Source organism: Streptomyces sp. NPDC052496, from assembly GCF_040679095.1.
Taxonomy (GTDB): Bacteria; Actinomycetota; Actinomycetes; order Streptomycetales; family Streptomycetaceae; genus Streptomyces.
Map to the genome: position 1 here is coordinate 169244 of NZ_JBFAUH010000008.1, position 111310 is coordinate 280553.

112 protein-coding genes and 1 pseudogene (2 of these 113 cut by a window edge) are annotated in these 111310 nt (G+C 71.4%); 83 read left to right on the forward strand and 30 right to left on the reverse strand.

Annotated features, from left to right (window positions below; genetic code table 11):
• The 9 genes from rpoB to AB0L45_RS13745 form a co-directional block, all read left to right on the forward strand.
• Positions 1-1941, forward strand: partial view of a DNA-directed RNA polymerase subunit beta gene (gene rpoB / locus AB0L45_RS13705; RefSeq protein ID WP_365839313.1) — the 3' portion only. The gene continues 1542 nt to the left of window position 1, outside the view; the window shows 1941 of its 3483 coding nt (coding positions 1543-3483); its start codon lies off the left edge, out of view; its stop codon occupies positions 1939-1941.
• A gap of 125 nt (positions 1942-2066) precedes the next feature.
• The gene (locus AB0L45_RS13710; protein ID WP_365839530.1) at positions 2067-5966 is read left to right on the forward strand and encodes a DNA-directed RNA polymerase subunit beta'; all 3900 of its coding nucleotides are present in this window, start codon (positions 2067-2069) and stop codon (positions 5964-5966) included.
• Positions 5967-6286: 320 nt separating this feature from the next.
• Complete coding sequence (locus AB0L45_RS13715) at positions 6287-6769, forward strand: DUF1707 and DUF4190 domain-containing protein (RefSeq protein WP_365839315.1); 483 nt, start codon at positions 6287-6289, stop codon at positions 6767-6769.
• Between the two features lie 428 nt (positions 6770-7197).
• Positions 7198-7569 (forward strand): 30S ribosomal protein S12, encoded by a 372-nt coding sequence (rpsL, locus tag AB0L45_RS13720; protein WP_003948652.1) that lies wholly within the window; start codon positions 7198-7200, stop codon positions 7567-7569.
• A 2-nt stretch (positions 7570-7571) separates the two neighbouring features.
• A complete protein-coding gene (gene rpsG / locus AB0L45_RS13725) occupies positions 7572-8042 on the forward strand; it encodes a 30S ribosomal protein S7 (RefSeq protein ID WP_030017001.1) in 471 nt (156 codons plus the stop codon).
• Positions 8043-8081: 39 nt separating this feature from the next.
• A complete protein-coding gene (fusA, locus tag AB0L45_RS13730) occupies positions 8082-10202 on the forward strand; it encodes an elongation factor G (RefSeq protein ID WP_365839317.1) in 2121 nt (706 codons plus the stop codon).
• Positions 10203-10362: 160 nt separating this feature from the next.
• Positions 10363-11556, forward strand: coding sequence for an elongation factor Tu (gene tuf, locus AB0L45_RS13735; protein WP_030632473.1), 1194 nt, complete (start codon positions 10363-10365; stop codon positions 11554-11556).
• Between the two features lie 185 nt (positions 11557-11741).
• Positions 11742-12167, forward strand: coding sequence for an aspartate 1-decarboxylase (panD, locus tag AB0L45_RS13740; protein WP_365839320.1), 426 nt, complete (start codon positions 11742-11744; stop codon positions 12165-12167).
• An 82-nt stretch (positions 12168-12249) separates the two neighbouring features.
• Complete coding sequence (locus AB0L45_RS13745) at positions 12250-12726, forward strand: hypothetical protein (protein ID WP_365839322.1); 477 nt, start codon at positions 12250-12252, stop codon at positions 12724-12726.
• Between the two features lie 59 nt (positions 12727-12785).
• Here the strand turns inward: AB0L45_RS13745 and AB0L45_RS13750 are convergent, their stop codons facing one another.
• The 3 genes from AB0L45_RS13750 to AB0L45_RS13760 all read right to left on the reverse strand — a co-directional run bounded on the left by AB0L45_RS13750 (position 12786) and on the right by AB0L45_RS13760 (position 17160).
• Complete coding sequence (locus tag AB0L45_RS13750) at positions 12786-13619, reverse strand: TauD/TfdA family dioxygenase (protein ID WP_365839324.1); 834 nt, start codon at positions 13617-13619, stop codon at positions 12786-12788.
• On the reverse strand, positions 13606-15549 hold the full coding sequence (locus tag AB0L45_RS13755; RefSeq protein WP_365839326.1) for a nucleotidyltransferase domain-containing protein: 1944 nt from the start codon (positions 15547-15549) through the stop codon (positions 13606-13608). Before AB0L45_RS13755 ends, AB0L45_RS13750 begins: the two co-directional genes overlap by 14 nt.
• A gap of 234 nt (positions 15550-15783) precedes the next feature.
• Complete coding sequence (locus AB0L45_RS13760) at positions 15784-17160, reverse strand: MFS transporter (protein ID WP_365839328.1); 1377 nt, start codon at positions 17158-17160, stop codon at positions 15784-15786.
• Between the two features lie 557 nt (positions 17161-17717).
• Here AB0L45_RS13760 and AB0L45_RS13765 point away from each other — a divergent pair.
• The 33 genes from AB0L45_RS13765 to truA all read left to right on the forward strand — a co-directional run bounded on the left by AB0L45_RS13765 (position 17718) and on the right by truA (position 36919).
• Positions 17718-17996, forward strand: coding sequence for a hypothetical protein (locus tag AB0L45_RS13765; protein ID WP_365839330.1), 279 nt, complete (start codon positions 17718-17720; stop codon positions 17994-17996).
• Between the two features lie 146 nt (positions 17997-18142).
• The gene (locus AB0L45_RS13770; RefSeq protein WP_365839332.1) at positions 18143-19054 is read left to right on the forward strand and encodes a hypothetical protein; all 912 of its coding nucleotides are present in this window, start codon (positions 18143-18145) and stop codon (positions 19052-19054) included.
• A 432-nt stretch (positions 19055-19486) separates the two neighbouring features.
• Entirely contained in the window at positions 19487-19795 is a 309-nt protein-coding gene (gene rpsJ / locus AB0L45_RS13775) for a 30S ribosomal protein S10 (protein ID WP_004571821.1), read from the forward strand.
• A gap of 14 nt (positions 19796-19809) precedes the next feature.
• Complete coding sequence (gene rplC, locus AB0L45_RS13780; protein WP_030016992.1) at positions 19810-20454, forward strand: 50S ribosomal protein L3; 645 nt, start codon at positions 19810-19812, stop codon at positions 20452-20454.
• Positions 20455-20462: 8 nt separating this feature from the next.
• Positions 20463-21113, forward strand: a complete 651-nt coding sequence (gene rplD, locus AB0L45_RS13785) for a 50S ribosomal protein L4 (RefSeq protein WP_030648847.1) — start codon at positions 20463-20465, stop codon at positions 21111-21113.
• Positions 21113-21436, forward strand: a complete 324-nt coding sequence (rplW, locus tag AB0L45_RS13790) for a 50S ribosomal protein L23 (RefSeq protein WP_030016990.1) — start codon at positions 21113-21115, stop codon at positions 21434-21436. Before rplD ends, rplW begins: the two co-directional genes overlap by 1 nt.
• Before the next feature lie 39 nt (positions 21437-21475).
• The gene (gene rplB, locus AB0L45_RS13795; protein ID WP_365839335.1) at positions 21476-22312 is read left to right on the forward strand and encodes a 50S ribosomal protein L2; all 837 of its coding nucleotides are present in this window, start codon (positions 21476-21478) and stop codon (positions 22310-22312) included.
• Between the two features lie 12 nt (positions 22313-22324).
• Positions 22325-22606 carry a 30S ribosomal protein S19 gene (gene rpsS / locus AB0L45_RS13800; RefSeq protein WP_014178772.1) on the forward strand — a complete coding sequence of 94 codons (282 nt, stop codon included), beginning with the start codon at positions 22325-22327 and terminating at the stop codon, positions 22604-22606.
• A gap of 44 nt (positions 22607-22650) precedes the next feature.
• Positions 22651-22998 carry a 50S ribosomal protein L22 gene (rplV, locus tag AB0L45_RS13805; protein WP_032926743.1) on the forward strand — a complete coding sequence of 116 codons (348 nt, stop codon included), beginning with the start codon at positions 22651-22653 and terminating at the stop codon, positions 22996-22998.
• Entirely contained in the window at positions 22998-23825 is an 828-nt protein-coding gene (gene rpsC / locus AB0L45_RS13810) for a 30S ribosomal protein S3 (protein WP_004571828.1), read from the forward strand. The genes rplV and rpsC overlap by 1 nt, the downstream gene beginning before the upstream one ends.
• 5 nt (positions 23826-23830) lie before the next feature.
• The gene (rplP, locus tag AB0L45_RS13815; RefSeq protein ID WP_004571829.1) at positions 23831-24250 is read left to right on the forward strand and encodes a 50S ribosomal protein L16; all 420 of its coding nucleotides are present in this window, start codon (positions 23831-23833) and stop codon (positions 24248-24250) included.
• The gene (rpmC, locus tag AB0L45_RS13820) at positions 24250-24474 is read left to right on the forward strand and encodes a 50S ribosomal protein L29 (protein ID WP_004950453.1); all 225 of its coding nucleotides are present in this window, start codon (positions 24250-24252) and stop codon (positions 24472-24474) included. The genes rplP and rpmC overlap by 1 nt, the downstream gene beginning before the upstream one ends.
• Entirely contained in the window at positions 24474-24758 is a 285-nt protein-coding gene (gene rpsQ / locus AB0L45_RS13825; RefSeq protein WP_004571831.1) for a 30S ribosomal protein S17, read from the forward strand. Before rpmC ends, rpsQ begins: the two co-directional genes overlap by 1 nt.
• 131 nt (positions 24759-24889) lie before the next feature.
• Positions 24890-25258 carry a 50S ribosomal protein L14 gene (gene rplN / locus AB0L45_RS13830; protein WP_003974257.1) on the forward strand — a complete coding sequence of 123 codons (369 nt, stop codon included), beginning with the start codon at positions 24890-24892 and terminating at the stop codon, positions 25256-25258.
• 3 nt (positions 25259-25261) lie between these two features.
• Positions 25262-25585: a 50S ribosomal protein L24 gene (rplX, locus tag AB0L45_RS13835; protein WP_365839339.1), complete on the forward strand. Its 324-nt coding sequence runs from the start codon at positions 25262-25264 to the stop codon at positions 25583-25585.
• Entirely contained in the window at positions 25585-26145 is a 561-nt protein-coding gene (gene rplE / locus AB0L45_RS13840) for a 50S ribosomal protein L5 (RefSeq protein WP_030016984.1), read from the forward strand. The genes rplX and rplE overlap by 1 nt, the downstream gene beginning before the upstream one ends.
• Before the next feature lie 2 nt (positions 26146-26147).
• On the forward strand, positions 26148-26333 hold the full coding sequence (locus AB0L45_RS13845; RefSeq protein WP_004571834.1) for a type Z 30S ribosomal protein S14: 186 nt from the start codon (positions 26148-26150) through the stop codon (positions 26331-26333).
• 265 nt (positions 26334-26598) lie between these two features.
• Positions 26599-26997 (forward strand): 30S ribosomal protein S8, encoded by a 399-nt coding sequence (gene rpsH, locus AB0L45_RS13850; RefSeq protein ID WP_004571835.1) that lies wholly within the window; start codon positions 26599-26601, stop codon positions 26995-26997.
• Positions 26998-27019: 22 nt separating this feature from the next.
• Entirely contained in the window at positions 27020-27559 is a 540-nt protein-coding gene (gene rplF, locus AB0L45_RS13855) for a 50S ribosomal protein L6 (protein WP_365839341.1), read from the forward strand.
• A gap of 3 nt (positions 27560-27562) precedes the next feature.
• Positions 27563-27946 (forward strand): 50S ribosomal protein L18, encoded by a 384-nt coding sequence (gene rplR, locus AB0L45_RS13860; protein WP_030375637.1) that lies wholly within the window; start codon positions 27563-27565, stop codon positions 27944-27946.
• 46 nt (positions 27947-27992) lie between these two features.
• Complete coding sequence (rpsE, locus tag AB0L45_RS13865) at positions 27993-28598, forward strand: 30S ribosomal protein S5 (protein ID WP_004571838.1); 606 nt, start codon at positions 27993-27995, stop codon at positions 28596-28598.
• A complete protein-coding gene (gene rpmD, locus AB0L45_RS13870) occupies positions 28598-28780 on the forward strand; it encodes a 50S ribosomal protein L30 (RefSeq protein WP_030016980.1) in 183 nt (60 codons plus the stop codon). The genes rpsE and rpmD overlap by 1 nt, the downstream gene beginning before the upstream one ends.
• A gap of 1 nt (position 28781) precedes the next feature.
• Positions 28782-29237: a 50S ribosomal protein L15 gene (gene rplO, locus AB0L45_RS13875; RefSeq protein ID WP_004571840.1), complete on the forward strand. Its 456-nt coding sequence runs from the start codon at positions 28782-28784 to the stop codon at positions 29235-29237.
• Between the two features lie 234 nt (positions 29238-29471).
• Positions 29472-30785, forward strand: coding sequence for a preprotein translocase subunit SecY (gene secY, locus AB0L45_RS13880; protein ID WP_365839344.1), 1314 nt, complete (start codon positions 29472-29474; stop codon positions 30783-30785).
• Entirely contained in the window at positions 30785-31438 is a 654-nt protein-coding gene (locus AB0L45_RS13885; protein ID WP_365839346.1) for an adenylate kinase, read from the forward strand. Before secY ends, AB0L45_RS13885 begins: the two co-directional genes overlap by 1 nt.
• 126 nt (positions 31439-31564) lie before the next feature.
• The gene (gene map / locus AB0L45_RS13890) at positions 31565-32401 is read left to right on the forward strand and encodes a type I methionyl aminopeptidase (RefSeq protein WP_360124488.1); all 837 of its coding nucleotides are present in this window, start codon (positions 31565-31567) and stop codon (positions 32399-32401) included.
• Positions 32402-32595: 194 nt separating this feature from the next.
• Positions 32596-32817: a translation initiation factor IF-1 gene (gene infA, locus AB0L45_RS13895; protein WP_003956442.1), complete on the forward strand. Its 222-nt coding sequence runs from the start codon at positions 32596-32598 to the stop codon at positions 32815-32817.
• 59 nt (positions 32818-32876) lie between these two features.
• The gene (gene rpmJ, locus AB0L45_RS13900; RefSeq protein WP_003956441.1) at positions 32877-32990 is read left to right on the forward strand and encodes a 50S ribosomal protein L36; all 114 of its coding nucleotides are present in this window, start codon (positions 32877-32879) and stop codon (positions 32988-32990) included.
• A gap of 206 nt (positions 32991-33196) precedes the next feature.
• Positions 33197-33577, forward strand: coding sequence for a 30S ribosomal protein S13 (gene rpsM / locus AB0L45_RS13905; protein ID WP_004571844.1), 381 nt, complete (start codon positions 33197-33199; stop codon positions 33575-33577).
• 64 nt (positions 33578-33641) lie between these two features.
• Positions 33642-34046, forward strand: a complete 405-nt coding sequence (gene rpsK / locus AB0L45_RS13910) for a 30S ribosomal protein S11 (protein ID WP_004571845.1) — start codon at positions 33642-33644, stop codon at positions 34044-34046.
• Positions 34047-34242: 196 nt separating this feature from the next.
• The gene (locus AB0L45_RS13915) at positions 34243-35265 is read left to right on the forward strand and encodes a DNA-directed RNA polymerase subunit alpha (RefSeq protein ID WP_003956430.1); all 1023 of its coding nucleotides are present in this window, start codon (positions 34243-34245) and stop codon (positions 35263-35265) included.
• A 234-nt stretch (positions 35266-35499) separates the two neighbouring features.
• On the forward strand, positions 35500-35994 hold the full coding sequence (rplQ, locus tag AB0L45_RS13920; protein ID WP_004571846.1) for a 50S ribosomal protein L17: 495 nt from the start codon (positions 35500-35502) through the stop codon (positions 35992-35994).
• 73 nt (positions 35995-36067) lie between these two features.
• Positions 36068-36919, forward strand: a complete 852-nt coding sequence (truA, locus tag AB0L45_RS13925) for a tRNA pseudouridine(38-40) synthase TruA (protein WP_365839349.1) — start codon at positions 36068-36070, stop codon at positions 36917-36919.
• Between the two features lie 18 nt (positions 36920-36937).
• Here the strand turns inward: truA and AB0L45_RS13930 are convergent, their stop codons facing one another.
• Positions 36938-37765: a hypothetical protein gene (locus AB0L45_RS13930; RefSeq protein ID WP_365839351.1), complete on the reverse strand. Its 828-nt coding sequence runs from the start codon at positions 37763-37765 to the stop codon at positions 36938-36940.
• A 56-nt stretch (positions 37766-37821) separates the two neighbouring features.
• On the opposite strand from AB0L45_RS13930, the gene AB0L45_RS13935 reads away from it, so the two are divergent.
• The 5 genes from AB0L45_RS13935 to glmM all read left to right on the forward strand — a co-directional run bounded on the left by AB0L45_RS13935 (position 37822) and on the right by glmM (position 43459).
• Complete coding sequence (locus AB0L45_RS13935; protein WP_365839353.1) at positions 37822-39441, forward strand: ATP-binding cassette domain-containing protein; 1620 nt, start codon at positions 37822-37824, stop codon at positions 39439-39441.
• A gap of 64 nt (positions 39442-39505) precedes the next feature.
• Positions 39506-40762, forward strand: coding sequence for a glycosyltransferase 87 family protein (locus AB0L45_RS13940; protein WP_365839355.1), 1257 nt, complete (start codon positions 39506-39508; stop codon positions 40760-40762).
• Between the two features lie 204 nt (positions 40763-40966).
• Entirely contained in the window at positions 40967-41410 is a 444-nt protein-coding gene (gene rplM / locus AB0L45_RS13945) for a 50S ribosomal protein L13 (protein ID WP_360124467.1), read from the forward strand.
• 41 nt (positions 41411-41451) lie between these two features.
• Positions 41452-41958, forward strand: a complete 507-nt coding sequence (rpsI, locus tag AB0L45_RS13950; RefSeq protein ID WP_030589680.1) for a 30S ribosomal protein S9 — start codon at positions 41452-41454, stop codon at positions 41956-41958.
• 142 nt (positions 41959-42100) lie between these two features.
• Complete coding sequence (gene glmM / locus AB0L45_RS13955; protein WP_365839357.1) at positions 42101-43459, forward strand: phosphoglucosamine mutase; 1359 nt, start codon at positions 42101-42103, stop codon at positions 43457-43459.
• A 12-nt stretch (positions 43460-43471) separates the two neighbouring features.
• Here the strand turns inward: glmM and AB0L45_RS13960 are convergent, their stop codons facing one another.
• Together AB0L45_RS13960 and coaA are read right to left on the reverse strand one after the other, a co-directional pair.
• Entirely contained in the window at positions 43472-44404 is a 933-nt protein-coding gene (locus tag AB0L45_RS13960; protein ID WP_365839359.1) for a DUF389 domain-containing protein, read from the reverse strand.
• Between the two features lie 36 nt (positions 44405-44440).
• On the reverse strand, positions 44441-45439 hold the full coding sequence (coaA, locus tag AB0L45_RS13965; protein ID WP_365839361.1) for a type I pantothenate kinase: 999 nt from the start codon (positions 45437-45439) through the stop codon (positions 44441-44443).
• Between the two features lie 167 nt (positions 45440-45606).
• On the opposite strand from coaA, the gene glmS reads away from it, so the two are divergent.
• The 7 genes from glmS (at position 45607) to AB0L45_RS14000 (ending at position 52907) form a co-directional block, all read left to right on the forward strand.
• Complete coding sequence (glmS, locus tag AB0L45_RS13970) at positions 45607-47454, forward strand: glutamine--fructose-6-phosphate transaminase (isomerizing) (protein ID WP_365839363.1); 1848 nt, start codon at positions 45607-45609, stop codon at positions 47452-47454.
• Complete coding sequence (locus tag AB0L45_RS13975) at positions 47451-47819, forward strand: holo-ACP synthase (protein ID WP_365839365.1); 369 nt, start codon at positions 47451-47453, stop codon at positions 47817-47819. The genes glmS and AB0L45_RS13975 overlap by 4 nt, the downstream gene beginning before the upstream one ends.
• A 117-nt stretch (positions 47820-47936) precedes the next feature.
• Positions 47937-49364 carry an NAD(P)H-hydrate dehydratase gene (locus AB0L45_RS13980; protein WP_365839367.1) on the forward strand — a complete coding sequence of 476 codons (1428 nt, stop codon included), beginning with the start codon at positions 47937-47939 and terminating at the stop codon, positions 49362-49364.
• A gap of 129 nt (positions 49365-49493) precedes the next feature.
• A complete protein-coding gene (gene alr / locus AB0L45_RS13985; RefSeq protein WP_365839369.1) occupies positions 49494-50654 on the forward strand; it encodes an alanine racemase in 1161 nt (386 codons plus the stop codon).
• Positions 50651-51904, forward strand: a complete 1254-nt coding sequence (locus tag AB0L45_RS13990; protein ID WP_365839371.1) for an alpha/beta hydrolase — start codon at positions 50651-50653, stop codon at positions 51902-51904. Before alr ends, AB0L45_RS13990 begins: the two co-directional genes overlap by 4 nt.
• Positions 51905-52010: 106 nt before the next feature.
• Positions 52011-52547 (forward strand): tRNA (adenosine(37)-N6)-threonylcarbamoyltransferase complex ATPase subunit type 1 TsaE, encoded by a 537-nt coding sequence (tsaE, locus tag AB0L45_RS13995; protein WP_365839373.1) that lies wholly within the window; start codon positions 52011-52013, stop codon positions 52545-52547.
• A 141-nt stretch (positions 52548-52688) separates the two neighbouring features.
• A complete protein-coding gene (locus tag AB0L45_RS14000) occupies positions 52689-52907 on the forward strand; it encodes a hypothetical protein (protein WP_365839375.1) in 219 nt (72 codons plus the stop codon).
• A gap of 84 nt (positions 52908-52991) precedes the next feature.
• Here the strand turns inward: AB0L45_RS14000 and AB0L45_RS14005 are convergent, their stop codons facing one another.
• Entirely contained in the window at positions 52992-53558 is a 567-nt protein-coding gene (locus AB0L45_RS14005) for a hypothetical protein (protein WP_365839377.1), read from the reverse strand.
• An 86-nt stretch (positions 53559-53644) separates the two neighbouring features.
• On the opposite strand from AB0L45_RS14005, the gene tsaB reads away from it, so the two are divergent.
• The 6 genes from tsaB to AB0L45_RS14035 all read left to right on the forward strand — a co-directional run bounded on the left by tsaB (position 53645) and on the right by AB0L45_RS14035 (position 57221).
• Positions 53645-54304: a tRNA (adenosine(37)-N6)-threonylcarbamoyltransferase complex dimerization subunit type 1 TsaB gene (gene tsaB / locus AB0L45_RS14010; RefSeq protein ID WP_365839379.1), complete on the forward strand. Its 660-nt coding sequence runs from the start codon at positions 53645-53647 to the stop codon at positions 54302-54304.
• Positions 54305-54357: 53 nt separating this feature from the next.
• The gene (rimI, locus tag AB0L45_RS14015) at positions 54358-54891 is read left to right on the forward strand and encodes a ribosomal protein S18-alanine N-acetyltransferase (RefSeq protein ID WP_365839532.1); all 534 of its coding nucleotides are present in this window, start codon (positions 54358-54360) and stop codon (positions 54889-54891) included.
• Positions 54884-56020 (forward strand): tRNA (adenosine(37)-N6)-threonylcarbamoyltransferase complex transferase subunit TsaD, encoded by a 1137-nt coding sequence (gene tsaD / locus AB0L45_RS14020; RefSeq protein ID WP_365839381.1) that lies wholly within the window; start codon positions 54884-54886, stop codon positions 56018-56020. The genes rimI and tsaD overlap by 8 nt, the downstream gene beginning before the upstream one ends.
• 125 nt (positions 56021-56145) lie before the next feature.
• A complete protein-coding gene (locus AB0L45_RS14025) occupies positions 56146-56502 on the forward strand; it encodes a hypothetical protein (protein WP_365839534.1) in 357 nt (118 codons plus the stop codon).
• Positions 56499-56771 (forward strand): hypothetical protein, encoded by a 273-nt coding sequence (locus AB0L45_RS14030; RefSeq protein ID WP_365839383.1) that lies wholly within the window; start codon positions 56499-56501, stop codon positions 56769-56771. Before AB0L45_RS14025 ends, AB0L45_RS14030 begins: the two co-directional genes overlap by 4 nt.
• 84 nt (positions 56772-56855) lie before the next feature.
• Entirely contained in the window at positions 56856-57221 is a 366-nt protein-coding gene (locus AB0L45_RS14035) for a hypothetical protein (protein WP_365839385.1), read from the forward strand.
• A gap of 3 nt (positions 57222-57224) precedes the next feature.
• Here AB0L45_RS14035 and AB0L45_RS14040 read toward each other — a convergent pair whose 3' ends face one another.
• The 5 genes from AB0L45_RS14040 to AB0L45_RS14060 are packed head-to-tail and all read right to left on the reverse strand — an operon-like array spanning position 57225 to position 63596.
• Positions 57225-58439: a class I SAM-dependent methyltransferase gene (locus AB0L45_RS14040; protein ID WP_365839387.1), complete on the reverse strand. Its 1215-nt coding sequence runs from the start codon at positions 58437-58439 to the stop codon at positions 57225-57227.
• A gap of 50 nt (positions 58440-58489) precedes the next feature.
• Positions 58490-60019, reverse strand: a complete 1530-nt coding sequence (locus tag AB0L45_RS14045; protein ID WP_365839536.1) for an FtsW/RodA/SpoVE family cell cycle protein — start codon at positions 60017-60019, stop codon at positions 58490-58492.
• Between the two features lie 50 nt (positions 60020-60069).
• Positions 60070-61374 carry an LCP family protein gene (locus AB0L45_RS14050; protein WP_365839389.1) on the reverse strand — a complete coding sequence of 435 codons (1305 nt, stop codon included), beginning with the start codon at positions 61372-61374 and terminating at the stop codon, positions 60070-60072.
• A 55-nt stretch (positions 61375-61429) separates the two neighbouring features.
• Positions 61430-62866 (reverse strand): HAMP domain-containing sensor histidine kinase, encoded by a 1437-nt coding sequence (locus AB0L45_RS14055; RefSeq protein ID WP_365839391.1) that lies wholly within the window; start codon positions 62864-62866, stop codon positions 61430-61432.
• A gap of 49 nt (positions 62867-62915) precedes the next feature.
• Entirely contained in the window at positions 62916-63596 is a 681-nt protein-coding gene (locus AB0L45_RS14060; protein ID WP_365839393.1) for a response regulator transcription factor, read from the reverse strand.
• A 975-nt stretch (positions 63597-64571) separates the two neighbouring features.
• Here AB0L45_RS14060 and groES point away from each other — a divergent pair.
• Positions 64572-64880: a co-chaperone GroES gene (groES, locus tag AB0L45_RS14065; RefSeq protein WP_010986397.1), complete on the forward strand. Its 309-nt coding sequence runs from the start codon at positions 64572-64574 to the stop codon at positions 64878-64880.
• Between the two features lie 103 nt (positions 64881-64983).
• On the forward strand, positions 64984-66609 hold the full coding sequence (gene groL, locus AB0L45_RS14070) for a chaperonin GroEL (protein WP_365839395.1): 1626 nt from the start codon (positions 64984-64986) through the stop codon (positions 66607-66609).
• A gap of 162 nt (positions 66610-66771) precedes the next feature.
• Here groL and AB0L45_RS14075 read toward each other — a convergent pair whose 3' ends face one another.
• From AB0L45_RS14075 to AB0L45_RS14095, 5 genes are all read right to left on the reverse strand, one after another.
• Positions 66772-67821 (reverse strand): hydroxyacid dehydrogenase, encoded by a 1050-nt coding sequence (locus AB0L45_RS14075; RefSeq protein WP_365839397.1) that lies wholly within the window; start codon positions 67819-67821, stop codon positions 66772-66774.
• A gap of 28 nt (positions 67822-67849) precedes the next feature.
• Positions 67850-68785, reverse strand: a complete 936-nt coding sequence (locus AB0L45_RS14080; protein WP_365839399.1) for a carbohydrate ABC transporter permease — start codon at positions 68783-68785, stop codon at positions 67850-67852.
• Entirely contained in the window at positions 68785-69741 is a 957-nt protein-coding gene (locus tag AB0L45_RS14085) for a sugar ABC transporter permease (RefSeq protein WP_365839401.1), read from the reverse strand. Before AB0L45_RS14085 ends, AB0L45_RS14080 begins: the two co-directional genes overlap by 1 nt.
• The gene (locus AB0L45_RS14090) at positions 69738-71060 is read right to left on the reverse strand and encodes a sugar ABC transporter substrate-binding protein (protein WP_365839403.1); all 1323 of its coding nucleotides are present in this window, start codon (positions 71058-71060) and stop codon (positions 69738-69740) included. Before AB0L45_RS14090 ends, AB0L45_RS14085 begins: the two co-directional genes overlap by 4 nt.
• A 155-nt stretch (positions 71061-71215) precedes the next feature.
• Entirely contained in the window at positions 71216-72451 is a 1236-nt protein-coding gene (locus tag AB0L45_RS14095) for a substrate-binding domain-containing protein (RefSeq protein ID WP_365839405.1), read from the reverse strand.
• Positions 72452-72633: 182 nt separating this feature from the next.
• Between AB0L45_RS14095 and AB0L45_RS14100 the strand changes: the two genes are divergently transcribed.
• Positions 72634-74610, forward strand: a complete 1977-nt coding sequence (locus AB0L45_RS14100) for a DUF2264 domain-containing protein (protein ID WP_365839407.1) — start codon at positions 72634-72636, stop codon at positions 74608-74610.
• Between the two features lie 81 nt (positions 74611-74691).
• Here the strand turns inward: AB0L45_RS14100 and AB0L45_RS14105 are convergent, their stop codons facing one another.
• Both AB0L45_RS14105 and AB0L45_RS14110 read right to left on the reverse strand, forming a co-directional pair.
• Positions 74692-75465, reverse strand: a complete 774-nt coding sequence (locus AB0L45_RS14105) for an SDR family oxidoreductase (RefSeq protein WP_365839410.1) — start codon at positions 75463-75465, stop codon at positions 74692-74694.
• Between the two features lie 83 nt (positions 75466-75548).
• Positions 75549-76214, reverse strand: a complete 666-nt coding sequence (locus AB0L45_RS14110; protein ID WP_365839412.1) for an MOSC domain-containing protein — start codon at positions 76212-76214, stop codon at positions 75549-75551.
• A 79-nt stretch (positions 76215-76293) separates the two neighbouring features.
• Between AB0L45_RS14110 and AB0L45_RS14115 the strand changes: the two genes are divergently transcribed.
• Positions 76294-77205 (forward strand): LysR family transcriptional regulator, encoded by a 912-nt coding sequence (locus tag AB0L45_RS14115; protein WP_365839414.1) that lies wholly within the window; start codon positions 76294-76296, stop codon positions 77203-77205.
• An 86-nt stretch (positions 77206-77291) separates the two neighbouring features.
• On the opposite strand, the gene AB0L45_RS14120 is transcribed toward AB0L45_RS14115, so the two are convergent.
• On the reverse strand, positions 77292-77624 hold the full coding sequence (locus AB0L45_RS14120; RefSeq protein WP_365839416.1) for a WhiB family transcriptional regulator: 333 nt from the start codon (positions 77622-77624) through the stop codon (positions 77292-77294).
• A 379-nt stretch (positions 77625-78003) separates the two neighbouring features.
• Between AB0L45_RS14120 and AB0L45_RS14125 the strand changes: the two genes are divergently transcribed.
• The 5 genes from AB0L45_RS14125 (at position 78004) to AB0L45_RS14145 (ending at position 82729) form a co-directional block, all read left to right on the forward strand.
• On the forward strand, positions 78004-78615 hold the full coding sequence (locus AB0L45_RS14125) for a response regulator transcription factor (protein ID WP_003948568.1): 612 nt from the start codon (positions 78004-78006) through the stop codon (positions 78613-78615).
• A gap of 281 nt (positions 78616-78896) precedes the next feature.
• The gene (locus AB0L45_RS14130; RefSeq protein WP_003984493.1) at positions 78897-79472 is read left to right on the forward strand and encodes a sigma-70 family RNA polymerase sigma factor; all 576 of its coding nucleotides are present in this window, start codon (positions 78897-78899) and stop codon (positions 79470-79472) included.
• Between the two features lie 243 nt (positions 79473-79715).
• Positions 79716-81218 (forward strand): IMP dehydrogenase, encoded by a 1503-nt coding sequence (guaB, locus tag AB0L45_RS14135; RefSeq protein ID WP_365839418.1) that lies wholly within the window; start codon positions 79716-79718, stop codon positions 81216-81218.
• A gap of 37 nt (positions 81219-81255) precedes the next feature.
• Positions 81256-81528 (forward strand): hypothetical protein, encoded by a 273-nt coding sequence (locus AB0L45_RS14140; protein WP_365839420.1) that lies wholly within the window; start codon positions 81256-81258, stop codon positions 81526-81528.
• A gap of 73 nt (positions 81529-81601) precedes the next feature.
• Complete coding sequence (locus AB0L45_RS14145) at positions 81602-82729, forward strand: GuaB3 family IMP dehydrogenase-related protein (protein WP_003984490.1); 1128 nt, start codon at positions 81602-81604, stop codon at positions 82727-82729.
• 73 nt (positions 82730-82802) lie between these two features.
• Here AB0L45_RS14145 and AB0L45_RS14150 read toward each other — a convergent pair whose 3' ends face one another.
• Both AB0L45_RS14150 and AB0L45_RS14155 read right to left on the reverse strand, forming a co-directional pair.
• Positions 82803-83330, reverse strand: coding sequence for a hypothetical protein (locus AB0L45_RS14150; protein ID WP_365839422.1), 528 nt, complete (start codon positions 83328-83330; stop codon positions 82803-82805).
• Positions 83331-83491: 161 nt separating this feature from the next.
• Entirely contained in the window at positions 83492-84778 is a 1287-nt protein-coding gene (locus AB0L45_RS14155; protein ID WP_365839424.1) for a nucleotide sugar dehydrogenase, read from the reverse strand.
• 209 nt (positions 84779-84987) lie between these two features.
• Between AB0L45_RS14155 and AB0L45_RS14160 the strand changes: the two genes are divergently transcribed.
• From AB0L45_RS14160 to AB0L45_RS14190, 7 genes and pseudogenes are all read left to right on the forward strand, one after another.
• A complete protein-coding gene (locus AB0L45_RS14160; RefSeq protein WP_365839426.1) occupies positions 84988-86694 on the forward strand; it encodes a glycerol-3-phosphate dehydrogenase/oxidase in 1707 nt (568 codons plus the stop codon).
• Between the two features lie 491 nt (positions 86695-87185).
• Positions 87186-89423 (forward strand): serine/threonine-protein kinase, encoded by a 2238-nt coding sequence (locus AB0L45_RS14165; protein WP_365839428.1) that lies wholly within the window; start codon positions 87186-87188, stop codon positions 89421-89423.
• Between the two features lie 333 nt (positions 89424-89756).
• Positions 89757-92546, forward strand: a complete 2790-nt coding sequence (locus AB0L45_RS14170) for a serine/threonine protein kinase (protein WP_365839430.1) — start codon at positions 89757-89759, stop codon at positions 92544-92546.
• Positions 92547-92734: 188 nt separating this feature from the next.
• Positions 92735-93049 (forward strand): annotated as a pseudogene (locus tag AB0L45_RS14175) (amidohydrolase); the annotation flags it as partial.
• A gap of 62 nt (positions 93050-93111) precedes the next feature.
• Positions 93112-94248, forward strand: a complete 1137-nt coding sequence (locus tag AB0L45_RS14180) for an acyl-CoA dehydrogenase family protein (RefSeq protein ID WP_365839432.1) — start codon at positions 93112-93114, stop codon at positions 94246-94248.
• Between the two features lie 8 nt (positions 94249-94256).
• Positions 94257-95249: an acyl-CoA dehydrogenase family protein gene (locus AB0L45_RS14185; protein ID WP_365839434.1), complete on the forward strand. Its 993-nt coding sequence runs from the start codon at positions 94257-94259 to the stop codon at positions 95247-95249.
• A gap of 414 nt (positions 95250-95663) precedes the next feature.
• Complete coding sequence (locus AB0L45_RS14190) at positions 95664-96137, forward strand: ATP-binding protein (RefSeq protein WP_365839436.1); 474 nt, start codon at positions 95664-95666, stop codon at positions 96135-96137.
• Positions 96138-96407: 270 nt separating this feature from the next.
• Here the strand turns inward: AB0L45_RS14190 and AB0L45_RS14195 are convergent, their stop codons facing one another.
• Entirely contained in the window at positions 96408-97349 is a 942-nt protein-coding gene (locus tag AB0L45_RS14195; protein WP_365839438.1) for a cyclase family protein, read from the reverse strand.
• 130 nt (positions 97350-97479) lie between these two features.
• Here AB0L45_RS14195 and AB0L45_RS14200 point away from each other — a divergent pair, with 130 nt between their 5' ends.
• From AB0L45_RS14200 to AB0L45_RS14210, 3 genes are all read left to right on the forward strand, one after another.
• Positions 97480-98391 carry an SDR family oxidoreductase gene (locus AB0L45_RS14200; protein ID WP_365839441.1) on the forward strand — a complete coding sequence of 304 codons (912 nt, stop codon included), beginning with the start codon at positions 97480-97482 and terminating at the stop codon, positions 98389-98391.
• A gap of 303 nt (positions 98392-98694) precedes the next feature.
• The gene (locus AB0L45_RS14205) at positions 98695-99870 is read left to right on the forward strand and encodes an acyl-CoA dehydrogenase family protein (protein ID WP_365839443.1); all 1176 of its coding nucleotides are present in this window, start codon (positions 98695-98697) and stop codon (positions 99868-99870) included.
• On the forward strand, positions 99870-100937 hold the full coding sequence (locus AB0L45_RS14210) for a Zn-dependent alcohol dehydrogenase (RefSeq protein ID WP_365839445.1): 1068 nt from the start codon (positions 99870-99872) through the stop codon (positions 100935-100937). Before AB0L45_RS14205 ends, AB0L45_RS14210 begins: the two co-directional genes overlap by 1 nt.
• Before the next feature lie 70 nt (positions 100938-101007).
• On the opposite strand, the gene AB0L45_RS14215 is transcribed toward AB0L45_RS14210, so the two are convergent.
• The 4 genes from AB0L45_RS14215 to AB0L45_RS14230 all read right to left on the reverse strand — a co-directional run bounded on the left by AB0L45_RS14215 (position 101008) and on the right by AB0L45_RS14230 (position 106401).
• Positions 101008-101781, reverse strand: coding sequence for a flavin reductase family protein (locus AB0L45_RS14215; protein ID WP_365839538.1), 774 nt, complete (start codon positions 101779-101781; stop codon positions 101008-101010).
• A 64-nt stretch (positions 101782-101845) separates the two neighbouring features.
• Positions 101846-102814: an enoyl-CoA hydratase-related protein gene (locus AB0L45_RS14220; RefSeq protein WP_365839447.1), complete on the reverse strand. Its 969-nt coding sequence runs from the start codon at positions 102812-102814 to the stop codon at positions 101846-101848.
• 109 nt (positions 102815-102923) lie between these two features.
• Positions 102924-105137, reverse strand: a complete 2214-nt coding sequence (locus tag AB0L45_RS14225) for an acetate--CoA ligase family protein (protein ID WP_365839449.1) — start codon at positions 105135-105137, stop codon at positions 102924-102926.
• A 49-nt stretch (positions 105138-105186) separates the two neighbouring features.
• Positions 105187-106401, reverse strand: a complete 1215-nt coding sequence (locus AB0L45_RS14230) for an NAD(P)/FAD-dependent oxidoreductase (RefSeq protein WP_365839451.1) — start codon at positions 106399-106401, stop codon at positions 105187-105189.
• Positions 106402-106697: 296 nt separating this feature from the next.
• Between AB0L45_RS14230 and AB0L45_RS14235 the strand changes: the two genes are divergently transcribed.
• The 4 genes from AB0L45_RS14235 to AB0L45_RS14250 all read left to right on the forward strand — a co-directional run bounded on the left by AB0L45_RS14235 (position 106698) and on the right by AB0L45_RS14250 (position 108891).
• Positions 106698-107165, forward strand: a complete 468-nt coding sequence (locus tag AB0L45_RS14235) for an OB-fold domain-containing protein (protein ID WP_365839540.1) — start codon at positions 106698-106700, stop codon at positions 107163-107165.
• A 423-nt stretch (positions 107166-107588) separates the two neighbouring features.
• Positions 107589-107714: a hypothetical protein gene (locus AB0L45_RS14240; RefSeq protein WP_365839453.1), complete on the forward strand. Its 126-nt coding sequence runs from the start codon at positions 107589-107591 to the stop codon at positions 107712-107714.
• 65 nt (positions 107715-107779) lie between these two features.
• Positions 107780-108268, forward strand: coding sequence for a GNAT family N-acetyltransferase (locus tag AB0L45_RS14245; RefSeq protein ID WP_365839455.1), 489 nt, complete (start codon positions 107780-107782; stop codon positions 108266-108268).
• Positions 108269-108312: 44 nt separating this feature from the next.
• Entirely contained in the window at positions 108313-108891 is a 579-nt protein-coding gene (locus AB0L45_RS14250; RefSeq protein WP_365839457.1) for a PH domain-containing protein, read from the forward strand.
• A gap of 19 nt (positions 108892-108910) precedes the next feature.
• Here AB0L45_RS14250 and AB0L45_RS14255 read toward each other — a convergent pair whose 3' ends face one another.
• From AB0L45_RS14255 to AB0L45_RS14265, 3 genes are all read right to left on the reverse strand, one after another.
• Positions 108911-109738, reverse strand: a complete 828-nt coding sequence (locus AB0L45_RS14255) for a pyridoxal 5'-phosphate synthase (protein ID WP_365839459.1) — start codon at positions 109736-109738, stop codon at positions 108911-108913.
• 71 nt (positions 109739-109809) lie between these two features.
• On the reverse strand, positions 109810-110544 hold the full coding sequence (locus AB0L45_RS14260) for a trypsin-like serine protease (protein ID WP_365839461.1): 735 nt from the start codon (positions 110542-110544) through the stop codon (positions 109810-109812).
• Positions 110545-110615: 71 nt separating this feature from the next.
• Positions 110616-111310 carry the 3' portion of an FAD-dependent monooxygenase gene (locus tag AB0L45_RS14265; protein ID WP_365839463.1) on the reverse strand. The gene runs 562 nt beyond the window's last position, so 695 of the gene's 1257 nt are visible here — the last part of the coding sequence; the start codon falls outside the window, past its right edge; its stop codon occupies positions 110616-110618.

Here is a 111310-nt window from a genome sequence, read left to right on the forward strand (position 1 = left end):
GACTACCTGACCGCCGACGAGGAAGACCGCTTCCTCATCGCGCAGGCGAACGCTCCCCTCACCGAGGACATGGAGTTCGCCGAAGGCCGCGTCATGTGCCGCCGCCGCGGTGGTGAGGTCGACCTCGCCGCCCGCGAGGACGTGGACTACATGGACGTCTCGCCGCGCCAGATGGTGTCGGCCGCGACCGCCATGATCCCCTTCCTGGAGCACGACGACGCCAACCGCGCGCTCATGGGATCGAACATGATGCGCCAGGCCGTGCCGCTGATCAAGGCGGAGGCCCCGCTGGTCGGCACCGGCATGGAGTACCGCTGCGCGGTCGACGCCGGTGACGTCATCAAGGCCGAGAAGGACGGTGTGGTCCAGGAGGTCTCCGCGGACTACATCACCGTCGCCAACGACGACGGCACGTACACCACCTACCGCGTCGCCAAGTTCACCCGCTCCAACCAGGGCACCTCCTTCAACCAGAAGGTCGTCGTGGACGAGGGCGCCCGCGTGGTCGTGGGCCAGGTGCTCGCCGACGGTCCCTCCACGGACCAGGGCGAGATGGCGCTCGGCAAGAACCTCCTCGTGGCGTTCATGCCGTGGGAGGGCCACAACTACGAGGACGCGATCATCCTGTCGCAGCGCCTCGTGCAGGACGACGTGCTGTCCTCGATCCACATCGAGGAGCACGAGGTCGACGCCCGGGACACCAAGCTGGGCCCCGAGGAGATCACCCGGGACATCCCGAACGTCTCCGAGGAGGTCCTCTCGGACCTCGACGAGCGCGGCATCATCCGGATCGGTGCCGAGGTCGTCGCCGGCGACATCCTCGTCGGCAAGGTCACGCCCAAGGGTGAGACCGAGCTGACCCCCGAGGAGCGCCTGCTGCGCGCCATCTTCGGTGAGAAGGCCCGTGAGGTCCGTGACACCTCGCTGAAGGTCCCGCACGGCGAGATCGGCAAGGTCATCGGCGTCCGCGTCTTCGACCGTGAAGAGGGCGACGAGCTGCCCCCGGGCGTGAACCAGCTGGTCCGCGTCTACGTGGCGCAGAAGCGCAAGATCACCGACGGTGACAAGCTCGCCGGCCGCCACGGCAACAAGGGCGTCATCTCCAAGATCCTCCCGGTCGAGGACATGCCGTTCCTGGAGGACGGCACCCCGGTCGACATCATCCTCAACCCGCTGGGTGTCCCGTCCCGAATGAACCCGGGTCAGGTCCTGGAGATCCACCTCGGCTGGCTCGCCAGCCAGGGCTGGAAGGTCGAGGGCGACGCCGACTGGCAGAAGCGTCTCCAGGCGATCGGCGCCGACGAGGTCGCGCCCCGCACCAACGTCGCGACCCCGGTCTTCGACGGTGCGCGCGAGGACGAGCTCGCTGGTCTGTTCGACTCCACGCTGCCGAACCGTGACGGCGAGCGGATGGTCAAGGACACCGGTAAGGCCCGGATGTTCGACGGCCGTTCCGGTGAGCCGTTCCCGGACCCGATCTCGGTCGGGTACATGTACATCCTGAAGCTCCACCACCTGGTCGACGACAAGCTGCACGCCCGTTCGACCGGTCCGTACTCGATGATCACCCAGCAGCCGCTGGGTGGTAAGGCCCAGTTCGGTGGCCAGCGCTTCGGTGAGATGGAGGTGTGGGCGCTGGAGGCTTACGGCGCCGCGTACGCCCTCCAGGAGCTGCTGACCATCAAGTCCGACGACGTGACCGGCCGCGTGAAGGTCTACGAGGCGATCGTCAAGGGCGAGAACATCCCCGAGCCCGGCATTCCCGAGTCCTTCAAGGTGCTCATCAAGGAAATGCAGTCGCTCTGCCTGAACGTGGAGGTGCTGTCCTCGGACGGCATGTCCATCGAGATGCGCGACACGGACGAGGATGTCTTCCGCGCAGCGGAGGAGCTCGGTATCGACCTGTCCCGGCGCGAGCCGAGCAGCGTCGAAGAGGTCTGACGGGCCTGGCCGGGGCTCCTTCCCCCCAAGGAGCCCCGGTCGCCCCGGACCCGTACAGACCATGATGTAGAGCCCATTTTTTCGCTTACGCGAAGGGCACGACCCTGAAAGAGGGATTGACGACAGTGCTCGACGTCAACTTCTTCGACGAGCTGCGGATCGGCCTGGCGACCGCGGACGACATCCGACAGTGGTCCCACGGTGAGGTCAAGAAGCCGGAGACCATCAACTACCGCACCCTCAAGCCCGAGAAGGACGGCCTCTTCTGCGAGAAGATCTTCGGCCCCACCCGGGACTGGGAGTGCTACTGCGGCAAGTACAAGCGTGTCCGGTTCAAGGGCATCATCTGTGAGCGCTGTGGCGTCGAGGTCACGCGCGCCAAGGTGCGCCGTGAGCGGATGGGCCACATCGAGCTGGCCGCTCCCGTCACGCACATCTGGTACTTCAAGGGCGTTCCGTCGCGGCTGGGCTACCTGCTCGACCTCGCCCCGAAGGACCTGGAGAAGGTCATCTACTTCGCCGCCTACATGATCACGTGGGTGGACGAGGAGCGCCGTACGCGCGACCTGCCCTCGCTGGAGGCGCACGTCTCCGTCGAGCGCCAGCAGATCGAGCAGCGCCGCGACGCGGACCTCGAGGCCCGCGCCAAGAAGCTGGAGACCGACCTCGCCGAGCTGGAGGCCGAGGGCGCCAAGGCCGACGTGCGCCGCAAGGTGCGCGAGGGTGCCGAGCGTGAGATGAAGCAGCTGCGCGACCGTGCGCAGCGCGAGATCGACCGTCTCGACGAGGTGTGGAACCGCTTCAAGAACCTCAAGGTCCAGGACCTGGAGGGCGACGAGCTGCTCTACCGCGAGCTGCGTGACCGCTTCGGCACGTACTTCATGGGAGGCATGGGCGCCGCGGCGCTGCAGAAGCGCCTGGAGTCCTTCGACCTGGACGAAGAGGCCGAGAAGCTCCGCGAGATCATCCGCACCGGCAAGGGCCAGAAGAAGACCCGTGCGCTCAAGCGCCTTAAGGTCGTCTCGGCGTTCCTGCAGACCCGCAACAGCCCCAACGGCATGGTGCTGGACTGCATCCCGGTCATTCCGCCGGACCTGCGTCCGATGGTGCAGCTGGACGGTGGCCGCTTCGCGACCTCCGACCTGAACGACCTGTACCGCCGTGTGATCAACCGCAACAACCGCCTCAAGCGTCTGCTCGACCTCGGTGCCCCCGAGATCATCGTGAACAACGAGAAGCGGATGCTGCAGGAGGCCGTCGACGCGCTGTTCGACAACGGCCGCCGCGGCCGGCCGGTCACCGGCCCGGGCAACCGTCCCCTGAAGTCCCTCAGCGACATGCTGAAGGGCAAGCAGGGCCGCTTCCGTCAGAACCTGCTCGGTAAGCGTGTGGACTACTCCGCGCGTTCCGTGATCGTCGTCGGTCCGCAGCTGAAGCTGCACCAGTGCGGTCTGCCGAAGGCCATGGCGCTGGAGCTCTTCAAGCCGTTCGTGATGAAGCGCCTGGTCGACCTGAACCACGCGCAGAACATCAAGAGCGCCAAGCGGATGGTCGAGCGCGGCCGTACGGTCGTCTACGACGTCCTCGAAGAGGTCATCGCGGAGCACCCGGTCCTGCTGAACCGTGCGCCCACCCTGCACCGCCTCGGCATCCAGGCCTTCGAGCCGCAGCTGGTCGAGGGCAAGGCCATTCAGATTCACCCGCTCGTGTGCACCGCGTTCAACGCGGACTTCGACGGTGACCAGATGGCCGTGCACCTGCCGCTGTCCGCTGAGGCGCAGGCCGAGGCCCGCATCCTGATGCTGTCCTCGAACAACATCCTCAAGCCGGCCGACGGCCGTCCGGTCACCATGCCGACCCAGGACATGGTGCTGGGCCTGTTCTTCCTCACCACCGACGAGGCGGAGCGCGAGGTCATCGGTGAGGGCCGGTCCTTCGGCTCGGTCGCCGAGGCGATCATGGCCTTCGACAACCGGGAGCTGTCGCTCCAGGCGAAGGTCGACATCCGCTTCCCGATCGGCACCGTCCCGCCCCGTGGCTGGACCCCGCCGGCGCAGGAAGAGGGCGAGCCCGAGTGGCAGCAGGGTGACAGCTTCCGGCTGCGGACGACCCTGGGCCGCGCGCTCTTCAACGAGCTGCTGCCCGAGGACTACCCGTTCGTGGACTACTCGGTGGGCAAGAAGCAGCTCTCCGCGATCGTCAACGACCTGGCCGAGCGTTACCCGAAGGTCATCGTGGCGGCGACGCTCGACAACCTGAAGGCGGCCGGTTTCCACTGGGCGACCCGTTCCGGTGTCACCGTCGCGGTCTCGGACATCGTCGTGCCGGAGGCCAAGAAGGCCATCGTCGCGGGCTACGAGGCCCAGGACGAGAAGGTCCAGAAGCAGTACGAGCGCGGTCTGATCACCAAGGACGAGCGCACTCAGGAACTGATCAACATCTGGACCAAGGCGACCAACGAGGTCGCCGAGGCGATGAACGACAACTTCCCCAAGACGAACCCCATCTTCATGATGGTTGACTCGGGTGCCCGAGGAAACATGATGCAGATGCGGCAGATCGCCGGTATGCGTGGTCTGGTGTCGAACGCGAAGAACGAGACCATCCCGCGGCCCATCAAGGCGTCGTTCCGTGAGGGTCTGTCCGTGCTGGAGTACTTCATCTCCACCCACGGTGCCCGTAAGGGTCTCGCGGACACCGCCCTGCGTACCGCCGACTCGGGTTACCTCACCCGTCGTCTCGTGGACGTCTCCCAGGACGTCATCATCCGCGAGGAGGACTGCGGCACCGAGCGCGGTCTGAAGCTGCGGATCGCCAGCAAGGGCGCCGACGGTGTCCTGCGCAAGGCGGACGACGTCGAGTCCTCCGTGTACGCGCGGATGCTGGCCGAGGACGTCGTGGTGGACGGCAAGGTCATCGCGTCGGCGAACGTGGACCTCGGTGACGTGCTCATCGACCAGCTGGTCGCGCACGGCGTCGAGGAGGTCAAGACCCGCTCGGTCCTGACCTGTGAGTCCGCCGTCGGCACCTGCGCCTACTGCTACGGCCGCTCGCTGGCCACCGGCAAGCTGGTCGACATCGGTGAGGCGGTCGGCATCATCGCCGCCCAGTCCATCGGTGAGCCCGGCACCCAGCTGACGATGCGTACCTTCCACACCGGTGGTGTGGCCGGTGACGACATCACCCTGGGTCTGCCGCGTGTCGTCGAGCTCTTCGAGGCCCGTACGCCCAAGGGTGTCGCCCCGATCTCCGAGGCCGCCGGCCGCGTGCGGATCGAGGAGACCGAGAAGACCAAGAAGGTCATCGTCACGCCGGACGACGGCAGCGACGAGACGGCCTACGGCGTCTCCAAGCGTGCCCGTCTGCTGGTGGGCGAGGGTGACCACGTCGAGGTCGGCCAGGCGCTGACCGTGGGTGCCGTCAACCCGCACGACGTGCTGCGCATCCTGGGCCAGCGCGCTGTCCAGGTCCACCTGGTCGGCGAGGTCCAGAAGGTCTACAACAACCAGGGCGTGGCGATCCACGACAAGCACATCGAGATCATCATCCGGCAGATGCTGCGCCGCGTGACGATCATCGAGTCCGGCGACGCGGAGCTGCTGCCGGGCGAGCTGGTGGAGCGTACGAAGTTCGAGAGCGAGAACCGTCGTGTGGTCCAGGAAGGCGGCCACCCGGCCTCCGGCCGTCCGCAGCTGATGGGTATCACCAAGGCTTCGCTGGCCACCGAGTCCTGGCTGTCGGCGGCGTCCTTCCAGGAGACGACCCGGGTGCTGACCGACGCGGCGATCAACGCCAAGTCGGACTCCCTGATCGGCCTCAAGGAGAACGTCATCATCGGTAAGCTCATCCCGGCCGGTACGGGCCTGTCCCGCTACCGCAACATCCGGGTGGAGCCCACCGAGGAGGCCAAGGCCGCGATGTACTCGGCCGTCGGTTACGACGACATCGACTACTCGCCGTTCGGTACCGGCTCCGGCCAGGCGGTCCCGCTGGAGGACTACGACTACGGTCCGTACAACCAGTAAGGGCCCGGCGGCCGTACGCGGCCGTACCGGACACGCGCTGTGAGCGGCAGGGCGGTCACCCCCCGGGGTGGCCGCCCTGCGGCGTTCGGGGCCGGCGGCGGGCTGCTGGGGCCGGGTGTGGCGGCCGGGGCCGGGCGGGGGCCGCTCCGCGGATTCATTGCGGGGGGAACCGTGCGATCTCCTGGCGCGTACTGAATGATGGGTACGTACTGCCTAATGTGGGGGAGGTGCTGAGGGTGGCGTTCCAGCCGTGGCAGGGTGGACAGCCGGCGCCGTGGCAAGGCGGGCAGCCGGCCCAGGGCCCCGGTCAGGTCCCGGCGATGCGTGCCTCGCACGCCGACCGGGAGCGTGCGGTGGACGTGCTGAAGGCCGGCTTCGCCGAGGGGCGGCTTCCGCAGCAGGAGTACGAGCAGCGCATCGGCCGCGCGTACCAGGCACAGACCCACGCCGAGCTGCAGCTGCTGGTGGCGGACCTGCCGCAGGGGCCGGTGCCGCAGTCGCAGTTCGCGCCGCGTCCCGCGGTGCCGCCGGCGTTCATGCCCATGCCCATGCAGCCGATGCCGGCGCCGACCAACGGCTCGGCGACCGGCGCGCTGGTCTGCGGCATCCTCACGCCGGTCACCTGGGGCCTGTCGTCGATACCCGCGGTCATCCTGGGGCACAAGGCGCGGGCCGAGATCCGCCGGACGGGGGAGCGCGGGGACGGCCAGGCGGTCGCCGGGCTGATCCTGGGATGGCTGGGCATCAGCGGCTGGCTGCTGTTCTTCGTCCTCATGGTGCTGGTGGGCGTGACGAACCTCTGAGGCCGAGGCGGGGCGCGGAGCCGCCGGGGACGGCGGGGCTGCCGGCGGGGGCGGAGGGCCTGCGGGGAGTGCCTCCGGGCGCCGCAGGGCGGCCGTCACGGCCCGCGTGGCGTCGGTGGAGCCTTCTTCCGTACGGCCTCGGATCCCACTACGGTGGCCGCAGCGCCGGGGGAGTCCGGCGTGTCCTTCGCGTGTGCATTTGTTTTGACCGCAGCCCATGCGGTAGGTACGCTCTGACCTTGTGCCTGGGGTGTCCTCAGGCTGCCGTGCGTGCACTCGTCCGTACGGAAGCCGGGTCTCGACACCGCAATCTGCCGCCGTCCTCGTTCCAGCGAGGGGTCTGCAGTATTCGACACACCCGACCGCGTGGGTCGGGGACTGTTCCAGGTTAGCTTTACCGAGACTGGCACACAGAAACCGGAGAAACGGTGCCTACGATCCAGCAGCTGGTCCGCAAGGGCCGGCAGGACAAGGTCGAGAAGAACAAGACGCCCGCACTGGAGGGTTCGCCCCAGCGCCGCGGCGTCTGCACGCGTGTTTTCACGACCACCCCGAAGAAGCCGAACTCGGCCCTGCGTAAGGTCGCACGTGTGCGTCTGACCAGCGGCATCGAGGTCACCGCTTACATTCCGGGTGAGGGCCACAACCTGCAGGAGCACTCGATCGTGCTCGTGCGTGGCGGCCGTGTGAAGGACCTGCCGGGTGTTCGGTACAAGATCATCCGCGGCTCCCTCGACACGCAGGGCGTCAAGAACCGCAAGCAGGCTCGCAGCCGCTACGGCGCCAAGAAGGAGAAGTAAGAATGCCTCGTAAGGGCCCCGCCCCGAAGCGCCCGGTCATCATCGACCCGGTCTACAGCTCTCCTCTGGTGACCTCCCTCATCAACAAGGTCCTGCTGAACGGCAAGCGCTCCACCGCCGAGCGCATCGTCTACGGCGCCATGGAGGGTCTGCGTGAGAAGACCGGCAACGACCCGGTCATCACGCTGAAGCGCGCGCTGGAGAACATCAAGCCGACCCTTGAGGTCAAGTCCCGCCGTGTCGGTGGCGCGACCTACCAGGTCCCGGTCGAGGTCAAGCCCGGCCGTGCCGCCACGCTCTCGCTGCGCTGGCTCGTGGGCTACTCCCGCGCCCGCCGGGAGAAGACCATGACCGAGCGCCTCATGAACGAGCTGCTGGACGCCTCGAACGGCCTCGGCGCTTCGGTCAAGAAGCGCGAGGACACGCACAAGATGGCCGAGTCCAACAAGGCCTTCGCGCACTACCGCTGGTAGTCGCTACCCCCATCGAGACCGAGAGAAGATTGAGCCGATATGGCTACCACTTCGCTTGACCTGGCCAAGGTCCGCAACATTGGGATCATGGCCCACATCGACGCGGGCAAGACGACCACCACCGAGCGGATCCTGTTCTACACCGGTGTTTCTTACAAGATCGGTGAGGTCCACGACGGCGCAGCCACGATGGACTGGATGGAGCAGGAGCAGGAGCGCGGCATCACGATCACGTCTGCCGCGACGACCTGCCACTGGCCGCTGAACGACGTCGACCACACCATCAACATCATCGACACCCCGGGCCACGTCGACTTCACCGTCGAGGTGGAGCGTTCGCTGCGCGTGCTCGACGGTGCCGTGACGGTGTTCGACGGCGTTGCCGGTGTTGAGCCGCAGTCCGAGACCGTCTGGCGCCAGGCGGACCGCTACGGCGTGCCGCGCATCTGCTTCGTCAACAAGCTCGACCGCACCGGTGCGGAGTTCCACCGCTGCGTCGACATGATCGTGGACCGCCTGGGCGCGACCCCGATCGTGATGCAGCTGCCGATCGGCACCGAGGCGGACTTCAAGGGCGTCATCGACCTCGTCTCCATGAGGGCGCTGGTCTGGTCCGCCGAGGCCGCCAAGGGCGAGATGTACGACACCGTCGACATCCCGGCCACGCACGCCGAGGCCGCCGACGAGTGGCGCGGCAAGCTCCTCGAGGCCGTCGCCGAGAACGACGAAGAGATGATGGAGCTGTACCTGGAGGGCCAGGAGCCCACCACGGACCAGCTGCACGCGGCGATCCGTCGCATCACCATCAACTCGGGCAAGGGTGGCGACACCACCGTCACCCCGGTGTTCTGCGGTACCGCGTTCAAGAACAAGGGCGTCCAGCCCCTGCTCGACGCGGTCGTGCGCTACCTCCCGTCGCCGCTGGACGTCGAGGCCATCGAGGGCCACGCCGTCAACGACTCGGAAGAGGTCATCAAGCGCCGCCCGTCCGAGGACGAGCCGCTGGCCGCGCTGGCGTTCAAGATTGCGAGCGACCCCCACCTGGGCAAGCTCACCTTCATCCGGGTGTACTCGGGCCGCCTTGAGGCCGGCTCGCAGGTCACCAACTCGGTGAAGGGCAAGAAGGAGCGCATCGGCAAGATCTACCGGATGCACGCGAACAAGCGTGAGGAGATCGAGTCGGTGGGTGCCGGTGACATCGTCGCCGTCATGGGTCTGAAGCAGACCACCACCGGTGAGACCCTCTGCGACCCGTCGCACCAGGTCATCCTGGAGTCGATGGAGTTCCCGGCCCCGGTCATCCAGGTCGCCATCGAGCCCAAGTCCAAGGGCGACCAGGAGAAGCTGGGTGTCGCCATCCAGCGTCTCGCCGAGGAGGACCCGTCCTTCCAGGTCTCCACGCACGAGGAGACCGGCCAGACCATCATCGCGGGTATGGGCGAGCTGCACCTCGACGTGCTGGTCGACCGTATGAAGCGCGAGTTCCGGGTCGAGGCCAACGTCGGCAAGCCGCAGGTCGCGTACCGCGAGACGCTGCGCAAGGCCGTCGAGCGCCTGGACTACACGCACAAGAAGCAGACTGGTGGTTCCGGCCAGTTCGCGAAGGTGCAGATCGCGATCGCGCCCCTGGAGGGCGACGGTTACGAGTTCGAGAACAAGGTCACCGGTGGCCGTATCCCGCGGGAGTACATCCCGTCCGTGGACGCGGGCTGCCAGGAGGCGATGGAGTTCGGCGTGCTCGCCGGCTACCCGCTGACCGGTGTCAAGGTGACCCTGCTCGACGGTGCGTTCCACGAGGTCGACTCCTCCGAGATGGCCTTCAAGATCGCCGGTTCGATGGCCTTCAAGGAGGCCGCCCGCAAGGCCAGCCCGGCCCTGCTGGAGCCGATGATGAAGGTCGAGGTGACGACGCCCGAGGACTACATGGGTGACGTCATCGGCGACATCAACTCGCGCCGCGGTCAGATCCAGTCCATGGAGGACCGCAGCGGCGCCAAGCTCGTCACGGGCCTGGTTCCGCTCTCGGAGATGTTCGGCTACGTCGGAGACCTCCGCAGCAAGACCTCGGGTCGCGCAAGCTACTCGATGCAGTTCGACTCCTACGCCGAGGTTCCGCGGAACGTCGCCGAGGAGATCATCGCGAAGGCCAAGGGCGAGTAGCTCCGTCTCGCACGAGTCGGAACACGCTTTAGGCTTGACACCGTCTGCCGGGGTCCGTCCCCGCCACCCGCGGGGTGGACCCCCGGCAGCCGGCACCCCAGCAAAGATCACCTGGCGCCGATGAGTAAGGCGTACAGAACCACTCCACAGGAGGACCCCAGTGGCGAAGGCGAAGTTCGAGCGGACTAAGCCGCACGTCAACATCGGCACCATCGGTCACATCGACCACGGTAAGACGACCCTCACGGCCGCCATTACCAAGGTGCTGCACGACGCGTACCCGGACCTGAACGAGGCCTCGGCCTTCGACCAGATCGACAAGGCTCCCGAAGAGCGCCAGCGCGGTATCACCATCTCGATCGCGCACGTCGAGTACCAGACGGAGAACCGTCACTACGCCCACGTCGACTGCCCCGGTCACGCGGACTACATCAAGAACATGATCACCGGTGCCGCCCAGATGGACGGCGCGATCCTCGTGGTCGCCGCGACCGACGGTCCGATGCCGCAGACCAAGGAGCACGTGCTCCTGGCCCGCCAGGTCGGCGTTCCCTACATCGTCGTCGCCCTGAACAAGGCCGACATGGTGGACGACGAGGAGATCCTGGAGCTCGTCGAGCTCGAGGTCCGTGAGCTCCTCTCCGAGTACGAGTTCCCCGGCGACGACGTTCCGGTCGTCAAGGTCTCGGCTCTCAAGGCTCTCGAAGGCGACGCGGAGTGGGGCCAGTCGGTCCTGAACCTGATGGAGGCCGTCGACGGCGCCATCCCGCAGCCCGAGCGTGACGTCGACAAGCCGTTCCTGATGCCGATCGAGGACGTCTTCACGATCACCGGCCGTGGCACCGTTGTCACCGGTCGTATCGAGCGTGGTGTCCTCAAGGTCAACGAGACCGTCGACATCATCGGCATCAAGACCGAGAAGACCACCACCACGGTCACCGGCATCGAGATGTTCCGCAAGCTGCTCGACGAGGGCCAGGCCGGTGAGAACGTCGGTCTGCTGCTCCGTGGCATCAAGCGCGAGGACGTCGAGCGCGGCCAGGTCATCATCAAGCCGGGCTCGGTCACCCCGCACACGGAGTTCGAGGCGCAGGCGTACATCCTGTCGAAGGACGAGGGTGGCCGCCACACCCCGTTCTTCAACAACTACCGCCCGCAGTTCTACTTCCGTACCACGGACGTGACCGGCGTCGTGACCCTCCCCGAGGGCACCGAGATGGTCATGCCGGGCGACAACACCGAGATGTCGGTCCAGCTGATCCAGCCGGTCGCCATGGAGGAAGGCCTGAAGTTCGCCATCCGTGAGGGTGGCCGGACCGTCGGCGCCGGCCAGGTCACCAAGATCGTCAAGTAACTCTGACGGTCGGGGTAACCCGGCAGCTCTTCCGAGCGCTCAGAGAAGCCCCGCTCACCTTCGGGTGAGCGGGGCTTCTCGCTGTTGACGGCCGGGGCCTTCTGCTCGGCCCGCCCGCTGCCTAGCATGTGCGGGACGGCGCGTACCCCACCCGGGGACGCGACCCTTCTTCCGAAAGCGACGCCATGCTGCGCACCATGTTCAAGTCCAAGATCCACCGCGCCACCGTCACCCAGGCGGACCTGCACTACGTCGGCTCCGTGACGGTCGACGCCGACCTCCTGGACGCCGCCGACCTGCTGCCCGGCGAGCTGGTCCACATCGTCGACATCACCAACGGCGCCCGCCTGGAGACGTACATCATCGAGGGCGAACGCGCCTCCGGCGTCCTCGGCATCAACGGCGCCGCCGCCCACCTCGTCCACCCCGGCGACCTGGTGATCCTCATCAGCTACGCCCAGGTGTCCGACGCGGAAGCCCGGACGCTGCGCCCGCGCGTCGTCCACGTGGACGGGGAGAACCGCATCGTCGGCGTCGGTACGGACGCGTCGGAGCCGGTACCGGGGGGCGGGGAGGAGCGGAGTCCGGGGGCGGTGGTGCGGGGGGTGTGAAGGGGCGGGCGGCCCCTCGGGGCGGAGGCGTACGACGTACGACGAGGGGAGCGGGCGAGTGCGGAGAAGCAGGAGCGGGCTGGTGGCGCAGTTCGTCGCGCAGTGGGTGTACCTGCCGCTCTGGGCCGCCTCCTCCCTGGTGCTGTGTGCCGTGGTCGCGCTGGCCTCGGCCGGGCTGAACCCGCCCAAGAGCTGGTTCAACCCCGCGCGCGGGCTGTTGACCTGGTCGCGGCTGAAGGCCGAGTGGTCCCGCGATCCGGACGCCTGGCGTTCGTACGCCGATGACAGGCTGGGGCGCCGGTTGCGGAAGGCGCCGGCCCACCAGGCGCTGCACGTTGCTCCGGCTGCGGAGGGGGAGCGGCGGGTGGTTTCGGTGGTGCTTCCGGTGCGGTTCTTCCGCGGGGTCGGGGCCGGGTACGCGGTCGGTGTGGCCCGGGGGCTGGGGTGGTCGGCCGAGGTGCTGCCCGTGGACCGGGGGCAGTGGCACCCGGGGGCCGTGCGGGCATTCCGGGAGTACGAGGCCCGGGCGGTGGGCGCGGAGGCAACGGGTCCGGCATAGGGCGCGTGGCGTCGGATTCCCGTCGTTCCGCCCGGTGTGGCGCACGCACGGCGCGCCGTTCACGGTGGGGGCGGAGGTGTGGGAAAGCCGAAGGCCATGTGGGGGCAGGTGGGGCCGGTGGCGTCGAAGTTGAGGCGGTGCATGAGGCGGGGGAGGTCGGCGGGGATGGGGGTCCGGCCGTGGACGACGGCCGTGTTGTCGGCGATCAGTACGTCGCCGGCGGTGAGCTTGAAGCTCAGCCGGTTTTCGGGCGCGGTGAAGAAGCGGCACAGCTCCGCGTACTGGTCGCGTACGTCGGGGCGCGGCACGACCCGCGACACGCCGTCCGCCATCCGGAACCTCAGCGTGCACACGCCGTCGCGGTGCCGGAACAGCGGCTGGGTGCTGACCTGGTCGGTCCGGCTGATCGTCAGCGCGTCGGGCTCGGCCAGCGCGTCCGTGCGGCCCGGGAAGCACCGCGCCAGGTGTGTGTAGGCCGCCTGGGCGCTGGCCAGGACGGACAGGCCGCCGCGTAGGGCCGGACGGACGCACTGGAGGGTGATCAGGGCCTCCGGGCGGTCGCGGTACGCGCCGTCCGTGTGCAGCAGGTGCTCCGCCCGGGACGAGCCGAGAAACCCGGCGACCGGCTCCGCCGGGGTGATCGGCACGATCCCGTCGCCGTCCGCGCGGGGGTGCGGCGCCGGGTTGCCGAAACGCTGCCGCAGGCCGAGCAGGTCCCGGCGGCTCCCGGTGCGGTCCGCGCAGCGCAGGATCGCGAAGCCGTACCGGTTGAACGCGGCCAGCATCGCGTCCTCCTGCGCCGTGGTCATACGGCTCAGGGAAGGGACGCGGACGGTCTGTGCCGCCACGGACAGGCCGGCGCCGAACGGGCGGCGCAGGTCAGGCGGGGCCATGGCCGGTGTCCTCCGGGCGCGGGGACGCGGGCGTCGGCTGCGTGGCGAGGGTGGCCAGCCAGTCGCGCAGTACGGCGGCGGCCATCCGCTCGGTGCCGGCGCGGTCGTGGCGTACGTCGCCGGGGGCGTCCGCGCGGCCGTCCGGGTGGCGGTGGTGGAAGGCCGTGATGGCCTCGCCGTCGGCCGGGTGCTCGGCGCCGCTCTCCATCCGGAGCATGATCTTCGCGAGGAGGGCGGTCGCCTTGTAGAGCACCCGCAGGTCGGGCTCGCCGAGCAGCAGCTGTTTGCGCAGGGTGACGGCCGCCTGGACCCCGTCGCGCACACTGACGTCCGCGTACGTCACGGCGTCCGGTACGGGCAGCGTGAGGCCGGGTGCGCACCACAGGGGTGCGATGGCGCCCGCCCCGCTGAGGGTGAGGACGTGCAGCAGCCGCGGGGGCAGGGCGCCCGTGCGGAACTCGTCCTCGGTGAGCACCGTCATGGTCATCCGGACCCCGTCCAGCACCGGTTCCAGCTCCGCGCGCACCTGCCGGAGGCGGGGCAGCTCGTCCTGCTCCGCCAGGACGAGGACGTCCAGGTCGCTCCAGCCGTGCCGGTACGTGGCCCGGGCCGCGCTGCCGGTGACGGCGAGCAGGTCCACGGCGGCCGTCGGCCGGGTGAGGCGTTCGCGCAGGTCACGCAGGTACTGGCCGAGGCACGGCGGGAGGCCGAGGCTGTGCACCGAGACGGGCCTGACCGGCCGGAACGTCCAGGCCGCGGCGAAGGCGAGCCGGTCCAGCCGCCGCTGAAGGCTCAGGCGGGGCCAGGGGGAGGGGGCGGCTTCGGGGGGCGCTGGGTCCGGGCGTACCGGGGAGGGGTGTGCGGGGTCGAGTCGTACCGGGCCGGGGTGTGCCGGCTCGGGGCGTACCGGGTCGGGGCGTACCGGGTCGGGGTGTACGGCGCGTAGTCGGTCGCCGAAGAGTTTGCGGAGTTCCTCGATGGTGGCCCGGTCACGTACGGGCTCGACGCTCACGCGGTCGAGGAAGGGGTGCGCGGCGCAGTATCGGTCGAGGCCGTCGGTGAGGCGTTCGGCCCGTACGGCGGGGTCGTCGGTGTCCGGAGCGGCCGGGAGGTGCGGCGCCGCGTCCGTGAGGTGCCCGGCGTCGAGCCGGGCGTAGCCGCGGCGGGTGCGCAGGTATTCGCCGGCGGCGTCGCGCGCCTGGTCGCAGTCGCCGCCCAGCGCCACCACCCGTACCCGGGAGAGGGCGCATTCCGGGACCGCGGGGTACAGCCGGTGCAGGGTCTGGCGCAGCTCGTGCTGGATGTCGACCGCCGGGCGGTCGCCGACGACGACGGCGGTGCCGAACCGCCCCTCCTCGATGAGGCGGTTGATCTGCTCGTGCAGTCGCTGCTGGTAGTTCTCCAGGAGGCTGTCGGGCGCTGGGGACCGGGCCAGGGCGCGCGCGGCACCGAGGGCGGGGTCCTCGTCGTGCAGCAGGACGATGCCGTACTCGCCCTTCTCGGCAGCGCGCAGGGCGGTGCGGTACGGCGCGAGGGCCATCCGCGCCTCGTGCGCCGCGCGCCCCGGACCACAGTGCTCGCGCACCGCGACGACCGCGGCGAGCATCGCCTCCAGCATGGGCAGGCCCTGCCGTACGCAGGGCAGGTCACCGGCCCGGGGCTGCCGGGCGCGGGCGAGGAAGGACGCGGCGAGCACGTCCGCCAGCTGCTGGTTCGAAGCGCCCTCCAGCCGCCAGCCCGTTCTCTCCGTGCCGCGGAGGGCGGGCCACCGGGGGGCGTGCGCCTCCGTGCGGGCGGCGACCTCGACCTGCGGGGTACGGCGGGCCAGCAGGCGCAGCTGGGTGTCCTTGCCCACGTGGGCCGGGCCGCTGAGAGCGATGACCCGGTGTGCCGCCGGCGGGCGGTCCTCGGTCGGTGGATTCAGGGACATGGTGTTTTTCCTCCGGTGGTGTGCGGGGGAGTGGAATGCGAGGTTTCGGTGGCATGGGTGGTCAGGCGTGCTTCATTTCGGTGGGTATTTCTTGGGAGGGAATTCAGGGGGAGGGTAGGAGGAGGGGTTTTTCTGGAACTCGGATAATTCCGCAGCTGCACTGCGTCGTACGCCGTCCGCCGTTCCTGCGTAAGCGGATCATCGGACCGGGGAAAACATCACCGCAGTCGGTGTTCACGTCTTCGCCGCTGTGCCCGCGTCCCCGTCCGTTCGCGTTTCCGTGCCGCTCGCGGGCTTTCGGGCCGTCTCCGTGGGCGCCATGGCCGTACGGGACAGGGCGAAGCCGACGGCGGCGGCTGCCGTGAGGGAGGTCAGGCCGCCGGTGAGGAAGCCGGCGCGGGGGCCGTGGGTCTCGGTGATCCAGCCGATGGCCGGCGCGGACACCGGTGTGCCGCCCATGAACGCGATCTTGAACAGGCTCATCACCCGGCCCCGTGTCGCGGCGCCCGCCGTGAGCTGGACGTGCGCGTTGGCGGTGGTGGTGACGGCCAGGCCGGCCATGCCGACCGGGACCAGCAGCGCCGCGAAGAGCCACGGGGCGGGTGCGAGGGCCGCGGCCGTCTCCAGCGCGCCGAACAACAGTCCCGCCGCCGTCAGCACCCGCCGCGGCGGCGCCTGGCTGCGCGCCGCCCACAGCGCCCCCGCCACCGCTCCCGCCGCCAGCAGGGAGCTGAGCAGCCCGTAGACGCCGGAGCCGCTGTGGAAGACCCGTACGGTGAACGCGGTCAGCCAGACAGGGAAGTTGAACCCGAACGTGCCGATGAAGGCGACCAGCACGATCGGCCACAGCAGGGCGGGATCGTGGCCGACCTGCCGCAGGGTCGCCCTGACCTGGCCGCTGCCGTGCGGGGCGCGCTCGGCCGGGTGCATCTCGCCGGGGCACATGAGCAGCAGGGCGGCCAGGGGTGCGAGGTAGGAGAGGGCGTTGAGGAGGAAGGCCCAGCCGCTGCCCGCCACCGCGATCACGACGCCGGCGACGGCGGGGCCGACCAGGCGCGTGGCCTGGAAGGCGGCGGCGTTCAGGCTCACCGCGTTGCGCAGCTGCTCCGGCCCGACCAGTTCGGCGACGAACGCCTGCCGGGCGGGGGCGTCCGCGACGGCGACCAGGCCCAGGACGGCCGCCATGATGTACACGTGCCAAGGCCGCACCTGGCCGGACAGCACCAGCACGGCCAGGATCAGGCTCGTCGTGCCCAGCACGGTCTGGGTGCGCAGCAGCAGCCGGCGCATGGGCAGCCGGTCGGCGATCAGGCCGCCGTGCAGCCCGAGGAGCAGCATCGGCACGTACTGGAGTCCGACGGTGACCCCGACGGCGGTGGGGGAGCCGGTCAGTTGGGCGACCAGCCAGTCCTGGGCGATGCGCTGCATCCACGTACCGGTGTTCGAGACGGCCTGCCCGGCGGCGAACAGCCGGAAGTTGCGGATGCGGAGCGAGCCGAACGTCGTCGCGCCCGGCGGTGCGGTTCGGTCGGGCTTTTTCTTCGCGTTCCGGGAATGGCGTCCGGTCGGGAAGAAATGCGTGCCGCGCCGAGAGCGGGGACCGAAATTCACGGTGAAAACCTCCTCGCCGCCGCCCGGTCGGTATGCATCCAGGATTCCCTTTCGGGTGGCGCATAGTCGCGGGGGTCGCAGCTTCAGCCGGAAGGCTTTCATCTCTTGTGAGCTGTAGGATTGTGCGGGCAGTTCGATACGGTGGGTATTCGTCTGCGCCGGATGGCGTTTTACGCCCGGCGGCCGGGGGGAATGCGGCCGTGCGCGGTGGTGAGCCGGAGCGGGGCAGGGGCGTGCGCCGCGCGGTGCGCTCCGAGTTCGGGTCGCGGGGTGCGGCGCGCACGGATTACCGAGGGTGCTTCCGTCATTTGGAGTAACGTACTGGTGTCGGAGCGTCACTGCCCGGGGAGGGGCGGCGCGCGCCGAGGGGGTCAGGCGTCGCCAGGAATCCAGTCGGCACCAGAGGAGTCCGCCTCTCGTGGTAGTTGCTCACCCCGTCGCCCGTGCCGCACCGCGGGGCGCGTGCCCCGTGTCCGCCGCTCCGGAGCCGCGCGCACGCCGCGGGCCGCCGGGCCGCGGCCCGGCGCCGTCCGTGCGCGCCGACGGGCGGTGAGCGGGTGGTCGGCAGCGAGATCAGGCCCTGCGATCACCCCAAGAAGGACGTCCGGCGGGTCCTGGAGAAGTGGGCGGCCCGGGGCTGGGTGCTGCGCAAGGACGGGCACTGGGGGCGGCTCTACTGCCCCTGCGAGGGGCGGTGCACCGTCATTCCGGTGGCGGGTACGCCGCGCAGCGCCACCGCGCACGCCCGCGTGATCGACCGGCTGGCGGCGCGGTGTCCGCTGCCGGGCGACGCGGCGAACCGGAGTCTGACGGGGATGCCGCGCGGCGAAGCGTGACCGCCGCGTCAACTGAGATGGACCACCGGTGACCGTACGCTTTGCGACAGTTGCCCGCGCGGGATCCGACAGGCTTTGTCATGCTTTGTCTGTTGACGAACGACAACAGACCTGCAACCCTGCCGGAGGACTAGGGGGACGCCGCCATGGACTACGACTTCACCTTCGTCGTCACGGGTGCGACCGTCGACGACCAGGACGCCGTCGATGCGCTGCGCGAGAACTGCGACGCCCTTCTGGCGCGGGCGGGCGGCACCGACCTGCTCAGCATCACCTGGCCCGGTGACTGCGCGGTCCGGGCCGCGCTCGAAGCGGCCTCGGCGGTCCGGGCCGCGGTACCGCGCCTGCGGGTACGCCGCCTCGACCGCGACCTGGTCGGCATACACGAGATCGCCGAGCGCACGGGCCGCTCCCGCCAGAACGTCGCGCAGTGGGCGGCCGGCGCCCGCAAGGTCCGCGGCGCGCCCTTCCCGGCCGCCGAGGGGACCGTCGGACGCTCCCAGGCGTGGCTGTGGCCGGAGGTCAACCGCTGGCTCGCCGCGCACGGCCTCGACGACGGCGCTGCGTACCCCACCCGCGAGGAGATGGCGGAGATCGACGTGGCGCTGGCCGGACGGGTCTCGCTGACGTTCCGGTTCGCCGCGACCGCGGGCTTCCGGGAAGGGCGCCAGCGCGTCATCGACGAGCTGCGCAACCGGCACATAAACCGGTTCCTGGGCATACTGGCGGGGTTCGAGGGGACCACCGACGAGCACGGCGACCACGTCCTGGTCGTGGCCGACGGCCGGGAGCCCGCGCGCGGCGTCATGGAGCGGGTGGCGCAGTTCCCGCACGACGTGGTGCTGGTCACCGAGACCGACCGGTTCACCGTCACGGTCCTCTCCAGCCGGGGCCCGGACCGCTCCGGCCGCGTCGTCCCCGTTCCGGGCACGGCGACGGTCGGCGAGTGGCTCCGCCAGGTCCGGGACTTCCCGCACGCGGTGTTCACCGTGGAGGGTGACGACCGTCTCACGGAGGAGTCCGCCCGTATCCAGTGGCAGCTGGCGATCGCCGCGTGACGGCGGGGCCGCCGCGCCCCGCCCGTGGCCCGTACCGGCGTGCCGGAGGCGGGTCCGTGCATCCGGACGGTGCGCTGCGGTGTACGATCTCCGACTCGATTGGCAGCGGTCACCGCTGGTATGGCACACTGTCCAGGTTGCTCGGTTGAGTGCCGATGCTGCGCGCCTCCCGCCGGGAGGACTGGAAGCGAGTCCTAGGTATTCGTCGCTCCTTATCAGGGGCGGAAGTACGGGAATCTTCCGGGAAGCGTCAGCGGGGTGCCTCAGCCAGGCGCCTGGTGGGTGTTCATCCCCCACGTTTTCCTTCTCGAAGGATCGCCCTTGCGGGGATCTGCGGGAAGGAGCGCGACACGCCCGACCGCGTGGGTCGGTGGATGAACGGCAACGCACCAGGTCCCAGAGCGTTACGAGAGACAGGACTACGAAGTAGCCATGGCGGGACAGAAGATCCGCATCCGGCTCAAGGCCTACGACCACGAGGTCATCGACACGTCGGCGAAGAAGATCGTCGAGACGGTGACCCGTACTGGTGCGTCGGTCGCGGGCCCGGTGCCGCTCCCCACCGAGAAGAACGTGTACTGCGTCATCAAGTCGCCGCACAAGTACAAGGACTCGCGCGAGCACTTCGAGATGCGCACGCACAAGCGCCTGATCGACATTCTCGACCCGACGCCCAAGACCGTTGACTCGCTGATGCGCCTGGACCTTCCGGCCGGCGTTGACATCGAGATCAAGCTCTGAGAGGCGCAGTAGAGATGGCTAAGCAGATCAAGGGCATCCTGGGCGAGAAGCTCGGCATGACCCAGGTCTGGGACGAGAACAACCGTGTCGTCCCGGTCACTGTGGTCAAGGCCGGCCCCTGCGTCGTTACCCAGGTGCGCACCAATGACCAGGACGGCTACGACTCCGTCCAGATCGCCTTCGGCGAGATCGACCCGCGCAAGGTGAACAAGCCCCTCAAGGGCCACTTCGCGAAGGCCGACGTCACCCCCCGCCGTCACCTCGTCGAGGTCCGTACCACTGACGCCAGTGAGTACACCCTCGGCCAGGAGCTGACCGCCGAGACCTTCGAGTCGGGCGTCAAGGTGGACGTGACCGGCAAGAGCAAGGGCAAGGGCTTCGCCGGTGTCATGAAGCGTCACGGCTTCCACGGCGGCAAGGCTTCGCACGGTGCCCACCGCGTGCACCGCAAGCCGGGCTCCATCGGTGGCTGCGCCACCCCGGGCCGCGTGTTCAAGGGCATGCGGATGGCCGGCCGTATGGGCAACGAGCGGGTCACCACCCAGAACCTGACCGTCCATGCCGTTGACGCGGAGAAGGGCCTGCTGCTCATCAAGGGCGCAGTTCCTGGTCCGAACGGCGGCCTCGTCCTGGTCCGTACCGCGGCCAAGGGGGCCTGAGGTAACCGATGAGCACCATTGACATCCTTTCGCCGGCAGGCGACAAGGCCGGGACCGTCGAGCTCCCCACGGAGATCTTCGACGCGAAGGTCAGCATTCCGCTGATCCACCAGGTCGTTGTCGCGCAGCTGGCCGCGGCCCGTCAGGGCACGCACAAGACCAAGACTCGCGGCGAGGTCCGCGGCGGTGGCAAGAAGCCGTACCGCCAGAAGGGCACCGGCCGCGCGCGCCAGGGTTCGACCCGCGCGCCGCAGTTCGCCGGCGGTGGCGTCGTGCACGGTCCCGTGCCGCGTGACTACTCGCAGCGGACCCCGAAGAAGATGAAGGCCGCCGCCCTGCGCGGTGCCCTCACCGACCGGGCCCGCAACAGCCGCATCCACGTCGTCTCCGGCGTGGTCGAGGGCGAGGTCTCCACGAAGGCCGCCAAGGCTCTCCTCGGCAAGATCAGCGAGCGCAAGCACGTGCTGCTGGTCGCCGAGCGCGCCGACGAGGCCGCGTGGCTCTCCGCCCGCAACCTGCCCCAGGTCCACATCCTGGAGCCGGGCCAGCTGAACACGTACGACGTGCTCGTCTCCGACGACGTGGTCTTCACCAAGGCCGCTTTCGAGTCCTTCGTGGCTGGTCCCAAGGCCGCTGAGCTCGAAGGGAGCGCCGCCTGATGACTGAGGCGACCGTTACCAGCAAGTCCTTCTCGGACCCGCGCGACCTTCTGGTCAAGCCGGTCGTCTCCGAGAAGAGCTACGCGCTGCTGGACGAGAACAAGTACACGTTCATCGTCGACCCGCGTGCGAACAAGACCCAGATCAAGCAGGCCGTCGAGGCGGTCTTCTCGGTCAAGGTCACCGGGGTCAACACGATCAACCGCCAGGGCAAGCGCAAGCGCACCCGCACCGGTTTCGGTAAGCGCGCGAACACCAAGCGCGCCATCGTGACCCTCGCCGAGGGCGACCGTATCGACATCTTCGGCGGCCCGGTCTCCTAACGGAGTCCGAGTCGTCCGGAATCGGACGAGGACTGAGAAATGGGTATCCGCAAGTACAAGCCGACGACCCCGGGCCGTCGTGGCTCCAGCGTCGCCGACTTTGTCGAGATCACGCGGTCCACGCCGGAGAAGTCGCTGGTCCGCCCGCTGCACAGCAAGGGCGGCCGTAACAACGCCGGTCGTGTGACCGTTCGCCACCAGGGTGGTGGCCACAAGCGCGCCTACCGCGTGATCGACTTCCGTCGTCACGACAAGGACGGCGTGCCGGCCAAGGTCGCGCACATCGAGTACGACCCGAACCGCACCGCGCGCATCGCGCTGCTGCACTACGCAGACGGCGAGAAGCGCTACATCATCGCGCCGCGTGGCCTGGTGCAGGGTGCTCGGATTGAGAACGGCCAGGGCGCCGACATCAAGCCGGGCAACAACCTGCCGCTGCGCCACATCCCGGTCGGTACGACGATCCACGCCATCGAGCTGCGGCCCGGCGGCGGCGCGAAGTTCGCCCGCTCCGCGGGTGCCTCCGTGCAGCTGCTGGCGAAGGAAGGGGCCATGGCCCACCTTCGTATGCCGTCCGGTGAGATCCGCCTGGTCGACGTGCGCTGCCGCGCCACCGTCGGCGAGGTCGGCAATGCCGAGCAGTCGAACATCAACTGGGGCAAGGCCGGCCGTATGCGCTGGAAGGGCGTCCGCCCGACCGTGCGTGGTGTCGTGATGAACCCGGTCGACCACCCGCACGGTGGTGGTGAGGGCAAGACCTCCGGTGGTCGCCACCCGGTCTCGCCCTGGGGCCAGAAGGAGGGTCGTACGCGTTCGCCGAAGAAGGCTTCGAACAAGTACATCGTCCGCCGCCGCAAGACGAACAAGAAGCGCTAGGAGCGGGTTTAGATGCCGCGTAGTCTCAAGAAGGGGCCCTTCGTCGACGACCACCTGATCAAGAAGGTGGATGTTCAGAACGAAGCCGGCACCAAGAACGTCATCAAGACCTGGTCCCGCCGCTCCATGATCGTCCCGGCCATGCTCGGCCACACGATCGCGGTGCACGACGGCCGCAAGCACGTCCCGGTGTTCGTCACCGAGTCGATGGTCGGCCACAAGCTCGGCGAGTTTGCGCCGACCCGCACCTTCCGCGGCCACGAGAAGGACGACCGCAAGTCGCGTCGTCGCTGATCGACCGGAGTGCGAAGACTATGACTGACACCGAAGGGACAACCATGGAAGCCAGGGCCCAGGCGCGGTACATCCGCGTCACGCCCATGAAGGCCCGCCGCGTGGTGGACCTTATCCGTGGCATGGATGCCACGGAGGCTCAGGCGGTCCTGCGTTTCGCCCCGCAGGCCGCGAGCGTGCCCGTCGGCAAGGTGCTGGACAGCGCCATTGCCAACGCGGCGCACAACTACGACCACACCGACGCCGGCAGCCTCTTCATTTCCGAGGCGTACGTCGACGAGGGTCCGACCCTGAAGCGGTTCCGGCCGCGCGCCCAGGGCCGTGCCTACCGGATCCGCAAGCGGACCAGCCACATCACCGTGGTCGTCAGCAGCAAGGAAGGAACCCGGTAATGGGCCAGAAGGTAAACCCGCACGGGTTCCGGCTCGGCATCACCACCGACTTCAAGTCGCGTTGGTACGCCGACAAGCTGTACAAGGACTACGTCAAGGAAGACGTCGCCATTCGTCGCATGATGACGAAGGGCATGGAGCGCGCCGGTATCTCGAAGGTGGAGATCGAGCGCACCCGTGAGCGCGTCCGCGTCGACATCCACACCGCTCGTCCGGGCATCGTCATCGGCCGCCGCGGCGCCGAGGCCGACCGCATCCGCGGCGAACTGGAGAAGCTGACCGGCAAGCAGGTCCAGCTGAACATCCTCGAGGTCAAGAACCCCGAGACCGATGCTCAGCTCGTGGCCCAGGCCGTCGCCGAGCAGCTGTCCTCCCGCGTCTCCTTCCGTCGCGCCATGCGCAAGAGCATGCAGTCGACGATGAAGGCCGGCGCCAAGGGCATCAAGATCCAGTGTGGTGGCCGTCTCGGCGGCGCCGAGATGTCGCGCTCGGAGTTCTACCGCGAGGGCCGCGTGCCCCTGCACACGCTCCGCGCCAACGTCGACTACGGCTTCTTCGAGGCCAAGACCACCTTCGGCCGCATCGGCGTGAAGGTCTGGATCTACAAGGGCGACGTCAAGAACATCGCCGAGGTCCGCGCCGAGAACGCTGCCGCCCGTGCGGGTAACCGCCCGGCCCGCGGTGGCGGCAACGACCGCCCGCGCCGCGGTGGCGAGCGCGGCGGCCGTGGCGGCCGCAAGCCGCAGCAGAACGCCGCTGCCGAGGCCCCCAAGGCCGAGGCCGCTGCCGCTGCTCCGGCTGCTGAGAGCACCGGAACGGAGGGCTGACCGACATGCTGATCCCTCGCAGGGTCAAGCACCGCAAGCAGCACCACCCGAAGCGCAACGGTATGGCCAAGGGTGGCACCGAGCTTGCCTTCGGTGAGTACGGCATTCAGGCCGTGACCCCCGCCTACGTGACGAACCGGCAGATCGAGTCCGCTCGTATCGCCATGACCCGTCACATCAAGCGTGGCGGCAAGGTCTGGATCAACATTTACCCGGACCGCCCGCTGACGAAGAAGCCGGCCGAGACCCGCATGGGTTCCGGTAAGGGTTCTCCGGAGTGGTGGGTCGCGAACGTCAAGCCCGGTCGGGTGATGTTCGAGCTGTCCTTCCCGAACGAAAAGGTTGCGAAGGAGGCGCTGACCCGCGCCGCCCACAAGCTTCCGATGAAGTGCCGCATCGTGCGGCGCGAGGCAGGTGAGTCGTGATGGCGGCCGGTACCAAGGCGACCGAGCTGCGCGAGCTGAACAACGAGGACCTCGTTGCGAAGCTCCGCGAGGCCAAGGAGGAGCTGTTCAACCTCCGCTTCCAGGCGGCGACCGGACAGCTTGAGAACCACGGCCGGCTGAAGGCCGTCCGCAAGGACATCGCCCGGATCTACACCCTGATGCGGGAGCGCGAGCTCGGCATCGAGACGGTGGAGAGCGCCTGATGAGCGAGAAGAATGTGACTGAGACGAACGAGCAGCGCGGCTTCCGCAAGACCCGCGAGGGTCTCGTCGTCAGCGACAAGATGGACAAGACCGTCGTCGTCGCTGTCGAGGACCGTGTCAAGCACGCGCTGTACGGCAAGGTCATCCGCCGTACGAACAAGCTCAAGGCGCACGACGAGCAGAACGCTGCCGGTGTCGGCGACCGCGTCCTCCTGATGGAGACGCGTCCGCTGTCGGCGAGCAAGCGCTGGCGCATCGTCGAGATCCTCGAGAAGGCCAAGTAAGGAAATTCCCGTTCGGGAATTTTCATAGATACCGCCTGGGGGGTTTCCCCCAGGTCAGTTCCGCCAGGCTCGGCGGTGGGCCTCAGCAATGAGGCCCCCGCCGGGAACCGGCAGACGATCAGGAGATAGACGTGATCCAGCAGGAGTCGCGGCTTCGGGTCGCCGACAACACGGGTGCGAAGGAAATTCTCACCATCCGTGTTCTCGGTGGTTCGGGCCGCCGCTACGCGGGCATCGGTGACGTCATCGTCGCCACCGTCAAGGATGCGATCCCCGGTGGCAACGTGAAGAAGGGTGACGTCGTCAAGGCGGTCATCGTTCGCACCGTCAAGGAGCGCCGCCGTCCGGACGGCTCGTACATCCGCTTCGACGAGAACGCGGCCGTCATCCTCAAGAACGATGGCGACCCCCGCGGCACCCGCATCTTCGGCCCCGTGGGCCGGGAGCTGCGCGAGAAGAAGTTCATGAAGATCATCTCGCTCGCGCCGGAGGTGCTGTAACCGATGAAGATCAAGAAGGGCGACCTGGTCCAGGTCATCACCGGTAAGGACAAGGGCAAGCAGGGCAAGGTCATCGCGGCCTTCCCCCGCGAGGACCGGGTCCTGGTCGAGGGTGTCAACCGGGTCAAGAAGCACACGAAGGCCGGTCAGACCGCTCGCGGTTCCAAGACCGGCGGCATCGTGACGACCGAGGCCCCCATCCACGTCAGCAACGTGCAGCTGGTCGTGGAGAAGGACGGCAACAAGGTCGTCACCCGCGTCGGGTACCGCTTCGACGAAGAGGGCAACAAGATCCGCGTTGCCAAGCGGACCGGTGAGGACATCTGATGACTGCCACCACCAACGCGCCGCGCCTCAAGCAGCGCTACCGCGAAGAGATCGCCGGGAAGCTGAAGGACGAGTTCTCCTACGAGAACGTCATGCAGATCCCCGGTCTGACCAAGATCGTGGTCAACATGGGTGTGGGCGACGCCGCCCGCGACTCCAAGCTGATCGAGGGTGCCATCAAGGACCTCACCACGATCACCGGCCAGAAGCCGGCCGTCACCAAGGCCCGTAAGTCCATCGCGCAGTTCAAGCTGCGCGAGGGCCAGCCGATCGGTGCCCACGTCACCCTCCGCGGTGACCGCATGTGGGAGTTCCTGGACCGCCTGCTGTCGCTCGCGCTGCCGCGCATCCGCGACTTCCGTGGTCTGTCCCCGAAGCAGTTCGACGGTCGGGGCAACTACACCTTCGGTCTCACGGAGCAGGTCATGTTCCACGAGATCGACCAGGACAAGATCGACCGGCAGCGGGGCATGGACATCACCGTGGTCACCACGGCGTCCAACGACGATGAGGGCCGCGCCCTGCTTCGTCACCTCGGCTTCCCGTTCAAGGAGAACTGACCGTGGCGAAGAAGGCTCTGATCGCTAAGGCGGCCCGCAAGCCGAAGTTCGCTGTGCGCGCGTACACGCGTTGCCAGCGCTGCGGCCGTCCGCACTCCGTCTACCGCAAGTTCGGCCTGTGCCGCGTGTGCCTCCGTGAGATGGCTCACCGTGGCGAGCTGCCGGGCGTGACCAAGAGCTCCTGGTAACACCCCCTCCCGCGCGTCCGACCAGCCGCCTTACGGGCGGACCGGCGGACGTCAGGAGACACGTGGGTGGTTCCGGAGTCTCTCGGTAAGCATCTGTTCGGCGGGGGCCCGCCCTTTGATCCCGTAGGGTAGAAGGGTTGGGCGCCCGCCGCCCAGGAACGACTTACTACGCCGAAGGTCCCCGCGCCGCACCCGTCCCGACCCTGATCGGGGAGAGGGATGGCGCATACAGGAAACCCCGGCGAGAGAGGCCGAAGGCCAATTCATGACCATGACTGACCCCATCGCAGACATGCTCACGCGTCTGCGGAACGCGAACTCGGCGTACCACGACACCGTCGTGATGCCGCACAGCAAGATCAAGTCGCACATCGCGGAGATCCTCCAGCAGGAGGGTTACATCACCGGCTGGAAGGTCGAGGACGCCGAGGTCGGCAAGAACCTCATCCTCGAGCTGAAGTTCGGTCCGAACCGCGAGCGCTCGATCGCCGGCATCAAGCGCATCTCGAAGCCGGGCCTGCGGGTCTACGCAAAGTCCACCAACCTGCCGAAGGTGCTCGGCGGCCTGGGCGTGGCGATCATCTCCACGTCGCACGGTCTCCTCACCGGTCAGCAGGCCAGCAAGAAGGGCGTAGGCGGAGAAGTTCTCGCCTACGTCTGGTAATTCGGGAACGGAGGAATAGCTAATGTCGCGTATTGGCAAGCTGCCCATCCAGGTTCCCGCTGGTGTGGACGTCACCATCGACGGCCGCACGGTTTCGGTGAAGGGTCCTAAGGGCTCCCTGCAGCACACCGTCGCCGCGCCCATCGAGGTCGCCAAGGGTGAGGACGGCGTCATCAGCGTCACCCGCCCCAACGACGAGCGTCAGAACAAGGCCCTGCACGGCCTGTCCCGCACGCTGGTGGCGAACATGATCACCGGCGTGACCCAGGGATTCAGCAAGGCGCTCGAGATCAGCGGTGTCGGTTACCGCGTCCAGGCGAAGGGCTCCAACCTGGAGTTCTCGCTCGGTTACAGCCACCCGATCCTGATCGAGGCGCCCGAGGGCATCTCGTTCAAGGTCGAGTCCCCGACCAAGCTGAGCGTCGAGGGCATCGACAAGCAGAAGGTCGGCGAGGTCGCCGCGAACATCCGCAAGCTGCGCAAGCCCGACCCGTACAAGGCCAAGGGCGTCAAGTACGCCGGCGAGGTCATCCGCCGCAAGGTCGGAAAGGCTGGTAAGTAAGCCATGGCATACGGTGTGAAGGTCGCGAAGGGCGACGCCTACAAGCGCGCCGCCGCGAAGCGTCGCCACATCCGCATCCGTAAGCGGATTTCGGGTACGCCGGAGCGTCCGCGTCTGGTCGTGACGCGGTCCAACCGCGGTATCACCGCCCAGGTCATCGACGACATCAAGGGTCACACCCTGGCGTCGGCGTCGACCCTGGACGCGTCGATCCGCGGTGGCGAGGGCAACAAGACGGACCTGGCCAAGCAGGTCGGTTCCCTGGTCGCCGAGCGCGCCAAGGCCGCCGGTGTCGAGGCCGTCGTGTTCGACCGTGGTGGCAAGCAGTACGCCGGGCGGATTGCCGCTCTGGCCGACGCCGCCCGCGAAGCCGGGCTGAAGTTCTAAGCCCCGGTTCCGTAGCTAGCGGACGTAACAGAGAGAGGTAATTCCAATGGCTGGACCCCAGCGCCGCGGGAGCGGTGCCGGTGGCGGCGAGCGGCGGGACCGTAAGGACCGGCGGGACGGCGGCGCAGCTGCCGAGAAGACCGCCTACGTCGAGCGTGTTGTCGCCATCAACCGCGTCGCCAAGGTTGTGAAGGGTGGTCGTCGCTTCAGCTTCACCGCGCTGGTCGTGGTGGGCGACGGTGACGGCACCGTGGGTGTCGGTTACGGCAAGGCCAAGGAGGTGCCGGCCGCCATCGCCAAGGGCGTTGAGGAGGCCAAGAAGCACTTCTTCAAGGTCCCCCGTATCGCCGGCACCATCCCGCACCCGATCCAGGGCGAAGAGGCTGCGGGCGTCGTCCTGCTCAAGCCGGCTTCCCCCGGTACCGGTGTGATCGCCGGTGGCCCGGTGCGCGCCGTGCTGGAGTGCGCGGGCATCCACGACGTGCTGAGCAAGTCGCTCGGTTCGTCGAACCCGATCAACATCGTGCACGCCACGGTGGCCGCTCTGCGGGGCCTGCAGCGCCCCGAGGAGATCGCCGCCCGCCGTGGTCTGCCGCTGGAGGACGTTGCTCCCGCCGCTCTGCTGCGGGCGCGTGCCGGGGTGAACGCGTAATGGCTTCGCTCAAGATCACGCAGACCAAGTCCATCATCGGCAGCAAGCAGAACCACCGCGACACCCTGCGTTCGCTCGGTCTCAAGAAGATCAACGACGTGGTTGTCAAGGAAGACCGTCCCGAGTACCGCGGCATGGTGCACACCGTCCGCCACCTCGTCACGGTCGAGGAGGTCGACTGACATGGCGGAGAACAACCCGCTGAAGGTCCACAACCTCCGTCCTGCCCCGGGTGCCAAGACCGCCAAGACCCGTGTCGGTCGTGGTGAGGCGTCCAAGGGTAAGACCGCAGGTCGTGGTACCAAGGGCACGAAGGCCCGTTACCAGGTTCCGGAGCGCTTCGAGGGTGGGCAGATGCCCCTCCACATGCGCCTCCCGAAGCTGAAGGGCTTCAAGAACCCCGCCCACAAGCAGTTCCAGGTCGTGAACCTGGACAAGCTGGCCGCGCTCTACCCGCAGGGTGGCGAGGTCACGGTGGCCGACCTGGTCGCCAAGGGCGCGGTGCGCAAGAACGAGCTCGTCAAGGTCCTGGGCCAGGGCGAGATCTCCGTGGCGCTGACGGTGACGGTGGACTCCGTCTCCGGCTCCGCCAAGGAGAAGATCACCGCTGCCGGTGGCAGCGTCACCGAGCTCATCTGAGTTCAGTGAACCAACTGACCGGGGATGCCCACGTATTGGGGCATCCCCGGTCGGTCGTTCCAAGGGGGGCGTGGTCGCCGGTAAGGTGGCGTGCACTGTTGCTGTATTTTCCGGGGGTTCTTCCCCCGGGCCCCCGCCGCGTGGGCTAATGTCTGCGCGGTTTTGGCCGCTTTGTATCCGTCATCCTCAAGACCGTCACCTCTCGCTCCAGAGGCGGGAGGCGCAGGAGGCACCGTGCTCACCGCGTTCGCCCGAGCGTTCAAGACGCCCGACCTGCGCAAGAAGCTGCTGTTCACATTGGGCATCGTGCTCGTCTACCGGCTCGGAGCGCACGTTCCGGTACCCGGGGTGAACTACTCCAATGTCGACACCTGCATGAAGCAGGCCGGCGCCAATGGCGGTCTCTTCGGCCTGGTGAACATGTTCAGCGGTGGTGCGCTGCTCCAGATCACGATCTTCGCGCTGGGGATCATGCCGTACATCACGGCAAGCATCATCCTCCAGCTGCTGACCGTGGTCATCCCCCGTCTGGAGGCCCTCAAGAAAGAGGGGCAGTCCGGCCAGGCGAAGATCACTCAGTACACCCGGTACCTGACCGTCGCGCTGGCGGTCCTGCAGGGCACCGGCCTGGTCGCCACCGCCAAGAGCGGCGCGCTGTTCCAGGGCTGCCCCGTCGCCAGCGAGATCGTGCCGAGCGACACGATCTTCACGACCATCACCATGGTCATCACGATGACCGCCGGTACGGCCATGGTCATGTGGCTCGGTGAGCTGGTGACCGACCGTGGCATCGGCAACGGCATGTCGATCCTGATGTTCGTCGGCATCGCGGCCGGCTTCCCCGGCTCGCTGTGGCAGATCAAGATGTCCGGCAAGCTGGCCGACGGCTGGATCGAGTTCTTCTCCGTCATCGTCGTGGGTCTGGCGATGGTCGCCCTGGTCGTCTTCGTCGAGCAGGCCCAGCGGCGGATCCCCGTCCAGTACGCCAAGCGGATGATCGGACGCCGCTCGTACGGCGGTACGTCCACCTACATCCCGCTCAAGGTGAACCAGGCGGGCGTGATCCCCGTCATCTTCGCTTCGTCGCTGCTCTACATCCCGGCGCTGGTGGCACAGTTCAGCGGCTCCAAGGCCGGCTGGGCGACCTGGATCGCAACGAACTTCACCAAGGGCAACCACCCGGTCTACATCGTCACGTACTTCCTGCTGATCGTCTTCTTCGCGTTCTTCTACGTCGCCATCTCCTTCAACCCCGAGGAAGTTGCCGACAACATGAAGAAGTATGGTGGCTTCATCCCGGGGATCCGGGCCGGTCGCCCCACAGCCGAGTACCTCAGCTACGTGCTCAACCGGATCACGTGGCCGGGCTCGCTGTACCTGGGTCTGATCGCGCTGGTGCCCACCGTGGCGTTGGTGCTGTTCAAGGCCAACCAGAACTTCCCGTTCGGCGGGACGAGCATCCTGATCATCGTGGGTGTGGGTCTGGAGACCGTGAAGCAGATCGAGAGCCAGCTCCAGCAGCGCAACTACGAAGGGTTCCTCCGCTGATGCGAATCGTCCTCGTCGGGCCTCCTGGGGCAGGCAAGGGTACGCAGGCCGCGTACCTGGCCAAGAACCTCTCGATCCCGCACATCTCCACGGGCGACCTGTTCCGCGCCAACATCAGCCAGGGCACCGACCTCGGCAAAGAGGCGAAGTCCTACATGGACGCGGGCAACCTGGTCCCCGACTCGGTGACGATCGCGATGGCCGAGGACCGGCTGAACCAGGGGGACGCCGAGCACGGCTTCCTGCTGGACGGCTTCCCGCGCAACCTCGGCCAGGCCGAAGCGCTGGACACCTACCTCAAGGGCCGGGCCGTGAAGCTGGACGCCGTCCTGGACCTGGAGGTCCCCGAGGACGAGGTGGTCAAGCGGATCGCCGGCCGCCGGATCTGCCGCAACGACAGCAGCCATGTCTTCCACGTGGACTACCACCAGCCGAAGACCGAGGGCGTCTGCGACGTCTGCGGCGGTGACCTGTACCAGCGCGAGGACGACCGCGAGGAGACCGTCCGCAAGCGGCTGGAGGTCTACCACACGGAGACCGAGCCGATCATCGACCACTACAAGGCGCAGGACCTGGTCGTCACGATCCCGGCCCTGGGCAAGGTCGACGAGGTCACCCAGCGCGCGATGGCCGCGCTGGGCAAGGGCGAGTAGGCACGAAGAACCACGCGTACGGCCGCGGTGCCCGGACACGGGTGCCGCGGCCGTATCGTGTGTAGAGGCGGCCGTGCGCGGCCGCGGAGCGTCGTAGTAGCCGGTACGAGGAAGGCGTAAGCCCCCATGGTGGAGATCAAGACCCCCGAGCAGATCGCGAAGATGCGCGAGGCAGGGCTGGTGGTCGCCGCCATCCACGCGGCCACCCGGGAGGTGGCGGTGCCCGGCGCCACCACCAAGGACCTGGACGACGCCGCGCGCAAGGTGCTGGCCGAGCACGGCGCCAAGTCGAACTTCCTCGGGTACGGCGGCTTCCCCGCGACGATCTGCACGTCGGTCAACGACGTCGTCGTCCACGGCATCCCGGACACCGAGACCGTTCTCGCGGACGGCGACATCATCTCCATCGACTGCGGCGCGATCATCGACGGCTGGCACGGCGACGCCGCCTACACCGCCTTCGTGGGTTCCGGTCACGCTCCGGAGCTGGTCGAGCTGAGCCGGGTCACCGAGGAGTCCATGTGGGCCGGCATCGCGGCCGTCCGCAAGGGCAACCGCCTGGTCGACATCTCCAAGGCGATCGAGGGCTACATCCGCCGGCAGCCGCGCCCGGCCAACGGCAAGTACGGCATCGTCGAGGACTACGGCGGCCACGGCATCGGCTCGCAGATGCACATGGACCCGCACCTGCTGAACTACGTCGACCGCAAGCGCGGCCGCGGCCCGAAGCTGGTCCCGGGCTTCTGCATCGCCATCGAGCCCATGGTCAACCTGGGTACGGCCAAGACGCACGTGCTGGAAGACGACTGGACGGTCAAGTCGAACGACGGCAGCTGGTCCTCGCACTGGGAGCACTCGGTCGCGCTGACCGAGGAGGGCCCGCTGGTGCTGACCGCCCCCGACGGCGGCAAGGCGAAGCTGGCGGAGCTGGGCATCGAGGCGGCTCCCGATCCGCTGGCCTGACCTCCGCGTACGGCTTCCGGCGCGTCCCCGGCCCCGAGGCGTAACGATCACTGTCCGTGGGCAATAATCGTGGATTCGTCTTTTCGGGAACGCTGACGTAGACTGACGCGTCGGCTGTCGTGCATCCGTGTGCCTGTTTCCCGGGTACGCGTGCGTACGTAGTCGATCAAGGTAGCCGATTCGAAGGGCGAAGCGTGGCCAAGAAGCAAGGTGCCATCGAAATCGAGGGCACCGTGATCGAGTCCCTCCCGAACGCGATGTTCAAGGTGGAGCTTCAGAACGGTCACAAGGTCCTCGCGCACATCAGCGGCAAGATGCGGATGCACTACATCCGTATCCTTCCGGATGACCGGGTCGTCGTGGAGCTGTCTCCCTACGACCTGACGCGTGGCCGGATCGTCTACCGCTACAAGTAGATCTTGTCGGCGTCCCCTTCCGTGGGGCGGCGGCACTGACCCGGAGAACCTCACATCCCATGAAGGTCAAGCCGAGCGTCAAGAAGATCTGCGACAAGTGCAAGGTGATCCGCCGCCACGGCCGGGTCATGGTGATCTGCGACAACCTGCGCCACAAGCAGCGCCAGGGCTGACGCACGCCGACCTCTCTGCATTTCGCAGTATTTTCGCGCGACGCAAACGCACAGTAATACGTACATACGCAGACACCCGACCCCTCGTGTTCGCTCACGCGGGGACGACACCCTCGGCTCGGAGGCCGAGGACCCGGCTCGTAATGCTCCAGCGTCTTACGGGAACGGTGCTGCGGAAGACCTCCGAATACCTCAGGAGCCTATAAATGGCACGCCTCGCAGGCGTTGATCTCCCGCGCGACAAGCGCGTCGAGGTCGCCCTCACCTACGTCTTCGGCATCGGGCGCACCCTGTCGCAGCAGACCCTCGCCGCCACCGGCGTGAACCCGGACACCCGCGTTCGCGACCTGGCCGAGGAAGACCTGGTCAAGATCCGCGAGTACGTGGACAACAACCTCAAGACCGAGGGTGACCTCCGTCGCGAGATCCAGGCCGACATCCGCCGCAAGGTCGAGATCGGCTGCTACCAGGGTCTGCGTCACCGCCGCGGCCTGCCGGTGCACGGTCAGCGCACCAGCACGAACGCCCGTACCCGCAAGGGTCCGCGTCGCGCGATCGCCGGCAAGAAGAAGCCGGGCAAGAAGTAGTCCTCAGCGGACGCTCATCAGCGGTCTTCGCTGTAGGACCGACCACCTCCACCGGGAGTAATACATGCCTCCGAAGGGCCGTACGGCCGGCGCCAAGAAGGTGCGCCGCAAGGAGAAGAAGAACGTCGCCCACGGGCACGCTCACATCAAGAGCACGTTCAACAACACCATCGTTTCGATCACCGACCCCACGGGCAACGTGATCTCCTGGGCCTCGGCGGGCCACGTGGGCTTCAAGGGCTCGCGCAAGTCCACGCCGTTCGCCGCGCAGATGGCTGCCGAGTCGGCCGCCCGCCGCGCGCAGGAGCACGGCATGCGCAAGGTCGACGTCTTCGTCAAGGGCCCCGGCTCCGGCCGTGAGACCGCGATCCGCTCGCTCCAGGCCACCGGCCTGGAGGTCGGCTCGATCCAGGACGTCACCCCCACGCCGCACAACGGCTGCCGTCCCCCCAAGCGTCGTCGCGTCTGACGCTCGCGGCCTGTAAGGGCCGCAGCCTGTCGGTCCGCGCTCCGGCGCGGGCCGTCACCAGGCACTTTTCGGGCGGTACGCCGCGACTCCTGGGAGCCGCGCCGTGCCGCCCGTACCCTTGTAGAAACCGCCGGGCCACCGTCCGGCGCAGCTGGCATCAAATAGCGGGTGCCACGACTGGAAGGCGAAACACCTCATGCTGATCGCTCAGCGTCCCTCGCTGACCGAAGAGGTCGTCGACGAATACCGCTCGCGGTTCGTGATCGAGCCGCTGGAGCCGGGCTTCGGCTACACCCTCGGCAACTCCCTGCGTCGTACGCTCCTCTCCTCGATCCCGGGTGCGGCGGTCACGTCCATCCGCATCGACGGTGTCCTGCACGAGTTCACCACCGTGCCGGGCGTCAAGGAGGACGTCACCGACCTCATCCTCAACATCAAGCAGCTGGTCGTCTCCTCCGAGCACGACGAGCCGGTCGTGATGTACCTGCGCAAGCAGGGCCCCGGCCTGGTCACCGCCGCGGACATCGCGCCGCCGGCCGGTGTCGAGGTGCACAACCCCGACCTGGTCCTCGCCACCCTCAACGGCAAGGGCAAGCTGGAGATGGAGCTGACCGTCGAGCGCGGTCGCGGCTACGTCTCCGCCGTGCAGAACAAGCAGGTCGGCCAGGAGATCGGCCGGATCCCGGTCGACTCCATCTACTCGCCGGTCCTCAAGGTCACCTACAAGGTCGAGGCGACCCGTGTCGAGCAGCGCACCGACTTCGACAAGCTGATCGTCGACGTCGAGACCAAGCAGGCCATGCGTCCCCGTGACGCCATGGCGTCGGCCGGCAAGACCCTGGTCGAGCTGTTCGGTCTGGCCCGCGAGCTCAACATCGACGCCGAGGGCATCGACATGGGCCCGTCCCCGACGGACGCCGCCCTGGCCGCCGACCTGGCGCTGCCGATCGAGGAGCTGGAGCTCACCGTTCGGTCGTACAACTGCCTCAAGCGCGAGGGCATCCACTCCGTGGGTGAGCTCGTCGCCCGCTCCGAGGCCGACCTGCTCGACATCCGCAACTTCGGTGCGAAGTCGATCGACGAGGTCAAGGCGAAGCTGGCCGGCATGGGCCTGGCCCTGAAGGACTCGCCTCCCGGGTTCGACCCGACCGCTGCGGCTGACGCCTTCGGCGCCGATGATGACGCGGATGCCGGGTTCGTGGAGACCGAGCAGTACTGAGCCCGCCTGCGGCGGGTCGGCCGGGAACGGCGGCCCGCCGGTACTTGGGTGCAGGCTTGATCGGCCCTGGGGCTTCGTCCTCAAGCGCCGGACGGGCTTGGTTTGGCCGAGACTGGAAGTGGCGGGGGCGACCCGGCCGCGCCCAGCGCGAAAAGATCTTCCGCGGGGCACCCGCCCCACGGGAACTGACACCGGTACCTGATACGGCCGGTGCAGCAATGAAGGAGAAATACCATGCCGAAGCCCGCCAAGGGCGCCCGTCTGGGCGGCAGCGCTGCGCACGAGCGTCTGATGCTGCGCAACCTGGCCACCAGCCTGTTCGAGCACGGCCGCATCACGACGACCGAGGCCAAGGCCCGCCGTCTGCGTCCGTACGCCGAGCGTCTGGTGACCAAGGCGAAGAAGGGTGACCTTCACAACCGCCGTCAGGTCATGCAGCTGATCTCGGACAAGAGCGTCGTGCACACGCTCTTCACGGAGATCGCGCCCCGCTTCGCGGAGCGTCCGGGTGGTTACACCCGTATCACCAAGATCGGTAACCGTCGTGGCGACAACGCCCCGATGGCCGTCATCGAGCTGGTCGAGGGCGAGATCGCCAAGAAGGCCACCGTTGCCGAGGCCGAGGCCGCGACGAAGCGCGCGGTGAAGGAGTCCGACGAGGCCGCCAAGGCCGAGGACACCAAGGGCGAGGCCGCCGAGGCCCCGGCCGAGGAGTCCAAGGACGCCTGAGCCTGACACAGGCCACCGGACGGGCCCGCTCCCCACAGGGGGGCGGGCCCGTTCCGCTTGAGAGGATGCACGCGTGAGCGATGAAGTGGAGCCCGGGTTCGTACGGGTGCGGCTGGACCTTTCGTACGACGGCAAGGACTTCTCGGGCTGGGCGAAGCAGCGGGCGCGGCGCACGGTCCAGGAGGAGCTGGAGACGGCGCTGCGGACGGTGACGCGGTCGGCGGAGACGTACGAGCTGACCGTGGCGGGGCGGACGGACGCCGGGGTGCACGCGCGCGGCCAGGTGGCGCACGTGGACCTGCCGGCGGAGCTGTGGGCCGAGCACGCGGACAAGCTGCTGCGGCGGCTGGCCGGGCGGCTGCCGAAGGACGTACGGGTGTGGCGCGTCGCCGAGGCGCCGTACGGGTTCAACGCGCGGTTCTCGGCGATCTGGCGGCGGTACGCCTATCGGGTGACGGACCACCCGGGCGGTGTCGATCCGCTGCTGCGCGGCCACGTGCTGTGGCACGACTGGGACCTGGACGTCGAGGCGATGAACGCGGCGTCGCAGGCGTTGCTGGGGGAGCACGACTTCGCGGCGTACTGCAAGCGGCGCGAGGGGGCGACGACGATCCGTACGCTCCAGGAGCTGAGCTGGGTGCGGGACGCGGACGGGATCGTCACCGCGACCGTGAAGGCGGACGCCTTCTGCCACAACATGGTGCGCTCGCTGGTGGGCGCGCTGCTGTTCGTGGGGGACGGGCACCGGCCGGTGGAGTGGCCGGGCAAGGTGCTGGCGGCCGGGGTGCGGGACTCCGCGGTGCACGTCGTACGGCCGCACGGGCTGACCCTGGAGGAGGTCGGCTATCCGGCGGACGACCTGCTCATGGCCCGTAACAAGGAGGCGCGCAACAAGCGGACCCTGCCGGGGGGCGGCTGCTGCTGAGCCGCCCCGGGGCGGGGGTCAGGACTGGGCGCGCGCGACCTTGGCCGCCTGGTCCTTGCCGCGCTGCCAGATGCGGTTGAAGGCGTACGTGCCGCCGTCCCGCGCTATCTGCAGGGCCTTGGCGGACGCCTTGGTGACGGGCGAGCCGTCGAGGTTGCCGGCGATGGTGAAGTACGCGTAGCGGCCGGTGGCGTTGGTGTACATGGTGCAGGCCGTGCCCTGGCAGAAGGAGCCGACGCCGTCGCCCGTCAGCGGCGCGAGGCTGGGCTTGTTGGCGGCCTTGACCTTGAAGGCCGCGGCCTTGGAGTCGAAGACCGCGACGCCGACGGTGACCGCCACGCCGTCCTTGGCGTACGTGGCGCGCAGCAGCTTCTTGCAGCCGTTGTGCTGGAGCACCGAGCCGAGCGCGCCGTGGGTGCCGGCCGTGCAGTCGTCGGTGGCGGCGGTCGTCTTGCGGGGGTAGCTGTTCTTGCCGAGCACCATGGTCTGCTCGGGGAAGAGGGTGGCGGGGGTGAGGGCCGCGGTGTCCTTCTTGGGGTCGGTGATGTAGTCCCGCGGGTTGGGCGGCGGCGGGACGTGCACCTCGGAGAAGGACGGTTTGGGCTCGGCGGGCTCGTCCGGCAGTTTCTGGGCGTGCGGCAGGTCGTTGCCGTTGTTCTTGTTGCTGGTGATCACGGCGGTGGCGACGATGCCCGCCACGGCGACGGTCGCGAGGACGCCGCCGCCGATGAACAGCCAGCGGCGGCGCTTGTCGCGCGACTCGCTCTCGTCGGCGAGCGCCTCCCAGTCAGGAGTCGAGGAGTCCGGTCCCCCGGGGCCGAACGGCCCACCATGCCCAAAGCTCATGCCGCGCATCCTAAACCGGTTGGAGGAACGCAGGGCCGGCGGCGACAATCCGGACCATGGGACATGTGGAGGCCGGGCACCTGGAGTACTACCTGCCGGACGGGCGGGTCCTGCTGGGGGACGTGTCCTTCCGGGTCGGTGAGGGCGCTTCGGTCGCCCTGGTCGGCGCGAACGGGGCGGGCAAGACGACGCTGCTCCGGCTGATCTCGGGGGAGCTGCAGCCGCACGGCGGCGCGGTGACCGTGAGTGGCGGGCTGGGGGTGATGCCGCAGTTCGTGGGTTCGGTGAGGGATGAGCGGACCGTACGGGACCTGCTGGTGTCGGTGGCGCAGCCGCGGATCAGGGAAGCGGCGGCGGCGGTGGACGCCGCCGAGCACGCCGTGATGTCCGTGGACGACGAGGCCGCGCAGATGCAGTACGCGCAGGCGCTGAGCGACTGGGCCGAGGCGCGCGGGTACGAGGCCGAGACGGTGTGGGACATGTGCACCATGGCCGCGCTGGGCGTCCCGTACGAGAAGGCGCAGTGGCGCCAGGTGCGCACGCTCAGCGGGGGTGAGCAGAAGCGGCTGGTGCTGGAGTCGCTGCTGCGCGGCACCGACGAGGTGCTGCTGCTGGACGAGCCGGACAACTACCTGGACGTGCCGGGCAAGCGCTGGCTGGAGGAGCGGCTGCGCGAGACGAAGAAGACGGTGCTGTTCGTCAGCCACGACCGGGAGCTGCTGGCCCGTTCCGCCGAGAAGATCGTCAGCGTCGAGCCGGGGCCCGCCGGGTCGGACGTGTGGGTGCACGGTGGCGGCTTCGGCACGTACCACCAGGCACGCAAGGAACGTTTCGCGCGCTTCGAGGAGCTGCGGCGGCGCTGGGACGAGAAGCACGCGCAGCTGAAGAAGCTGGTGCGCAACCTGCGGCAGGCCGCGGAGATCAGCCACGAGCTGGCCACCCGGTACCACGCCGCACAGACCCGGCTGCGCAAGTTCGAGGAGGCCGGGCCGCCGCCGGAGCCGCCGCGCGAGCAGGACATCACCATGCGGCTCAAGGGCGGCCGTACCGGTGTGCGGGCCGTGACCTGCGAGAACCTTGAGCTGACCGGGCTGATGAAGCCGTTCGACCTGGAGGTCTTCTACGGGGAGCGGGTCGCGGTGCTGGGCTCGAACGGCTCCGGGAAGTCGCACTTCCTGCGGCTGCTGGCCGGGGAGGACGTCGCTCACACGGGGAGGTGGAAGCTGGGCGCGCGCGTGGTGCCCGGTCACTTCGCGCAGACCCACGCGCACCCGGAGCTGGAGGGCCGCACCCTTCTGGACATCCTGTGGACGGAACACGCCAAGGACCGGGGCAAGGCGATGAGCGCGCTGCGCCGGTACGAGCTGGAGCGCCAGGCCGAGCAGCGCTTCGACCGGCTGTCGGGCGGCCAGCAGGCGCGCTTCCAGATCCTGCTGCTGGAGCTGGCGGGGACCACCGCCCTGCTGCTGGACGAGCCGACCGACAACCTCGACCTGGAGAGCGCGGAGGCGCTCCAGGAGGGGCTGGAGGCGTACGAGGGGACGGTGCTGGCGGTGACGCACGACCGCTGGTTCGCGCGGTCCTTCGACCGGTACCTGGTCTTCGGTGCGGACGGGCGGGTGCGGGAGACGGCGGAGCCGGTGTGGGACGAGCGCCGGGTGGAGCGGAAACGGTAGTCCGGGGCAGCCGTTCGGGGCGCGTCCGGTGGTGGGGCCGTGGGGGCGGCTCTTAGATGGACGCATGAGCGCGGAGAAAACGGTCATAGCGGGCGCTGAAGAGGGCGGGGCCGCGGCCGTGGCCCCGGGCTCGCCGGTGGTGGCCTGGCTGCTGCGGCGGGCCTCCTGGCCGCTGTGGGGCGTGGCCGGCGCGCTGATGGTGGCGGTGATCTTCAACGTCCAGCGGCACAGCCCCACCGTCGGCATGGACAACGACTTCGTGGTCAAGGCCGCGCGGGCGCTGCTGCGCGGCGAGGCGCCGTACGCCGACAAGCGGTTCCTGTACCTGCCGAGCGCGGTACCGGCCGCGGTGCCCGAGGCGCTGCTGTCCGCCGGGAAGCTGCGGCTGCTGGTACCGGTGGCGGGAGTGGGGCTGGTGGTGCTGGGCTGGGCCGTCTCGCTGCGGATCTTCCGGATCTCCGTACGGAGCCGGCTGGCGGTGCTCGGGGTGGCGGCCCTGGCGTTCTTCGAGCCGTTCCGCAACGTGGTGAACATCGGGAACTGGACGCTCGCCTCCGTGGCGGCACTGCCCGTGGTGCTGCTGCTGGCGCTGCGCTCCCGGTGGGTGGCCGCGGGCGCGGTCCTCGGGCTCGCGCTGGCCCTCAAGCCGCTGCTGGCGCCGCTGCTCCTGCTGCTGGTCCTGGCGCGGCGGTGGCAGGCCCTGGCGGTGGCGGTGGCGGTACCCGTCGTGGCGTCGGTGTCGGCGGCGCTGGTGATGCCGCACCCCGGGATGTTCTTCACCCGTACGCTGCCGTTCCTGCTGCGCGGCCAGGACAGCTTCGCGCGGCCCTTCGACGCCTCGCTCGGCATGATCCTGACCCGGCTGGGCGTACCGGAGACCGCGGCGTACGGAGTGGCCGCGGTGGCCGCGGTGGCGGGGTCCGGGTGCGCCTGGGCGCGCTGGCGGCGGGGCGACGAGGGGCCGCTGCGGCTCGTCGAGACGGCCGCGATGCTGATGCTCGCGGCGTTCCTGGTGTCCAGGCCGTCCTTCGACCACTATCTGCTGGTGGTGCTGCCGCCGCTGGTGGCCTCCGTGGTCCTGCCCGGTTCGGCGCCCCGCACGGTCTGGTTCTGGGCCGCTCTCGTGCCGCAGGTCAGCGGGCTGGTCTGGCCGCATCTGGAGGGGCTGCACCGGCGGGCCTTCAAGGACGCGGCGATGCTGTGGACCGTCGCGGCCGTGCTGGCGTGGTCCTGTGTCCGGCCGCGGGTGCTGCGGGCGGTGGCTATCATGCCGGTGGGGCCCGAGAGCGCGGATCGCACGCCGGTTCGGGACGTGTTTTGACCCGGCTGGGGGCGGCCCGGTATTCTGCCAGTTCGTTATGCGTATTGGCTTGCTCTATCTCACGTGAGGGGCCCTTACGCCGGTCCACCGGGCCGATGACCAGCGGCAGGATCCGGGTTGCGTCACCCGTGGTCCGCCAGTGCCGGTCGATCGGCCGAGGTGACCAGTACAGGACCCTATTCACTGAAGAAGCGAAGGCTAACCGTGCGTACGTTCAGCCCCAAGCCCGGCGATGTCCAGCGCCAGTGGCACATCATTGACGCCCAGGACGTCGTCCTGGGCCGTCTGGCCTCCCAGGCCGCTTCCCTCCTGCGGGGTAAGCACAAGCCGGTGTACGCGCCGCACGTCGACACCGGCGACTTCGTCGTCATCATCAACGCCGACAAGGTGCACCTGTCCGGCAACAAGCGCAGCCAGAAGATGGCCTACCGCCACTCCGGCTTCCCGGGTGGTCTGCGCTCGGTCCGTTACGACGAGCTTCTCGACAAGAACCCCGAGAAGGCCGTCGAGAAGGCCATCAAGGGCATGCTCCCCAAGAACACCCTGGGCCGTCAGATGCTCTCGAAGCTGAAGGTCTACGCGGGCGCCGAGCACCCGCACGCTGCCCAGCAGCCGGTCCCGTTCGAGATCACCCAGGTCGCGCAGTAAGTCCGGCCACCCCCTAAGACGAAGAGAATCTGAGGAGAATCGTGGCTGAGACCACCCCCGAGACCCCGCTGGACGAGGTCGAGGAGTACACCACCGAGACCGAGGTTCCGCTGGAGGGTGAGTACACCTCCGAGTCGCTCGCCTCGCGCTTCGGCGACCCGCAGCCGGCTGCCGGCCTCGGCCGTCGCAAGAACGCGATCGCCCGCGTGCGGATCATCCCGGGCACCGGCCAGTGGAAGATCAACGGTCGCACCCTTGAGGGTTACTTCCCGAACAAGGTGCACCAGCAGGAAGTCAACGAGCCCTTCAAGGTGCTCGAACTCGACAACCGCTACGACGTGGTCGCCCGCATCTCCGGCGGCGGCATCTCCGGCCAGGCCGGTGCGCTGCGCCTGGGCGTGGCCCGTGCGCTGAACGAGGCGGACGAGGACAACAACCGCGGCCCGCTGAAGAAGGCCGGCTTCCTCAAGCGCGACGACCGTGCGGTCGAGCGCAAGAAGGCCGGTCTCAAGAAGGCCCGCAAGGCGCCGCAGTACAGCAAGCGCTAATTGCCGCTTGGCTGCTCGCGCGGCTCTTGGCGAACGCCCCGGTGGCACCATGCGTGCTGCCGGGGCGTTCGGCTATCCGGGACCAGCGGCGTATACCTGGACGCAATGCTCTGGTCCACGTACATCAACTCGGAGGACACCAGTGGGACGACTCTTCGGCACGGACGGTGTGCGCGGTGTCGCCAACGCCGATCTGACGGCCGAGCTGGCGCTCGGTCTCTCGGTCGCGGCGGCGCACGTGCTCGCGGAGGCGGGCACTTTTGAAGGCCACCGGCCGGTGGCCGTGGTCGGGCGCGATCCGAGAGCGTCGGGGGAGTTCCTGGAGGCCGCCGTGGTCGCGGGCCTGGCCAGCGCGGGTGTGGACGTGCTGCGGGTGGGCGTGCTGCCGACCCCGGCCGTGGCGTACCTCACCGGGTCGCTCGGCGCCGACCTGGGCGTGATGCTCTCCGCCAGCCACAACCCGATGCCCGACAACGGCATCAAGTTCTTCGCCCGCGGCGGCCACAAGCTCGCCGACGAGCTGGAGGACCGCATTGAGCGCACGTACCGGGCGCACAGCTCCGGCGAGCCGTGGGACCGGCCGACCGGCTCCGGTGTGGGCCGGGTCAAGGACTACGACCAGGGCTTCGACAATTACGTCGCCCACCTGGTGGGAGTGCTCCCCAACCGCCTCGACGGCCTGAAGGTCGTCATCGACGGCGCGCACGGCGCGGCCTCCCGGGTCTCCCCGGAGGCGTTCGCCCGGGCCGGCGCCGAGGTCGTCACGATCGGCACCGACCCCGACGGCCTGAACATCAACGACGGCTGCGGCTCCACGCACATCGCGGGCCTGTGCGCCGCGGTCGTCGAGCACGGCGCCGACCTCGGCGTGGCGCACGACGGTGACGCGGACCGCTGCCTGGCGGTGGACCGCGACGGCAACGAGATCGACGGCGACCAGATCCTGGCCGTCCTCGCCCTCGGCATGCGCGAGGCCGGGACGCTGCGCAAGGACACCGTCGTGGCGACCGTCATGTCCAACCTGGGCTTCAAGCTGGCCATGGAGCGCGAGGGCCTGACCTTCGTGCAGACCGCGGTCGGCGACCGGTACGTCCTGGAGGAGATGAAGGCCGGCGGGTTCGCGCTCGGCGGCGAGCAGTCCGGGCACGTCATCGCGCTGGACCACGCCACGACCGGCGACGGCACCCTCACCGGCCTGATGCTGGCCGCCCGCGTCGCGGCGACCGGCCGCCCGCTGGGCGAGCTGGCGGGCGTCATGGAGCGCCTGCCGCAGGTGCTGGTCAACGTGCCGGACGTGGACAAGACCCGGGTCGGTACGTCGCCGGAGGTCACCTCGGCCGTCGCTGAGGCGGAGCGCGAGCTGGGCGCCACCGGACGCGTCCTGCTGCGCCCCTCGGGCACCGAGCCGCTGGTACGGGTCATGGTCGAGGCCGCCGACATCGAGCAGGCGGGGGCCGTGGCCGGCCGCCTGGCGGACGTGGTGAAGTCGGCGCTGGGCTGAGGCCACCGGCTCTCAGCCGCGTACGCGCTTCCTGCTGGCCCAGAACCCCTTCTGGGCCAGCAGGGTCAGCGTGCCCGCGACGACGATCCCGGCCAGGTTCAGCAGGAGCTGTTGCGTGGAGCCCCACGCCTGCTGGTACGAGCTGTAGCCGAAGGCGACGGCGGCGTTGGCGGCGGCCGGGACGGTGGTGACCGAGATCGCCACACCGACCAGGGCGCCGGACTTCGCCGAGGTCAGCGACAGCGTCCCGGCGGCGCCGGCGAGCAGGGCCACGACGAAGGACATCGGGTCCGGCTGCCAGATGAACGAGGTGTTGGGCCGCGCCCCCTCGACCTGGCTCTCCTTGAACAGCCCCACCGCGTCCATGACCATGCTGAACCCCGCCGTCAGCGCCATCGCCACCGCGAAGCCCACGACCAGCGCCAGCAGGGAGCGCCAGGCCAGCCGGGGCGCGCGGCGCACCAGGGCCGTACAGACGCCGGCCAGCGGGCCGAACTCGGGGCCGACGGCCATCGCGCCGACGATGAGGATCGCGTTGTCCAGCACCACGCCGCAGGCCGCGAGCATCGTGGCGAGCGTCAGGAACGCCAGGTAGGTGACGGAGAGCGTGGACTCCTCGTGGGTGGCGTCGGTCAGCGACTCCCACAGCACGGCGTCCACGCCCTCGCCGGGTGCGTCCTTCTCCGCCTGGTCCGCGCGGGTGGACAGGGACAGGTCGACGTTCTCGACGGCGATCGAGCCGTCCCGGTCGATGCCGAGCGCCCGCAGCTCGTGCAGCAGGCCGTCACCGGCCTCGCGGGCCACGTCGCACAGGATCACGTCCCCCTGAGGTTCGCGCGCGGCGCCGGTCAGGACGGCGAGGTGGGCGGTGCCGACGGTGTTCTCCACCAGGCGCAGCACGGCCTGCGTACGGTCGGCGGGGACGATCAGGCGCAGGTGCAGCACGGTGTACCTCTCGTGGAAGGCGGCGGATTCCCGTCGTCAGAGCTTGCGCAGGGACAGCCGCTGCACCTTGTGGTCGGGGCCCTTGCGCAGCACGAGGTTGGCGCGGCCGCGGGTCGGCGCTACGTTCTGTTCCAGGTTGGGCTTGTTGACGGTGCGCCACATCATCCGCGCGTAGTCGAGGGCTTCTTCCTCGGAGACCTGGGTGTACTTGCGGAAGTACGAGAACGGGTTCTGGAAGGCGGTCTCGCGCAGCTTGCGGAAGCGGCCCAGGTACCAGCGTTCGATGTCCTCCGTGCGGGCGTCCACGTACACCGAGAAGTCGAAGAAGTCGGCGAGGCCGAGCCGGGTGCGGCCGTCCTTGCCGGGCAGGGCGGGCTGCAGGACGTTCAGGCCCTCGACGATGAGGATGTCGGGCCGGTGCACGGTCAGCCGTTCGCCGGGCACGATGTCGTAGATCAGGTGGGAGTAGACCGGGGCGCTGACCTCGGACTTGCCGGACTTCACGTCGGCCACGAAGCGGGTCAGGGCGCGGCGGTCGTAGGACTCGGGGAAGCCCTTGCGCGACATCAGGCCGCGGCGGTGCAGCTCGGCGTTGGGGAACAGGAAGCCGTCGGTGGTGACCAGTTCGACGCGCGGGTGCTCCGGCCAGCGGGCCAGCAGGGCCTGGAGGAGCCGGGCGGTGGTGGACTTGCCGACCGCGACGCTGCCCGCGACCCCTATGACGAACGGGGTGCCGGGCTGTGCGCCGTGGCCGCCGCCCGCGTCGCCGAGGAAGGTGTTCAGCGCGCCGCGCAGGCTGCTGGACGCGCCCACGTACAGGTTGAGCAGGCGCGACAGCGGGAGGTAGACGTCGCGCACCTCGTCCAGGTCGATCACGTCACCCAGGCCGCGCAGCCGCTCGACCTCCTCGGCGGTCAGCGGCAGCGGGGTCTTCTCCCGCAGGGCGCTCCACTCGGCGCGCGTCAGGTCGACGTACGGCGTGCGCTCGGCGCGGCGGCGGTGCTGCGACTCGGTCGGCTCTGTGGTGAGGGGCACGGGCCCATTGTCCGCAGGCTCGGGGGCCGGTTCACCCCGGGGTGGGGTTGTGGCCGCCCGGTGCGCGTGTCGCGGCGCGGGCCGGTTCCGCCGCGGCCGCGGTCAGACGCCGCGGGTTGACCGGATGGCGCGCCGGTGCCGGACGTACCGCCCCGTAGGCTGCCCTCATGTGCGGAATCGTGGGGTATGCGGGCGGCCGGTCCGCCCTGGACGTCGTGCTGACCGGGCTGAAGCGGCTGGAGTACCGCGGCTACGACTCGGCCGGGGTGGCCGTGCTCGCCGACGGCGGGCTGGCGGCGGCCAAGAAGGCGGGCAAACTCGCCAACCTGGACAAGGAACTGGCCGACCGTCCGCTGCCGGCCGGGACGACCGGGATCGGGCACACCCGGTGGGCCACGCACGGCGCGCCGACCGACACCAACGCCCACCCGCACCTGGACAACGCCGGTCGGGTCGCCGTCGTCCACAACGGCATCATCGAGAACTTCGCGGCACTGCGCGCGGAACTGGTCAAGCGGGGGCACACGCTGGCCTCCGAGACGGACACCGAGGTGGTCGGGCACCTGCTGGCGGAGAACTTCTCCTCCTGCGGGGACCTGGCCGAGGCGATGCGCCAGGTGTGCCGCCGGCTGGAGGGCGCCTTCACGCTGGTGGCGGTGCACGCGGACGCGCCGGACGTGGTGGTGGGCGCGCGCCGCAACTCGCCGCTGGTGGTGGGCATCGGCGAGGACGAGGCGTTCCTCGCGTCGGACGTGGCGGCGTTCATCTCGTACACCCGTGAAGCCGTCGAACTGGGCCAGGACCAGGTCGTGGAGGTGCGCCGGGACGGGGTGACGGTCACCGACTTCGAGGGCGCGCCGGGCGAGGTGCGCCACTACCACGTGGACTGGGACGCGTCGGCCGCCGAGAAGGGCGGCTACGACTACTTCATGCTCAAGGAGATCGCCGAGCAGCCGAAGGCGGTCGCCGACACGCTGCTGGGCCGGGTCGACGAGTCCGGGGTGCTCTCGCTGGACGAGGTGCGCATCGAGGACACGGTGCTGCGCGAGGCCACCAAGGTGGTGATAGTGGCCTGCGGCACGGCCTTCCACGCCGGGATGATCGCCAAGTACGCGATCGAGCACTGGACCCGTATCCCCTGCGAGGTGGAGCTGGCCAGCGAGTTCCGCTACCGCGACCCGATCCTGGACCCGCGCACACTGGTCGTCGCCATCTCGCAGTCCGGCGAGACGATGGACACCCTGATGGCCGTACGGCACGCCCGTGAGCAGGGGGCGAAGGTCCTCGCCGTGTGCAACACCAACGGCTCGACGATCCCGCGCGAGTCGGACGCGGTGCTCTACACGCACGCCGGCCCCGAGGTCGCGGTCGCCTCGACCAAGGCGTTCCTGACGCAGCTGGTGGCCTGCTACCTCCTCGCGCTGTACCTGGGCCAGGTGCGCGGCACCCAGTGGGGCGACGAGATCCGCGCGGTGGTGCGCGAACTGGCCGCGATCGGTACGCAGGTCGACCAGGTACTGGGCACGATGGAGCCGGTACGGGAGCTGGCGCGCAGTCTCGCGGACCAGGACACGGTGCTGTTCCTGGGGCGGCACGTGGGCTACCCGGTCGCCCTGGAGGGCGCGCTGAAGCTCAAGGAACTGGCGTACATGCACGCGGAGGGCTTCGCGGCGGGCGAGCTGAAGCACGGGCCGATCGCGCTGATCGAGGAGGGCGTGCCGGTCGTGGTGGTCGTGCCGTCGCCGCGCGGCCGGTCCGTCCTGCACGACAAGATCGTCTCGAACATCCAGGAGATCCGGGCCCGGGGCGCGCTCACCATCGTCATCGCCGAGGAGGGGGACGAGACGGTCGTCCCGTACGCGGACCACCTGGTGCGCATCCCGCGTACGCCGACCCTGCTCCAGCCGATGGTCTCCACCGTGCCGCTCCAGGTCTTCGCCTGCGAACTGGCCACCGCCCGCGGCAACGAGGTCGACCAGCCGCGCAACCTCGCCAAGTCGGTGACCGTCGAATGATCGTCGGAGTGGGGATCGACGTCGCCGAGATCGACCGGTTCGCGGCGGCGCTGGAGCGCACCCCCGACATGGCCCGGCGGCTGTTCGTCGACCGGGAGCTGACGCTGCCCAGCGGCGAGCGCCGGGGCATCGCCTCGCTCGCCGCGCGATTCGCGGCCAAGGAGGCGGTGGCCAAGGCGCTCGGGGCGCCCGCCGGGCTGCGGTGGACGGACGCGGAGGTGGCGGTCCTGGAGACCGGGCAGCCGATACTGAAGATCCGGGGCACGGTCGCCGAGCGGGCGGCGGAACTCGGCGTGCGGTCCTGGCACGTGTCGCTCAGTCATGACGCGGGCGTGGCCTCGGCGGTGGTGATCGCGGAGGGGTGAGCGGCGCGGGTGCGTGGCCGGTCCCGGCCGGCCCGTGTCCGTACGGACCCGTACCCGCCTCCGCCGGCCGGGCGAGCCAGGAGGAATGCCCGTGCCGTCCGGGGTGAGACTGGGGGCATGAGGACTGCGTTCAGCGTGGATGTCGTACGGGCGGCCGAGCGGGACCTGATGGCGCGGCTGCCCGAAGGTGCCCTGATGCAGCGGGCCGCCGCCGGTCTCGCGGTGGCCTGCGCGGAGCTGCTGGGGCGGGTGTACGGATCCCGGGTCGTGCTGCTCGTGGGCAGCGGTGACAACGGCGGCGACGCGCTGTACGCGGGCGCCCGGCTGGCCCGGCGCGGCGCGGGCGTACGCGCCGTCCTGCTGTCCCCGGACCGGGCGCACGCGGGCGGCCTGACGGCCCTGCGCGCGGCGGGCGGCCGGGTGTCCGGTGACGCCCTGGGCGACCTCGCGCGGGCCGACCTCGTGGTGGACGGCATCGTCGGTATCGGCGGCAAGGGCGGGCTGCGGCCGGAGGCGGCCCGGCTGGCCGAAGCGGCCCGGCAGGCCATGACCGTCGCCGTCGACCTGCCGAGCGGGGTGGACGCGGACACCGGGGAGGTGCCGGGGGACGCCGTACGGGCCGATGTGACGGTGACGTTCGGCGCGTACAAGCCGGGGCTGCTGATCGATCCGGCGCGGGAGTACGCGGGCGCGCTGCGGCTGGTGGACATCGGCCTGGACCTGCCGGGGGACGCGACGGCCGAGGCGCTCCAGTACGCGGACGTGGCGGCGCTGCTGCCCCGCCCCACGGCGGAGAGCGACAAGTACCGGCGCGGCGTGGTGGGTGTCGTCGCGGGGTCCGCGCGCTACCCGGGCGCGGCGGTGCTGGCGGTCTCGGGGGCGCTGCGGGGCGGCGCCGGGGCCGTCCGGTACGTGGGCCCGGCGGCCGACGCCGTCCTCGCGCAGTTCCCCGAAACCCTGGTGCACGCCGGACCGCCCTCGAAGGCGGGCCGCGTCCAGTCCTGGGTCATCGGCCCCGGCATCGGCGACGACGGCGACGCCATGGGGGACGTCCTCGACTCCGACGTACCCGTCCTGGTGGACGCCGACGGGCTGCGCTTCCTGGACCCCGCGCGCGTCCGGGGCCGCGGCGCGCCGACCCTGCTCACCCCGCACGCCGGGGAGGCCGCGGCCCTGCTCGGCACCGACCGGGCGGACGTGGAGGCGTCCCGCCTGCGCTGCGTACGGGAGCTGGCCGAGCGGTACGGCGCCACGGCGCTCCTGAAGGGCTCCACGACGCTCGTCGCCGACCCGGCGGGCGGCCCGGTGCGCGCCAACCCCACCGGGACGGGCTGGCTGGCCACCGCGGGCAGCGGCGACGTGCTGTCCGGGCTGACCGGATCGCTGCTGGCCACCGGCCTGCCCGCGCGGGAGGCGGCCGCCGTGGGCGCGTACCTGCACGGCCTGGCCGCCCGCCTGGCGGCCACCCCGGACGGCGCCCCGGTCCTGGCGACGGACGTGGCGGGGGCGCTGGGCGCGGCGTGGCGGGACGTCAGCCGGCCCTGAGGGAGCCCGTACGGCGCGAGCGAGGAGGCCCGGGAGCGGCCGGGAACGGCGCGGCCGCGGGCCCCCGCCCCGTACCCCGGCGCACCTGCCTCTCCGCGCCCCAACACCCCGTTCTGCGACACTGGGTGGATGAACCATGCAGCCATGCGGGCCCGTGCGGCCGTCGACCTCGACGCGGTGCGCTCCAACGTGCGGGCGCTGCGGGACCGCGCGCCAGGGGCCGAGCTGATGGCCGTGGTGAAGTCCGACGCGTACGGCCACGGCGCGCTCCGGTGCGCCCGGGCCGCCCGCGAGGCCGGGGCGGCATGGCTGGGCACCGCGCTCCCCGAGGAGGCGTTCGCGCTGCGGGCCGCGGGCGACACCGGCCGGCTGATGTGCTGGCTGTGGACGCCCGGCGGGCCCTGGCGGCAGGCGGTCGAGCAGGACATCGACGTGTCGGTCAGCGGGATGTGGGCGCTGCGTGAGGTGACCGCGGCGGCCCGGGCCTGCGGCCGTACCGCCCGCGTCCAGCTGAAGGTCGACACCGGACTGGGCCGCAACGGCTGCCAGCCCGCCGACTGGGCCGAGCTGACCGGCGCCGCGCGCGCCGCGGAGGCCGAGGGCACGGTGCGCGTCACCGGCGTCTGGTCGCACTTCGCCTGCGCCGACGAGCCAGGACACCCCTCCATCGACGCCCAGCTCGCCGCCTTCGCCGAGGCCGACGCGGTGGCCCGCCGGGCGGGCCTGGACCCGGAGGTGCGCCACCACGCCAACACCCCGGCGCTGCTCAGCCTGCCGCACGCGCACTTCGACCTGGTGCGCGCCGGGATCGGCATCTACGGCGTCTCGCCCGGCCCGGAGATCGGCGTCCCGGAGGACTTCGGGCTGCGGCCCGCGATGACGCTGGAGGCGTCGCTGGCGTCGGTCAAGCACGTACCCGGCGGGCACGGCGTCTCGTACGGGCACCGCTACACGACGTCCGGTGAGACCACCCTCGCCCTGGTCCCGCTCGGCTACGCCGACGGCATCCCCCGCCATGCGTCGAACAGCGGGCCGGTGCTGGTCGCGGGCAAGTGGCGGACCATCGCCGGAACCGTCGCGATGGACCAGTTCGTGGTCGACCTGGGCGGGGATCCGGCCACGGAAGGCGATGTCGCCGTGCTGTTCGGCCCGGGGGACCGGGGCGAGCCGACCGTCGAGGACTGGGCGCGTGCCACGGGCACGATCGGGTACGAGATCGTCACGCGGATCGGTACCCGGGTGCCACGCGTCTATGTCGACGAGCGCGCGGACACGGGGAGCGGGACATGAGCGACAGGACGGGGGCGGCCACCGACGCCACGATCGACGCGGCGGCCGCAGCGGCCACGACGGCCGGGAACTGGACACGGGCCGGCCGCCACGCGGGCCTCGCGGGCGCCGCGATCGGCGTGGTCGCGGCCGGTGCCGCGGCGGGCGTGGCCATCGAGCGGCTGACGGTCGGCCGGGGCGTACGGCGCAAGGCGCGGCTCGCGCTGGACGCGGCGGGCCCGTACGGCACGCTGCGCGGCACACCGGGCACGGCGGTGGCCGAGGACGGCACCGAGCTGCACTACGAGATCGACGAGCCGGGCGACGGCAAGGGCGGCAAGGGCGGCGGAGCCGGCGGCGCGCGCCGCAAGCGGCTGCTGGGGCTGCTGGGACGCCGCTCCGGCGCGCCCACGGTCGTCTTCAGCCACGGCTACTGCCTGAACCAGGACTCCTGGCACTTCCAGCGCGCGGCCCTGCGGGGCGCGGTGCGCAGCGTCCACTGGGACCAGCGCAGCCACGGCCGCTCGGAGCGCGGCCGGGCCCAGCGCGAGGGCACCGAGCGGGTCACCATCGAACTGCTGGGCCGGGACCTGAAGGCGGTGCTGGACGCCGCTGTGCCCGAGGGGCCGATCGTGCTGGTCGGGCACTCCATGGGCGGGATGACGGTGATGGCGCTGGCCGACCAGTATCCGGAGTACGTCGCGGAGCGGGTGGTCGGCGTGGCCCTGATCGGCACGTCGGCGGGCCGGCTCAGCGAGGTCGCCTTCGGGCTGCCGTCGCTGGGCGTCAAGGCGTTCCACAAGCTGGCGCCGGGCGTGCTCAAGGCGCTGGGCGCGCAGAGCGAGCTGGTCGAGAAGGGCCGCCGGGCGACCGCCGACCTCTTCGCCGGGCTGGTCAAGCGCTACTCCTTCGGTACGCCGAAAGAGGTGGACCCCGCGGTGGCGCGGTTCGCCGAGCGGATGATCGAGGCGACACCCATCGACGTGGTCGCCGAGTTCTTCCCCGCCTTCGCCGTGCACGACAAGACCGAGGCGCTGGTCGCCTTCGACCCCGTACCGGCCCTGGTGCTGGCCGGCGACCGGGACCTGATCACCCCGTCCGACCACAGTGACGCCATCGCCGAGCTGCTGCCGGGCGCGGAGTCGGTGTGCGAGGCGGGGGCGGGCCACCTGGTGATGCTGGAGCGCCCCGAGGTGGTCACCGCCCATCTGGAGGCGCTGATCGAACGGGCGGCGGCGACGGCGGCGGCGACGCGGTCGGAGCGGGCGTAGGCAGGCCTGCCGCCGCCCGTCCGCCGCGGGCGTGGACCGGCCGTCCGGTGCCCGTCCGCCGCGGACGGGTTCGGAATGCCGGTTGTGTGCGCCGTACCATCGGCGCATGAGCGCCACCGAGACGATCGAGCACGTAACCGTCAAGTCGCCCCAGCGGATGCAGGAGTTGGGCCGCACCCTGGCCGGGCTGCTGCGCCCCGGGGACCTGGTGCTGCTGACCGGCGAGCTGGGAGCGGGCAAGACCACGCTGACCCGCGGACTGGGCGAGGGTCTGGGCGTGCGCGGCGCGGTCACCTCGCCGACGTTCGTGATCGCCCGGGTGCACCCGCCGCTGGCCGACGGCCCGGCCCTGGTGCACGTGGACGCGTACCGGCTCGGCGGCGGCCTCGACGAGATGGAGGACCTGGACCTCGACGTGTCGCTGCCGGAGTCGGTGGTGGTCGTGGAGTGGGGCGACGGCAAGGTCGAGGAGCTGTCCGAGGACCGGCTGCACGTGGTCATCGAGCGCGCCGTCGGCGCGGACGCGCCCGCCGCTCCCGTGGACGGTGCGGCGGCGGACGAGGACGACGTGCGGGAGGTCACGGTCCGCGGCGTGGGGCCGCGCTGGGCGGCGGCGGATCTTTCGGTGCTGGCCGGGGAGTAGCCCGCGCCCGTACCGTAGTTTCCGACAAGCCGTCGGGAAGATGTTGCGCGCGCGGCGCCGAACGTGGTCACATGGGTGAAGAGAGAGCCGGTTAGGTCTGCCTAACTACGCCCGCTTGCCCAGGAGCCACGGGAGGCATCCATGTCGGCCCACCAGCCCGTCACCGCAGCGGTCCGCAACGGCGCGGCCGAACCGACGCCGACCATGAACGAGCTGCTGGCGGCGTGCGCCGCGGCCAGCGCCGTGTCCACGCCCCCGCAGCCGCCGGCCCGCGCCCAGGAGGACGCGCAGGACGAGGCGCGCGATGCCGCGGCGGAGGACGCCGGCCCGTGTCCGCACGGGGCGCGCGACGCGGCGTGACGGGGCGCACACGGGCGTTTCGAACGGCGCGCAGGGGCGGGTGTCCGGTCCGGGCCGCGTACGCCCGCCGTCAGCCGCCCCGGCTCACTTGACCACGACGACCTTCGTCTTGTGCAGCGCGAAGTCCCACATCGCCGTGCCGTCCGCGCGCGTCTCCCGGATGCCGCCGGTCTTCTTCGTCGCGCCCGGGTCCGGCATCGAGCCGTCCACCGCCGCGCTGAAGCCGATCACCACACCGTCGGCGACCGCGAACCGCACCACGTGCTCGATCGGCACCCCGTCCGAGCCCTTGACCTTCAGCGACCGCCCGTCGACCTTGTAGGTGCCCGGCGCCGGGCTGACGGTGCTCGGCGTGACCTCGTACGTCCGCTTCACCTTGCCGTCCGCCGTGACCAGCCACACCCGCCGCGCGCCCAGTGAGTAGACGACCCGCTCGCCCTCGCCCGAGTCGGCCGGGACCGGTACCTCGGTCTTCTGCCGGTCCGCGTCGCCCTTGCCCTTGCCCGGGGCGGGGCTCGCGGTGGCCGGCGGCTGCTTGGCCGCGGTGGTGTGGTCGGGCGCCGAGGCGGACGCCTGGTAGGCCAGGAAACCGACGGCGGCGAGCGCAGCCGTGGTCAGAGCGGTGACGATCGAGCTGCTCTTTGCGGACACCGCCGTGCCACCTTTCGTACGCGCGTGACTACGGGTGACGGTAGCACCCGGCAAGGCACCCACCGCCGCGCCGTAGTCTTGGAGGCGTGCTGCTGCTTGCTCTGGACACCGCAACCCCTGCCGTCACCGTCGCCGTCCACGACGGCGCCCGCGTCCTCGCCGAGGAGCGCCAGGTGGACGCCCGGCGCCACGGCGAACTGCTGCTGCCGGCCGTCGACCGGGTGCTCGCCGAGGCCGGCGTGAAACTCGGCGCGGTCAGCGACATCGTCGTCGGGGTCGGCCCCGGCCCGTACACCGGCCTGCGGGTCGGGCTCGTGACGGCCGCGACGTTCGGGGCCGCGCTCGGCGTGCCGGTGCACGGCCTGTGCACGCTGGACGGCATCGCGTACGCCGCCGGGCTCGACGAGCCGTTCCTGGTGGCGACCGACGCCCGCCGCAAGGAGGTCTACTGGGCGCGCTACGCCGACGCCCGCACGCGGCTCACCGAGCCCGCCGTGGACCGCCCCGCGGACCTCGCCGACGAGGCCGGCGCGCTGCCGTCGGTCGGCGCGGGCGCGCTGCTGTACGCCGACACCTTCACCGGCGTACGGGACGGCGGCCCCGAGCACCAGTCCGCGGGCGCGCTCGCCGCGCTGGCCGCCGAGAAGCTCGCGCGCGGCGAGGAGCTGCTGCCGCCGCAGCCCCTGTACCTGCGTCGGCCCGACGCGCAGGTCCCCGCCAACTACAAGGTGGTCACCCCCAAGTGACCGCGCGTCCGGCAACCCGGAACGGCGTGCGCAGCGGCGCCGTGCTCCGCGAGATGCGCTGGTGGGACATCGCGCCGGTGCTGGACCTGGAGCGCGAACTGTTCCCCGAGGACGCCTGGTCGGCAGGCATGTTCTGGTCCGAGCTGGCGCACGCGCGCGGCCCCGCCGCCAACCGCCGCTACCTCGTCGCCGAACTCGACGGCCGCCTCGTCGGCTACGGCGGCCTGGCCGCCGTCGACGGCACCGGCGACATCCAGACCATCGCCACCGCCCGCGACCAGTGGGGCACCGGCCTCGGCTCCCGGCTGCTGACCGAGCTGCTGTCCGCCGCCACCGCCTTCGAGTGCGCCGAGGTGCTGCTCGAAGTGCGCGTCGACAACACACGGGCGCAGCGCCTGTACGAACGGTTCGGCTTCGAGCCGATCGGCTTCCGGCGCGGCTACTACCAGCCGGGCAACGTGGACGCCCTCGTCATGCGCCGTACCACCGTGTCCCCCTCCGAATCCCCGGCCGATTCCGCCCCGGAACCGGCCGCCGACGTCCCCTTCTCCCCACCCCCCGTGCAAGGAAACCGGACCCATGGCTGACGAACCGCTCGTCCTCGGCATCGAGACCTCCTGCGACGAAACCGGCGTCGGCATCGTGCGCGGCCACACGCTCCTCGCGGACGCCGTCGCCTCCAGCGTCGACGAGCACGCGCGCTTCGGCGGCGTGGTGCCCGAGGTGGCCTCGCGCGCGCACCTGGAAGCGATGGTCCCCACCATCCAGCGCGCCCTGAAGGAGGCCGGCGTCGCCGCGTCCGACCTCGACGGCATCGCGGTCACCGCGGGCCCGGGCCTGGCCGGTGCCCTGCTCGTCGGCGTCTCGGCCGCCAAGGCGTACGCCTACGCCCTCGGCAAGCCGCTCTACGGCGTCAACCACCTCGCCTCGCACATCTGCGTCGACCAGCTCGAACACGGCGCCCTGCCCGAGCCGACGATGGCCCTGCTGGTCTCCGGCGGCCACTCCTCCCTGCTGCTCGCGCCCGACATCACCTCCGACGTCCGCCCGCTCGGCTCGACCATCGACGACGCGGCGGGCGAGGCGTTCGACAAGGTCGCGCGCGTGCTGAACCTGGGCTTCCCGGGCGGCCCGGTCATCGACCGCTACGCCCGCGAGGGCGACCCGGACGCGATCCGCTTCCCGCGCGGCCTGACCGGCTCCCGCGACCCGGTCTACGACTTCTCCTTCTCCGGCCTCAAGACCGCCGTCGCCCGCTGGATCGAGGCCAAGCGCGCCGCGGGCGAGGAGGTCCCGGTCGCGGACGTCGCGGCGTCCTTCCAGGAGGCGGTCGTCGACGTCCTGACCCGTAAGGCCGTACGCGCCTGCAAGGACAACGGCGTCGACCACCTGATGATCGGCGGCGGCGTCGCGGCCAACTCCCGCCTGCGCGCGCTCGCCCAGCACCGCTGCGAGAAGGCGGGCATCACCCTGCGCGTCCCCCGCCCCAAGCTCTGCACCGACAACGGCGCCATGGTCGCCGCCCTCGGCGCCGAGATGGTCGCCCGCAACCGCCCCGCCTCCGCCTGGGACCTCCCGGCCGACTCCTCCCTCCCGGTGACCGAACCCCACGTACCGGCCCCGGACCACGCCGGCCATGCCCATGAGCACGGCCACGGTCATGGTCACGACCACGATCACTTCCATGAGCTGAGCAAGGACAACCTGTACTCGTAGGGAGGCGGAAAGGGCGCTGCGGCAGGTTTTCCGGCACATGCCGCGCCACTCGTTCGCATGAAGCGCTCAGGATCCCGCTGGCTACTCTGGGCCCACGGCCCAGAATCCCGCCCATGGGAGAACCGATGACCGCCAGTGCCTCAGAACACCCCCTCATCCCACAGCCGCCGGCGTCGATCACGCTGCTTCGCGATGCTGTGGCGCAGATCGCCCCTGCGGCCCTGCCCGCGTTCGCCCGGGAGCTCTCTCGGGCCGCCGATCAGGCCCGGCAGGGCTCCGATCTGCTGCCGTTGCGGCGCTTCACGACCCAGTGGGCCGTCTACGTCCACATCCAGCGTCACCCCAAGATCGCCTCCAGGTTCCGGGAGCTGGAGGACCTGGCCGCGGCCGCCGACAACGCTGACCAGGCCCGTAGTGCCGCAGCCGAACTAGGCCGCATCCTGGACGCCGCCCACGCCGCGGTGGCGCAGGAAGCGTCTTGAGGGAGAGCTGGGGCTGGGAGTACGACCCCGACTCCCAGCACGTGACAGAAGGCTTGCCCACCGAGGTGGTGGCCGAGGTCGAGCACCTGGTCGGCCAGCTCGTCGAACTGGCCGACACGGGAGTGGACATCACCGACATGGGCGACGGGCCGCGGCCCGGTGGGATGCGCCGGATGGATGCTGCCGGCGGATATTTCTTCTTTCTTCCCGCTCCTCGGAGCAGGCTGGTGGTGGTCACGCGCATCATTCCGCCGTTCGCGAGCCTCTGAGGAAGCCCTCCTCTCCCTCCCCCTGACGCCAGGTCATACCCTGGCTGCAGCTGACAAAAGTGGTGACGGGGGAGGAGACAGGCTGTGAACTGGGTCTGGTGGGTGTTCGCGTTCTTCATGGCGGGGGGTTTCGCCAAGGTCGTCGATGCGGGGCGCAAGGCGATGAGTACGCGGCACGCGCGGAAGATGGAGCGGCTGGAGAGCGTGCGGCGGGAGCGGCTGGAGCTGGAGGCGGCGCAGCGGCCGCCGGAGCCGGTGTGCGGGTGTACGCATCATCTGGCCAAGCACGACAAGCGGGGCAAGTGCCATGAGGTGACGCAGGTTCCGACGGCCTGGGACGAGGAGCGCAAGCCGGTCGCGTTCGAGCCGGGACAGTGCACCTGCCAGCAGTACGTCGGCCCGCAGCCCCTGTCGCAGGTGTTCGCGGAGGAGCTGACGGACCGGGCGTGAACGTCAGGACTTCGGTGGCGTAGGGGCCTCCCGGCCCAGCAGCATCGTGGGGGCGCCCGCCACCCGGGTCAGGAAGACGACGCAGGAGCCGGGGCCGGAGAGCTTCAGCTTCTTGCGCAGGCCCTCGGGTTCGACGGCCGAGCCGCGCTTCTTGATGACGGCGACGCCGATGCCGCGTTCGCGCAGCAGGGCCCGGAGCTTCTTGACGTTGAACGGCAGCGTGTCGGTGATCTCGTAGGCGGTGGCGTACGGGGTCGGACGGTGCTCGTCGGCCGTGACGTAGGCGATGGTCGGGTCGATCAGGCGGCCGTCCACCTGCTGGGCGACCTCGGCGACCAGGTGCGCGCGGATGACGGCGCCGTCCGGCTCGTACAGCCAGCGGCCGACCGGGCCGGGCTCGGGGTCGGGCAGCCCGGTGCCCAGCAGGAAGTCTCCGGCGGGCAGCAGCGTGGCGCGGCGTGCGCCCGGTGCGGTGCCGAACCACAGGACGGCTTCCTTCACGTCCCCGCCGTCGGAGATCCACTCCGCCTCGGCCTCGTCGGGGATGATCTCGTGCGGGATGCCCGGCGCGATCTTCAGGGCCGCGTGCGGGGCCTTGCGGGCGGCCGCCACCGCCCAGGACAGCGGCGGCGAGTACGCCTCGGGGTCGAAGATCCGCCCGCCGCGCCCGCCCCGGCCGCCGCGCCGCGCCGGGTCGACGAAGACCGCGTCGTACGCCGTGGTGTCCACCTCGGTGACGTCGGCGCAGCGCACCTCGATCCGGTCGGCCAGCCCCAGCGCCGCCGCGTTGGCGCGGGCCGCCGCGCAGGTCAGCGGGTCGCGGTCGACGGCCAGGACGTGGATGCCGGCGCGGGCCAGGGCGATGGCGTCGCCGCCGATGCCGGAGCAGAGGTCGGCGAGCGAGCGGACGCCGAGGGCGGCGAGGCGGGTGGCGCGGTGGGCGGCGACCGTGCTGCGGGTGGACTGTTCGACGCCGTTGGGCGTGAAGTACATGCGCGCGGCGTCCGCCCCGAACTTGGCCGCCGCGCGCTGGCGCAGCCGCGCCTGGCCCAGCGCGGCGGAGACCAGCGGAGCGGGGTGGTCGCGCCGCAGCCGGGTCGCGGTCGCCAGCTCGTCGGCCGGGTCGTGGTCGCGCAGTTCGGCCAGCAGCGCCTGGCCTTCGGGCGTGTGCAGCGCGGAGAAGGAGTCGAGGTCGTTCGCCTGGTTCACCCGGTCCATTGTGGGCCAGCGCGCGCGTACGGGAGCGGCGGGGCGCCGGGGCGCGGGGGTCAGCCGCGCGCGCGGCGGGCGCGGCGGCCGTGGCTTGCGGCGGGCCCGCTGGCCTGGGGAGCGGCCGGGGCGGGCAGTGCCGCGACCACGCGGGGCGTGACCTGTGTCTCGTCCGGGTCCGGCACCGTCCGCGCGCGCCGCCCGCGCCGCCCGCCGGGCCCGTCCGGCTGCCCTACCGGCTCGCGGCGGCGCTGCGCGCTGTCGCTGATACGGATGAGCAGCGCCACCATCACCCAGTTCGCGACCAGCGACGACCCGCCCTTGGCCAGGAAGGGCAGTGCCTTGCCGGTCAGCGGTATCAGCCCGGTGACGCCGCCGGCGACGACGAAGACCTGGAGCAGCAGCGCGCTGGCGAGGCCCACCGCCAGCAGTTTGCCGAAGGGGTCGCGGGCGGTGAGGCCGGCGCGCAGGCCGCGCTGGGCGAGCAGGACGTACAGGAGCAGGACGGCCATCACGCCGGCCAGGCCCAGTTCCTCGCCGACGGTGGTGAGGATGAAGTCGCTGTTGCCGGCGAAGCCGATCAGTTCGGGGTGGCCCTGGCCCAGGCCCGCGCCGCTGATACCGCCGCTGCCGAAGCTGAACAGCGCCTGGGCGGCCTGGTCGGACTGCAGGCCCGGCGGCCGCTGTTTCTCGGGCAGGAAGATGTCCATGGGGTGCAGCCAGGCCATGACGCGGCCCTTGACGTGCGGCTCGGTCGTGCCGACGACGGCGGCGCCGGCCACCGCCATGGCCAGGCCGCACAGCACCCAGCTGGTGCGCTCGGTGGCCATGTAGAGCGTGATCACGAAGAGCCCGAAGAAGATCAGCGACGTGCCGAGGTCGCGCTCGAAGACCAGCACCAGCAGGCTGATGACCCATATCGTGAAGATCGGTCCGAGCTGGCGGCCGGGCGGCAGCTGGACGCCCATGACGCGGCGTCCGGAGAGCGCCAGCGCGTCGCGGTTGAGGGTCAGGTAGCCCGCGAAGAACACCGCGATCATGATCTTCACGAACTCGCCGGGCTGGAGCGACAGCGGCCCGATGAAGATCCAGCGCTTGGCGCCGTACGTGTCGCCGGGGAAGAACGCCGGGGCCATCAGCAGCACCAGCGCGACCGCCATCGTCAGGTAGATGTAGCGCTGGAGGAAGCGGTGGTCGCGCAGCAGCATCAGCGCGCCGGTGCAGACCGCCACGCCGATCACCGTCCACACCAGCTGTCCGCCCGCCGCCGGGGTCATGTGCAGGCTGGGCTTGGCCGCGTACGTGATGTCGAGGCGGTTGAGCAGGACCAGGCCGATGCCGGACAGCAGGGTGGCGAGCGGCAGCATCAGCGGGTCGGCGCGCGGCGCGAAGCGGCGCACGATCAGGTGCGGGACGAGTGCCATGAAGAAGACGGCGGCGGCGAAGCCCGGCAGCCCGGCGGGCAGCCGGCCGTTCATCGACAGGCCGGTGTACGTGTAGCCGAAGACCGTGATCAGCACGGCGAAGGCGAGCAGCCACGCCTCCGTACGCCGCCGGTTCGGGGCCTGGGCGAGAGCGGCGAACGTCATCGTGCGCTCGGCGTCGCTCTCCGGCGCCCCGGAGGGCCGCAGCGAGCTCGTCAGTCCACGCACGGGATGCCTCCGCCATCAATCATGGGAGCCGTCTGCCCGGGACCTTCCGCCCCGGAACCGGACTCCACCGTCGACGAGGAAGACGAGAGCGACGGTTCCAGGGTTCCCGCAGGTGAGCGGGGTGCGGCCGGATCGCTCCCCGGGGTGTCGCCGCTGGTGGGAGCGGCGGAACGGCTGGCTCCGGGCCCGATTTCCCGGGCCACCAGCCGCCGGATCCTGTCCGGATCCACCCGGTTCACGTCCTCACCGCGATGCGTGGCGAACCCTTCCACGGGCAACGTACTGAATCGTACATTCCCGCCCGAAAGGTTCTTCGCCTGCCGTACGAACGCCATCAGGTCCCAGCCCTCGTCGGTCACCAGGTCCTGCTGGGCGACGTCCAGCAGCTTCAGCAGCCGCAGCGGGTCGGTGAACGTGCCGGCCGAGTTCAGCTTGTGCGTGGCGGAGGCGAGGAACGCCTGCTGGCGGCGCGTACGGTCCAGGTCGCCGCCGGGCAGGCCGTGCCGCTGCCGTACGAAGGCCAGCGCCTGCGGCCCGTCGAGCGTCTGCCGCCCGGCCGGGAAGTCGGCGCCCGAGTACCGGTCCCGCACCGCGTGCTTCAGGCACACCGGTACGCCGTCGAGCGCGTCCGCGAGGTGCAGGAACCCCGCCAGGTTCACCTCGGCGAAGTGGTCGACCGGGACGCCGAGGAAGGCGCGTACCGTCGCGATCTGCGCCCGGCGGCCGGCCTCCCGGCCCGCGTGTTCCAGCTGGTCGTGCCCGGTGACGCCCTGGCTTGCGAGCCGCTCCTCCGCCGCCGCCTTGGCCAGCCCGTACGCCTTCTTGATCTTGTCCTGGCCGTGACCCGGGATGTCCACCAGGTCGTCGCGCGGGATCGAGAACGCGGTGGCCCGCCCGCCGTCGCCGGGCACGTGCAGCAGGATCAGCGTGTTGGTGTTGTACCCGCCGACGTCGGACGAAGCGCCCGCGTGCAGCTTCTCCAGCACGTCCGCCGGCAGGTCGTTCCCGTTCTGGTCCCTGCGGCTGTCCAGCCCCATCAGCAGGATGTTCGTCGCCCCGCCGGACGACCTGGGCGCACCGTCGCCGAGCGCCTGCGACGAGCCGATCCGCTCGGCGAGGTCCCGGTAGAGGTACCAGCCCGCGCCCGCCGTGCCCAGCACGAGCACGGCGACGCACAGGGCCAGCCTGCGCAGCACGGCCCGGCGCCCGGGCCTGCGCCCGTGCCGCGCCCGGCGCCGGTGCCCGCGCGGACGGGCCGCGTCCGGTTCGGTGAGCCTGCGACAGTGCTTCATCCCCACAGGCTCGCCGGGCGGCGCTGAAGGAAGTCTGAAGGTCCTGAAGAGGGCCTCAGGAGCGGTGGATGCGATGCCCGTACGGCGTGGCCTGTACGGGCAGGACGGCCACGAAGCGGGCACCGGGCCGGCCGTCCGCCCTGCCCCGTACGGTCAGCTCGCCGCCGTGCGCGCGGGCGATCCCCCGGGCGATGGCCAGGCCCAGCCCCGTACCGCCGGTCTCGCGGTCGCGCGCCGCGTCGAGGCGGGCGAACCGTTCGAAGACCTGCTCCCGGTGGGCCTCCGGGATGCCCGGCCCGTCGTCCACCACCTCCAGCACGGCCCGCGCCCCGGCACCTCCGTGCTCCCGGCCCGGCGAGCGCGCGGTGACCCGTACCTCGGAGGCCGCGTACCGCAGGGCGTTGTCGACCAGATTGGTCAGCAGACGCTCCAGCTGCGCCGGATCACCCCGTACGGGCACCGGCTCGCCCGCCTCCACGGCCAGCCGGGGCCCGCCGCGTGCGGGCCGGCGCGCGGCCTCCTCCGCCGCCAGCAGCGCCAGGTCGACCGGCTCCGCGGCCTGCGGGGCGTGCGCGTCGAGGCGGGCGAGGAGGAGCAGGTCGGCGGCGATCCGCTGCAACCGCTCGGTGTCGCGGAGCGCGGCGCGGACGGAACCGTCCAGGGAGACGGCGGGGCCGGTGACGCCTTCGGCGCCGCTGTCCGCGAGCGCCACCTCCAGCCGGGACCGCACCGCCGCGATCGGATTGCGCAGCTCGTGCGACGCGTCCGCGACGAACTGGCGCTGCCGGGTGACGGCCTGCTCCAGCCGGTCCAGCGTCGCGTTGACCGTACGGGCCATCAGCGCGATCTCGTCACCGCCCGCCGGATCCGGCACCCGCCGGTCCAGCTCGCTCGCGCTGACGGCCGCCAGCTCCCTCCTGATGGCCGTCACCGGGCGCAGCGCCAGCCCGGTCACCGCCCAGGCGATCGCGGCGGCCAGCGCGATCAGCGGCGGCGCGCTGGCGAGCAGGGCCACGCCGATCGCGTGGGTCGCGTCGTCCACGTCCGAGAGCACGGTCACGGCGTACACGTACCGCTGCTGACCGCCGCCGCCGGGCGGGGTCGCGCGGACCACCACCACGTCCGCGCGGTTGCCGCCCGCCGCGGCGGCGGGGGCGCCGGTGATGATCCGGTCGGCGGAGTCCTGCCCCGGGGACGGGCGGAAGCCGCTCAGCTCGGCCGCGAGCGGGTCGGCCGTACGGAGGCTGGTGGCCACGACCCGGCCCGACGCGTCCAGGACCAGCACCAGGTCGACGCCGTCGGCGGGCGAGGACAGCAGCCCGGGCAGGGCGCCGGTGTCCGCCTGCGCGGCGACCTTCCTGGCGGCCACTTCGGTGCGGCTGGTGGTGTTGTCCAGCAGGTTCGCGCGCAACACCACGTAGAGCCAGGCGCCGCCGACGGCCAGCAACAGGGCCATCGCGAGGGCGGCGGCCGTGGCGGTGCGGCCGCGCACGGATGCGGGGCGGGGGCGGAATCGGGGTGGCCGGCGGGGTGGCCGGCGGTCAGCCGTCATCGGGCGCCATGCGGTAGCCCGTGCCGTGCACGGTACGGATGGAATGGCGGCCGAACGGCACGTCCACCTTCTTGCGGAGCGACGAGACGTACACCTCGACGATGTTGGGGTCCACGTCGGCCGGCGTGTCCCAGACCTCGTCGAGGATGTCCCGCTTGGCGACCGCCTGGCCCTCGCCGGCCATGAGACAGCGCAACACGGCCAGTTCCCGGGCGGTCAGCTCGATGTCGGTGTCGCCGCGGCGGCAGCGGCGGGCGTCGGCGTCCAGGGTCAGATCACCGCTCTGCAGCGTACGAGCCCGCTCGGCGGCGCGGCCGCGCCGGGTGAGCGCCCGCAGCCGGGCGAGCAGCACGACGAACGAGAACGGCTTGGCCAGGTAGTCATCGGCGCCCGCGTCCAGCCCTTCGGCCACGTCGTACTCGCCGTCCTTGGCGGTCAGCATCAGCACCGGCGTCCAGTCGTCCTGCCGCCGCAGCCGCCCGCAGATCTCGTACCCGCTGGGCCCCGGCAGCATCACGTCCAGCACGATCGCGTCGTACGACCCGGTGAGCGCCAGCTCCGTCCCCCGATGCCCGTCCCGGGCCACGTCGACCCAGTGCCCCTCGGCAGCCAGTCCCCGCCGCAAGGAGTCAGCGAGACCTTCTTCGTCCTCTACGACCAGTATGTGCATGGGGCCATTGTCATGGTTCGGCGCGGTTCCGGTTTTTTGCGGCCTTGTGGGGGTGCGCGTTGTGCGCGATGGGTCCGGTGGGTGGGGGCTCGGGGCCACACAGGGGTCACTCCTCGGCACCGTGTACGCAGCCCGGGACGTGAAGTGAACCCAGGCTCCCGGCTGACCTGCGGGGAGACCCCTGTATGTCCCCGAGCCCGCGTCGTCGGGCGGGTATCGCGCCATCGTGGCAACAATCCCGTCCCTCGCGCGCAGCGCGAGGGAACCTTTCTCGCACGGGGCAGCGGGGGGATCTTCCTCGCGCGCGTTACGGGGGGACCTTCTCGCGCGCAGCGGGGGCCTTTCTCGCGCGCAGCGCGAGGGGGCGGGCAGGCTACCCGGGCCGCGATCAGGCCTCGCGTGCAGTGGGGCCACGCCCCTGCCCCGGCGTGAGCCTCACCATGTGGTGGGGGCTCACCGGGGTGATCGACCCCTTCCCCCCAGCTGTCCCGGCCTCGCCAAACGGCCTGAGGGGGCGTGTAGGGGGCCATCCCCGCAGGTCAGCCGGGAGCCCGGGTTCACCTCACGCCCCGGGTGACGTACACGGTGCCGAGGAGTTGGCCCCCTGCGCGCCCCCGCCCCGGCACCTACCTATGCGAGCCGCGCGACAGCGCAACCCTCGCGCGAAGCGCGAGACCAGGTCCACGGCCACCCGCCACGCCATCGCGCGCGAAGAGCACGGGACAGGATTGCCCAGCCCACCACCTGGGCAAGGTGGGCCCACAGCCAGCGCACCCCCACCCAACACGCGCCGCGAGGCAAATTGGCACTCCGCTTGACCGAGTGCTAACCGCGTCATAGTCTCGGCCCTGGCACTCTCCACCGGGGAGTGCCAAACACAGCGACGGGCAGGTCCGGCACCCGCGACGACGGATCCACCTGGTCGCCACCTCAGACAGTTAACCCCGTGAGATCTCCGAAGGGGGAGGTCGGATCGTGACGACCGCCAGCTCCAAGGTTGCCATCAAGCCGCTTGAGGACCGCATCGTGGTCCAGCCGCTCGACGCCGAGCAGACCACGGCTTCGGGCCTGGTCATTCCGGACACTGCCAAGGAGAAGCCCCAGGAGGGCGTCGTCCTGGCCGTGGGCCCGGGCCGCTTCGAGGACGGCAACCGTCTTCCGCTCGACGTGACCGTCGGCGACGTCGTGCTCTACAGCAAGTACGGCGGCACCGAGGTGAAGTACAACGGCGAGGAGTACCTCGTTCTCTCGGCGCGCGACGTGCTCGCGATCGTCGAGAAGTAATTCACCGAAGATTGCCTTGTTCTGCGCCCCTGGTTCCCGCGTCTAAACAACCGGTTTCCCGGGGCGCAGTTCGTTGGAGAGAACGACTAAGGACACGTAACTCATGGCGAAGATCCTGAAGTTCGACGAGGACGCCCGTCGCGCCCTTGAGCGCGGCGTCAACAAGCTTGCCGACACCGTGAAGGTGACGATCGGCCCCAAGGGCCGCAACGTCGTCATCGACAAGAAGTTCGGCGCCCCGACCATCACCAACGACGGTGTGACCATCGCCCGCGAGGTCGAGGTCGACGACCCGTACGAGAACCTCGGCGCGCAGCTGGTGAAGGAGGTGGCGACCAAGACCAACGACATCGCTGGTGACGGCACCACCACCGCCACCGTGCTGGCCCAGGCCCTGGTCCGCGAGGGTCTGCGCAACGTCGCCGCCGGTGCCTCCCCGGCCGCCCTGAAGAAGGGCATCGACGCCGCGGTCAAGGCCGTGTCCGAGGACCTCCTCGCGACCGCCCGCCCGATCGACGAGAAGTCCGACATCGCCGCCGTGGCCGGCCTGTCCGCGCAGGACAAGCAGGTCGGCGAGCTGATCGCCGAGGCGATGGACAAGGTCGGCAAGGACGGTGTCATCACCGTCGAGGAGTCCAACACCTTCGGTCTGGAGCTGGACTTCACCGAGGGCATGGCCTTCGACAAGGGCTACCTCTCGCCGTACATGGTCACCGACCAGGAGCGGATGGAGGCCGTCCTGGAGGACCCGTACATCCTCATCCACCAGGGCAAGATCTCCTCGATCCAGGACCTGCTGCCGCTGCTGGAGAAGGTCATCCAGGCCGGCTCCTCGAAGCCGCTGCTGATCATCGCCGAGGACGTCGAGGGCGAGGCCCTGTCGACCCTGGTCGTCAACAAGATCCGCGGCACCTTCAACGCGGTGGCCGTCAAGGCCCCCGGCTTCGGTGACCGCCGCAAGGCGATGCTCGGCGACATGGCCGCCCTGACCGGCGCGACCGTCATCGCCGAGGAGGTCGGCCTCAAGCTGGACCAGGCCGGTCTGGACGTGCTGGGCACCGCCCGCCGCGTGACCGTCACCAAGGACGACACGACCATCGTGGACGGCGGCGGCAACTCCGCCGACGTCGAGGGCCGCGTCAACCAGATCAAGGGCGAGATCGAGGCCACGGACTCGGACTGGGACCGCGAGAAGCTCCAGGAGCGTCTGGCGAAGCTGGCCGGCGGTGTCTGCGTGATCCGCGTGGGCGCGGCCACCGAGGTCGAGCTCAAGGAGAAGAAGCACCGTCTGGAGGACGCCATCTCCGCGACCCGCGCCGCGGTCGAGGAGGGCATCGTCTCCGGTGGTGGCTCCGCCCTGGTGCACGCCGCCAAGGTGCTGGAGGGCTCCCTCGGCAAGGAGGGCGACGAGGCCACCGGTGTCGCCGTGGTCCGCCGCGCCGCCGTCGAGCCGCTGCGCTGGATCGCCGAGAACGCGGGCCTGGAGGGCTACGTCATCACCTCGAAGGTGGCGGAGCTGGAGAAGAACCAGGGCTTCAACGCCGCGACCGGCGAGTACGGCGACCTGGTGAAGGCCGGCGTCATCGACCCGGTCAAGGTCACCCGCTCGGCGCTGGAGAACGCCGCTTCGATCGCCTCGCTGCTGCTCACGACCGAGACCCTGGTCGTCGAGAAGCCGGCCGAGGAGGAGTCCGCCGAGGCCGGTCACGGTCACGGCCACGCTCACTGAGGCAGCTCAGCCGTACGAGGCCCGGTCCCCTTTCGAGGGGGCCGGGCCTCGTCCCGTTGACGGGCCTGGCCGTTCGTCTGGGCCGCTGAGCGCTGGGAGTGCTGGCCCGGTGGGGGCCGGGAACGCTTCCCCGGCGGGCACCGGGAGTGCCGTGGTCTCGGCTCAGGCCGAGCGGCCCAGGCCTTCCGGTCGTACGGGATCGGCGAACGGTACTCCTTTCGTGTACCGCTCCACCTCGTCCAGGGCCTGGTCGGCCATGCGGTGCAGCTCGCCGCCCAGGGAGCCGGCGATGTGCGGGGTGAGCAGGACGTTGGGCAGGTCGTAGAGGGGTGAGGCGGCGGGCGGTACCGGCGGGTCCGTCACGTCGAGGACGGCGTTGAGGCGGCCGGCGACGAGTTCGGGGAGCAGGGCCGCCTCGTCGACGAGGGTGCCGCGGGCGGTGTTGACCAGGGTGGCGCCGTCGGGCATGCGGGCCAGCTGGCGGGCGCCGATCAGGTGGTGGGTGGCGGGCAGTTCGGGCGCGTGCACGGTGACCACGTCGGAGGCGGCGCAGAGGTCGTCGAGGGGCGCGAGGGTGACGCCGAGGCGGGCGGCTTCGGCCTCGTCCACGTACGGGTCGTGGAGGAGGACCGTCAGGTCGAAGGGGCGCAGGAGGGTGATGACGCGGCGGCCGATGCGGGAGGCGCCGATGACGCCCACCGTGCGGTGGTGGTTGCCGGCGCCGTCCAGGTCGGGGTGCCAGTTGTGGGGCGCGCGCAGCGCGCGGTAGCGGTGTGCGGCGTGCAGGACGCGCTTGTTGGCGAAGAGGATCGCGGCGAGCGTGTACTCGGCGACGGGCTGTGCGTTGGCCTCCGCCGCCGAGGTGACGGCGATGCCGCGTTCCCAACAGGCCCGCCTCACATACGGTTTGACCGAACCGCCCGCGTGGACGACGGCGCGCAGGCGCGGGGCCCGGTCGAGGACGTCGGCGGTCAGCGGGGTCGCTCCCCACGACGTCAGCAGGATCTCGGCGTCGGCCAGCGCGGCGGCCACGGCCGGGGGCGGGTCGGCCAAGTCGTGGGCGACCAGGTGCGGGTCGGTGCGGGTCAGGGACGCCAGGCGGGTGCGGTGGTGGTCGGTGAGCAGGCGTTCGGCCAGGCCCGGTTCCATCGCGAGCAGCAGTCCTGGGCGGGGAAGTGCCTGGTCGGGGCGATTGTCAGTGGTGTGGTGCATGGTGGAAGCGTGCTCCTGGTCCGAGGCGTCACGTGACGCTTCCGGCGGCGAGTCCGGCCTTCCAGTGCCGCTGGAGGGTCACGAAGGCGATGATCAGGGGGAGGACGGCGAGGAGGGAGCCGGTGACGACGAGGGGGTAGAAGGACGGCTCGCCGTGGGCGTTGCCGTGCCAGGCGTACAGGCCCAGGCTCGCGGGGAAGAGCCGCTGGTCGGAGAGCATCACGAGGGGGAGGAAGAAGTTGTTCCAGATCGCGGTGAACTGGAAGAGGAAGACGGTCACCAGGCCCGGCGCGACCATACGCAGACCGATGGACCAGAAGACGCGCAGCTCGCCCGCGCCGTCGATACGGGCCGCTTCGAGCGCCTCGTCGGGGACGTAACCGGCGCTGAAGACCCGTGCCAGGTATACGCCGAACGGGTTCACGAGGGCGGGGACCAGCACCGACCAGTAGGTGTTGACCACGCCGGTCCGGCTGGCCAGCAGGTAGAGGGGGAGGGCCAGCGCCGTGGTGGGGACCAGCACTCCGAGCAGGACGACGCCGAACAGCTTCTCCTTGCCGGGGAACGCGTACTTGTCGAAGGCGTACCCGGCGGCCACGGAGATCAGGGCGCACAGCGCGGCGCCGACGCCCGCGTAGAGCAGGCTGTTGGCGTACCACCGGAAGTAGATGCCGTCGCCTTCGGAGGCGAGGCGGGTCAGGTTGCCGGCCAGGTCGAAGCCCTCGAAGGACAGGGCGTCGCCGGCGAGCAGGCCGCCCGCGTCCTTGGTGGCGGCGGTGACCAGCCAGACGAGGGGGAAGAGCGTGTAGAGGACGGCGAGGCCGAGCGCCGCGTTGACGGCGGCGGGGGAGAGCCAGCGGCTGCGCGGGCGGTGGCCGGGGGCGCGTACGGACCGGGTGCGGGACGGGCGTACGGGCGCGGGGGCCGCCGGGCCGGCGACGGCGGTAGGGGGCGGGGACGCCATCAGGGCCTGCCCTTCGGGTGGGCGAGTGGGGGGCGGGCCGGGCCCGGCAGGCGGCGGCCGGGCAGACGACCTTTGGGCCGGGAGGAGCGGGCGGAGAGGCGGGTGACGGCGAAGGACAGCAGCGCGGCGGCGAGGTCGAGCAGGACGGACGCGGCGGCCGCGAGGCCGTAGTCATTGCGGGCGAAGGCGGCGGTGTAGGCGTACAGGTTCGGCGTCCAGGAGGAGGTGACGGCGGATCCGGAGCCCTGGCCGAGGATCAGCGGTTCGGTGAAGAGCTGGAGCGAGCCGATGACGGTGAAGAGGGCCACCATGACGAGGGAGGAGCGGATGAGGGGGATCTTGATGCCGGTCGCGATACGCCAGGCGCCCGCGCCGTCCACCGTCGCGGCCTCGATCACCGACCGGTCGACGGCCTGGAGGGCGGCGTAGAAGATGACCATGTTGTAGCCGAGCCACTCCCACAGGGCGATGTTGACGACCGAGGGCAGTGCTCCGGAGGGCGACAGGAAGGCGAAGCCGAGGCCGCCGGACTCCATCGCGGCCACGACCGGGCTGAGCTGGGGCGTGTAGAGGTAGACCCAGATCAGGGCGGCGATGATGCCGGGCACGGCGTGCGGCAGGAACAGGGCGAGCTGGAAGAAGCGCCGGGCGCGGGCGAGGGCGGAGTCCAGCAGCAGGGCCAGCGTCAGCGCGCCGGCCAGGAGGAGGGGGAGGTAGAGGGCGCAGTAGCCGAGGAGGACGAGGAAGCCGTCGCGGAAGGCGTGGTCGCCGAGCGCCGCCGCGTAGTTGCCGAGTCCGCTGAAGACCGTACGGGTGCCGCCGAAGCCGAGGCCGGACTGCTGCTCGGTGAAGAGGCTGAGCCAGACCGCGTAGCCGACCGGGACGACCATGACCACGGTGAACAGGGCGAAGAAGGGGGTGAGCAGGACGGTGACGGCGCGCGCCTTGGCGCTCACCGGCCCATGACCTTCAGGCCGCGCTTCCTGAGTTCGCGTACCGTCGCGTCGCTTCCGGCGCGTACGGCGGCGGCGAGCGAGCCGGTACCGCCGCCCGCGCCCGCCGCCTTGCCGAACTCGTCCTTCAGCGTGGTGTTGGTGGTGCTGGTGGCCGGGCCCCAGCCCCACCCCGGGCCGACCGACGCGGCCGCGGCGTCGAAGAGGGCGTACACGTCCTGGCCGCCGTAGTAGCGGGTGTCGAACGCCTGCCGGGCGACCGGGCGCAGCGCCGTGGCGGCCGGGTAGGCACTGGAATCGCCGGAGGCGACCCGGGCCTTGACCGCGTCGGCGGCGGTGGACATCCAGGCCGCGAACCGCACCGCGGCCCCGGTGTGCCGGCTGCCTTTGGTCACGGCGGTCGTCGAGCCGCCGAGCATGCCGCTGGCGGGCCTGCCGTCCCAGCTCGGCACGGGCGCCGCGGCCCACTTGCCGCTCTGGTCCGGCAGGGTGCCTTTCAGGACGCCCGCGCCCCAGGAGGCGCCGAGGTAGCCGACGGTGCCGCCGCTCTTGAGCGAGTTGGTCCAGCCGGGGCTGAAGGAGACGTGGGTGTGGACGAGGCGGTCCCGGAGGAGGCCCTGCCAGTAGTCCGTGACCTTGCGGGTCGCCGGGTCGGTGGTGTTCAGCTTCCAGGAGTCGCCCTGGGTGGCGAACCAGTGGGCGCCGGCCTGCCAGGCCATCGCCTCGAAGGTGGTCGGGTCGTCGGGGAAGAAGGTGCCGATGCGCGCCTTCGGGTCGGCCTTCTTGACCGCGGCCGCGGCGGTACGGAAGGCGTCCCAGGTCCGCGGCACGTCGATCTTGTGCTGGGTGAAGAAGTCCTTGCGGTAGTAGTAGATCTGCGGCGCGGCGTCGAAGGGGACGGCCCAGTTGCGGCCGCCCAGGGTGGTCAGCTGGACGGCCTGCGGCAGCAGCTTCTTCTTCAGCTCGGACGTCACGTACGGGGTGATGTCCTGGAGGGCGCCCTGGCTGACGAACTCGGGGAGCGTCGGGTACTCGATGCTGACCAGGTCGGGCGCGTTGCCCGCCTTGACCGCGTTGGAGATCTTGGCGTACCCGCCCGCGGTGCCCGAGGGGATCTCCTCGAACCGCACCGTGATGTCGCGGTGCGTGGCGTTGAACGCCTCCACGGCTTGCTTCGTGCCCTTGGTCCACCCCCAGTACGTGAGGGTGACGGGGCCTTCGCTCCCGGCGGCGCCACTGCCGCCGCCGCAGGCCGTCAGCAGGGTCAGGGCGGTGAGACCACCGGCTAGCGCGAGCGTCGTTCTGCTCCAACTGAGGCTCATGGCGCGGCTCCTGAGCATGAGGGAGGGACGCGGCGTGAAGGTGATGGCCGCGATCCGCGATCCTTGGGCTGGCCTTGAGCGAAGTCAAGAGCGAAAGATTGATTGATCGAAAAAAGAACAGGATGGGGGAGGGGGAGGGCGGCGTACGGGGGTGGTCAGACGCCCTCGGGGTCGGAGCTCTTGGGTGCCTTGGGCCCGTTCGGTCCGTTCGGCTCGTTCGGTCCGTCTGGCCCGTTCGGCCCGTCCGGCCCGTCCGGCTCGTCCGGCCTGTTCGGTCCATCCGGTCGCGCCCCTGCCCCTGCCCCGCAAGAAGCCCGCACCCGCAGCGCCGGCAGCAGGGTGAGGTGGCGTCGCGGGGACGGTTCGGGGCCCGCGTCGGCCCCTTCGGACAGCCGGTCCAGCAGGAGGCGGGCCGCCTGCCGGCCCACCTCGCGTTTGGGCGGCGCCACGGCCGTCAGCGGCGTGTCCGCCAGCGCCGCCACCTCGTCGTCGTACGCGACCAGCGCCAGGTCGCGCGGCACCCGTACGCCCAGTTCGGCCAGCCGCTGCACCATCTGGATGGCGTCCACGTCGTTGTGCACCAGCGCGGCCGTCACCTCCCCCGAGGCCACCGCCGCCCGCAGCTCCCGTACGGCCCGCTCGAAGCCCCGCGGGTCCAGCTCGGCCGGCACCGAATCGATCACCGGCCGCGGCCGGGGCACGCCGAGGGCCCGCAGCGCCGCCTCGTACCCCTCGCGCACCGCGAGCGCCGTCGGGCTGTCGGCGCGCGCCACCAGCAGCGGCGCCGCGTGCCCCCGCGCGATCAGGTGGCGCAGCGCGAGCAGCACCCCGTGGCCGTGGTCCGAACACACCCGGTCCAGTCCCGCCAGCGGGCTGCCCGGCGGCACGCTGCGTTCCAACAGCACTACGGGTACGGGGAGTCCGGCGACCCAGCCGCCGTACTCGGCCGGATCGCCCGGGCCGCGCCAGCCCGGCGCGACCAGCAGCCCTTCGGCCCCGGCCGCCAGCAGGCCCTCGGCGCGCGCCGGGTCCTCCTCGGGCCGGTAGTCGGATATCCGCAGGACGAGCCGGGCCCCGGCCCGCGCCGCCGCCTCGTGGGCCCCGCGGATCACATCGGCGAAGTAGTACGTGGCCGAAGGCGCCAGCAGGCCCAGTACGGGCCCCTCGGCGGCGGGCGTACGGCCGTCGGCGGCCCGGCCGCGCTGCCGGGGCCAGGACACCGCGCCGTGCACCCGGTCGAGCAGGCCCTTGCCGGTCAGCGCCTCGACGTCGCGCCGTACGGTGACGGGTGAGACGCCGAGCTGGTCGGCCAGGTCGGTGACGCGGGCGGAACCGCGTTGCCGTACCAGGGCCAGCAGGCGGTCATGACGTTGCACGGCACGCTCGCGCACGGCGGCAGCCCCCTCGTGGTGTGGTGGCCCGGCGGCCGGCCCGGCCCGTCTCCGAAGTGAAGACGCACCCTAGTGCAGGTCTGATCGAACGGACCGGTATCCGGTCGTTCGATCAGGCCGTCTTGACGTTCGATCGCGGCGAGTTGAGGATGCTCGGGTCGTCGACCGTGAGGGAAACGCCCATGACCGTGCCCCCGCCCCCGCAGCCCGCCGGCCGGGAGGCCGGTCCGCTCCCGCCCGAGGACCGCGAGCTGAGCCCGTACACCGGCTGGACCCGCGCGCACTGGGAAGCCGCGGCCGACCGCCTCCTGGGCGCGGTCGTTCCGTACGCGTCACCGCGCAACGGGCTGATCAACCTCCCGGGTGCCCGCCCGAGTTGGTCGGGGCCGCGGTCGGACGGCCTCGAAGGGTACGCCCGTACCTTCCTCGCGGCCGCCTTCCGGGTGGCCGGCAGCGGCGGCCGGGATCCGCACGGCTACCTGGCCCGGTACGCCGAAGGGCTCGCCGCGGGCACCGAGCACCCGGTGACCGAGCCGGGCCTCGGCGGCCCGCACCCCGACGCCTGGCCGGTCATGCCGGACACCCGGCAGGCCATCGTCGAATCCGCCTCCGTCGCCCTCGGCCTGCGGCTGACCCGCCCCTGGCTGTGGGGCACCCTGGACGACAAGGTCCGCGCCCGGGCCGTGGACTGGCTGCTGCCCGCCCTCGACCCGCCGCCCATCGACAACAACTGGTGGCTGTTCGGCCTGACCGTCGGCGGGTTCCTCCTGGACACGGGCATCGAGACGGAGCGCGCGCAGGCGTCCGTCGACCGCGCGCTGGAGCGTATCGACGGCTGGTACCGGGGCGAGGGGTGGTACAGCGACGGCCCCAATCAGGCGTTCGACCATTACAACGGCTGGGCGCTGCACTTCTATCCCGTCCTGCACGCCCATCTCTCCGGCGACCGCGCGCTGCTCGACACGTACGGTGGACGGCTGCGCGCCCACCTCGACGGTTACCGCCACATGTTCGACGCCAACGGCGCGCCGATGCCGTTCGGCCGCTCGCTCACCTACCGTTTCGCGACCCTCGCCGCCCCCTGGCTCGGCGCGCTCACCGGCCACACCCCGCTCACCCCCGGCGCCACCCGCCGCCTCGCCTCCGGCACCCTGCGGCACTTCCTGGACCACGGCGCCGTGACGGACCAGGGCCTCCTGCCGCTCGGCTGGTACGGCCCGTACGCGCCCATGCTCCAGGGCTACTCCGGGCCCGCCTCCCCGTACTGGGCGTCCAAGGGCCTCCTGGGCCTGATGCTGCCGGCCGGCCACCCCGCCTGGACCGCACGCGAGGAGCCGCTGCCCGCCGAGACCGCGGACGCCGTCACCACCCTGCGCGCGCCCGGCCTGCTCGTGCAGTCCACGGCCGCCGACGGGCTGGTCAGGCTGCACAACCACGGCAGCTCCTCGGTCTTCGGCCCGGCCGACCCGAACTACGCGCGGTTCGCCTACTCGACGCGTACGGGCCCGTCGGCAGCGGAGCCCACCGGAAACCCCAGCGACTCCACCGACCCCGGCTCCGACACCACCCCCGCCGCGACCCCCGACAACCACTTCGCGCTGCTCGTGGACGGCGCGCCCACCGGCCGCGGGCCGGTCGAACCGCTGGGCAGCGGCCCCGGCTGGGCCGCCTCCGCGCACGTCCCGCGCCGCGCGGACGGCTCCGAACTCACCGGCGTACGGGTGCGGTCCGCGACCCTGGCGCACGGCCGCGCCGAGGTCCGCGTCCACCTCGTCACCGGTGCCGCGCCCGGCACGCCCGTACGGCAGACCGGCTGGGCCGTCACGGACGGCGGGCCCACCGCCCAGCTCCACCCGGTCCACGGCTTCACCGAAGGCGGGCAGCCGAGGACCGTACCGACCGGCAGTACGCCCTTCGGCGACCACACCCGCACCGCCTGCCTCGACGGCACCGTGCCCGACGCCCCCGGAGGCGCCCTCTTCGTCTCGCTCGCCTCACTCACCGCCGAGCCCGGCCCGGCGCCCGTCCACGAGCTGGCCGAGGTCCGGCTCACCGGCCGCCACACCCTCCACGTGACCTGGCAGGACGGCACCACCAGCACCCTGTCGGCCGACTCGCTCGACGGCCCGGACGCCAAGGCCGCCACCACCGCCCCCTGAGGGCCGGACAGCACACGGCGGGCAACGGCAGCCGCGACTACTTCGGCACACCGTTGCCCGCCGGACCCGCCCCGTCCCGCCTCACTGCGGCCCGTACTTGCGCCCCGTCTTCGAGGTGATGCCGCCGAGCAGATTGCGCGGCGCCAGCTTCGCCACGCCCATCAGCGCCTTGTAGCGCGGGTCCGGGACGGACAGCGACTTGCCGCGCGCCAGGTCCTTCATCGCCGCGTCCACCAGCTTGTCGGCGTCCAGCCACATCCAGTCGGGGATGCTGTCGGTGCCCATCCCGGCCCGCTCGTGGAACTCGGTGCGGACGAAGCCGGGGCAGAGCGCCATCAGCCGTACGTTGCTGCCCGCCAGGTCGCGGGCGGCGCCCTGGGTGAACTGCACGACCCACGCCTTGCTCGCCCCGTACGTGCCGCGCGGCACGAACGCGGCCACCGAGGCCACGTTGACGACCCCGCCGCGGCGCCGCTCGCGCATCCCCTTCAGCGCCTCGGACGTCAGCCGCAGCACCGCTTCGCAGTGCACCTTGAGCATCTTCAGCTCGTCGGCCATCGGCACGTCCAGGAATTCACCCTTGTTGCCGAAGCCGGCGTTGTTGACCAGCAGGTCCACCGGGTGGGTGCGGTCGCCGAGCCGCTTCTCGACCGTCGCGATGCCGTCGTCCGTCGCCAGGTCGGCGACCAGGACGGAGGCCTCGACGCCGTGCCGGTCGTGCAGCTCGGTGGCCTGCTCCCGCAGCCGCTTCTCGTTGCGCGCCACGAGCACCAGGTTGTGCCCGTCGCCCGCCAGGCGGCGGGCGAAAGCGGCGCCGATGCCCGCCGTCGCTCCCGTAATCAATGCAGTCGTCATACGGGCACGCTATCCGCATACGGGCGCGTCACTCGTCCCGGCCGGTACCCGCCGGCCGGGCCTCGGCTCCCTGTTCATCCGGTTCAAGCCTCTTGGGTACGGATGTACTTGAGCGCCGCCTCGCGCTCCTCCGGATGGAGCGCCGCCCCGGCCTCCAGGAGCCGCGGCAGCAGGTCGCGTGCGGTGGTCACGGCGCGGAACGCGAGCGCGACCGTCACGTCGTGGTCCGGGCGGTGCTCCATGGTGATCGGATCCCCGGCGCGTATCTCGCCCGGTTCGACGACCCGCAGGTACGCGCCGGGCACCCCGGCCTGCGTGAAGCGCTTGATCCAGCCCGGCTCGCCCATGCGTCCCTGGAAGGTCATGCAGGGGATGCGCGCGGAGGTCACCTCCAGCAGCAGCCGGGGGCCGACGCGCCAGCGTTCGCCGATGCGGGCGTGGGTGACGTCCAGGCCGCTGGTGGTGAGGTTCTCCCCGAACAGCCCGGCGGGCAGTTCGCGGCCCAGTTCCTGCTCCCAGACGTCCAGGTCCTCGCGGGCGTACGCGTAGACCGCCTGGTCGTCGCCGCCGTGGTGCTGGAGGTTGACCACCGCGTCACCGGCCAGGCCGCTGCCGGCGACCCCCTTGGGGCCTGGTGCGGAGACCGCCACCGGCCCGTCGACGGGCTGCTTTCCGATGCCCGTACTGCCCGTGGCACCGGGGTACCCCATGGGCCCCGGCCGCCCCACGTTCACAGACAGAAGCTTCATGGCGGCACGCTACTGGCACCCGGCCAAAGCCGCGACCCATTATTTCCCGCCCGATCCAAGGTTCGCTTATGCTCGAAACATGATCGAGGCCCGTCATCTCCGCGTGCTGCGCGCCGTCGCCCGGACCGGCTCCTTCTCCGCCGCCGCCCGCGAACTGGGCTGCACCCAGCCCGCCGTCAGCCAGCAGATGAAGGCCCTGGAGCAGTCGGCGGGCACCCCGCTGCTGATCCGTACGGGCCGCGAGATGCGGCTGACGCAGGCGGGCGAGGCGCTGGTACGGCACGCCACCGGCATCCTGGCCGGGCTGACCGCCGCCGAGGAGGAGGTCGCCGCCATCGCGGGCCTGCGGGCCGGGCGGGTGCGGCTGGTCTCCTTCCCCTCGGGCAGCTCGACGCTGGTGCCGACCGCCCTGGCCGCCATGCGTGCCGCCCACCCCGGCACCCGCGTCTCCCTGGTCGAGGCCGAGCCGCCGCGGTCGGTCGAGATGCTGCGCAACGGGGACTGCGAGATCACGCTGGCCTTCCGGTACCCGGACGTGCGCGGCGCCGACCCGGCCGCCGAGGCGGAGTGGGACGACCTGGTCGTCCGGCCGGTCCTGGTCGACCGGCTGGTGGGGCTGGTCCCGGAGTCGCACCGGCTGGCCGGGGCCGGGACGGCGGGCTACGCCGACCTGGCCCGCGAGCCGTGGATCGCGGGCTGCCCGCGCTGCCGGCGGCACCTGGTCGAGGTCTGCGAGGGGGCGGGCTTCACCCCGCGCATCGACTTCGCGACGGATGACTACCCGGCGGTGATCGGCCTGGTCGGCGCGGGACTCGGGGTCGCCGTACTGCCGGAGCTGGCGCTGGAGTCGGTACGGCACAAGGGGGTCCGTACGGTCACGATGGAACCGTGCGTGCAGCGCGAGATCGTGGCACTCACCCTGCCGGACCTCGCGCAGGTGCCGGCGGTCGAGGCGATGCTGGGGCGGCTCGCGGGGGCGGTCAGCCGCTAGGGCGGGCGGCGGCGTTCGGCGGGGACCTGGCCGGACTGCGCCGTCCGGGTGAAGTTTTCGAAGAAACGTTTCTTCAGTCCGTGTGCTCAACCGCCCCCGACGCCGGGGCGCCCCGCCGCCGCCGTCGCCGGCACCAGCCGGTGCCGTGCCCGGCCCATCAGCTCTTCGCGCTCGTCCTCCGTCAGCCCGCCCCAGACCCCGTAGGGCTCGCGGACCGCCAGGGCGTGCGCCGCGCACTGGGCGCGTACCGGGCAGCGCATGCACACCTCTTTCGCCGATGTCTCACGCGCGCTGCGCGCGGCACCGCGCTCGCCCTCGGGGTGGAAGAAGAGAGAACTGTCCACGCCACGGCACGCGGCGAGGAGCTGCCAGTCCCAGAGATCTGCGTTCGGGCCCGGAAGGCGCGAGAAATCTGCCATTGCTAGTCCCCTCGAAGCGATACCGGTTCGGGCTCGGTGCTCACGACCGTACATCTACTGTCTAAGTAGATGTAAATATGACTCATTGCGAATCTAGCCACAGACACCGTGAAAAAGGAAGAAAAGCCACCAAATAGGGCACGGTGGTACGAAGGGGGGCGTTGCTCGACCGTGCATCTTCTGCGTGTCCGGGCCCTCACGTAGAGTGTCGAAGGCGGCTGCCCAACCCGTAACTCTTTCGAGTGACCGTCGTTGAGAGGGCGGAAGCGGTTGGCGGAGGTAGGTCTCGGGCAGGTGTCCGAGGCGGTCGATCGCTCAGGTGACGATACGTACCAGCCTGGAGGCTCAAGGTGACGCGCATCAGCTGCGGAGGGCGGTCATGACATCCGTCCTCGTCTGTGACGACTCCCCGCTTGCCCGAGAGGCGCTCCGCCGCGCGGTCGCGACCGTGCCCGGTGTAGAGCGTGTGACGACGGCGGCCAACGGCGAGGAAGTCCTCCGCCGCTGGGGCGCCGATCGCTCGGACCTGATTCTGATGGACGTGCGGATGCCCGGACTGGGCGGGGTCGAGACGGTGCGCCGGCTGCTCTCCGCCGACCCCGGCGCCCGGATCATCATGCTCACGGTCGCCGAGGATCTGGACGGGGTCGCCTTGGCGGTCGCCGCCGGCGCCCGCGGCTATCTGCACAAGGACGCCTCGCGCGCCGAACTGCGGGCGACGGTCACCCAGGCCCTCGCCGACCCCACCTGGCGGCTCGCCCCGCGCCGGCTGCGGTCCGCCGAGATGGGGGCCGCGCCGACGCTGACCGCGCGCGAGATCCAGGTGCTGGAGGGCATGAGTCACGGCCGCTCCAACGCGGAGATCGGACGTGAGCTGTTCCTCTCCGAGGACACGGTCAAGACCCACGCCCGGCGGTTGTTCAAAAAGCTCGGCGCCTCCGACCGGGCCCACGCGGTCGCGCTCGGATTCCGCTGGGGTCTGGTCCGCTAGGACGGCCGTGACGTGCAGCGATGCGGGGGAGTGAGGAACCCCGCCCGCCGCGTGGCGGGCGGGGTGGCAGGCGGTCCCGCAGGCGCCGGTCCGGGAGCGGCATCCCGGTTCGGCGCGCGGTGCCGCATCCTTGAGGTATGGAGTTCCTCGGGGACGGGCCGATCCGGTGCGAGGGGAGGGCGCGGGAGATGACAGCCGGCGCACCTGCCGCGCATAACGCTTCGGTGCACAAGTACGGACCTGATGCCGCGGATCGTGCCGCGCCAAGGCACCATGGACCGATGCGCGATGACGGGATTCAGGAGATCGGCGATCTCGTCGCACGCGCCGTGGAAGGGGATCGCCGGGCCACCCACGACCTGCTGGCCCACGTGCATCCCCTCGCGCTGCGCTACTGCCGCACCCGGCTGTCCCGGCTGCCGGGTGACGCGCGCCACTTCGTCGAGGACCTGGCGCAGGAGGTCTGCGTCGCGGTGCTCTGCGCGCTGCCGCGCTACCGGGACACCGGGAAGCCCTTCGAGGCGTTCGTCTTCGCCATCGCCGCCCACAAGGTCGCCGATCTCCAGCGGGCCGCGATGCGCGGCCCCGGCAGTACGGCCGTGCCGTCCAACGAGATGCCCGAACAGCCGGACGACTCCCTGGGCCCCGAGGAGCGGGCGCTGCTCAGCAGTGACGCCGAGTGGGCCAAGAAGCTGCTGGCCAACCTGCCGGAGAACCAGCGTGAGCTGGTGCTGCTGCGGGTCGCGGTCGGGCTGACGGCGGAGGAGACCGGGCAGATGCTGGGGATGTCGCCGGGCGCGGTGCGGGTGGCGCAGCACCGGGCGCTGAGCCGGCTGCGGGCGCTGGCCGAGCAGTAGCCGGGCCATGGCCGAGCGGTAGGGGCCGCGTCGGGACGGGGTGTGCCGGAGGTCGGGGCGACCGGACACCCCGGGGGAACGTACAGTCGAAGGATCGTGCAGCCGTAGGAACGTACGTCCGTACGGCAGCGATTTCATAGGAACGCACAAGTGATGCGGTCCTCACCGGTCGTGGAATGAGACGCCTGTGGTGGCCGTTAGCATGGGTGTCCGCGCTGAGGCAAGACCATTTGGGAAGGTGTCATGACTGACAACGTCGACGGAATGCCCGCCAAATTCGCGATGCTCGGTCTGACATATGACGACGTGCTGCTGCTTCCCGGCGCCTCCGAGGTGCTGCCGAACGCGGTCGACACGGCGTCCCGGGTCTCGCGCAACGTCCGGGTGAACATCCCGCTGCTCTCCGCGGCCATGGACAAGGTCACCGAGGCGCGGATGGCGATCGCCATGGCCCGCCAGGGCGGCGCGGGCGTGCTGCACCGCAACCTGTCCATCGAGGACCAGGCCAACCAGGTCGACCTGGTCAAGCGCTCCGAGTCCGGCATGGTCACCGACCCGATCACGGTCCGCCCGGACGCCACCCTCGTCGAGGCGGACGCGCTGTGCGCGAAGTTCCGCATCAGCGGCGTTCCGGTGACCGACCCGGCGGGCAAGCTGCTGGGCATCGTCACCAACCGCGACATGGCCTTCGAGCTGGACCGCAGCCGTCAGGTGCGCGAGGTCATGACCCCGATGCCGCTGGTCACCGGCAAGGTCGGCATCTCCGGCGAGGACGCCATCGAGCTGCTGCGCCGCCACAAGATCGAGAAGCTGCCGCTGGTCGACGACGCGGGTGTCCTCAAGGGCCTGATCACGGTCAAGGACTTCGTGAAGGCCGAGAAGTACCCGAACGCCGCCAAGGACTCCGAGGGCCGCCTGGTCGTCGGTGCCGCGGTGGGCGTCGGCGACGAGGCCTTCGACCGCGCCCAGGCGCTCGTCGAGGCCGGCGCGGACTTCCTGGTCGTGGACAGCGCGCACGGCCACAGCCGCGGCATCCTCGACATGATCGCCAAGGTGAAGTCCAACATCCGCGTCGACGTGGTCGGCGGCAACGTCGCCACCCGTGACGGCGCCCAGGCGCTGATCGACGCCGGCGCGGACGGCATCAAGGTCGGTGTCGGCCCGGGCTCGATCTGCACCACCCGCGTCGTCGCCGGTGTCGGCGTGCCGCAGGTCACCGCGATCTACGAGGCCGCGCAGGCGGCGAACGCGGCGGGCGTGCCGCTGATCGGCGACGGCGGCCTGCAGTTCTCCGGCGACATCGCCAAGGCCATCGCGGCCGGTGCCGACACGGTCATGCTGGGCTCGCTGCTGGCCGGCTGCGAGGAGTCGCCGGGCGAGATGGTCTTCATCAACGGCAAGCAGTTCAAGTCGTACCGCGGCATGGGCTCGCTCGGCGCGATGCAGTCCCGCGGCCAGGCGCGCTCCTTCTCCAAGGACCGCTACTTCCAGGACAACGTCCTCTCCGAGGACAAGCTGGTGCCCGAGGGCATCGAGGGCCAGGTCCCCTACCGGGGCCCGCTCGGCTCGGTGGCCCACCAGCTCGTCGGCGGCCTGCGCGCCTCCATGGGCTACGTCGGCTCCGCGACCATCGAGGAGCTGAAGGACAAGGGCCGCTTCGTCCGCATCACCGCGGCGGGCCTGAAGGAGAGCCACCCGCACGACGTACAGATGGTGACCGAGGCGCCGAACTACGCGCGGCGGTGAAGCCGGTAGGCTTGAGACGCCTGTTTAAGGGGGTCAGATGTTGTACTCGGTGAGTTACAGCGAACGCGCGGCCCAGATCCGCGACAGTTTGCCCGAGGACCGCAGGGCTTTGCTGGAGCGGGGCCTCAAGAAGCTGGCGGACGACCCGCGGCCGAAGATATCGGTGCCCATCTCGAACGACGAGAACACACGATCGCTGGCGCTCACCCAGAACATCGCGATCGAGTACGTCATCAGCGACGGCTTGCTGATAGTCCTCGTGGTCCACGTCGTGGACACCTCGCAGGTGCTCCTCGAAAACGAAGAGTGATCAAGCCCTGATACGTCCCCAGCGTCCCCGGTCGGGGATACTGGGGACGTAATCGTATGGAAGGGCCACACACGTGACTGAGATCGAGATCGGGCGCGGCAAGCGCGGCCGCCGGGCGTACGCCTTCGACGACATCGCCGTCGTACCGAGTCGGCGCACCCGCGACCCGAAGGAGGTCTCGATCGCCTGGCAGATCGATGCCTACCGTTTCGAGCTGCCGTTCCTGGCGGCCCCGATGGACTCGGTCGTCTCGCCGCAGACCGCGATCCGCATCGGTGAGCTGGGCGGGCTGGGCGTACTGAACCTGGAAGGGCTCTGGACGCGCTACGAGGACCCGGAGCCGCTGCTCGCGGAGATCGCGGAGCTGGACGGCGACGCCGCCACCAAGCGGCTCCAGGAGATCTACGCCGCGCCGATCAAGGAAGAGCTGATCGGGCAGCGCATCAAGGAGGTGCGCGACTCCGGTGTGGTGACCGCCGCCGCGCTCTCGCCGCAGCGCACGGCCGAGTTCTCCAAGGCCGTCGTGGACGCGGGCGTGGACATCTTCGTGATCCGCGGCACCACCGTCTCCGCGGAGCACGTCTCCTCGGCCGCCGAGCCGCTGAACCTGAAGCAGTTCATCTACGAGCTGGACGTCCCGGTGATCGTCGGCGGCTGCGCCACGTACACCGCGGCCCTGCACCTGATGCGCACCGGCGCGGCGGGTGTGCTCGTCGGCTTCGGCGGCGGCGCCGCGCACACCACCCGTAACGTGCTCGGCATCCAGGTGCCGATGGCGACCGCGGTGGCCGACGTGGCCGCTGCCCGCCGGGACTACATGGACGAGTCCGGCGGCCGGTACGTGCACGTGATCGCGGACGGCGGTGTGGGCTGGTCGGGCGACCTGCCCAAGGCCATCGCCTGCGGCGCCGACGCGGTGATGATGGGCTCGCCGCTGGCGCGCGCCACCGACGCGCCGGGCCGCGGCCACCACTGGGGCATGGAGGCCGTGCACCCGGACGTGCCGCGCGGCAAGCGGATGGACCTGGGTGCGGTCGGCACCACCGAGGAGATCCTGTGCGGTCCCTCGAACACGCCGGACGGGTCGATGAACTTCTTCGGCGCGCTGCGCCGGGCGATGGCGACCACCGGTTACTCGGAGCTCAAGGAGTTCCAGCGGGTCGAGGTGACGGTCGCGCCGTCGCAGCACGACAAGCGCTGAGCACACCCGGACACACCGAAGGGCCCGGACCGCACGCGAGGCGCGGTCCGGGCCCTTCGTGTCGTGCGGGGTGTCAGGCGCCCAGCTTCTTGGCGACCTGGAAGCCGCCGGCTCCCGCCAGCAGGTAGAAGACCACGTCGATCGGGCCGAGGTACTCCTTCCAGACCGCGTGGACCAGGTCGAAGTGGCTGAAGACGGTCTCGGTGAGCGTGGCGTGCGCGACGTCGGCCGTGATGAGGGCCATGCCGAAGACCTGGCCGAGGTAGAGCCCGGCCAGGCCGAGCACCGCGGCGATGACCGGCAGCGCGGCGCCGCGGCCGCCGACCTTGCCCACGACGGCGCCGATCAGCGCGCCGACGGCGAGCGCCGCGTACCCGATGGAGGCGCCGTCGACGGCCTTGAGGACCGCGCCGTAGATCCCGGCCGCGACCAGCGTGACGACGACACCGAGCGCGACGGCCAGCCCGGCGTTGCCCTGGCGGGCGGCCGGCGGGGCCATCGGCGGCGGGAAGCCGCCCGGTGCGGGAGCGCCGTACGGAGCCTGCGGCGGCTGGTGGGGCTGCTGCGGCTGTCCGGGCGCGGGCGGCCAGGGCTGACTCATGAGGTTCCCCCGAGGTGGCGACCGTCGCGGCGCTGGGCGCGGGACCGGTCGGTATGTGGAAGCGCACACGTTCGATGCGCGGACACAAATTAACAGACCGGTCTGACATGTCCACTCAGGTTTTGTCCCCGCCGGCTCGCGGCGGGCCGAAGAACCCCAGGTCACAACCGGTGGGCGGCGCCCGTCGGCGTCGCTCCCCGGGTGTCCAGCAGCAGCTGGGCCTTCACCGCCAGGCCCTGGAGGTCGTACGTACGGTGGTGCTGGAGCAGCAGTGTGAGGTCGGCCCCGGCGGCGGCCTCGTAGAGGGCGTCGGCGCGCGGGACGGGCCGGTCCCGGACCTGCCACTGGTGGACGTACGGATCGTGGTACGTGACGTGCGCGCCCAACTCCATGAGCCGGGAGGCGACTTCGCGGGCGGGGGAGCCTTCCTCGTCGCCGGTGTCCGGCTTGTAGGTGACGCCGAGGAGCAGGACGCGGGCGCCGCGCGCCGACTTCCCGTGCTCGTTGAGCAGGGTGGCGCAGCGCTGTACGACGTACCGCGGCATCCGGCTGTTCACCTCCTGCGCCAGCTCGACCAGGCGCAGCGGGTAGCCCATCGAACGGCCTTTGTAGGAGTAGTAGTTGGGGTCGATGGGGGCGGTGTGGCCCCCGACGCCGGGGCCGGGGCGGAACGCCTGGAAGCCGAACGGTTTGGTCTCGGCGCAGCGGATGACGTCCCACAGGTCGACGCCGATGTCGTGGCAGAGCACTGCCATCTCGTTCATGAGCGCGATGTTCAGGTGCCGGTAATTGGTCTCCAGCAGCTTGGCCGTCTCCGCCTCGCGCGGGCCGCGGGCGCGTACGACCTTGTCGGTGAGCCGCCCGTAGAACGCCGCCGCGGCTTCCGTGCAGGCGGGGGTCAGGCCGCCGATGACCTTAGGGACGGTGGCGTAGCGGTGGGTGCGGTTGCCGGGGTCGTGGCGGGCGGGGGAGCAGGCGAGGTGGAAGTCGCGGCCGGCGGTCAGGCCGGAGCCCTCTTCCAGGAGGGGGCGCAGGAATTCCTCGGTGGTGCCCGGGTAGACGGTGGATTCGAGGACCACCGTGGTGTGCGGGCGCAGCTGCGCCGCCAGTACGCGGGCGGCGTCGGCGACCGCGGTCAGGTCAAGGGCGCCGTCCTCGCCGAGTGGGGTGGGGGCGCAGATGACAGCCGTACGGACCCGGCCGAGCACGGTGGGGTCGTCGGTGCTGCGGAAGCCGGCCGAGAGCAGCCGGCGGATTTCGGGTGCGGTGAGCGGGTTGTGCGCGGCGGGCGGGCGCCCTTCTGCGGGCGCGGCCGCCGGTTCGCCCGGTGCGGACGCCGGTGGCGGTCCGGGGTCGTAGCCGATGGTGCGGACGCCGGCGAGGGTGGCGGCCTGGGCGAGGGGGAGACCGATATGGCCTAGTCCGATGACGGCGAGGTCTGCGGGCATGGCTGGCTGCCGTCCTTCCCGAGCGGTTCCGGATGAGGCGTTGAAGCATAAGAGCATAAGTAGACTAAGCGGACATTTGGCCCAGAATGGGGATTGGTGGACCGGTGCGGCGGGGTGTTGCCCTGCCCGCCGGAGGGTGGATCCGGGCCGGTGGCGCGGCCAAAATCGACGGACGGGGAGTGTGACCCCGACCACAGCGGGAGGCAGCGGTGAGGACAGCGACACTCGGACCGGCCCAGCGGGCCGAAGCGCTCGCACGGATGGCCGAACGGGAGCTGGACATTTTGGTGGTCGGCGGCGGAGTCGTCGGCGCCGGCACGGCACTGGACGCGGCGACCCGCGGACTGGACACCGGACTGGTCGAGGCCCGCGACTGGGCGTCAGGCACGTCGAGCCGGTCGAGCAAGCTCATCCACGGCGGGCTGCGGTACCTGGAGATGCTGGACTTCGCGCTCGTCCGCGAAGCGTTGAAGGAGCGCGGACTGCTGCTGGAACGGCTCGCGCCGCACCTGGTCAAGCCGGTGCCGTTCCTCTACCCGCTCACCCACAAGGGCTGGGAGCGCTGGTACGCGGGCTCCGGCGTCGCCCTGTACGACGGCATGTCGGTCTCCTCCGGACACGGCCGCGGCCTGCCCGTCCACCGGCACCTCTCGCACCAGCGCGCCCTGCGCGTCGCGCCCTGCCTGAAGAAGGACGCCCTGGTCGGCGCGTTGCAGTACTACGACGCCCAGATGGACGACGCCCGCTTCGTGATGAACCTCGTCCGCACCGCCACCGCCTACGGGGCGGACGCCGCCAACCGGGCCCGGGTGGTCGGCTTCCTGCGCGAGGGCGAACGCGTCGTCGGCGCCCGGGTGCAGGACGTGGAGGCGGGCGGTGAGTACGAGGTACGGGCCCGCCAGGTGGTGAACGCGACCGGCGTGTGGACCGACGACACCCAGGCCCTGATCGGCGAGCGCGGCCAGTTCCACGTACGGGCCTCGAAGGGCATCCACCTGGTCGTGCCCAAGGACCGGATCCACTCCACGACCGGGCTGATCCTGCGCACGGAGAAGAGCGTGCTCTTCGTCATCCCGTGGGGCCGGCACTGGATCGTCGGTACGACCGACACGGACTGGGACCTGGACAAGGCGCACCCGGCGGCGTCCAGCGCCGACATCGACTACCTGCTGGAACATGTGAACTCGGTGCTCGCGACGCCGCTGACCCGCGACGACGTGGAGGGCGTCTACGCGGGCCTGCGCCCCCTGCTGGCGGGCGAGTCGGACGCGACCAGCAAGCTGTCGCGCGAGCACACCGTCGCGCACCCGGTGCCCGGCGTCGTGGTGGTCGCGGGCGGCAAGTACACGACGTACCGGGTGATGGCCAAGGACGCGGTGGACGAGGCGGTGCACGGGCTCGACCAGCGGGTGGCCGAGTGCGTCACCGAGGACACGCCGCTGGTCGGCGCCGAGGGCTACAAGGCGAAGTGGAACGCGCGGGCCCACACGGCGGCGCGCACCGGCCTGCACGTGGTGCGCGTCGAGCACCTGCTGAACCGTTACGGCTCCCTGGCCGACGAGGTCTTCGAGCTGATCCTCACCGACCCGGCACTCGGCGAGCCGCTCGCCGCCGCCGACGACTACCTGCGCGCCGAGGTCGTCTACGCCTGCACCCACGAGGGCGCGCGCCACCTCGACGACGTCCTCACCCGGCGTACCCGCATCTCCATCGAGACCTTCGACCGGGGCACCCGCAGCGCCCGCGAGTGCGCCGAGCTGATGGCGCCGGTGCTGGGCTGGGACGCGGACCAGGTCGACCGCGAGGTGCAGCACTACGAGAAGCGGGTGGAGGCGGAGCGCGAGTCGCAGCGGCAGCCGGACGACCTGACCGCCGACGCGGCGCGGCTGGGGGCACCGGACATCGTGCCGCTGTAGGACCCGGGCGCCGCGGCACGTGATGTGGGCGGAGGGGCGGCGGGGGTGAGCGGGCGAAGGAAGGTGCGGGCGGGTGCGGTGGGCGGAACGTGGGGAGAACCGAGGGGGCGGCGGAGTGCGTGAAGGAGGGAGGGGGCGGATCCGGACAGGACGACGGGAGCGGACAGCGTGACGGGAGCGGCATGTGAGGCGGCGGGGAGGGTGCGGCACCTCGTGGTTCCGTCCCCGTCGCCTCGTGTGTTCCCGCGGAGGTTTTCCGTCCCGGGGCCCGTCGGCACCGCGCCGACGATGCCCTCGTCAGCAGGGATACCGCCCTTCCAGGCCATCATGGCGGGTACACAACAGGCGCCGAGTCGTGGACCCTGGCCTTCCACACAGGCGCGGATGAGAGAGAATGAAGGCTCCGCCAGGGTGGGTTGTCCGAGTTGGGCCAGTTTGGTGATCGACAAGTGTTCGAGATGCCAACTCGGCTGGATTGCAGAGGGGATTCAGTGGGCGACGAGGTCGAGATGGACGGCAAGGAGGGCAGGCTGCTCGCCGGCCGGTACCGGCTCGCCGAAGTCCTCGGCCGGGGCGGAATGGGTACGGTCTGGCGCGCACGGGACGAAGTGCTCGGCCGTACGGTCGCGGTCAAGGAACTGCGCTTCCCTGGCGGAGTCGAGGAGGACGAGAAGCGCCGCCTGATCACCCGTACGCTGCGGGAGGCCAAGGCGATCGCCCGGATCCGCAACAACGGCGCGGTGACGGTCTTCGACGTGGTCGACGAGGACGACCGCCCCTGGATCGTCATGGAGCTGGTCGAGGGCCGCTCGCTGGCCGAGGTGGTACGCGACGACGGCCCCCTGACGCCCCGCCGGGCGGCGGAGGTCGGCCTCGCCGTGCTCGACGTGCTGAACGCCGCCCACCGCGAGGGCATCCTGCACCGCGACGTGAAGCCCTCCAACGTCCTGATGTCCGACGACGGCCGGGTCGTGCTCACCGACTTCGGCATCGCCCAGGTCGAGGGCGACCCCTCGGTGACCTCCACCGGCATGCTCGTCGGCGCCCCCTCCTACATATCGCCCGAGCGGGCCCGCGGCCAGAAGCCCGGGCCGCCGGCCGACCTGTGGTCGCTGGGCGGCCTGCTGTACGCCTGTGTCGAGGGCGTGCCCCCGTACGACAAGGGGTCGGCGATCGCCACGCTGACCGCGGTGATGACCGAGCCGCTGGAGCCGCCGAAGAGCGCCGGTGTGCTGGAAGAGGTCATCTACGGGCTGCTGATCAAGGACCCGGCGGCGCGGCTCGACGAACGGGCGGCGCGGGCGCTGCTCCTGGACGCGGCCAGCGCGCCGGAGGACACCGGACCGGAAGCACCCGCTCCGGATGCCACCCGGGCGATGGCGCTGCCGGTCGTCCCCGAGGAGCCCGCGGCGAAGTCCAGGGACCGCGGCCGCGACAAGGACCGGGAGCGGCCGAAGCCGCCGGCGCCGCGCTCGCAGTGGAAGCCCAAGCCGCGCGCCAAGGAAGCCGAGAGACGCGTACCGGAAGCCGGCCGCGGCACCTCGCGCCCGTCGGCCGCGGGGGCGCGCGCGGCGTCGGCCGCCGCTCCGCTCACGGACAGTGGGACGCGTACGGGCTCGGGGCCGCGTGCGGGAGTGGATTCCCGTACGGGCACGGGCTCGCGTACGGCCGCGGGCCCGGGGGCACGTACCGGATCGGGTACGGGAACGGTGGCCGGGGGCGCGTCGGCGACCGCCTCGACGACGCGGAGCACCACCGGCAGCCAGTCGGCGCAGACCGGCTCGACCAACGGGCCGAAGAACTGGCCCACGGCGGTCGGCTCGGCCGGCCGGACGGGCTTCGAGTCGGAGGGCGCCAAGGAGAAGGCCCGTGCCGCGCTCCAGGCGGTGCGCAAGGCGGCGGTCGCCGCGGTCGCCGCGGCCCGGCCGGAGCCGAAGGCGGACGACGGCACCCGCCCGGCGGGCCCGCCGCGGGCGTCCGTCACCGATGTCGTACCCCGCCGCACGCTCGTCATCATCGCGGTGGTCGTGGTGCTCGCCGTGCTCGGCACGGTGCTCGCCTTCGCGCTCAGCGGCGGCGACGAGAAGAGCGGCGGCCGGGCGGCGGGCGACCCGGGCCAGGCCACCGCCGGCCAGGCCGGCCCGTCCGGTGACGGCGACGCGGCGGGTGACACGGGCAAGGGCGCCGACGGGAACGCGTCCCGGCCGTCGAACGGTACGCCGGGCGGCGGCCAGGGCGGCAAGCCGGGCGGCGACGCGCAGGGCAAGGCCGTGCCGCAGGGCTACGCGACGGTGGCGAACGGCGGGTTCCACTTCGCCGTGGCGCTGCCGTCCGGCTGGAAGCAGACGGACACGGCCGGCCAGAACTCCGGCGCGATCTACAGCGCCTCGGGCGGCTTCCCGCGCGTGCAGATCGACTACAACGCCAAGCCCGGCAGCGACGCCGCGGCCGCCTGGCGCAGCCTGGAGCCGGCCGTCCGCGGCAGCGTCCAGAACTACCACCGCATCGACATCAAGACGATCGGGTGGCGGGGCTACCCGACGGTCGCCGACTGGTCGTTCACGCGCAAGCAGAGCGGCCAGGACGTCCGCGTGCTCAACCGCGGCTTCCGGGCGGACGATCAGCACGGCTACGCGATCATGATCACTTGCAAGGCGGACGCCTGGGACGCGGCGGAGTGCCGGCAGCTGCGGGACACCGCGTTCGCGACTTTTCAGGTGAAGGACTGACCTTTCGGGGCAGGGGCCGGCCTGGCGGGGTGTCCCGGGCCGGTCTTCCAGGTGTGAATGCACGGTCTTCCGCGGCGTGCGTACCGGAAGGTGCGCAGGCTGACGCGGTGTGCGCGGCTGCGGTCGCAGGGCGGGAGCGACGTCCTGGGGGAACTGTTGGCCGGAGCGCTCCTCAACGCCCGCCCCCGGCACGTATCGTGAGACCCCGAAGACCGTACGCAGCCGCAATCGGAAGATATCCGACCGGTTTTGACCACTCGGGGTGACCGGTGGGGCCGGGAGCTCCCGGACAAAGACGGGCAGGCGGCGTGAATCGCGCGCTGGGGAGGCGTCGTGGACGAGTACGCGGGAAGAGTGCTCGCCGAGCGCTACCGCCTGCCGGTGCCGCCGGCGGACGAGTACGAGTTCGCCGAGACCCGCGCCTTCGACACGTACAGCGGGCAGGAGGTCCTCGTCCGGCAGGTGCCGCTGCCCGAGGTCGTGGACGCCGAACTCCTGGACACCGGGTACCCCGGCGGGCGGGCCGCGCCGGGCGGGTACGGGCACCGGGCGCCCGGCGCCGACCGTACGCCGCAGGACCCCGCCGTACGGCGCGCCCTGGAGGCCGCGACCGCCGCGGCCCGGCTGCCCGACCACCCGCAACTCGACCAGGTCTTCGACGTCTTCGCCCAGGACGGCAGCCTGTGGATCGTCAGCGAACGCGTCGCCGCCCGCCCGCTCGCCGCCCTCCTCGCCGAACGCACCCTCACCCCGCACCGCGCGGCCGAGGTCGCCGCCGACCTCCTCACCGCCCTGCGCGCCCTGCACGCACACGGCTGGACCCACCGCAACATCACCGTCCGTACGGTCCTGATCTGCGAGGACGGGCGGGCGATCCTGACCGGCCTGGCAGCGGGCGCGGCGGAGGAGGCGCTGTGCGGGTACGACCCGGTGCCGGGGGAGGAGGCGGCGGAGAGCGCCGCGGGGGAGACGGCCGTGGGGGAGACGGCCGTGGCGGCTGGGGCGGGAGCGGAGTCGCGGGGCTCAGGGGAGTCAGGGGCTTCTGCCACGGAAGGGGATGGCGGTCGAGGGGCGGGCGCCACGTCCGAAGCGGATGCCCGCCGGGCCCGGGCCGGGGCCATCGCCGCCTATCAGGCGGGCACCCGGGCGGCGGCCGCCCGTACGGCCACCGGCGAGGGCCCGCCCGCGCCCCGGGAGGCCGGCCGCGCGCACCCCGCCGACCCGCACTTCAGCCCGTACCGGGACCACATCACCGCGCCGGCACCTCCGACGGGGCCGGGCAACGCCACGTACGGCGGCAGCCTGCCGGGCCCGGGACCGCACCCGGGAGGCGTACGGATACCGGACCCGCTGCCGATACAGCGCCCGGCGCCCGGATCGGGCCCTTCGTCCGCTTCGGGCCCTTCGCTGGCCAAGGCGCTGCACGGGCCGGCAAGGCGTGACGAGCCGGCGCAGCCCCGGCAGCCGGTCCCTCAGCCCCCGGCCGGCTCCTACGGGCGTCCGGGCGCGGCCCTGGCCGCCGAGCGGGCCCGGCAGGTACGCATCAACGTCGTCGGCCCGGTCACCGAGCGCTGGGCGCCGGAGCAGGCCGGTCCGGTGCACGCCAACTGGCAGCTCGCGCCCCCGGTCGGCCCCGCCACCGACCTGTGGGCGGTCGGCGCGCTGCTGTTCCGGATCGTGCAGGGGCACTCCGCCTACCCCGAGGACAGCGCCGCCGAGCTGGTGCAGCTGGTGTGCTCGGAGCCGCCGTCGTACGCCGAGGAGTGCGGCGCGCTGCGGCCGGTCGTCGAGTCGCTGATGCGGCAGGACCCGGCGGACCGCCCGGACTTCGAGCAGTTGCGCGGCTGGCTGCGGTCGCTGATCCGTACCGCGCCGGAGCCGGAGGTGGGCAGCCGGGTCGTGACCGTACCGTCGCTGGAGGGGCCCGGCGACGCGCGGCGGCTGCCGATCCTGCGGCGCCGGGGCGAACTCGTACGCAAGGGGCGGCACAAGAAGGCGCGCCAGTCCCGGCCGCAGCGCCCGGCCAAGCCGCCGCGGCAGCCGAAGGGCAAACGGCCGGCCGCGGCGTACCGGGAGACCACCCGGCACGCCCAGCCCGGTCTCACCGAGACCCCTGTCGAGCAGCCGCAGCACCGCACGCCACCGGCACCCCAGCCTCAGCATCCCGCGCACCCACACCCGTACCCGCACCCGGATTCGCACCCGCACCCGGATTCGCACCCGCACCTGGATCCGCAGCAACACCAGCAGCACCAGAACCAGCACCAGCCCCCACCCCCCGCCTCACCTTCACCGTCGCCCTCACCCACATTCCCGCCCTCCTCCCCACCCCCACCCCCGCACCGATCCGACCCGGCCCGCGCGCCCAAGCAACCCCGCCCGGCCAAGCAGCTCAGGCGCAGCGAGGGCGCCACGCCTCCGGGTGGTCGCAGCCCGCGCCGCCTCGGGCTGCTGCTCGTCGGGCTCGTGCTGCTGCTCGTCGTGGGCACGATCCTGGCCGCGGTGCTGTTCATGCCGAAGACCGGCTCGGGGCAGGACGGCGCGGGCAGTGTGCGGGAGCGCGGGGGCGCGGTGGGCGCGCAGAGCTCGACGCCCGACGGCAGTTCCGGCGGCCGGCCCGGCGACCAGGGCTCACGCAAGCAGCAGCCGCAGACGACCGAACCCGCCGGCCTCGCCGAAGGCTTCGCGGTACGCAAGGACCCGGAAGGCTTCCAGGTCGCCGTCCACCAGGGCTGGCAGCGCCGCGGGGAGAACGAGCGCGGCCAGGTCCGTTATCTGGGGAACGACTTCGAGCTGCTGATCGTGCCCGGCCGTGACACCACGTCCCGCTACGGCACCGACCCGATGGCCTACCAGCAGGACAAGGAGGCGGAGCTGGCCCCTTACCGGGAGTCCAGCTGGTCCGGCTCCTCCGGGCTGCGCCGCATCGACGTCGGCAAGGCCGCGATGGCCGAAGGCACCTTCACCTGGCAGGACAGCAGTGGCCGGCAGGTCTACGTGCGCAACCTCGCGATGATCCACGAAGGGCGCTACCACGTCGTCCAGGTCATCGGCCCGGACAACGAACGCCGCGAGGTCGACCGCCTCTACGACCAGGCGACGGGGTCCTACCGCCCCAACTAGCCACGCCCGCCCCGGTCGGGGAGCGGACGTCCGGCCCGCACCGCGCGCCTTGTCGCCACGTGGGAGCCCGGCTAGCCTCGTACCTGACGGCCCGTCAGGTACCGCTCGGTCACGACCTGCCGGGCGCCAGGCACCAGTTCAGGGAACCGCGTGAGCCTCACGAGGGGAACCAGATGGAGAGCCGGATCGGCGGCAAGTACATGATCACGATGGACCCGGACGAGCCGCCCACCGACTGGTGGATCCACGAGGACCTGCGGTTTCCGTACCAGCGCAACATCGCCGCCGTCGGCTTCGACCGCGACGGGATGACGCTGGACGGCATCACCCGTGCCGAGATGCGCCCCGGATGCCGGTATCCGGCCGAGCGGCTCAGGGGCATGGACCTCCATCACGTCGAGGCGTCACTGTACTTCCCGGCCTTTCCCCGCTTCTGCGGCCAGACGTTCGCCGAGGCGCGCGACAAGGAGGCCGCCCTCGGCCACGTGCGGGGCCTGGACGAGGAGAGCGCGTACGAGCTGATGCGCGGCAACGCGATCCGGATGCCCGACCTCGGTCTCGCCTGATGGAGCTGACGTACGCGCCCGAGGAGGAGGAGTTCCGGACCCGGCTGCGGGAGTGGCTCGCCAAGACGCTCCCGGACCTGCCGGCCCGGCCCGACCCGCTGGACTGGCCCGGCCGGCGCGCCTACGACCTCGGCTGGCAGCGGCGGCTGTACGACGCCGGGTACGGCGCCCTGCACTGGGACGCCTCGCCCACCCTGCGGCTGATCTTCCTGGAGGAGACCGAACGGGCCGGCGCGCCCTACGTGGGCGCCAACTTCGTCGGGCTGCTGCACGCCGGGCCGACCATCGCCGCCGAGGGCACGGACGAGCAGCGCGCCCGCTGGCTGCCGCCGATCGTGCGCGGCGAGGCGGTGTGGTGCCAGGGCTTCAGCGAGCCGGAGGCGGGCTCCGACCTCGCCGCCCTGCGGACCCGAGCGGTCCGGGACGGTGACGCGTACGTGGTCACCGGACAGAAGATCTGGACCTCGCACGCGGAGATCGCGGACTGGTGCGAGCTGCTGGTGCGTACGGACCCGCTGGCCCCCAGGCACCGGGGGATCTCCTGGCTGGCGATGCCGATGGACGCGCCCGGGATCACCGTACGGCCGCTGCGTACGCTCGCGGGCCCGGCCGAGTTCGCGGAGGTCTTCCTCGACGGGGTGCGGGTGCCGGTGGCGAACCGGGTCGGCGCCGAGCACGACGGCTGGCGCGTCACCATGGTCACGCTCTCCTTCGAGCGGGGCACCGCCTTCGTCGGCGAGGTCGTCGCCTGCCGCCGTACGCTCGGCGAGCTGGCCCGTACGGCGCGGGCGAACGGGCGCTGGGACGACCCGGTGCTGCGCCGCCGGCTGGGCCGGCTGAACGCCGAGTTCACGGCCCTGTGGCGGCTCATCCAGCGCAACGTCGGCGCGGCCCGGGACGCGGGCGGGGTGCCGGACGCGGGCGGCTCGGTCTTCAAGCTGCGCTACTCGCAGGCCCGCCAGGAGCTGTACGACGCGGCCGCCGAGGTGCTGGGGGCGGCCGGCGCGCTCGACGCGGACCAGCGGTGGACGGCGGACCGGCTGGCGTCCCTCTCGTACACGATCGCGGCCGGTACGTCGCAGATCCAGCGCAACATCATCGCCGAGCGGATCCTCGGCCTGCCGAAGGGACGGTGAGCGGCGCCGTGGACCTGCGACCCACCGCTGACCAGCGCGCCGTGCAGGCGGGAGCCCGCGACCTGCTGGCGCGGCGCTTCGGGAGGGACCGGCTGCGGGAGGCCGTGGAGAACCCCGTGCTCGACCGCGCGCTCTGGCGTGAGCTGGGCGCGGCCGGTTTCTTCGCGCTGCGGCTGCCGGCGGCGGACGGCGGGGTCGGGCTCGGGCTGCCGGAGGCGGTGCTGGTCTTCGAGGAGGCGGGCCGGGCCCTGCTGCCGGGGCCGCTGGTGGCGGGACAGCTGCTGGCGGGGGTGGTGCCGGGCGTGGCCACGGGGGAGCGGGTGGTGGGGCTGTGCGACGCGGGGGCGGGCGGGGGGTGTCTGTGGGAACACCCTGGGGACTGCGATGAGTTGATCTTGGTGGAGGGGGAGGCGCCCGCCGCTCCCCCGTGTTCCGAGCCTCCCGGGAAGGCGTACTGGAACGCTCCCGGCTGGCCCGTCCTGGAACCCGTCCGCTCGATCGACCCGCTCACGCCGCTCGCGCGCGTGGTGTCCTACCCGCGCCGCGCGCCGCGCTCTCTGGACGTGCCGCGGCTGCGCCGCGAGGCCGCACTGCTGACCGCGGCGCTCCAGCTGGGCAGCGCTGCCCGTACGGTCGAGATGGCCGTGGAACACGCCCGGCGCCGCGAGCAGTTCGGTGTACGGATCGGAGCGTTCCAGGCGGTGAAACATCTGTGCGCCGAGATGCTGATACGGGTGGAAATGGCGCGCAGTGCCGTATATGCGGCTTCGCTCGCCGAACGGTCACTCGCAGTGATCGGCGCAAAGTTGCTGGCCGACGAGGCCGCGGTGCGCAACGCCCGGGACTGCCTCCAGGTGTACGGCGGTATGGGCTTCACCTGGGAGGCCGACGTGCATCTGCATCTCAAGCGGGCCTGGTGCCGAGTCGAACAATGGCAAAGCGGCCCAAAGGCGGAGGAAGCGCTCGCCGAGGCGCTTTTGGTGGGTGATGTCGATGTCTAGCGCCTTCTGTGCGGAATGTCGGATTCCGTACACGCGAGCGGTCACGGAGGGTCGATATGGGGTTGTGTCCTAGGCGTAACTCGTCACAGGGGGGAGTCGGCGGCCCGCTCGGGTACGCTCCCTTGGGTGCGAGTGGTTCTGAGGCGCAACTGTTCCCGTGGGGTCGTGGCGACCGGCCCGGGATGCCGAACGCGCTCCGCCCGCCCTCGAAGGAGGGGCGTGAGGCCCTCTTGTTCGACTCCCGGCAAAGCGCGTCGCACAGTATGCACCACGCATACTCCCTTGCGCTGGAATATGCCCGAAGCGCTTGTTGGGGTGACTGAACGTCAACCATGCTGTGCATCACCGGGGTCACGGAGTGTGACCCCGAGGAGGCGCGAGGCGATGTGTCCGCCGGTTCGGATGGTGTGAGCGGTGCAGGTGCTTCAGGTGCAGTTGGAAGTCCGGCCTGACCCCGCGGAGGTGGGGCGGGCCCGTAGGTGGGCCAGGTCGCGGCTGGCCGGCTCGGGTATAGGGGCCGACGAGCCGCTGGCGGAGACGCTGATCCTGCTGATCTCCGAGTTGGTCACCAATGCCGTCGTGCATACCGGGAACCCCGCCGAGCTGCGGATGTGCTTCTCGGGGTCGGGTGCCGTGGTGGGCACCGTACGGGTCGAGGTCGCGGACCGCAGCACCCGTGCGCCGCGCCCCCGCCGCGCCGACGGTGACGACACCAACGGCCGCGGCCTGGAGCTGGTCGACGGGCTGGCGGACCGCTGGGGCTGGCGGCCCGAGGGGAGCGGCAAGAGCATCTGGTGCGAGGTGGACCGCGGCCAGTCGATGCTGATGGCGGCGGGCTCGGACATGGGCGCGTACGACCCGCACTGCGCGCTGCCGAACCGGGCCTGAGTCCGGGACCGGCGTACGGGAGGGCCGGGGTGCGTTCAGGTGTTGACGTGCTGTGTCCGTCTGATCACGCTGGGGTGGAGCGATTCGCCGCGAGGGGACGCCGAGGGTACGGGGGCGGGAGCCTCGGCGAGTGCGGGTCGTGTCCCGTAGCCGGGTGGCGGTCCGCGGTGCCGCGCTCGGGGTGCGCACGGGCGTACCGCCGCCTGGCCGGGACGGTGCTGATCTTCGTACGACCGGTCCGTTTCACAGCACCGCGACCGGCGCCACCGGTCACAGCACCGCGACCGGCGCGACCGGCGCCCCCGTGCCGCCCACGAACGGCTCCGCCGTCGCGGCGAGCAGAAACGCGTAACGGTTCTCCGCCGCGCAGGCCCCGGCCAGCTCCTCCAGGTTCCAGTTCTGCCCCTGGAGCATGCCCATCTCCACCAGGTGCAGCGCGTGCACGGGCATCCAGAGGCCGTCGATCTCCGGCGGGAAGATCTCGAAGGTGAGGGTGTCGTCGGCGACCGCCGCGACATCGCGGGCGTGGAACCACTCGGGCGTACGCACCGAGAGTCCCGGTGACGGGAAGGCGTACGCGTCCCGGTCGCCCGCCAGATAGTGCTGGATGTGCCCGGTACGGACGAGGACGATGTCCCCGGGCCGTACCCGCGTCCCGGCCAACTCCTCCGCCGCGTCCAGATCTTCCGGCGTCACCGCGTGGCCGGCGGGCAGCCGCCCGGGCCCTTCGGCGTCGCCGCGGCGGGCGCGCGCCACGTCGAGCAGGACGCCGCGCGAGACGATCGGCGGCGCCTTCTCGATGCCGAGGGCGGTGGCGCCGCCGTGTGCGGTGACGGTGCCGGCGGGCCGGCCGTTGTAGAGCCGGCCGGAGTGCGAGACGTGGGCCAGGCCGTCCCAGTGGGTGGCCGCCTGGAGCCCCATGGTGACGGCGTCGTCGGAGGTGGCGACCGTCCCGGGGCCGAAGATCTCCTGGTTGATCGCGGTCATGGTGTGCAGCGGGTTGACCCGGCCGGGGATCACGCCGGTCTGTACGCCGTCCTGGCGCAGCGGCAGCGCGAGCGCGACGCGCCGGCCGGAGCGGACGGTGGCGGCGGCCTGCCGTACGACCTCGGGCGTCAGCAGGTTGAGCGTGCCGAGCTCGTCGTCCGTGCCCCAGCGGCCCCAGTTGTTCACGCGCTTCGCGAGGTCGTGGAACTCCGCCGGCAGGGGCATGGGGCCTCCTCGGACCGGCCCGCGGGGCGGGCCGGCGGTTTCTGCTACAGGCTGCGCGCGGGTCTTGTGCTCGGTGCGGCGCTGCCCAAAAATCTAACGGGCCGTCAGAAACCGTGGGAAGGGGCGCGGCATGGGGAACTTCTTGGCGGGCAAGGTGGTCGCCGTCACCGGCGCGGGCCGCGGCATCGGGCGCGCGGTGGCCCTGGCCTGCGCCGCACAGGGGGCCCGGGTGGTCGTCAACGACTTCGGGGTGGCGATCGACGGCGCCGGACCGAGCAGCGAGATCGCCGAGGCGGTGGTCAAGGAGGTCGAGCAGGCGGGCGGTGACGCGGTCGCCGTCGCGGACGACGTGTCCACCATGGAAGGCGGGCAGCGCGTCGTCGACACCGCCCTCACGCGGTACGGACGCCTGGACGGCGTGGTGTGCGTGGCCGGCATCCTGCGCGAACGGATGCTCTTCAACATGACCGAGGAGGAGTGGGATCCGGTCGTCGCCACCCACCTGAAGGGCACGTTCACCGTCTTCCGCGCGGCGTCGGCCGTCATGCGCCGGCAGAAGTCCGGCACCCTCATCGGCTTCACCAGCGGCAACCACCAGGGCAGCGTCTCGCAGGCGAACTACGCGGCGGCCAAGGGCGGCGTCATCTCGCTGGTGCGCAGCGCCGCGCTCGGCCTCAGCCGGTACGGCGTGACCGCCAACGCGGTCGCGCCCGTCGCCCGTACGCGGATGTCCGCCAACGTACCGACGCAGCTGACGGAGATCGGCGAACCCGAGGACGTCGCGGCCCTCGTCGTCTACCTGCTCAGCGACCGCGCCGCGGCAGAACGGATCACCGGGCAGGTCTACACCGTCGCCGGACCGAAGATCGCGGTCTGGGCCCAGCCGAGGGAGCTGCGCTCCGGGTACGCGGAGGGCGGGTGGACGCCGGAGAAGATCGCGGAGTTTCTGCCGGGGACGGTGGGGGCGGATCCGATGCCGTTGCTGGAACGGGTGGCGGGGATGGCCGCTGATGCGGCCGGTGGGCGGCGGCCCAACGTGTAGCTCCGCTGTTGGTTGCCGGTTCTGCGGTGGCCGGTTCGGGGGGTGGCCTGTTCGGGGAGCGGCCAGTTCGGGGTGGCCGGTTCGGGTGGGTGGCCTGTTCGGGAAGCGGCTGGTCCGGGGCGGCCGGTTCGGGGGGGTGGCCGTTCGCTTTTGGGCGCGGGTCCGTTGCGCCTGCGGCGGGCGGTGGCCGCTGCGCGGGGCGGGCAGATGCGGGGACGGGCCTGCGCGGCAGGCCGCTCCGGCCCGTCCCCTTCCGTAGGTGGGGAGGAGTGGTGGGTGGCTGATCTCGGTGGGAGGTGTCCGGTGGATTTTTTGTTCGGGGCGGCCGATGAGGTTTTCCGGGGTGAGGCCCGTTGCTGGCTTGCGGAGCAGCTGGGGCGGGGGGTGGGCGGTGACCCTGCTGACTGGGGGGTGCGGCGGGCCTGGGAGCGGGAGTTGGGGCGGGCCGGGTGGATCGGGATCGGCTGGGACCGTGCGCACGGCTCGTACGGGAGCCGGGTGGCCACGCTGACGCAGCAGGTGGTGTGGGCCGAGGAGTACGCCGCGGCGCGCGCGCCGGAGCGGGTGGGGCACATCGGGGAGAACCTGCTGGCGCCGACCTTGCTCGCGTACGGGGACGACGCGCAGCGGAAACGTTTCCTGCCGCCCGTCGCGCGCGGCGAGGAACTGTGGTGCCAGGGGTACAGCGAGCCCGGCGCGGGCTCGGACCTCGCGGCGGTCCGTACGGCGGCCGTGCGCGACGGGGACACGTACCGGATCAGCGGGCAGAAGATCTGGACCTCGCTCGCGCGGGAGGCCGACTGGTGCTTCGTGCTGGCCAGGACCGACCCGGGCGAGCGGCGGCACCGTGGGCTGTCCTTCCTGCTGGTGCCGATGGACCAGCCGGGGCGCGTCGAGGTGCGGCCGATCCGGCAGCTGACCGGGACGGCCGGGTTCAACGAGGTGTTCTTCGACGGGGCGGTGGCGCGCGCCGGGCATGTGGTGGGCGGGCCCGGCGCGGGCTGGCGGGTGGCGACGGGCCTGCTGGCGCTGGAGCGCGGTGTCTCCACGCTCGCCCAGCAGATCGGCTTCGCGCGGGAGCTGAGCGAGGTGTGCGACGCGGCCGTACGCACGGGCGCGGCGCGCGATCCCGTCCTGCGGGACCGGCTCGTACGGCAGTGGGCCGAACTGCGGGTGATGCGGTGGAACGCGCTGCGCACGCTCGGTCCGGCGGCCGGCGACGCGGGGGCGCCCAGCGTGGCGAAGCTGCTGTGGTCCGGCTGGCACCAGCGGATGGCGGAGCTGGCGCTGCACGTACGGGGAGCGGGCGCGGCGTGCGGTCCTGGGGCGTGGACGGCGGACGCCCCGTACGGGCTCGACGCGGAGCAGCGGCGGTTCCTCTTCAGCCGGGCCGACACGGTCTACGGCGGTTCGGACGAGATCCAGCGCACGATCATTGCCGGGCGCGTGCTCGGCCTCGACGGAGGGCGGGAACGGTGATGCGAGGCGTCATCTTCGCGGGCGGGCAGCCGCGGGTCGTGGACGACCTGGAGGTACGGGCTCCGGGGCCCGGCGAGGTGCTGGTCGGCATCCGGGCGGCGGGGCTGTGCCACAGCGATGTGTCAGTGGTCGATGGGACGATTCCTCATCCGGTGCCGGTGGTGCTGGGGCATGAGGGTGCGGGCGTGGTCGAGGAGGTGGGGGACGGGGTCACACATGTAGCGGCAGGAGATCATGTCGCGCTGTCCACGCTGGCCAACTGCGGGACGTGCGCGGAGTGCGACCGGGGCCGGCCGACGATGTGCCCGGCTTCGATCGGGAGACCCGGCAAGCCGTTCCGGCACGGCGGCCGGGAGGTGTACAGCTTCGCGTCCAACTCCGCCTTCGCCGAGCGTACGGTCGTCAAGGCCGTCCAGGCGGTGCGGATTCCCCGTCGGATACCGCTGACGTCGGCGGCGCTGATCGGGTGCGGTGTGCTGACCGGGGTCGGCGCCGTCCTGAACCGCGCGCGGGTGGAGCAGGGCGACACGGTGGTGGTGATCGGCACGGGCGGCATCGGGCTGAACGTGCTCCAGGGCGCGCGGCTGGCCGGTGCCTCGGTGATCGTCGCGGTGGACGTCGAGCCGGCGAAGGGGGCGGTGGCCCGGCGCTTCGGGGCGACGCACTTCGTGGACGCGTCGGCGGTCCCGGACACCGTCGAGGCCGTACGCGGCATCCTGCCGCACGGCGCCGGCCACACCTTCGAGTGCGTGGGCCGTACGGACCTGATCCGGCAGGCGGTGGACCTCCTCGGCCGGCACGGCCAGGCGGTCCTGCTGGGCGTGCCCCCGGCCGCCGCCGAGGCGTCGTTCCTGGTCTCGTCGATGTACCTGGACAAGTCCATCCTGGGCTGCCGCTACGGCTCCGCCCGTCCGCAGCGCGACATCGCGCGGTACGCGAGGTTCTACGAGGAGGGCCGCCTCCTCCTGGACGAGCTGGTGACCAGGACGTACGCGGTCGCGGACTTCGCCGAGGCGGTGGCGGACCTGCGGCGGGGGCGGGTGGCGCGTGGGGTGGTGACGTTCTGACGTGGTGGCGTGGTGGCGTGCTGGCATGGCGTTCCGGCGTTCCGGCGTTCTGCCGGGGGCGGGGCCCGGCCTACGCGCTGAAGCGGGCGAAGGCGCCCCGGTGGAACAGCAGCGGACCGGACCGTGCGGCGTCCGGGTCCGTGCCGAGGGCGGCGACCCGGCCTACGACGATGAGGTGATCGCCGCCGGTGTGCACGGCCTGGACGGTGCAGTCGACCCAGGCGGGGGCGCCCGCCAGGCGCGGTGAACCGGTGACCGGGGCGGGCGTGTAGAAGACCCCCGCGAACTTGTCGGCGCCGCTGACCGCGAAAGCGCGGCACAGACCCTCCTGGTGCGCGCCCAGGATGTTGACGCAGAAGACACCGGCGCGGGCGATCCGGGGCCAGGTCGTGGACGTACGGGCCACCATGAACGTGACCAGCGGCGGGTCGAGGGACAGCGACGCGAAGGACTGGCAGGCGAAACCGGCCGGGGCGTCGGCCGGAGGGGCCGTCGGGGGGGTCGTCGGGCCGTCGGTCGGGGTGTCGGCCGGGCCGTCGGCCGGGGTGTCGGCTGTGGGATCGGACGTACGGGGCGCGGGCGCGGATACGCGGGCGGGCGCGGACGCGGATACACGGGCGGGCGCGGGCGCGGTGATGACCGTGACGCCGCTGGCGAAGTGGCCGAGGACGGCGCGGAAGGCGGCCGGGTCGAGGGGCGCCCGCTCACCCTCCCGTACGGCTCTGAGGGCGGGGCGCGGCGCCACGGGGGTGGTGTGGGCCGGGGCCGCTGCCTCGGCCGAGGTCGGCGCGCCCACCGACCGCAGATAGCGCACCGCGGTAGCTGCCATGGCGGCGTGTCCCATCATGGTTCCATTGAACCTGACGGCCCGTCAGATCGGAAGGGCGGCGGGCCCCCGATCCGCCTCGTCACCGCCCCCGGTACGCCGGCCGCCGGCGCTCCACGAAGGACGCGACGCCCTCCCGCGCGTCCGCCGTCGTCATGTTGATCTCCTGGGCCGCCGCCTCGGCGGCGAACGCCGCGCCGCGGTCGCCGTCCAGGGAGGCGTTGACCAGCTGCTTGGTCAGGGCGAAGGCCCGGGTCGGCCCGGCGGCCAGCCGCTCCGCCCAGTCCCGCGCGGCCTGCTCCAGCCCGGCGTCCGGGACGACCCGGTTGACCAGGCCCATCCGTTCGGCGTCCGCGGCCGTCACGGCGTCGCCGAAGAACAGCAGCTCCTTCGCGCGCTGCGGGCCGACGAGCCGGGGCAACAGGTACGCGCCGCCCCCGTCCGGCACCAGCCCGCGGCGCGCGAACGCCTCGATGAACGTGGCGGACTCGGCCGCCACCACCAGGTCGCAGGCGAGCGCGAGGTGTACGCCGAGCCCGGCGGCGGTGCCGTTGACGGCGGCGAGGACCGGCTTCTCGCAGTCCAGTACGGCACCGATGAGGCGCTGCGCACCACGCTGGATCGTCCGGGCCACATCCCCCGCGACGCCGCCACCGCCTCCCGGCCCGTCCCCCGCACCGCTTCCCGGCCCGTTCCCCGCATCGCTGTCCGGCCCGCCTCCCGAACCGCGCCCCGGCCCGCTCCCCGAACGGCCTCCCGCCCCGCTCCCCGCCCCGCTCCCCGGGCCGCCTCCCGTCCCGCCCCGGAGGTCCGCGCCCGCGCAGAAACCTTTGCCCGTGGCGGTGAGCACGACGGCTCGTACGGCCGGGTCGGCGGAGGCGTCGGAAAGCAGTGTGATCACGCGTTCGCGCTGGTCCCAGGTGAGGGCGTTGAGGGCGGCGGGGCGGTTGAGCGTGATCCACAGCACGGCGTTGTCAGTGGTGTCGAGTATCAATGAGTCAGCGGGGCCGGCAGGGGATCCGGGCTCGGGGGAGACGGGGGTGGGGGCCATGGTGAGGCGGCTCCAAGCTGTGTGGTCGGGCGTCCGGGCAGTGGCACGGCCGGCCGGCCGCGCAGCCGCGCGGGCGCTGGTGCGGGCGCTGGCCCGGCCGGTAGCGCGGTCAGTGGCAGACGGCGAGCGCGTCGAGCGCGACGGCGCCCTGTCCGCGCGGCAGCACCAGCAGCGGATTGATGTCCAACTCGGCGAGCTCACCGCTCAGTTCCAGCGCCATCCGCTGCACGCGCAGGACGACTTCGACGAGCGCGTCCACATCGGCCGGCGGCGCTCCCCGTACGCCGTCCAGCAGGGCGTGCCCGCGCAGCTCGCCGAGCATCGCGCGCGCCCGGTCCTCGCCGAAGGGCGGCACGCCGACGGCGGTGTCCCGCAGCACTTCGACGAGTACGCCGCCCAGCCCGACGGTCACGGTCGGCCCGAAGAGCCGGTCCGCGGTGACGCCCACGACCATCTCCACCCCCCGCTCGACCATCTGGCAGACGAGCACACCGTCCAGCTCGATGTCCTCGTAGCGGGCGATGTCGGTCAGCTCCCGATAGGCGTCCCTGACCTGGCTTGCGGAGGTCAGTCCGGTCTTGACCAGCCCCAGCTCCGTCTTGTGCGCGAGCCGCGGCGCGGACGCCTTCATGACGACGGGGTAGCCGACCAGGCTCGCGGCGCGCACGGCCGCCGCCGCGCTGGTCACCAGCTGCTCGCGCGGCACCCTGATCCCGTAGGCGCGCAGCAGCTGCTTCGCCGCGTGCTCGCTGAGCTGCTGTCCCGGGCGCATCAGGTCCTGTGCCTTGCGCGCGGCGGGGGACGGGGTGCGCGGGGCGTCGTCGAAGGGGGAGCGGTAGGCGGCCGTGAAGCGGTGATGTGCGAGGTGGGCGCGGACGGCCGTCACACAGTTGGCGAACGTGCGGAACGTCGCCACCCGCCGCGACCCCAGCAGAGTGCGCCGATAGGCGTCCTCGGTGCCGACCGGCGAGCCCCAGACGACGCACACCAGCTTGTCCGTCTCTTCCGCCGCGTCCACGAGGTCCTGCGCCAGCTTGTCGCTCATCGGCGGGAACGGGCCGGTGATCGGGCAGATCAGCACGCCGACGGACGGGTCGGCCAGGATCGCGTCGATGATCTTGCGGCCGCGCCAGTCGCCGACCGGGTGCCCGCCGCTGTCCACCGGATTGGCGACGCTCAGGTAGTCCGGGATCCACTGGTGCAGCTCGTCCTGCTTCGCGCGGCCCAGTGCGGGCAGCCGGAGCCCGGCGGCCGTCGCCAGGTCCGCGAAATGGGCGCCGGTGCCCCCGGATATCGAATAGACGGCGACGCCCTCGGCCGTCGGTGTGCGGGCCCGGGCGAGCAGGGCCGCGGTGTCCTGCAGCTCGTCCAGCCCGTCCACCCGGATCACGCCGAACTGCCGCATGGCCGCGTCCACCACCGCGTCCGCGCCGGTCAGCTTGCCGGTGTGGGAGGCGGCCGTACGGGCCCCGGCCTCGGTGCGGCCGACCTTGACGGTGACGACCGGGACCTTGTTGCGGGCCGCCCGGTCGGCGGCGAGCAGGAAGCTGCGGCCGTCCTTGAACCCTTCGATGTACGCGGCGACGGCGCCCACCTCGGGACGGGAGGCGAAGTAGGAGAGGAAGTCGGCGGTCTCCAGATCGGCCTCGTTGCCGGTCGGTGCCCAGTGCGAGAGGCGGATGCCCAGCTCCTGGAGGGAGAAGACGGGGCGGCCCTGGTGGCCTGACTGGGTGATCAGGGCGATGGCGGGACCGTCCAGGTCCGCGCGGAACGACGCGAAGGCGTTGAGGTTGGTGTTCGGGCCGAGCAGCCGGATGCCGGTACGGGCCACGGCCTCGGCGAGCCGGTCCTGGGCGGCGGCGCCGGCCGCCCCGGTCTCGGCGAAGCCGGAGGCGAAGGCGACCGCGAACCTGACCTTGGCGTCGGCCAGTTCCTCGATGACCGGTACGGGGTCCGCGACCAGCAGTACGGCGAGATCGACCTGCTCGGGCAGGTCGGAGACGGAGGTGAGACAGGGCAGGCCGAAGACATGGTCACGGCCCGGGTTGACCGGGTGCAGGCGGGCGCCGACGCGTTCGGCCCACGCCATGAGCTGCCGGGTGATGCCGGTGTTCGGGCGGCCCTCGCTGTCGGAGGCGCCGACGACCGCCACCGACTCGGGCCGGAAGAACCGGTCCAGGTCGGGGACGGGGGCGTACAGCGGCCGTCCGCTGACGTCCAGGTCGGCCGTCTCGTGGACGGTCCGCGGCGGAGCCTGCCCGCACGTCACCACGCGGGCCGGGCTGGAGTGAGTGGTGAGGCTGCCGTAGGTCGATCCAAGCATCGCTGACGCCCGCTCCCGTGTGACGAGTGCCGATTCGACTGACGCGCAGTCAGGTTAGGCGACCTGACGGCCCGTCAGGAATGGTCCGGAGTGCTAAACCTTCCGGGCGGGCCGCCTCGTCCCTCGCGTAGGCGGTGGCGACGGCGCGGGCGATGCGGCGTGCGTCGGCGGCCAGCTCGCGGAACATGCCGCTGATCGGGTTCGTGTAGCCCGTGAAGTACAGGCCGGGGGCGGACGGGAGGGTGCGGGGGCCGTGGACGCGCGGCCGGCCGCGGCTGTCGAGGAGGCCGAGGTGGCCGACGAGGCCGTCCAGGCCGCGCCGGTATCCGGTGGCGGCGATGACGGCCTCCGGCTCGATCGCGTCGCCGTCCGCGAGCCGTACGACGCCGCCGTCGAAGGACGTCACCGCCGCGACCGGCCGTACCGCACCGCTCCGTACGGCGTCGATCAGCCCCACGTCCTGGACGGGGATCGCCCCCTCCAGGACGCGGCTGTAGAGCCCGGTGTCCGGCACCGGCAGCCCGTGCGCCGACAGGTCCGGTACGGAGAGGCGGCGCATCACGTGCGCGGCCCGGTCCACGAGGCGTGGCGGCAGGCGGCGTACGAGGATGCCCGTTGCCTGGGCGGGCCAGCCCGCCGTCGAGCGCCGCACGATGTGCGGAGCGGTGCGGACCGCCAGGCGTACCCGCGCCGCGCCACCCGCCGCCAGGTCGACGGCGATCTCGGCCCCGGTGTTGCCGGTGCCGACGACCAGGACGTCCTTGCCCGCGTACGGGCGGGCGTTGCGGTATTCGCCGGCGTGCAGGAGTTCGCCGGGGTAGCTGTCGCGGCCGGGCCAGTCGGGGAGGTAGGGGGTGTGGTTGTAACCGGTGGCGATCACGACCGTACGGGCGGCCGGCGCGCGCCCGCCGTTCGCGTGCAGAATCCATCCGCCGTCCGCCGCGCGGTCCAGGCGGTGCACTTCCACGCCCAGGGCGACTTCGAGCTGGTGGTACTCGGCGTACTGCTCCAGGTAGCGCACCACGTCGTCGCGCGCGACCCACCGCCCGTAAGCGCGCGGGATGGGCAGGCCCGGCAGGCCGGAGAGGCGGCGCGTGGTGTGCAGTCGCAGACGGTCGTAATGCCCCCGCCAGGAGGCGCCCACCGCGTCGGCCTTTTCGAGCACGACGGCACGGATGCCGTAGGCACCGAGCGCCGCCGCGGTGGCGAGCCCTCCCGGCCCGCCCCCGACGACGTACACGGGCGGAACGGCAGCAGGCGGCACGGCGCTGGACGCAGACGTGCGGGCTGCGGGCGTACTGGACGCAGACGTGCGGGCTGCGGGCGTACTGGGCGCAGACGTGCGGGCTGCGGGCGTACTGGATGCAGGTGCGGGGGATGCGGAGGAGCTGGCGTGCGCTGCGTCGTCCGGCATGCCGGTGAGGGTAACCGCGCAGCGTCCGCCTGTCGCCGTACGGGCATCCGTCCGCGCCCGCCCCCTTGCGCATCCCGGCCAACATCGACTGAACTGACGAGGCGTCAGCCACCGTCCACCGCACCGACCACAAGCGGGTGACCGAAGTGAAACCGGATGCGCAACCCTCACCAGGCGGCGGCCCAGCAGCAGCCCCACCCACCGGGCCCCGCTACGACCTCCCCGAAACCGACGCGTTCAACCGCACCTACTGGGACGCCGCAGCCCGGAGCCGCCTGCTCCTGCGCCGCTGCCGCGCCGGCGGCTGCGGGGCGGCACACCACTACCCGCGCGAATTCTGCCCGCGGTGCTGGAGCGAAGACGTGGCATGGGAGGAGGCGAGCGGTCGGGCCACGCTCTACACATGGTCGGTGGTGCACCGTAACGACCTCCCGCCGTTCGGCGAGCGCGTACCCTACGTGGCCGCGGTGGTGGACCTGGCCGAAGGCCCGCGCATGATGACGGAAGTCGTCGAATGCCCGGAGGCGGCCCTCCGCATCGGAATGCCGCTACGAGTGCACTTCCGTACCGCGGACGCTTCAGGAATTGCCGTCCCCGTATTCCGCCCCGCCTGAATTCCGCGCCGGAGGGACTACGCGTGTGAGCCGGGCGTTTGACGGTCACGGTGACACGTACGCCCCGAAGACGCACCCTGGTGTCGGCCGATGCCGGTGTGGTGGCCCTCGTCGCGGTCTCGGCGTGCGGTGCGGCACCGGGCGGGTTGTTGTCCCGTGGGGTCTGGTCGGTGCACGACTTCAAGGGCGAAGATGAAGGGCTCAGGACCTTCCCTTCAGGGCCCGCTGACGATCACCGAAAAACGACCCGAAGACCGCGAGTCCCCGAAGCCCCCGGTATTCCCTGGAGTTGAAGAATGACCGCGGCGAGACGGTCACTCTGGTGCCCAACCGGCACGAGGAGTTCTTCACTACCCGGTACCGGCCGGTGCGAGCGCAGACGTACGACTCCCCGTACCGTTTCGACTACAGGACGACGAACAGGTGGTGTCCGCGCTCCTGAAGTCGCAGCCCTACCAGTACGTGGCCGGCCGCGACGGCATGACGATACGTCGGGGTGACGCCCCCTACATCACCACCCTTTACCTCACCGGCACGCCACGCCCCTAGCCGCTTTCCCGCCCGCCCCGGAAAATCGCTGGCCCCCCGTGCCCGCCCCCGGCATCCTGGCGCGCGTGCTGATCCGAGAAGCGACCGCGGCCGACTGGCCTGCCATCTGGCCGTTCTTCCGGGCCATCGTGGCGGCCGGCGAAACGTACAGCTACCCCCGCGACCTGGACGAGCCGGCCGGCCGTGCGATGTGGATGCTCGAACCGCCGAGCCGTACGGTCGTGGCCGTGGACGGCGACGGTACGGTCCTGGGCTCGGCCAAGATGAACGCCAACCACCTGGGTGGCGCCGCCCACATCGCCAGTGCCTCCTTCATGGTCGACCCGGCGCACAGCGGCCGCGGCGTGGGGCGCGCGCTCGGCGAGTACGCCCTCGACTGGGCGCGGGCGACGGGCTTCCGGGCCATGCAGTTCAACGCCGTGGTCGAGACCAACACCCGCGCCGTCGCCCTCTGGAAGTCCCTCGGCTTCGAAATCATGACGACCCTCCCCGAGGGCTTCCTGCACCCCACCAAGGGGTACGTCGGCCTGCACATCATGTACCAGCGTTTCTGAAGCGCGGAGAAGTGCCGGACAGGGGCGGGGCGTAGGGTAAAGGGGTGGAAACGATCACGTATCGTCCCGCGTCCCGTAAGTGGCAGTGGGGGGCGCTGGCTGTTTTTGTCCTGACCGTCGTCATCCCCGCGGGCGTCGTCACCTTGGGTATGGGGTGGCAGGAGTTCGTCAGGCGGTATTCCGCGGACGATTCCGGGAGTTCGCTGAGCGAGACGACCATCGCGCTCCTGGTGTTCGGGCTGTCCGCCCTCGCCCTGTCCTACTGCTGCGCCATGCGTACGTACGTCGGCGCCGCGGGCATACGCGTCAGGACACCGTTGCGGCGGCGTTCCGTCGCCTGGGGTGACATCACGGATATCGGTGTCAGGAGGTACGACCCCAGTTTCTTCGGCCGCCGGGGTACGGCCACTTATCGCATCCGCCTGCTCCTGGCGAGCGGTGAAGGCCTTTTCCTGCCCGCGCCGGTCACGGAGGAATTCGACTCGGAGATGGAGGCGGCCAAGGGGGAGATCATCCGCCGCTGGAAGGCCGCGACGGGGACGCCGGCAGAGACGGGGACGCCGGCAGCGACGGCAGTGACGGGAACGACGGCAGCCACATCGGCGGCAGAGCCCCCGGCGTAGGGGCGTCTCGTACGCCCGCTCAGGGCCAGAGAAGTTCCCGGGTCCAGCCCGTGCCGCCTTCCCGGCGGTAATGGATACGCACGTGCCGGCGGCGGGCGTCGCCCTGGAAGAACTCGACCTCGTCGGGCACCAGCACGTACAGGGTCCAGCTCGGTACGGGCGCGGTGGGCTCGCGCCGGGCCCGGTCCCAGGCGGCTTCCGAGGCGCGTTCGAGGTCCGCGTACGAGGCGAGGACCTCGCTCTGGCGGCCCACCAGGGCGGCGGCCAGGGCGCCCGTCGAGCGGCGGTGCAGGTCGGCCGCGCTCTCCTCCGGGCCCGCCTCGGTCACCCGGCCCCGTACGCGGACCTGGCGTCCGAGCCCCGCCCAGTAGAAGCCGAGGGCGGCGCGCGGCCGGGCGGCGAGTTCGCGGCCCTTGCGGCTGCCGCGGTGGGAGGCGAAGTGCCAGCCGCGCTCGTCGGCGTCGTGCAGCATCACGGTGCGTACGTTCGGGTCGCCGGCCGCGTCCGCCGTCGCGAGGGTCATGGTGTGCGGCTCGGGGACGCCCGCTTCCGCGGCCTCCCGCAGCCACTGCCGGAACAGCGGCAGCGGGTCGGCCGGGGCGTGCGCCGGATCGGGGTCGACGGCCGGCAGCTCGCCGTCCCAGACACGGAGGGAGCGGAGGAGCGCGTGAAAGCGCTCACCGGAGTCTGGGCCCGCGCCCGCGGTCGTGCCCGTGCCCGCGGTCGTGCCCGTGCCCGCGGTCGTGCCCGTGCCCGCGGTCATGCCCGTGCCCGCGTCGGGCCCCGTGCCCGTGCCCGTGTCCGTGCCCGTGTGCGGTGGCGCGCTCTCTGCCGGGTGTTCGACCATGCCCGGCAGCCTAGCCCGTGGGTACGCGGGGCAGGGCGGCGGACGAGTCCGCGCCTGCTGCGTGTTCCGGGTTAGCGGCGGGTGACCGAACGGATCCAGGCGAGTTGCTGGGAGACCTCTCCGGCCTGGGCGACCGTCTCCCGGTCCGAACCGTTGAAGACGCCGAGGAGGGTCTCGGTGCCACGCGGGCCGATGCTCATCACCGGGCCGCCGGAGTCGCCGCCGGCCGGGATCCCGGTCACCTTCTCCATGCAGAAGTCCGGGCCGCCCGGTGCCGTGTAGCCCTTGCAGCGGCGGTCGTCCTGCCGTACGACCCGCAGGTCCGACTGCTTGAGCACGGGAGACTGGCAGGCGTTCTCGTCGTCGGTGCAGGTGGCGCCCCACCCGTACTGGCGCACGGTCTGGCCGACGCGGACACCGGCCGTGGCCAGGCGCGCCGTGGGGATCTTCATCGTCGGGACCTTGACCAGCATCATGTCGGACTGTGCGCTGCCCACACGTTTGCCGGGCAGTGGCCGGACCGTGGTGCCCTTGCGCATGTCGAGGTTGCCGATCCGGAAGGAGATCCGCCGGTCGGCGACCGGCTCCGCCTGCTCGTAGAAGCAGTGCGAAGCGGTGAGTATCCACTGGGGGGTGACCGCCGTCCCCGTACACGCCGGTTTGCCGTCGACGAGCATCCGTACCGCCCACGGGCCGTAGGAGCTCTTCGCCCCGCCGATGACGGCGGAGGCGGGCGCGGACCAGATCACCGAACCCGTCAGCAGCAGTGCGGCACTCAACAGCAGCACCCGAACTCGACGCACCATCCGAACAACTCCTCCGCCAGGCAGGGCCCTTACGGGCGGAAAGATGCCCCGCCGGGGCAAAAGGTTCCGGCTCACGCCGAGGTGGGCGCCGGGGCCGGGCGGCGGGTGCCGTACGGCTTGAGGGTGATCGCGCGGGCGCAGCGCTGTACGTCCTCGGCGAGCTTCTTCGCCACGTAGTGCTTCCACGGCATGTGGGGCAGCATCCGCAGCATCACGTGCCGGAAATGGATCGCGCCCTGGGAGGCAGGCGCCATCTGGGGTACGAACTTCTCCGCCATCCGCTGGTTCGCCGTGACGTAGGGGCGCATCTCCGCCTCGTAAGCGGCGAAGGCGGTACGCGGGTCGGCCGTACGGGGGGCGCCTTCCGCCGCCAGCTCCCCGGCCAGTACGTACGCGCCCACCAGCGCCATCCCGGTGCCCTGCCCCGACGCGGGGGACGCGCAGTGCGCGGCGTCGCCCAGCAGCACCACGCGCCCGCGCGACCAGCGGTCCATCTCGATCAGGTGCAGCCCGTCGAAGTAGAAGTCGGCGGCGGTGCGGGAGGCTTCGAGGAGCCGGGGGACCTGCCAGCCGACGCCCTCGTACGCGTCCGCCAGGAGCCGGCGCTGCGCGTCCGCGTCGCGGTGGTCGTAGTCCAGCCGGGGCGAGCGGAAGGAGAGCCACGCCTTGGCGCCGCTGTCCCCGGCCGCGCTGTACGCGCAGACGAGCCGGCCGGGCGTCAGGTGGTACAACTCCTCGCGCGGCGGCGCCAGTTCGCCGGGCACGC

What these genes read in the sequence shown, in the direction of transcription:
- AB0L45_RS14100 (WP_365839407.1), top strand. Translation starts at nt 72,634, where the DNA reads ATGACCGTGCCCCCGCCCCCGCAGCCCGCCGGCCGGGAGGCCGGTCCG.
- rplF (WP_365839341.1), top strand. Translation starts at nt 27,020, where the DNA reads ATGTCGCGTATTGGCAAGCTGCCCATCCAGGTTCCCGCTGGTGTGGAC.
- fusA (WP_365839317.1), top strand. Translation starts at nt 8,082, where the DNA reads ATGGCTACCACTTCGCTTGACCTGGCCAAGGTCCGCAACATTGGGATC.
- AB0L45_RS14060 (WP_365839393.1), bottom strand. Translation starts at nt 63,596, where the DNA reads ATGCACATACTGGTCGTAGAGGACGAAGAAGGTCTCGCTGACTCCTTG.
- AB0L45_RS14180 (WP_365839432.1), top strand. Translation starts at nt 93,112, where the DNA reads ATGGAGCTGACGTACGCGCCCGAGGAGGAGGAGTTCCGGACCCGGCTG.
- AB0L45_RS14045 (WP_365839536.1), bottom strand. Translation starts at nt 60,019, where the DNA reads ATGACGTTCGCCGCTCTCGCCCAGGCCCCGAACCGGCGGCGTACGGAG.
- AB0L45_RS13940 (WP_365839355.1), top strand. Translation starts at nt 39,506, where the DNA reads ATGAGCGCGGAGAAAACGGTCATAGCGGGCGCTGAAGAGGGCGGGGCC.
- rpsQ (WP_004571831.1), top strand. Translation starts at nt 24,474, where the DNA reads ATGAGCGAGAAGAATGTGACTGAGACGAACGAGCAGCGCGGCTTCCGC.
- tsaE (WP_365839373.1), top strand. Translation starts at nt 52,011, where the DNA reads ATGAGCGCCACCGAGACGATCGAGCACGTAACCGTCAAGTCGCCCCAG.
- rplP (WP_004571829.1), top strand. Translation starts at nt 23,831, where the DNA reads ATGCTGATCCCTCGCAGGGTCAAGCACCGCAAGCAGCACCACCCGAAG.
- map (WP_360124488.1), top strand. Translation starts at nt 31,565, where the DNA reads ATGGTGGAGATCAAGACCCCCGAGCAGATCGCGAAGATGCGCGAGGCA.
- AB0L45_RS13715 (WP_365839315.1), top strand. Translation starts at nt 6,287, where the DNA reads ATGCGTGCCTCGCACGCCGACCGGGAGCGTGCGGTGGACGTGCTGAAG.
- AB0L45_RS14130 (WP_003984493.1), top strand. Translation starts at nt 78,897, where the DNA reads ATGCGCGATGACGGGATTCAGGAGATCGGCGATCTCGTCGCACGCGCC.
- AB0L45_RS14115 (WP_365839414.1), top strand. Translation starts at nt 76,294, where the DNA reads ATGATCGAGGCCCGTCATCTCCGCGTGCTGCGCGCCGTCGCCCGGACC.
- AB0L45_RS14000 (WP_365839375.1), top strand. Translation starts at nt 52,689, where the DNA reads ATGTCGGCCCACCAGCCCGTCACCGCAGCGGTCCGCAACGGCGCGGCC.
- rpsC (WP_004571828.1), top strand. Translation starts at nt 22,998, where the DNA reads ATGGGCCAGAAGGTAAACCCGCACGGGTTCCGGCTCGGCATCACCACC.
- rplX (WP_365839339.1), top strand. Translation starts at nt 25,262, where the DNA reads ATGAAGATCAAGAAGGGCGACCTGGTCCAGGTCATCACCGGTAAGGAC.
- AB0L45_RS14110 (WP_365839412.1), bottom strand. Translation starts at nt 76,214, where the DNA reads ATGAAGCTTCTGTCTGTGAACGTGGGGCGGCCGGGGCCCATGGGGTAC.
- rplV (WP_032926743.1), top strand. Translation starts at nt 22,651, where the DNA reads ATGGAAGCCAGGGCCCAGGCGCGGTACATCCGCGTCACGCCCATGAAG.
- rplQ (WP_004571846.1), top strand. Translation starts at nt 35,500, where the DNA reads ATGCCGAAGCCCGCCAAGGGCGCCCGTCTGGGCGGCAGCGCTGCGCAC.
- AB0L45_RS14220 (WP_365839447.1), bottom strand. Translation starts at nt 102,814, where the DNA reads ATGGCCCCCACCCCCGTCTCCCCCGAGCCCGGATCCCCTGCCGGCCCC.
- AB0L45_RS14075 (WP_365839397.1), bottom strand. Translation starts at nt 67,821, where the DNA reads ATGCACCACACCACTGACAATCGCCCCGACCAGGCACTTCCCCGCCCA.
- guaB (WP_365839418.1), top strand. Translation starts at nt 79,716, where the DNA reads ATGACTGACAACGTCGACGGAATGCCCGCCAAATTCGCGATGCTCGGT.
- rpsS (WP_014178772.1), top strand. Translation starts at nt 22,325, where the DNA reads ATGCCGCGTAGTCTCAAGAAGGGGCCCTTCGTCGACGACCACCTGATC.
- AB0L45_RS13750 (WP_365839324.1), bottom strand. Translation starts at nt 13,619, where the DNA reads ATGGCCCCGCCTGACCTGCGCCGCCCGTTCGGCGCCGGCCTGTCCGTG.
- rplE (WP_030016984.1), top strand. Translation starts at nt 25,585, where the DNA reads ATGACTGCCACCACCAACGCGCCGCGCCTCAAGCAGCGCTACCGCGAA.
- AB0L45_RS13990 (WP_365839371.1), top strand. Translation starts at nt 50,651, where the DNA reads ATGAGCGACAGGACGGGGGCGGCCACCGACGCCACGATCGACGCGGCG.
- rplR (WP_030375637.1), top strand. Translation starts at nt 27,563, where the DNA reads ATGGCATACGGTGTGAAGGTCGCGAAGGGCGACGCCTACAAGCGCGCC.
- AB0L45_RS13930 (WP_365839351.1), bottom strand. Translation starts at nt 37,765, where the DNA reads ATGAGCTTTGGGCATGGTGGGCCGTTCGGCCCCGGGGGACCGGACTCC.
- AB0L45_RS14150 (WP_365839422.1), bottom strand. Translation starts at nt 83,330, where the DNA reads ATGAGTCAGCCCTGGCCGCCCGCGCCCGGACAGCCGCAGCAGCCCCAC.
- AB0L45_RS13755 (WP_365839326.1), bottom strand. Translation starts at nt 15,549, where the DNA reads ATGTCCCTGAATCCACCGACCGAGGACCGCCCGCCGGCGGCACACCGG.
- AB0L45_RS14200 (WP_365839441.1), top strand. Translation starts at nt 97,480, where the DNA reads ATGGGGAACTTCTTGGCGGGCAAGGTGGTCGCCGTCACCGGCGCGGGC.
- AB0L45_RS13980 (WP_365839367.1), top strand. Translation starts at nt 47,937, where the DNA reads ATGAGGACTGCGTTCAGCGTGGATGTCGTACGGGCGGCCGAGCGGGAC.
- rpsE (WP_004571838.1), top strand. Translation starts at nt 27,993, where the DNA reads ATGGCTGGACCCCAGCGCCGCGGGAGCGGTGCCGGTGGCGGCGAGCGG.
- rimI (WP_365839532.1), top strand. Translation starts at nt 54,358, where the DNA reads ATGCGCTGGTGGGACATCGCGCCGGTGCTGGACCTGGAGCGCGAACTG.
- AB0L45_RS13935 (WP_365839353.1), top strand. Translation starts at nt 37,822, where the DNA reads ATGGGACATGTGGAGGCCGGGCACCTGGAGTACTACCTGCCGGACGGG.
- rpmJ (WP_003956441.1), top strand. Translation starts at nt 32,877, where the DNA reads ATGAAGGTCAAGCCGAGCGTCAAGAAGATCTGCGACAAGTGCAAGGTG.
- rplO (WP_004571840.1), top strand. Translation starts at nt 28,782, where the DNA reads ATGGCGGAGAACAACCCGCTGAAGGTCCACAACCTCCGTCCTGCCCCG.
- AB0L45_RS14120 (WP_365839416.1), bottom strand. Translation starts at nt 77,624, where the DNA reads ATGGCAGATTTCTCGCGCCTTCCGGGCCCGAACGCAGATCTCTGGGAC.
- rpsG (WP_030017001.1), top strand. Translation starts at nt 7,572, where the DNA reads ATGCCTCGTAAGGGCCCCGCCCCGAAGCGCCCGGTCATCATCGACCCG.
- AB0L45_RS14225 (WP_365839449.1), bottom strand. Translation starts at nt 105,137, where the DNA reads ATGCTTGGATCGACCTACGGCAGCCTCACCACTCACTCCAGCCCGGCC.
- AB0L45_RS14050 (WP_365839389.1), bottom strand. Translation starts at nt 61,374, where the DNA reads ATGAAGCACTGTCGCAGGCTCACCGAACCGGACGCGGCCCGTCCGCGC.
- AB0L45_RS14040 (WP_365839387.1), bottom strand. Translation starts at nt 58,439, where the DNA reads ATGGACCGGGTGAACCAGGCGAACGACCTCGACTCCTTCTCCGCGCTG.
- rplB (WP_365839335.1), top strand. Translation starts at nt 21,476, where the DNA reads ATGGGTATCCGCAAGTACAAGCCGACGACCCCGGGCCGTCGTGGCTCC.
- AB0L45_RS14195 (WP_365839438.1), bottom strand. Translation starts at nt 97,349, where the DNA reads ATGCCCCTGCCGGCGGAGTTCCACGACCTCGCGAAGCGCGTGAACAAC.
- rplC (WP_030016992.1), top strand. Translation starts at nt 19,810, where the DNA reads ATGGCTAAGCAGATCAAGGGCATCCTGGGCGAGAAGCTCGGCATGACC.
- AB0L45_RS13770 (WP_365839332.1), top strand. Translation starts at nt 18,143, where the DNA reads ATGGACTACGACTTCACCTTCGTCGTCACGGGTGCGACCGTCGACGAC.
- rpsK (WP_004571845.1), top strand. Translation starts at nt 33,642, where the DNA reads ATGCCTCCGAAGGGCCGTACGGCCGGCGCCAAGAAGGTGCGCCGCAAG.
- rplD (WP_030648847.1), top strand. Translation starts at nt 20,463, where the DNA reads ATGAGCACCATTGACATCCTTTCGCCGGCAGGCGACAAGGCCGGGACC.
- AB0L45_RS13915 (WP_003956430.1), top strand. Translation starts at nt 34,243, where the DNA reads ATGCTGATCGCTCAGCGTCCCTCGCTGACCGAAGAGGTCGTCGACGAA.
- alr (WP_365839369.1), top strand. Translation starts at nt 49,494, where the DNA reads ATGAACCATGCAGCCATGCGGGCCCGTGCGGCCGTCGACCTCGACGCG.
- AB0L45_RS13975 (WP_365839365.1), top strand. Translation starts at nt 47,451, where the DNA reads ATGATCGTCGGAGTGGGGATCGACGTCGCCGAGATCGACCGGTTCGCG.
- AB0L45_RS14105 (WP_365839410.1), bottom strand. Translation starts at nt 75,465, where the DNA reads ATGACGACTGCATTGATTACGGGAGCGACGGCGGGCATCGGCGCCGCT.
- rpsM (WP_004571844.1), top strand. Translation starts at nt 33,197, where the DNA reads ATGGCACGCCTCGCAGGCGTTGATCTCCCGCGCGACAAGCGCGTCGAG.
- AB0L45_RS14215 (WP_365839538.1), bottom strand. Translation starts at nt 101,781, where the DNA reads ATGGGACACGCCGCCATGGCAGCTACCGCGGTGCGCTATCTGCGGTCG.
- AB0L45_RS14140 (WP_365839420.1), top strand. Translation starts at nt 81,256, where the DNA reads ATGTTGTACTCGGTGAGTTACAGCGAACGCGCGGCCCAGATCCGCGAC.
- panD (WP_365839320.1), top strand. Translation starts at nt 11,742, where the DNA reads ATGCTGCGCACCATGTTCAAGTCCAAGATCCACCGCGCCACCGTCACC.
- glmS (WP_365839363.1), top strand. Translation starts at nt 45,607, where the DNA reads ATGTGCGGAATCGTGGGGTATGCGGGCGGCCGGTCCGCCCTGGACGTC.
- AB0L45_RS14025 (WP_365839534.1), top strand. Translation starts at nt 56,146, where the DNA reads ATGACCGCCAGTGCCTCAGAACACCCCCTCATCCCACAGCCGCCGGCG.
- rpmC (WP_004950453.1), top strand. Translation starts at nt 24,250, where the DNA reads ATGGCGGCCGGTACCAAGGCGACCGAGCTGCGCGAGCTGAACAACGAG.
- rpsJ (WP_004571821.1), top strand. Translation starts at nt 19,487, where the DNA reads ATGGCGGGACAGAAGATCCGCATCCGGCTCAAGGCCTACGACCACGAG.
- AB0L45_RS14125 (WP_003948568.1), top strand. Translation starts at nt 78,004, where the DNA reads ATGACATCCGTCCTCGTCTGTGACGACTCCCCGCTTGCCCGAGAGGCG.
- AB0L45_RS14155 (WP_365839424.1), bottom strand. Translation starts at nt 84,778, where the DNA reads ATGCCCGCAGACCTCGCCGTCATCGGACTAGGCCATATCGGTCTCCCC.
- groL (WP_365839395.1), top strand. Translation starts at nt 64,984, where the DNA reads ATGGCGAAGATCCTGAAGTTCGACGAGGACGCCCGTCGCGCCCTTGAG.
- AB0L45_RS14080 (WP_365839399.1), bottom strand. Translation starts at nt 68,785, where the DNA reads ATGGCGTCCCCGCCCCCTACCGCCGTCGCCGGCCCGGCGGCCCCCGCG.
- AB0L45_RS13885 (WP_365839346.1), top strand. Translation starts at nt 30,785, where the DNA reads ATGCGAATCGTCCTCGTCGGGCCTCCTGGGGCAGGCAAGGGTACGCAG.
- AB0L45_RS14260 (WP_365839461.1), bottom strand. Translation starts at nt 110,544, where the DNA reads ATGGTGCGTCGAGTTCGGGTGCTGCTGTTGAGTGCCGCACTGCTGCTG.
- AB0L45_RS14255 (WP_365839459.1), bottom strand. Translation starts at nt 109,738, where the DNA reads ATGGTCGAACACCCGGCAGAGAGCGCGCCACCGCACACGGGCACGGAC.
- tsaD (WP_365839381.1), top strand. Translation starts at nt 54,884, where the DNA reads ATGGCTGACGAACCGCTCGTCCTCGGCATCGAGACCTCCTGCGACGAA.
- rpsH (WP_004571835.1), top strand. Translation starts at nt 26,599, where the DNA reads ATGACCATGACTGACCCCATCGCAGACATGCTCACGCGTCTGCGGAAC.
- AB0L45_RS14210 (WP_365839445.1), top strand. Translation starts at nt 99,870, where the DNA reads ATGCGAGGCGTCATCTTCGCGGGCGGGCAGCCGCGGGTCGTGGACGAC.
- AB0L45_RS14090 (WP_365839403.1), bottom strand. Translation starts at nt 71,060, where the DNA reads ATGAGCCTCAGTTGGAGCAGAACGACGCTCGCGCTAGCCGGTGGTCTC.
- rplW (WP_030016990.1), top strand. Translation starts at nt 21,113, where the DNA reads ATGACTGAGGCGACCGTTACCAGCAAGTCCTTCTCGGACCCGCGCGAC.
- rpmD (WP_030016980.1), top strand. Translation starts at nt 28,598, where the DNA reads ATGGCTTCGCTCAAGATCACGCAGACCAAGTCCATCATCGGCAGCAAG.